This window comes from Cohnella herbarum, from assembly GCF_012849095.1.
Taxonomy (GTDB): domain Bacteria; phylum Bacillota; class Bacilli; order Paenibacillales; family Paenibacillaceae; genus Cohnella; species Cohnella herbarum.
Genome location: NZ_CP051680.1, coordinates 4,903,528 through 5,018,870, shown reverse-complemented (window position 1 = coordinate 5,018,870; position 115,343 = coordinate 4,903,528). Strand labels below are relative to the sequence as shown.

Here is a 115,343-nt window from a genome sequence, read left to right as displayed (position 1 = left end):
CGTCGCTTTTTCGTGCCACCGATACGACGAGGTTCTGGCCATGCGCCAACCCTCGGATGAATCCGCTGAATGGGCGGTTTTTCAATTCTATAAGATTCTTGCCTCGATCAATTTGGGCTTGATGGAAGAAGCTTCGGTAAAAATATATAACGCTATGGAAGCGAATCTAAGCGAACAAGATATGCTTCTATTCATCTATCTCTACGGAAAGTTAGCGCTCAACGCCGATATCGACGAGATGAAGCGGGAAGCAATAACATTACTGAAAAATACGCTGGAGTCCAATCCTATCATCGAGACCAAACACGTATTGACAGCCGAATCCGATTGGTTGGCATTGATAGCGGAGCTTCAATGGAAGTTGGGTGAACGAAAGGCGGCTCTCGTTACATGGAGGCATGGATTAGAGAGCTCCGCGTATACGAATGAAACATGCGCTTACCGGCTTGCTGAAGCCATATATGAGGAGTATAAGCCGGAAGGGCTGGACAAAGTTTCCCGTGCCCTTTTGGAAGTGTTTAATATTCAGGATTCTGAAGCGCAATCCCTTCTATATCCAATCTTCTGTTACTTAAACATGCAGGAATGGGCCGTATTGTTCTTGCGACCGCGCGAGCCAAGCGAGGTTGGAGGGAGAGAATCGCCGTTAGTAAGTATCCTTATGCCGATCTACAACGATACGGCATACCTTTTCGAGAGTATTCGCAGCATCCTGTCCCAAACCTATCTGGGTTTGGAATTGATCGTAGTAGACGATGGGTCCGATGAAGATGTGGCTGCAATCGTACGGCGATTTAATTATGATAGCAGACTTAAATACTATAGAACCGCAATCAACCGCGGCCTTCCGAACGCTCTGAATTACGGAATTTCGAAGGCAAGCGGATCTCTTATGGGCTGGACGTCTGCCGACAACATGGCCCATCCGCGTTGGTTGGAACGGATGGTCGAAACGATATCCGCTCATCCTGAAGCGAGTGCTATCTACTCCGATTATTATCACATGGACAAGAACGGGCTCGTCATCGAAACGAAACGAATGCCGGCGTATAAATTAAACGGATTGCAAAACGGAGGGCCTTCTTTTCTATGGAGGTCATCTTCTCTTCGCAAAGCCGGAGGGTTCGATGAATCGTTATTCGGCATAGAGGACCGTGATTTTACCGTACGGCTCGCGTTGGTCGGTCGAATAGTTCAACTGCAGGAACCACTCTATTATTACCGCATTCACGAGGGGAGTTTATCCTCCAAAATAGAAACGGGCTCCTTGGGAGGATGGACCGAGTTGCATGGAAAGCTGAAACGGAAGTGGCTTTATTTAAGCTTTGTATAAGTACGAGCATAAAGGTCTAGGAGTGGGGATATGAATCGGCAACAACTCTATGCGGATCGCTTTGCCCTTCTTGAACAGAGCCATCATGAGGTTCAATTGGATGCTCTAAGAAGATTACATGGCAGGAAGCTTATGGAACTGAATGAACGAAAGAGAGACGCGAGGAATCTGGGGATGAATGTTAAAGAACTGTCGGATGCCGTTAAGGAGAAAGGACAGAAAGCTGTTGAGTTGGAACAGCACATCCAACGTATGTCCCTGCTGTTGGAACATAAGAAGCAGCTTGCTTCCTACGAATCCGAATATGAACAAAGACAGAGTTACTATTTTCAAGAGTCGGGGAGGATAGACCCCGGCTTATTTCCGAATATTTTTCTTGCTAAACATACCGCGTATAAAGGAATTATAGTAGCGCCTGACGGGCTTCGGTTTCAGAGCGAACGGATATCGGGTTTACTGAAGGAACTTGCGGATGACGGGTATCTTTGCTTTTCCTTCAATGTCGGGATTCATGAAGCGACAGAATGCGGCGCGGACGGCTTCTATGAATACAAAGATGAAGCTTTGCTGCTGAGATGGCTAGCGGAACAGGAAACGACGCCGACGATATTGTGTACTTGGGTGCTGCAATCGGCCTGGTTTGATTTATTGAAAAATAAAACGATCTGGTACGACGTGTGCGACCATGAGGACGTTCTGTGGGGAACGGATGCAATGTCGAAGCTTAAACATTATGGATTGCTAAGGGAAGCCAATCTCGTTACCTACTCGAATAAAAAGTGGAAAAAATACATTGCGGCAAGGAAAGACGCAATCGAACTTGAATCGAGATCGGATGAGCATGCGGTATCCAAAGTAAGCGCATGGTTGGAGGTGTAGGCTCTTGTTAAACAGATCAGCTGTCTCCCCTGTACAAACGGCAGTCCAGCGAGAGGCGGAAGCCTTGAATTTCGCTTTGCGCCAAATTGATCATTTAATCGAGGATCAAATAGGCATTATAGAGGGTTATAAGCAGACGATGGCGGATTTAAGGACGGAGGAGCGCGGGCAAGAGGCGACGATCGAGTGGCTTCGAGAGGATATCGCGAATCAAGAATCCGAGTTAGCGGAAGCCGATCTTCTTTTTTCTCCCGACTACGATGCGCAACGGCAATACTACAAACAGTTCGTCGAATCCCCGTTAACCGATGAAGCGAGACGGATTGTAGAGCTCATGCAAAGCGAGGAATATCGGGGAATCATCGTGTATCCGAATGCGGTGCATTGGGAGCCGATTCAACGTCCGCAACAGCTGTTAATGGAGTTTGCGCGGAAAAACTATTTATGTTTTTTCTGCGATTCCGGCGATGAATTCGTCTTGAAGAAAATCGAAAAAGGGTTATTCGTCGTTTCGAAGCAGGAGCACCTTCTTCAAGCCTTGCAAACTTCTCATGTTCTTGTGTTGAACTCCTATTTAATGCAGAACGCGTGGATAGACAATCTTCCCCATAAATCCGTATGGTATGACGTTCTGGACCGGGTCGACTTTTTCAATCGTTACGATAGACATATGCTGGCTAAGCATTATCAGGTTCTGCACGAAGCAGACATCGTGACTTATTCCGCCAGGCAATTAACGGAATACGTCGGGGACAGGAACGATGCGATCTATTTGCCGAACGCGGCAAGACCGGATGACTTTTACTATAGTTCGAACAAACTTCCTAAGGCACCAGACGATCTCGAACCGATTTTAAGAAAGAACAAAAAAGTGATCGGTTACTATGGAGCGATTGAAGAATGGTTCGATATTAAGCTAGTTAACGACCTCGCAGCCGACTCGCGAGTGGAAATCGTGCTGATCGGACATTGCGGGATTTCAACGGAGCATTTCCCTGACAACGTACATTTTTTGGGTCCAAAGCCTTATGCGAGATTAAAGGAATATACCGCCTATTTTGATGCGCTAATGATTCCTTTTATCGTGAATACGTTAACGAACGCGGTCTCTCCGGTGAAATTTTTCGAATATTGCGCGATCGGTAAACCGATCCTTACGACTCCGATTGCCGAGGTTGTCCCCTTTGCCGGTCCTGGGATTACAGTAGTAAATTCAGGAAATACCTTCAAACTAACGGCCTCTTTCTGGAAAGTAACCCCAAACGCGAAAGCGCACATGCAAGCCATTGCCCAAACGCATCAATGGGGCAAACGGGCTGAAGAAGTCGAGAGAGAGATTGAATCAAGACCATGTTGCCTTAAGGTATTAGCAAATCGGTCGAATGAACCTTACGTTAGTGTTTTTACCGCTACCTTCTTTGATCTCGAAGGGACGAACTACTATACGGGAGGAGCCGAAAGGTACCTTGTGGATCTTCACGAAGCGTGCCAAGAGCTTGGACTGAGATTAGATATCTATCAATATGGCAATTATTCTTGGTATCGCAAATATAAAGACATTGACGTGTACAGTTTAGGTCATGAAGAGCTGAACATGAGCGAACTTAGTTTGGACAATATTCATGCGTTCAACCGCAGGTATTTGTATGCCGCGGAAGGGAAAGCCTTGTTGAATTTTTACTCGGCATTTTTTCAAGCTTATCCGAACGCAGCGCACCCTAGCATTGGGATCAGTCACGGGGTAGCTTGGGATAACCCGGCAAACGTACATGCGAATGGGGAACAATTCTGGACACAAAATAAACGATTTATCCAAGGCGCGGAACAAGTTCAGAAGATGGTATCCGTGGATACGAATACCGCTAACTGGTTTCAGACCGTTTCGTTTAAAACCGGCCAGCAAATGGAGACGATTCCGAATTACGTCGATCCGAACGAATTTTTTCCGGTACCTAAAAGCCATGAGGGGAAAATCAGGATTGTCTATCCGCGGAGGCTTTATGAAGCAAGGGGCTTATATATTACGTTAGCGGTAGTGGATACGATATTGGAAAAATTCAGAAATGTTGAATTTCATTTCGTCGGCAAAGGTTTCGAGGAGGACATCGATCAGGTCAAGAAGGCTATGAAACGCTGGCCGAATCGCATCTTCTGCTATCACCGCGAACCGGATGATATGCATTTGGTTTACAAAGAAGCGGACATCGTACTGATTCCTACGCTTTATAGCGAAGGTACAAGTTTATCCTGCTTGGAGGCGTGCGCGACTGGCAATACCGTTATCGCAACAAGAGTCGGAGGCTTAACGGATATCATCATTGATCGGTTCAACGGGCTTCTGATCAGTCCGAACAGCAAGTCGCTGAGGGATGCGATTATAGAATGCTTAGAGAATCCGGAATTAAGACGAAGATTTGGAAAAAACGCATTAGAAGTCTCTAAGTCGTTCAATAAGACGTATTGGAAAGAGCGTTGGAAAGAGGTTATCCGGGAAATGATCAATCATAACCCGATTCATCTGAGGGAAGCGGGTCTCTTCGGGAAAGCAATCGAATTCTGCCTAGGTCCCGGAGCAAGGCAGGAGGTTTGGATGCCGGAAGCCGTAAGCTGTCTTAAGAAAGGAATGGCCGTGTTTATACGCGGAGAGGACGGCCAGAAGCCGGAATCAAGCTTCGGGAGGTTGCAGTGGGTTTCCGAAGAGGCGGAACTGTACTTCCAACCGGATAAGATATGTTTCGACTGAGAGGAAGAAGGTAAATGTATAGTTCCGCCGTAATGATATGCCTTGGTTTTTTTGTATGGCATCTGACATGGAATATGCTCCTAAATAAGTCCCGAGGCATAATGTGGGTCTCGGTCGAACAAGTTCTGGTCTCCTTGATTGCGGGAATCGTTTTTCAATTCGTTGCGGGATGGAGCGTTTGGTTGTCGATAGCGCTCTTGGTTACGGGCACCCTAGCTTATTATATTAATTTGATCCATATCCGATTTTTCGGAGAGATTATCGCTCTCTCTCAGATTAGACAATTTCTATTTTCCAAGAAAATGGCTTCCGTATCGGTTGAAATGCTCTTCCAGTCGGCTGGCCGTTTGGTCAGGTGGGGGGATGCTTACTTTGCCATCTTATTGGCGGAGGTACTCTTAACCTTGTTTGTAGGGGATCATAATGCGGTTACCCCCTTGTGGATATTGTGGGTGTTAAACGGATTGCTGCTTCTACTAATTGCTGCGACTATCAGGCAGTACCGTAGACTGAGAAGAGGCGCAATGTCCAGCCGTCATTTTGGCATGTTTATCTCTTATTACTTCTCATGGCTTCTCGCGAGAAGGAGACGTATGGAGCAGGAACAACTGCACAACGATTTGGCGACCCCGTCTTTAGAAGGTCAAGATGTGCCCTCAGGCGAAGATCTGCCTGACGATGAATGGTTCGGTAAGTTCAGAGGAATGAACGTCATTCTAATTCAATTGGAATCGTTCCAGCAGTTTTTGCTGAATCATAAGATCGAAGGGCAGGAAGTCACACCGTTTATGAACCGGCTGGCTAATGAAAACATAGCGTTTACCGATATCTTTAGCCAATATGCACAGGGGCACACTTGCGATGCCGAGTTGGCCGTTCTACATTCGTTATATCCTTTGAAACATGAGGTTGTGAATTACAAGCACTATGACAAGAAATATTATGGAATGCCGAGCATTCTTCGAAATCACGGCTACCAAGCGATGGCCTACCACGGATACAAGGGGGACTTCTATAATCGCCGAACGATGATGAAGACGCATGGATTCGAGGCGTTTTTCTCGGAAGAGGACTACATCTCTACGGATCAGGCTTGCGGCTGGATGTCAGACTTTTCGTTTTTTGAGCAATCGATCGAGAAGATCAAAACGATGAGACAACCCTTTTTCGCCTTTATGATTAGTTTGACATCCCATTTTCCGTTTAAACTGGAAGAAAGGCATTGGAAACTAAGCCTAAGTAAAGACGTTCCCGAATTTCTTCAATTATATTACCAATGCATGAATTATACTGATCGTTCGCTACAGCGTTTTTACGAGTGTTTAGAACAGGAAGGGCTGTTAGACAATACAATTTTAGCCTTCTACGGAGATCATGAAGGCGTAACCTCTGAGCACCTTTTGAGTTTGTATGAAGAATTGGGAATCAACCAAGCGAATCATCTGATGGTTAGCAATCAGATGAGTATGGCAAAAGTGCCCTTCATCATTGCGAGCGGCGATTCGAACCGAGAATTAACGATAACTTCGGACAAAGTCGGCAGCACATTAGACGTTGGACAAACTCTGCTGTACTTATTAGGTCTCCCCAAAATCAGCTATGGCATGGGTATGAATTTATTTACGGCTCCCGAGGAAAGAATCATTCCTTTAGCCCAATACCATTTAGGTTCTTTTGCGGCGCGGGATACTCTCTGCATTGCTTCCGAATCAGGCGATTATGTAAATAGTATTATTTACGACCGGAAGAAGGAGATAATGCTTCTTCCTATCTCGGGTGTAAATAAAAGTTATTTCGATTATAGCAGGCAGCAGGTCAATCGATCGGAATACTTAATCGTTAACGATCTATTGGTCACCTCAGATCAGCTAAAACAATCAAACCCGAGCGGTAGCGAGAAAGCGTCATTCACTCCTGACGTTGAACGGCTGTTAAGCAAAGCAGATAACGAGTCTATCGTGATTCCCATTTCTTACGTGATGGATCAAATGTATTTAAGTGGCCAAACGAACGATCTGGACAACATGAGACGATTGGAGAATTTCTATAGGCAGGCGAGGAAAAAGAATATACGCTTCTTTTCTACGTTGGATTTAGACTTAAATGACAAGCCGATCTACTATGAAGATCGGTTTTATACGGAAATATTAATGGACAAAGGCTATAAAGTGGAAGCGGTCGATCCGATTCCTTTGCCGTCCTATTTGACCAATCTGCAGGATCATTCGCTGATTATTGCCTCAGTATGTGATGAGGGTTCAAGTCAATTCCTTCCCCAGTTTGCCAAGGAAATGACCGAGTACGGTTTTCATCAACTCAACCATACGAAACTTCGTCATAGCTATATTAATCTTATCTATAAAAACAAAGGTTTCGTGTCTCTATATGAAGAGATATCAGAACTCAAGATCGAGAGAAGCTGGTTAAGCAGGACCTTAATGAACGGGGTTGCCTTACCCAGCGATCTACAAGTCATGAGTAAAGGTTCTTTTGCAGGGAGTAGCTCGGAAATTAGGGTAAACAACAGCGAGTGCAGCAAAAACCAAAGAGGACTGAACTTCGCGGTCGTGGACATGGGGTCAGGAAAAGTCGTCGATATGTTTGCGGCAGATACGTTTGCTACCACCACTATCGATAATGGCATGTTTCGGGCGTATCGAGAAAATGCTTCCCGGGATGTGGCGCTATGAGCACGATAGGGTTACAAGCTAGCGCTGCGGTCTTATTCGGATGCTGGATCATGATTCTTCTTGCGATGAGGAAGTTGAAGCCGGAACAGCCGACTAATCAATCTAAGGAAGTCGAAGCACCCATTGATGAACCTCTAGAATCGTCGGAACAAATAGAGGCTGTGTTTGGGCAACCGTTCGCTAGATGGGAACATTTATGGGCCAAGGGAGAAGAACAGGTTGGCACGATTATCGAAAATCCGTTATGGAATAAAGTTCCGGAAGCTTATAGCCAATTTAGGGCGCTATGCGATCAGAAGAATATATGCATCGTGGACGGCAACCTTTCGAACGTGCTATGCGAGCACCCGGTCATTCACTTTGACGATTGTAATCTCATGTCGTACTTATGGGAACAGAGCTATAGTATTCATTTGGTTGAGGGGAAAAGCTTGCTGAATTTGTTGGAGGAGGCAAGTCCCTTTTCTTTAATTATCATTTCCGTTAAAGACGATGGCTCTCAAACCTTAAGTCATGATTGGCAAGAAAAATTGAGCGACTGCGGAATTCGTTCCTTAACCAGGGAGCATTTGCGATACAGTTATATTAATATCATCTGGAAAAAGTACGAGAAGTTATATGTAAACTTATATGAAGAGTGCTCGGCGGATTCGTTGTCCAAAATGTACTCGCAAGGGGACTTCGTGAACGATTTTAAGTTCCCGGTAAGCGTGGAAGTTTCAAGCGGCGGACTGTACTCAGGTAATTGTTCAAGTATCAAGATAAACGGGCGAGAATACTCGCGAAATCTACGAGGCATGAATATCGCGGTATACGATGTCATCGACTCGAAGGTAGAAGGGGTACACAGAGTGGATACGTTTATTACGATGTTTGAAGATACAACGGTTTACCGGGCCCTTCCGTTCGAGGGGGAGAAATATGTTTTCTAGAATGCACGATCTGAGTTTACTGGAGAAAGAAAGCATCTATATTCCCTTAACGAGCATGTTGGCAGAGAATAAGGATGGTCGGGAGCAAAAGGTCTATACGGCTTATTGTGCGACCATATATCGTCAATATGGGATATGGATGCAATCTTTTTCGGATCTTGTTTTGGAGAAGAACGACAAGCCGATTTATTTTCATGCTAGCAACTATATTCCCTACCTTGTCAATCAAGGATATCAAGTCGAAGTCGTAGAGGGATGTTCTATTGTTGATTACCTAGGTGCGGTTACCGTGGGCTCCTATGTCATCCTCTCTGTAAAGGATGAGGGCAGTCAGCAGATTAACGAAGAAATCGTTGAACGATTACGAGAGTTCGGAATAACGCAGATGGACAAAACAAAACTTCGTCATAGCTTTATCTGGATCGCCCGCAAAAAAGACGGAGCGTCTTACGAGGTTCTTCATGAAGCATGTTCGACAGAACAATTATGCTGGGAAGGGTTCTTGGGGGAAGCTTTGGCCAATGTAGCAAGCGGAGGGGCGTTATCGACTAATCTTAGCCGTATTGAAGTAAACGGCATAGAACAGAGCATGAATCAACGGGGCTTTAACATCGTGATCTGTAGCCCTGATCTGCGCTGTGAATCTCGCTCTTTCGATACGTTCGTAACGTTGTATGCCGAGGGAAGCCTATTTCGCGCGAATCCTCCGAAATCTAGGACTAGTTTAGGGAAGACGATAAGTCATTCCGGGGGACGAATAGACGGAGTGGACTATACGAATTGCAAAGAAGCGTTAGAGCATAGTTATGCGCATAGGGGTCATCGGGTGTTCGAAGTAGACATGGAAATCACATCCGACGCGGAATTGGTGCTCCGGCATGATTGGGAATCTTATCTGTACCACCATCTGCAACAGCAGCAGCCGGAGGGGATTCAAGACGGCCAGCCGCTCACCCTGGAGCAATTCTCAAACCTCAAAATCATGAAACAATACACTCCAATGACCATCGTAGATCTGTTCCGGTTCCTCGCAAGCTACCCGGACGCGCAGGTGGTAACGGATACCATATACATCGACCCAAGGCGTATCGAGCATCAATTTAGGAGGATAGTTGAAGCAGCGGCTCCTTTTGGTTATAACGTTCTATTACGAATCATCCCGCAGTTGTATACGGAAGACATGTATTCTGTCATTGAAAAAATCTTCCCATTCACTCGTTATATATACACGTTGTACCAAACCAAAGCCACGGATGATGAGGTTGTCAAATTTGTCAGAGACAAGAAAGTGAAATTCGTAGCCTGTCTTCCGGAACGGTATAGCAGGGAGCTTGGCAAACAACTAAAAAGTCTAGGCGCGTCGGTATTTATCCATACCATAAACGAACTTGACACCGTGCGAGAATATATACACGAAGAAGTGGGCGGATTTTACACGGATGCGCTATCTTCTGTCGAGGTTGAGCAACAGTTTCTCGCTTACCAGGTAGAGTTGGATACAAGACGGGAAATGTTAAGCGTCTTTCTTGCGTTCCGTTTCGGGATTTCGGAGGATGAAGCCCTCAGTGCTTTTAACTCTGTCAATTTAAGAGAATTAGCGTCAATAAGCGAGCGACTATTTCAATCTCAAACCTTGGAGGAGGCTTATTCCTTATTAAGATAAGGAATAAGCCTCCTTTGTGGGTTTATTTACCCTTCAAATAATCCAGTATGATTCTCTTAAGTACGGCAAGCTGCTGGTCGGATGTAAAATCGGAAACGAACGTCAGAATGTTATTGTGCAAGCTCAGCTTTCTGGAAAATAATCCGAACACGTTAATGACCGTGCTCAAAGTTTCGGGGATCGGAAGATCGGATCGAATCGATCCGTCCGATATGCCGTCTTCGATGATCGTCTGGAATTCGAGCGATATCGTTCTATACAACGAGTTGAAAATTTCGATATCCGCCAACGGCTCCGGAGAGTGCGCGGCATAGCTTTCGAAATCTTCCATGAACTTAATGCTTGCTTGATCCGGTTGCTGAAGCTGGGCGATGAAGAAGTCGAGCAGCTGCTCGATTTTCTCCAAGCAAGTGCCCGGGGCCGAGGCAATGGATCGAAAAGCTTTATGGATCGGTTCGATTCTTTTGGCCGCGACGGCGACGATCATTTTATCCTTCTTGGGAAAATAACGGAACAAAGTCGCGATGCCGACGTTCGCTTCCTTGGCGACGTCTAGCATCGTTGTTTTTTCAATACCTTTGAGGATGAACACGGTTTCGGCCGCGGTAAGAATATGTAATAAACGCTGTTGCTTGCTCTCGTTTCGTTCTTGTTGATACCTTGTTTTCGGATCCATAAGCGTTCGGACCTTTCCTGCGTTCCATTGGTTACGAGTATTATAGCCTTCGCGATCTCCCGTCCACAAGATGGGTTTGAAATCGGTAGTTAAGATGATATAATGGTTATCATAGTGATAGTAATACTATCATTATGGCAACATCGCGTAGGTCGGGTCCATTTGTCTATTCTAGTGAACTGTACGGATTTGGATATCATTCCAAGGAGGCAAAAAATATGGGGCTGTTAAATAATAAAGTTGCGATCGTTACGGGTGCCGGAAGCGGTATGGGACGCGAGGAAGCGTTACTGTTCGCTAAGGAAGGCGCAAAGGTTATCGCTACGGATATCAACGAAGCTGCCGTTCAAGCGGTCGTGAAAGAAATAGAAGCAAACGGCGGAGAAGCGATCTCGTACCTGCATAACGTAGCTGTCGAAGAAGAGTGGATCAAGGTTGTCGAAGGCACGATCCAGAAGTATGGCAAAGTGGACGTACTGGTCAACAATGCGGGTATTTCCCACGCGGCCGGTTTGCTGGAAACGACCGTGGAGCAATGGAACAGAGTGCTTAACATCAACCTGACTAGCGTGTTCTTAGGGATGAAATACGTTATTCCGCATATGCGCGATAACAAAGGCGGTTCGATCGTGAACATTTCGTCGATCGCCGGCTTAACCGGAGGCAGCGGCGCAGGTGCGTATACCGCGTCCAAAGGCGCCGTCCGCATGTTGACCAAGGCGGCCGCGGTCGATTTCGGCAAAGACAATATCCGCGTCAACTCGGTTCATCCGGGATTCATTGAAACGCCGATGAGCGCGGAATTCGTCAATAACGACCAGATGCTGCAATGGTTCCTCTCCCAGACCGCATTGCCAAGAGTCGGGCGGGCATCCGAAGTGGCGCAAGCGGTGTTGTTCTTGGCTTCCGATTCCGCATCCTACTTGACGGGGATTGAACTGCCTATCGATGGCGGAGTTACCGCAAAATAATTCGGTACCTCGTACGGGAACTTCAGAGCTTAAACGCAATCGAACAATCCTCATCCGCTCATGACCGAGCCGGTGGGGATTGTTCTTTTTCATAAGTTGCAAAGTCGGGATTGTTAGTTGTGTTTTTTTCGAGGAAAAGGGGGAAATTAAGAAAAATCAAGATGAATCAAGTTAGGGGGGCATTTAATGAAACGAATAATCATGGTACTTAGCGTAATCTTACTGTTGGCGGGATGCGGGTCTTACAATCGGCAAGCCACTCCGATAAAAATGCACTCCCAGCAATCCCAATCGTTGCCGCAAATGAACATCAGCTCGGTGGATACGAACCTTCCGGTCAACAAGCATAACGTTCAGGGCAACGAGTCCATCACGGATATCGCCAATCGGTACCATGTAGATCTTGACGAGTTGTTGCGTCTCAATCCGGGCTTGCGGGATCAACTCGGCGGCAATCCGAACTCGGACGTTAGCCAGAATCCGAACGGAAGCGCGAATCCTAACGGAAGCGCAAGTCCGGTTGCAAGCGCGAATCCAAACGGCAATCAAACTCAGGTGCCAAAAGATAACCTGGATAAGCCGCTGCCTAAGGATGAAACGGTAACGCTTCCCGCCAATGAGAGCATGGACGGTTATGAGAAACAAGTGTTGGCGCTGACCAATCAGGAAAGACAGAAGGCAGGGCTATCGGCTTGCGCGGGGGACGATTCTAATCTTAATCGTTCGGCGAGAGCCAAATCCCAGGACATGGCCGCTAATAACTATTTTTCGCATGAATCTCCAACGTATGGCGACCCTTTCGCGATGATGAGAAATTTCGGCGTGCAGTACCAATCGGCAGGGGAGAATATCGCCATGGGCCAGCCGACTCCGGAAGAGGTCGTGAAAGCGTGGATGAATTCGGAGGGACACCGGAAGAACATTCTGAACGGTTCCTTCACTCACTTGGGAGTCGGATACATCGTTCAGAACGGCAAAGCTTACTGGACCCAACAGTTTATTGGCAAATAACAAACACGAAGAAGGGTTGTCCGCCGGGCAGCCCTTTCTCTTGAACATTCGGAATGTACATAAATTTGTTATTCAAGCCGCGTTAACTTGCTAAGGATGGACGAACATGTCCATAAAATGCCGGGCGGTCTTCGAGAGATGACGATCCCGTAGCCAGACGATCCCGACTTCGCTATGGAATTCCGCGTTCGCGATGGCGACTTGCTTAATATGGGGGGACGCGAAGGAATTCATGACGGACTTAGGCAATATGGCGACACCGATGCCCGAGGCGACAAGAGAGACGGTGATCGCCGCGCTTGAGCATTCGCTGATGATACGGGGCTCCAAGCCATGCTGCTTGAATTCATGGAATACGCGGTTGTGCATCCCCGTCGTTCGTTCGGTCTTAAGCGTCAGGAAAGGAAAAACGGCCAACTGTTGCAGGGTCATCGTGTGCTGATCGTCGCTATCGCACCATTCGCTCGGGAGCAAAGCAACGAAAGGATCCGAAGGGAGAGGCAAGATGGAGTAATGCTGCGATTGGAAATCCGATTGGAAAGGCAGGCGGGTGACGATGAGCTCAAGATCGCGATTTTCCAGCAACTCGCCTAACAGGAAGTGATCTCCCTCTTGGATCTTGAAAGTGACTTGAGGATACAACTCCGTGAATTGCCGTATGACCGGGGGCAATAAGGAGACGCAAGAGACGACGGCGCCGATCGAGAGGACGCCTTGCACGCCTTCTCCAAGCTCTTGAACGTAAGTGATCGTCTCGTCGAATTGGCTCAGCAACGCGATAGCCCTCTGGCGTAGAAGCTCTCCCGCCTGAGTTAGCTGCAATTGCTTGCCGTTGCGATCGAATAACACGACGCCTAGCTCTTGCTCCATCTGCTTAAGCTGCCGGCTTAACGGGGGTTGCTCCATGTTCAGCAGCTTCGCCGCGCGCGTAATTTGTCCTTCGTTCGCGATGGCCAGGAAGTAACGCAACTGCCTCATATCCATCGTTTCGTCACTCCTTTTCGATGCATACCCTAAAGGTATGGATAACCGACAAAACAGATATTATCAATATACTTAATGCTCTGCTATCATTCAACTATAAGCTAAAATAGGTAAGGAGAAGATGTACTAATGGGCCTCAAGATCTCGGTGGAGCGCACGACAGCTCCCAAGCAAAAACCGGAAATATCGCAACTCGGATTCGGAAAGCATTTCACGGATCATATGTTTATTATGGAATACGATGCGGGTAAGGGGTGGCACGATCCTCGAATCGTTCCGTATCAGCCGATCTCGTTAGATCCGGCGGCCAAGGTGTTCCATTATGGACAAACCGTATTCGAAGGAATGAAAGCGTATAAAACGCCGGAAGGACCGGTTCTGATGTTCCGTCCCTTCAAGAACCTGCAACGGCTTAATCGCTCCAATGCCCGTCTGAGCATGCCTTCTCTCGACGAAGATTTGGTGATGGAGGCGTTGAAGCAACTGATCAAAGCGGACGAGGATTGGATTCCTTCCGAGCAAGGAACATCGCTGTATATTCGTCCTTTCGTCATCTCGACGCAAGCGACCCTGGGCGTAGCGCCGTCCGAGAAATATTATTTTATGATCATTTTGTCGCCGGTCGGTTCTTATTACGAAGAAGGAATCAATCCGGTCAGCATATACGTGGAGTCGGAATACGTCCGCGCCGTTACCGGCGGCGTTGGCAATGCCAAGACCGGCGGGAATTACGCGGCAGGGCTTAAGGCGCAGCAAGAGGCTACCGAGAAAGGGTATTCGCAAGTGCTGTGGCTGGACGGCGTTCATCGGAAATACATCGAGGAAGTCGGCAGTATGAACGTATTCTTTAAAGTCGGGGGCAAGGTGATTACGCCGGCTCTCAACGGGAGTATATTGGATGGCGTAACCCGGGATTCGGTCATTCAAGTACTCAAGCACTGGAACATTGAAGTCGAGGAGAAAACGATCTCCATTGACGAGTTGGTCGAAGCTTATCGGAACGGCACGTTGGAGGAAGCTTTCGGAACCGGCACGGCTGCCGTCATTTCGCCGATCGGAGAGCTGAATTGGCAGGGCGATAAGCTGACGTTAAACGGAGGTCGAACCGGGCCCCTCTCTTCGAGAGTGTACGACTTTATGACCGGCATGCAGAGGGGAACGATCGAAGATCCGTTCGGCTGGATCGTGAAGCTGTAGTCCCGTTTATTCGCGGGTAATGGCGGTAAAATGACATTTATCGATAAACTTCTTGATATCGGTGAGTCTATAGTCTTATAATTAAGTCGGAGCGACTACGTATAAAGCCACGGTTCTCACATAAATAATCGATTTTGTTAGACATCAAAGAGACGCATACACGAAAAGGCAAACCTTTTGAAAGAAAGGGACGCAAAGCTATGGGCCTAAGGAACCGAAGTTCTAGGGTCGCCAAGCTACCGAATGGGGCGTTAGGCATCTTCCATTCGGAGGGTGTCTTTTTTTATGGGTCCCAGAAGCTTGCACTTCGAGAGGTGTAGATTTTGAAGAAGCAAATTACTGAATCAGAATTGCGCACACTGATTCATCAACTGAACATCGATCGCGACGAAGATTTGCCGGAGGGGGAACCCGCCGACCCGCCTCATAAGCAGGACGGTTCGATTCGAATTCGCAATCAGCAGATTTCGGTTCAGAACCCGACGGGGGGCGGCGAATACGCCGTCATCTATCCGATGAGTCCGGTCAAGCTCTACGTCAACGAGGAGGAAGTGCACGGGGAATCTCCGGTGAAGGCCACCGATCGGATTACCTGGAAGGTCGAGGAACGATCTTTGTTTGAGATTACGATAAGCGAAGATAAGTTATTTGCTTATTTGCAAGTGCATGCAAGAGAGCGGTATGCGACCACGCTCGTGGACGAGGCTCCCGCTCGGCGGGTTATCGTGCGGGCGCAGGATGACAACAATCTCGTCCTGAAAACGCTACAACTGGCGGACGTCGTGTCCAAGCTCGAAGCGATGTCGGTTAAAGCCAGAATCGAATTCGCCGCTATTCAGCAGGAGTTGCTGGAACCGACGTATCAACCGATCGTCGTAGCCGCCGGCAAGAAGCCGGTGGAGGGCCAGGATGCGAAACTCGAAATCTACTTCCCCCAACAGGTGACGAGCGAGTTCTTCGAAGTCGAGGGCTCGATCGATTATCGCAATCATCTGCGGATTCCGACCGTTCAGAACGGCGAAGTCATGGCGCGGAAAATTCCGATGAAGGAAGGTTCGGCCGGTTACGACGTGCTTGGTAATCTGACGCTGCCTACTCCGCCGAAGGACATCTTTATTATGGGGAAGGCGAACGTAGAAGTATCGCCCGACGGAGTCGTCATCGCCCAAGCTCAAGGAAGGCCGAGAGTTACCGGAGGCAAAATCAAAACCTTCGACGTATCGACCGCCTACGTCATTTCCGGCAACGTAGACATCGCGACCGGGAATATCGTTTTCTCCGGCGACGTTGTCGTCTCCGGCGACGTGACGGACAATATGATTATCGAATCGCTCGGCAATGTTTATGTGTACGGCAACGTTTATAATTCAACGATTACCGCTACCGGGAGCATCAACGTCAGGGGTAACGTCATTGCCAGCAAGCTTTACTCGGGTTATTTCGGAGTGCTGTTCAACCGTCTCTATCAAACGTCGAAGCTGCTATGCGACTATATCGAGAAGCTGCTGACTGCTTCCAAGATGCTAGAGCAAGCGTTGGAAGCCAAGAGGGAGAGCGTGCGTTACGGCCAGATCGTTCAACTTCTCCTGGAAACGAAAATGAAAGAGGTCGTTCCGTTAATTAGAGAACTCAACGTGGTTATCTCCAACATTCAGCACATCAAGCAGGCGGAGTACGGGAAGTTAAAGGAATTGTCGGCTATTTTCTCGGAACCTATCAAGCTGATCGAATCGGCCACTTACGAATACGTGCAAAGCTTTCTCGCCTTGCTGCAGGATACTCATAACGAAGTGGCGAGAATGCAGGAAGAGAACGTGGAAATCAGCATTAGCCAAAGCCAGAACAGCGAGTTGAAGTCGAACGGGGATATCGTGATTCATCGAGACGGCGTGTTACTGTGCGAGTTGTTCTCCGCCAGGAACATCGTGTTCCATTCGAATCACTCCATCTGCCGAGGCTCTCGGCTCGAAGCCGGAGACAGCATTCTGGCGAAGATCATCGGCGGTCAGACCGGGGCGATCTCTATCCTGAAGGCCAAGCGTAAAGTTCAGGTTCAGAAAATGTACTCGGGCAGAGTGTGTATCGGAAAGTACTGCAAGGATATTTTCGAGCCCATCGATCAGGTTACTTTCGATATTCAAACGCTGAAGAAGGATGGATAGCGGACTTAGAAAACAAAATCTCGTATAACGAAAAGCGTTTGGTGGGGTGAACATGCCGCTTGAGGAACAGAGAGTGTACGTAGGAATGCGAGTTAACAAAAACATTTATAACAACCAGGGCACTCTGATCGTCCCGATCATGCGGGTTTTGACGGATAAGGAGATTGAATTGCTGATTCGGCAAGGGGTTACGTTGTCCGAACAGGATGTCGAGCCTGCACCGCTTGTTCATCTCATTGAATCCACGATTCGGGAAGTGCGGGAACTGTTTGCTTTCGCCAATCGGGCGGACCGGATTCCCTACGAGGATATACAGGACAAGATCATTCCCATCATCCTGTTCATGAGCAATCATCCGAATCTGAATCAGATTCTATTCTATCTGGAGGTTCACGACGAGTATGTATACCGCCATAGCATCGCGGTGGCCTTGCTGTCTAAGCTGATCGGCAAGGCACGAGGCTTTAACGACGAACAAGCGCTGGAGCTGATGACGGCGGGTTTCCTCCACGACATCGGAAAATCCCGAATTCCCGGGGCGATTCTGAACAAGCCGGGGAGACTGACGGAGGAAGAGTTCGCTATCGTGAAGGAGCATACGCTGCACGGGTTCGAGATTTTGAAAAATTCGACGGGGTTGCCCGAGCGCCACGCTTACGTGGCGCTTCAGCATCATGAGCGCGAAGACGGGAGCGGTTATCCGTTCGGTCTCAAGGCGGATCAGATTGACCCGTACAGCAAGATCGTCGCCGTAGCCGACGTGTTCCATGCCATGGTGTCGAAGCGGGTATACAAAGATCCGTTGCCGCTCTATCGGGTGTTGATGGAATTGTCGGACAACGTTTACGGGACGCTTGAGCCGGCCAGCACCTTAAGCTTCCTCAAGAGAATCATGGACATGTTGATCGGCAACGCGGTGGAGTTGTCGGACGGGAGAGAAGGGAAAATCGTCATGGTAAGCGCCCAAGACCCCGTCCGCCCGATCGTGGAGGTTGCAGGCGAATACATCGATCTCAGCAAGCGTCAGGATTTGAATTTGGATAAGATCGTTTTCTGAATACCTCGGAGATCCCGGGGATTGAAGGTAAACAAACAGGTCGCGTCAGGGAGTAAGTTCTCCCTTTGGACGCGACCTGTTTTCGTTTTCCTGCCAATTAACCTTTTACCGCGCCGGCAACGACGCCTTTCACGATGAACTTCTGCAGGAAGATGAACACGATGATGGATGGCAGCACGGCCATGACCATCGCGGTCATCGCATATTGCCAATCGGACGTATATTGGCCGACGAACGTATAAGCGGCAAGCGTCAGCGTCTTCGTGGACGGCGAGCCGTTGACCATGAGGAGCGGGAGCAGGAAGTCGTTCCAGATCCACATGACGTCGATAATGATGATCGTCGTCGTAACGGGCTTCAGCAACGGGAAGATGACGCTAAAGAACAAGCGGAAGCCCGATGCTCCGTCGATCGTTGCGCTCTCGTCGATCTCCTTCGGAATGCCCTTCACGAAGCCATGATAGATAAATACGGCCAGCGGAGCGCCGAAGCCCCAGTACAGTAAGCCAAGACCCCAAGTGCTGTTATTGAGATGAATGTCTTGGGCCAGTCGAAGCACGGTTAACATGATCGATTGGAAAGGAATCAACATCGGCATGATGCAGACGACGTACAACACGGCGCTAAAGCGGCTTTTCGTTCTGGACAGCTTGTAAGCTGCGATTGAAGAAACCAGGATGATCCCGACCAGTCCGACGACCGTAATGACCGTATTGTTAAGGAATAGCCGCGGATAGTTAATGAACGACCAGACGTAAGAGTAATTTTCGAACGCCAGCTGTTTCGGAAGAGCGACCACGTCGCTCATCACTTCGCCGAAGCTCTTGAGCGAGTTGTTAATCGCCAAGAACAAAGGATATAGGAACACTAAAGAGAGAAGCACCATGAAGATTTCCAGTGCGATGCGCCCCGCTCTATTGCGCCCGGTTCTTTTGCGTCCTGCGCTAATCGTTTTCATTAGGCGTCAATCTCCCTTCTCTTGAAGAGCGACAGTTGGATCAAGGTAACGATCAGAACGGCAACGAACAGGATAAGCGCTTTGGCCGTACCGTATCCGAACATATTGTTCTGGAAAGTGTCCCTGTAAATATCGTAAGCGATACTGTAAGTCGTTCCGCCGGGGCCGCCGCCCGTTAGGGAAAGGATCACGTCGAATACCTTGATGGAGTTCGTCAACGCCATGAATACGGAAATCGTAATCGACGGCGCGAGCAACGGCAACGTGATGCTGATGAACCTGCGGAATGGACCGGCACCGTCGACGGTAGCCGCTTCCTTGAGATCTTCCGGCACGGATTGCAAGCCGGCAATATAGATCACTAAGTAGAAACCGATGGACTGCCAGACGGAGACGGCTACGATGGAGACGAAAGCGAGTCCGGGCTCCCCTAGCCAGCTGAGCTTAAAGATTCCCCATCCCGTACTGGCTCCGAGCGACTCGAAACCTTGCATGAAAATAAATTTCCAGATGAAGCCGACGATCACGAGACTAAGAATGTAAGGAATGAAGAAAGCGGTTCTTAACCAAGTCGTGCTCTTGAGCTTCATGTCCAAAATAACGGCAAGCCCGATCGCGAGCACGTTGACGAGCACGATATAAACAATGGCGTATTTCACCGTAAACCAAGCCGCACTGGTAAAATTGGCATCTCCCATGAAAATTTGCTTGAAGTTGTCCAGTCCGATGAATTGCGGATTTTTGGATATGCCGTTCCATTTCAATAATGAATACCGGATCGTCATGGCGAACGGAATATAGAAGGCTATCGCGATACAGATCAGTACCGGGAGCGTAAATATTCCGAACTCAAGCTTCTCGCTCCATTTCCTTCCTAACGACTTAAACATATTGGCACCTCACTTTGTCCGAATTCGACGATTCAAGAATTGCTTACTTGCCCTCATGAGGACAAGACGGTATGGTTTCTACTATACTGCGTATTATAAAACAGCCCTTTTGGCGCAAAAATGGATTTAAGAAACCATTTGAGGGTAAAAAGGTGAACGGAATGGGGTGACGGGGGCCTATGTTCAATTTCATCAAAAGACTATTCAGATCGGCTTCATCGCTGTACGAGCACGTTGGACGCAGGCTAGTGAATAAGCTCATTCTGCTATTCACTTCGATCATCATTCTTGTCGTGGCATCGCTTACGATCATCTCGTATCAGATTCTGCAGAAGGAGTCCGTCGACAATAGCATCTCCAGCACGACGAATAATTTGCTTTTGGTCAACCGGAACCTCGAAAGTTATTTGGATGGAATCGAGCAATTATCGTTGCCGCAGATCCGTTACGACGAGCTGAACAACGCTCTGATTCATGAAGACAGGGACTACGCTTCCCGGATGTACTTGGAGGATTACTTGCGAGGGCTTTATTATTCCCGCAACGATTTGGAATCGATCTCCCTCTATCTGGTCGATCGGCAGAAGTATTATTCCATTACGAAGGAGAATTATAACATCACGGTACGCACGGGCACGAATCCCGTAATCGCGGACATGCCTTGGTACAAACAAGCGCTGATCAGCCCCTCCAACAGCGTATTTCAGTCGTTCGTCGGCTCCGCGTCCGCGACCGGTTACGCCATCGATACTAGCCAAAGCTTCATGGCGTATCACCGGGTATTGCGAACGATCTCGACCCGGGCGCCGCAAGCGGTTCTGTCGTTTTATTTCAATAAATCGACGATGAACGATATCTTGAAGGATGTGCCGTTTGCCGAAGGCCAACATCTCTTGTTCTTGGATCCGGAAGGCGAGGTTTTCTACGCGGATGATCTGGATTATTACGCGGAAATGAAAAAAGCCGGATTCATCGATCGGTTACCAATGAGCCCGCCGAGCCGAATCACTTGGGAGAAAGGGAGCGGGAAAGATCTTGTCGTCTACGATGTAGGCGAATCGAGAGGATGGCAACTGATCAAACCGATTCCGTACAAGCAAATTTACGAGGCCGCGACGACAACCCGGAATTTAAGCTTCTTAATCGGGTTCCTGTTTCTATTGTTATCCGTCATACTCGTGACCCTTACTTCCAATGCCATCACGAGACCTCTCAAGAAACTTTCCCATCAGATGAGCCGGTTCAGCTCCGGGGATTTCGATGCGGAAGCGAAGGTGAAGGGGCGAGACGAAATCGCTTATTTATCCCGTCATTTCAATCAAATGGTGAAGCGGACGAACGACTTGATCAACGAGCGGTACAAGATGAAGCTCGTCGAGAAGAATGCGATACTCAAGGCGTTGGAGGCCGAGATTAATCCCCATTTTCTATATAACGCTCTCCAAGCGATTTCGACCAAAGCTTTAAAGAGTGAACGTTACGATATCGCGGACATGGTCGATGCGCTGGCGATGACGCTCAGGTATAGCATTAGCGGCAAGGATATCGTATACGCGAAAGAAGAGTTGAAGCATATTAAACGCTATCTTGCGTTGCAGAAGGCGAGATTCGGCGATAGATTGCAGGTCGAGTACGATTGGGACGAAACGCTCATGGAAATCCAGTTGCCTAAGTTATCGATTCAGACGCTTGTCGAGAATTCGATCAAACATGCGCTGGAGAAGGTATCGAACCCGATCACGATTACGATTGCGGCTAGCGTAGAGCCTGATTACTCCATCATCACGGTACAGGACGACGGTCCGGGTTTCGCGAAGGGGAAACTCGAGCAGGTGATGGATTCGTTTCACAGCGATTGGGAAGACCGCAATCCGGATAACGAAAGCATCGGACTGGTCAATCTGAACACGCGCCTGAAGCTGCTTTACGGCGAGTCAGCCGGATTGCATATACGGACGGCGGCGTCGGGAACTCAAATGGATATGCGGATACCGCGGGGGAGTGGCCAAAATGGTTAACGTACTGATCATCGACGACGAAGAACCGTTGCGCGAAGCCATTCGCATATTAGGCGATTGGGAAGGTTTGGGCATCGGGCAAGTGCTCGAAGCAACGGATGGGCAGAAGGGCCTTGCGATGCTTGCGGAGCATGACATTGATCTGGCTATCGTGGACATGAAGATGCCGGTGCTTAACGGAATGGAATTGCTTCGGATTATCGAACGGGATTATCCGGACCTGCTGACGATCGTCATTAGCGGATACAACGATTTCGAATATACAAGGCAGGCGATTCGCTCCAAAGTCGTAGATTATTTACTTAAGCCGGTCAATCGGTCGGAATTGAATCAAGCGTTAGCTAAAGCGGTTAACGTGCTTGAAGCAAAGCGGAAGATGACGAGCGAGTCCATCAGCAAGAACATCACGCTGAATATGTCCTTGCCTAAGCTTAAGGAGAAGATCTACCTCTCTATCATTGAACGGAGCCATAACAGTCCTTTAAGCGATGCGATGCTCCCCTTGATCGGGGCGGACAAAACGGCTAATCGGTTTATCGCCGTCGTCATTCGCGTCATGAATTTGGAAGAGGTCGGCAACAGCCGGTTTCAGCGGGACGTGGATTTATTGCATTTCGCTATTGCGAACGTCATTAACGAATTCGCCGAAGATCAGTACCGATGCTTTAGTTTCGCCAATCCAAAACGGGAACGGGAGATCATCACCATTCTTACGATGAATGGAGGATACCGGGAGGATATGGTATATCGCGCGATTCATCAGATGAAGAAGGTTGCGTCCACATTGGACGAGATCTTCGGTACGCTCGTATGCGTAGGAATCGGCGAGATCTGCGACGACGTAAAGAAGCTCTCGGCTTCTTACGATTCCGCGAGATCTTTCATCGACGGAATCGATCTGTTCAAGATGAATAAGACGACCGTCGTTCATGGCGCTCCCGAGGCCTCCCTTCCTCCGGACAATCACTCGCTTGTCGGGAGGGTTCCTCTCATCCGGGGGGCGCTGGAGAACGGAAGCCTATCCCATGCGAAAGGGATACTTCTTGATTATGCCGGGAAGTGGAGAGACGAAGAGATGTTCGGCATCGGGGAAGCGGATCGGGCTTTGCAGGAATTCCTCGTTCTGATGAACGACTTAGCCATGGATTTCAAGGTTCCCCCAGAACGGTTGCCCATCAACGGACGGAATACGTTGCGCGATCTCGGCATCGGAACGGATTTCGCCACGTTCGACCAATACGAGGCTATGCTTATGCGTTTGCTTGAATATTACGGGAATGAAATCCGAGGCGCCTTGACTTCTAACAAACAGTTTGACGTAGCGGATATCAAGACGTACATCGACAACCATTACTTCGAGGATATTAAAATTTCGCTTTTCGCGGAAAAATATTATCTGAGCCGGGAATACTTGATGAAGCTCTTCAAGCAGCAATTCGGAGTCGGCATTCACGAGTACGTGCAGAAGGTCAGAATGGACAAGGCCAAGCAACTGCTGGACGATCCGTCCTTGAAAATCCAAGATATTTCCGCAATGCTCGGCTACAAGGATAAGAATTATTTTAGCAAGGCATTCCGTAATTATTATTCGGTATCGCCGACGGAGTATCGGGATGGACAAACGAATAGTTAAAAAGCGAACTTGGCGATCCGACCGCTTTTTTACCCTTAACTCTTCACTTATCTGCATTCTTATCCTCGGGCTTTTTCTTTAGAATAAGCATCGTAGTCGAATATTCAAACACGAAACGGGGGCAATACGATGTTAAAAAGATTTGGAGCTCTGTCCGTCAGTTTAGCGCTGATGGCGGGAATACTTTCTGCTTGCGGAGGTAACAACAACGCGGCGAACGAAGGCGGCGCAACCGCAACGGGGACTGCCGGCGGCGATTCGTCCAAGCCGGTCACGATCAACATGTTCACAGCCTCTCCCGAATACACGGAAGCCTTTAATGCCTATATCGCGGAATATAAGAAAGTTAAACCTAACGTAACGATCAACCTGGAAATCATGCAAGCCGATTACAACACGGTGTTGAAATCGAGAATCGCGGCCGGCACGACGCCGGACGTGTTCCAGACGACGGCGGGCGGAGATATCGACACCTTCGCGGAATACAGCGCGGATCTGACGAACGAGCCTCTAGCGGCGGCTATGACCGATGCGGTCCGTTCGAATATGAGCTCTACCGACGGCAAGGTGCTTGGTCTTCCTGTCAAGGGTAACTTGTTCGTACTCATGTACAACAAGAAATTGCTAACCGATGCGGGTATCGCGAATCCGCCTAAGACGACTGCCGAGCTAGCCGACGCGATCGCGAAGCTGGAAGCCAAAGGCATCACGCCATTCGCGAACGCTTATAAAGAGTGGTGGGTATGGAAACATATCGCGCAACACTTTGTAGACGCGGCTGCTCAAGATGCGAACATCGCGCCGAAAGAGCTTGTCGATCAGTTCATTGCGGGCAAAACAACGTTCAAAGACCATCCGGTTCTTTACACTAACTTCTTCGATTTTATCGACCTAACGGTTAAGCACGGAACGGATAAACCGCTTGAGCGCGATAGCAATGCCGAAGTAAGCGATTTTGCTTCCGGTAAAGCGGCATTCATGACGGGTAAAGGCGCATGGGACGAAGAAGCGATCAAGAAGATCAACCCTGATTTCGAACTGGGCATCATGGGTTACCCGGTCAGCGACAAAGCCGAGCAATCCCAGATCATCACGGGCGCCGACCAAGCTCTTCGGATCAACAAAGATTCCAAAGTAGCGAAAGAAACGGTCGAATTTTTCAACTGGTTGTACACTTCGGACTACGGCAAAGCGTGGTTCTCTAACGTAGCGAAGGTAATTCCTCCGATCAAGGATGCTCCGATGCCGGATCTGGATATGCCTAAGCAAATGGAAGAAATCCTCAAAACGGAGAAATCCGGAGATCTGTCGGTTAACTACTCGCTCGATACTTTCCATCAGAAATTCGGCGAATTGATGCAAGCCTATATTGGCGGCAGCAAAACGAAGGATCAAGCGGTCGACGAAATCCAGAAAGCGTGGATCCAATTCGGTTCAGCGCAATAAGCGGCACGATCCGGCCTCCAATACCACTTAGCCGTGGGGTTGGAGGCTTTTATTATTAAACCGTGATGAAGAAGATGGGAGTGGGCGATATGAGCAAAGCTTTGGGGATTACGGAAAACGGGCTGCATTTGGATTTCGAGATTACGGAAGCGGGAGACGTCAGATTGTTGCATTTCGGAGCGAATCCGAAGGAACCGGGAATCGTCGAAGAGGCGCAGAAAGTCGGCTTTCGATTAATGGAGCTCCAACTAACCGGGGAAGATCGTGCGGAGTATCATGGCCGGACGCATCGGGCGACCTATCCGGGATTGCGCATGACTTATGCAGGGCATTCCGATACGCGTAACGAGATCGGCAGGAAGCTCGAAATGAGACTTTCGGATCCGGTAACGGGTTTGCTGGCGGTACAGCATTTTCAGTTTTACGATGGCGCCCAGGCTTTACGCAGTTGGACGGTCCTTAAGAACGAAGGCGCGGACACGGTCGGAATAGAGTATGTTTCTTCGTTTGCGCTTACCGGCTTGGACAAGGAAGGAGCCGCGGATCGCGACGAGAAAATGAAAATCTCCCTTGCGCATAACGGTTGGCAAAGCGAACTGCAATGGAGAACGTACACGCTTCCCGAGCTGGGACTGTCGCATGTTATCGACCGCGGGTCGAAGCGGGTGTCGTGCAGCAATACGGGCTCATGGTCCGCGTCGGAGCATATTCCGATGGCGGTGCTGGAGAACAAGGAAGCGGGAACGAGCTTATTCTGGCAGATCGAGCATAACGGCTCTTGGCATTGGGAAATCATCGATCAAGTCGATCTCTTGACTTTGTTGATCAGCGGTCCTACCGAGCATGATAATCATTGGTGGAAAAGGCTTCAGCCGGGCGAGGAGTTCGTCTCCGTGCCGGTGGCGGTCGGCGCCGTAAACGGCGGTTTCGAGCAAGCGATCGCGGAATTAACGACTTATAGACGCCGAATTCGCCGGGAGAACGACGATAACCGCGAGCTTCGGGTTATTTTCAACGACTACATGAACTGTTTGTGGGGATCGCCAACGACGGCTAAGCTGCTGCCGTTGATCGATGCCGCGGCAGAGGTAGGCTGCGAATATTTCTGTATCGACGCAGGATGGTACGCTCCGGGTGAATGGTGGGACGGAGTCGGGGAATGGCTCCCATCGTCGGAACGATTCCCGGAAGGCATTAAGTACGTGCTCGACTATATTCGCGGCAAAGGCATGATTCCGGGGTTGTGGCTGGAGCTTGAAGTCATGGGCATTAACAGTCCGAAGTTGGCGGATGCGGATGACGATTGGTTCTTCATGCGGCACGGCGTTCGGGTGAAAGATCGCAGTCGCTATCAGCTCGATTACCGCAATCCGGCCGTTATCGCCCACTCGACGGAAGTCATTCGCAGGTTGGTCGAGGATTACGGAGTCGGCTATATTAAGATGGATTACAACATCAATGCCGGCATCGGAACCGAAGCTGCGGCCGATAGCGTCGGAGACGGATTGCTTCAGCATAACCGGGCTTATCTGGCTTGGCTGGACGGCATCTTCGAGCGGTATCCCGAGCTGGTCATCGAGAATTGCTCGAGCGGCGGCATGAGAATGGACTACGCCATGTTAAGTCGACACAGCATACAGTCTACGAGCGATCAAGAAAACTACGCCAACTACGCGGCCATCGCGGCCAGCTCCCCGGCTGCATTGACGCCGGAGCAATCGGCGATATGGTCTTACCCGTTGCGCGAGGGAGATGACGAGGAAGTCATCTTCAACATGGTGAACGCGTTGCTGCTTCGCGTGCATCAGAGCGGCCACTTGGCGGAATTAAGTCCGCGTCGGAGAGATTTGGTCAAGGAAGCGCTCGATTACTACAAGACGATCCGGCAGGATATCCGCGAGGCTCTTCCTTTCTGGCCGCTGGGACTGCCAACGCAGCAGGACGATTGGGTTAGCTTCGGTCTCCGCCATCAGGATCGCGTTTACTTGGCGGTATGGAGAGTCGGCGGAGACGCGGCGGAGATTCAGTTGCCGCTCGGGCAGGTTGTCGGGTTGAGGGCGACGGCGGGTATCCGTTGTGCTTACCCGCAAGGCGTGGACACCGACTGGAGTTGGAACGACGAGCGCGGGGAACTGACGGTTCGTCTGCCGTCGGCTAAGACCGCGAGATTGTTCGAGCTTCGGGTGAAGTAACTAAGTGTAAAACATACAACTAGTTTAGGAAGCTTTACTCTCTCTAAGCAACTAAGTGTAAAACATACAACTAGTTCAAGCGAATATTTCGATTGGACGCAAATTCAATCTATCTAAGTGTATGTTTTACATTTAGAAGGTGGGAATGAGGAATTCAAGTCAATCTAATTGTACATTTTACACTTAGATTTTCAGTATCAGTGTGGAATGTAACACGGGTTAAACCAGTGACCGCGCGCTAATTTAAGAACAGTCGCTTCGGCGTGAACCGTATTCAGTTTCTAAGATGTGAGGAAGTTGGTGCTTTCGCATCCCCAGTTACACCTGAAGCCACCAAACGCCGGCGCACTCGGGCAACGTTACGAGCTGTTGCCGGATAACTTCATCCGCCAATTCGTCTCCGAAGAAGAAGCGGGCTAACCGCTCGGCCTGAGACAGATCGTCGAACGAATAATCCATGCGTATCCAACGGTGAGAGAAGCCGTACGTATTCACCAATCGGGCATAGTAAGGCTGCAGGAAGTCCGGAGCGGAAGGGGTCTCGTGGCCCGTGCCTAACGTTTCGAGAATAACAACCGTTCCGCCCGGCCTTAGTACGCGTTTGATTTCTCCGATGATTCCCTCTAGATTGTGCTCCCACTCCGGCACGTTCGAGTTCGTTAAGTAACAGATGCTCCAGCCGGAGACGATAAGATCGGCGCTCCGATCGGGAAGCGGAAGCTTGCGATTGTCGGCCGCTTGCGTCGTCCAGTTGGTTAGTCCTCTCTCTTGCAGGCGTTCGGCTGTAATCTTCAACATAGCCTCCGCGGCGTCTAGAGCGACGATGGACTTGGCTCCCGGGGCGAGAACGGTCGTTAATCTGCCCGTGCCCGCACCCATGTCTACGATATCGAGTCCGCCGTCCAACGGTCGGATTTCCTCGATGATTCCGCGCAACTCAGGCTGCCTTGCGATTAATTCATGGTATTGCGATGCTTCCTGATCATAGATCTTCTCGTGGTTAGGCATCTGTTCAATCCTCCTTAAATGCGTAAAGAATATGAAGTAGTTCATTCATCCGATGTACTTCCGTTCGGTACCCGTTAGCCGCGAACCAATCCACGAGCACGTGGACTTCGGGATAGTCGGATTCGGTCCGACGTTGGCTAGCTTCCGTTTCCGCCGCTTCCATAAGATCGGCGATGCAGATTCTTCCGCGGGGTTTAATCACTCTGCGCATTTCTTCCAATGCGAGCAACTGCTGCTCGGGTCCGAGATGATGAAAAGCAAAGCTGGATACGACGAAATCGAATTGTTCCTCTAAATAGGGAAGGGCTAGGAAGTTACCGATTCTGGTTTCCAACGAAGGGTGTTTCTTCTGGCAAAGACGGAGCATCTCTTTGGACTGATCGACGCCCGACATGACAGCTCCCCGCTCGATGAATTTCGCCGCCAAATTGCCGGTTCCCGTACCGATATCCAATCCTTCTTCCCCGGCTGCCGGATGTATCTTCCGTAAGATGAATTCCAGCGTTTGCTCATAATCCGCGTAGTACCCGGAATTCACGGAAACCCGTTCGTCGTGGGTCGGCGCCAACCGGTTGTAATCCCACTTATCTATCCAGTTGCCGCGTTGCTCTCTCCGTTGCTTGGAAGCTTCCGCCAATCGAAAAATATGGCCGAGAGGCAGGGAGCGATCGGTCTTAAGCAGTCCGATCATTCGCTCGGTCGTCTCGATCGCTTGCTTGATCCGCAGCCACTCCGAAACCATGGCCGACCGTTGCAGCTCGAGATAGTATTGAAGCTCCTCCGTGTCGTTCTCGTCCCATTTTTCCAAAGCCGTCTTAATATCCGTCAACGACATCCCGGCTTCCCGCAGGGACACTATCGTCTGCAATCTCCATACGTCTTGCTCCGTGAAGGTCCTGTAACGGTTGTCCGGTTGCTTGGAGGGAGACAGCAGACCTTTCTTCTCGTACAGACGGACCGCTCTCGGAGTGAGGTTCAGCTTAACCGCCACTTCCTTGATCTTCATATCGATCACCCCTATATTCTCATTGTAAACGTTGACCTTGCGTCAATGTAAAGGGGGCTAGGGTACGATTTGATTTTATCTCCATAGCAGCAAGACAAGTCATGCATATCTGTCATTTAATTAATGACCAAAGTGGTGACGGCGCTCACTTGGAGCGAGTTTAACGGAAAAATATACTGGAAGGGTCGGAAAATAATAGATCGAAATGGGAGGAACGGAGTCGAAATGAGGGATCTTGTCAAAGTCGCGCTCGTAACAGGGGCAAATAAAGGAATAGGTTTCGAGATTTGCCGGCAACTGGGAGAGAGAGGCATAACCGTTCTGGTCGGGGCAAGGGACGAGGGAAGGGGCAAGGAAGCGGCGGGAAAACTCGTTGCGCAAGGCGTGGATGCTCATTTCGTCAAGATAGACGTCACCGATCAGCGCTCCATTGATCAAGCTTACTCTATGATTACGTACGCCTTCGGAAAATTGGACATCCTGGTCAATAACGCGGGGATTTTTCTGCCTGAAGATCCTCCGAGCGGCTTGGATATCGAGACGATGAAACAGGTTTACGAGACGAACGTATTCGGCGTATTCCGGGTCACGAAGGCGATGCTCCCGTTGCTTCGCAATTCCACGGGCGGACGGATCGTGAACATGTCCAGCTCGCTGGGCTCGTTAAGCTTGAACAGCGATCCGAATTTCGAGCTCGCCTCATTCCTGATGCTCGGTTACAATTCCTCGAAAACCGCGGTCAACGCGCTTACCGTATTTTTCGCGAATGAACTAAGGGATACGGGGATTAAAGTGAGCTCCGCGGATCCCGGTTATTGCGCGACGAGCTTGACCAATTTCGCCGGATCGAGAACGCCCATCGAAGGCGCGTATACGGCGGTTAAGCTAGCTACCCTGCCGGATGACGTGCGTTCGGGGGGTTCTACAACGATAACGGAAAACTGGATTGGTAGAGGAATAGAGGAACCGAACCGTTCACCGATCACGTTCGCCGGATGATAATCGTGAATAAGCAATACGATCCTTGCGTTCCATCCTAGAGGAATGTAATCTGATTACTAAGAGATTCAGAATGGATAATTCGTTATCCATATCCGAATCTCCTCCGACATAACCGTTCACCCGCCATCCCGAAGGACGGCGATAGCCGTTTATGCTTGGATCAGGCATCTATGCGGAAATGCGAGGTTTATAGGGTGATCGGATTATATGAAACTATCTCTCTCGTAATCGTGATTACGGTTCTTACCGCCGCGCTCTCCATCGTCTGGATGAGCTGGAGGAACGGGATTACCCCGATGCCTTCGTCTCTGCGGGTCAGGCGAGCCGTAGCCGAGGAAGTGAACGGAATCGGCGACGGCGGTCTGCTCGTGGAAGCGGGATCGGGGTGGGGGACGCTGGGCGTCTATCTTGCCAAACATTGCGAAGGATGGCGCGTACGGGGCGTGGAGAACTCGCCGTTGCCGCTCGCGTTCTCCCGAATCGCGGCGTGGCTGACGTTCGGAGTTCGACCGGTTGCGGGCACCGCAGGTGACGCTGTTCCTCTCGTAACCTTCCTCAGGGATGATATTTATCGCATCTCCTATCGGGAAGCCCAAGCGGTCGTCTTCTACCTGTACCCTGGAGCGATGAGACGGCTTGGCCCGCTGCTGGCGGAGCAATTGGCGCCCGGAGCGAGCATCGTTAGCGTCTGCTTCGCCCTTCCGGGTTGGAAGCCGGAGAAGACGATTATTTGCAAGGATATCTACCGGACCCGCATTTACGTGTATAAGAAGCCGCTAGAGGAAACGCGACTCTCATCGTAACGAACATAAAAGGCCGAACTTCCATCCTTTCGCGGGATAGACGTTCGGCCTTTGGAAACCTTTTATGCTTATACTATTTAATAACGGATTGAGAGTATTGCCCCGATGCGATCAATTCGTCGACCGTAACCAACTCGTAACCCTTAGCTTTCAAGTCTTTGATAATAGACGGCAGAAGCTTCACGGTATGCTCGATGGCGTGCTTGCGGCCACCGAAGGAATGCATAAGCACGATCCCGCCTTTGCCGGCATTGGTCATTACGTTCCGGTGCATCTCATCGACGGGGGTACCCGCCCAATCCCGCGTATCTACGGTCCAGTACACATGTTTCATGTCGTAGCCGTGAATCGAATTCAACACCGTTTTCGATATGGCTCCGTACGGAGCCCGAAGAAGATGAGGAGTATTGCCGGTAGCTTCGATAATGGCTTGCTGGGTTCTGTCGATCTCTTTATTGCGTGCTTTCTCGGACAACTTAGTTAAGTCGCTATGCGACCAAGAGTGGTTGCCGATGGAATGGCCTTCCTCGACGATTCGTTTCGCGACCTCCGGGTATTTGCCTACCTGAGTGCCCACAACGAAGAAAGTGGCTTTCACGTCGTTTTCCGCTAGAATATCCAAAATTTGCGTCGTGTACTTGCTGTCCGGGCCGTCATCGAAAGTCAAAGCGATAAGTTTTCGGTGCTCGTTATTCTCCTTGTCCGTCGGGGAGGGCGTAGGCGGCAGTACATGATCCGTCGGTGGCTGAGCTTCCGCGTTCGTTGGAGGAGCAGTTTCCGTCGAGCTCGTCTCGCCTGGCGCTGCTTCCGGAGAAGCCGCCTCGGCTTGCAGCAGCGAGCAGCCGCTTAAACAAGCCGCAAGCATGATGAATACCAGCATACCTAGCAAAGTATGCCTTCTTTTTGTTAGTTTTCCCCGCATTGCCCGTTCCTCCACTATTGCTCTTTCCATTCAGAAACGAGAGGCGTTCGGGGATGATCCGCGCAGGAGAGATCCCCATCCCCGCCTGCGCTGACCGATATCGCTATCTGTTCTTTTTGGTTATCTTATTAGACGTAACAGAACAGAAAAAGTTAGAGGAAAATATCGGATTTTTAAATGTTTTGTCAAAAAATCGATAGGTTGTCCCTTTTCAGAAAAAAGAGCGGAAAAACCTTCTTTTTTTGGCCGGAGTTGGGGTTTCTTTAACGATCGGCAGACGAAATTCACCGTGTTGAACGGGCGGCTTAGTCCCTTTGCCGTTCAGCGTTTCAATGGTAGCAGCGAGCTGGGCAACCATTTGACGCAACTCGTCGAGCTCCGCCCGATGCTGAAGAACTTGCGCGGAGACGACTTCGTCGGCCTTCTGCCCTACGGAGCGTTCGATTTCGCGGATGCGGGAGAGAAGCTCGCTATTGTCCTTCGGCATAGGATCCGTCTCCGCTTTCTCAGGGGAAGAGAGAGGGAGACTAACGGGCAACGCGATTTGATCCAAGGTTCCGCCTTGCTCGATCTGTTCTTTGATATATAGAAGCATGTTAATTTGGTGGCCGGTGAAGATATAGTGACCTAACCGATCCTTGTGGAAGCTGGCAGGGTATTGGGAGGCCCATCTTTTGACTGTCGTTTGGCTGACGTCCAGCAGTATAGCCGCGTCCTTCGTTTTCATCGTATTCAGGTTAACCACTCCATTTCGCAGGCATTGTTTTACCTAAATTCGAGACTCGTTGCCTGCTCCCTGCACCTGCGACAAAGGTAGTGCGCGTTCGTCAAACAAAGTGGTATTTCGCGACGATCGCTATTTCGAAACGGCTATATCGTAGTCTCGGAACGAAATCGGGAGGGGCTAATCCCGTAGAAGGCGGAAAATTGTTTGGAAAAATAATGGATCGAGTCGTAACCGAGCTGATCCGCGATAGAGGTGATCGACTGCCTGCTCTCTTGCAGCAGAACGATCGCCTTTTTCATTTTCATCTTGAGCAAATACTCCTTCGGCGTCATTCCGGTTTCCTTCTTGAACAGCTTATAGAAATGCGATTTCTCCAAATTGCATTTTTCGCACCATTGCTCGTAACTCGTCTGTCGTTCGGGATGCCGTTCCATTTCCTCCGTGATTCTCAAAATACGATAATCGCTGGGGTTCGGGCTTGTGAAGCTGTTATACCAACGTAATAAGAAAGCCTGCATTAAGCTGCCGGTAATTTGTTGGGCATAATGCGCGGATTCGAACGATTTGGAGACTTGCATGAACAGTTCTACGAGATAGGGGTAGGGAGTGAGCGAGCATTTGGTAGGTAACGAATCCAACTCCGGGCATCCCTCGATTCGGGTCATGAGCGACGGCTCGGGGGGCGCGGGGTGAAAAGCGAAACGCGGGTTCAACGCGGTCGGTTTCTCCCAGAAGTCGCAATAAGCGTTGTAAGATTCCATCGCAAATCCAGGTTGATGATGGAAGGAGTGGACTTGTCCCGGCCGAATGAACAGGAGCGCGCCTTTCTCTACGGCGTAGGTCGTACCCTCGACGAGGACATGCCCTCTGCCCTCGGTGAAAAGATGAAAAGCATAAGCGTATCCGACGCGCGTGCCTTCGGCAGCCTCTCCGATATAGGACCACGGAAGCGCTAAGCGGACAAACGGAGCGATTTCTGCCAGTGTCTTCAATTTATCGGACTCCCCATCTCATCTTGCGATAATTTAGCGGAAATTCGTACAAATGATTGGAATGTCGTTCAAATCCAATAGCTAACCCTAATGATACAATGAATCCAGTTAGAAGATAAACTTTATGGAGGTTATCGATATGGATAATAGGCAACGTTCCGGAGGAAATCTTAACAAAGACCAACTGGAGCATTATCATACGAACGGCTACGTCGTGCTGACGGATTTATTGTCGGATGAAGATATGCAGGCGCCGAAGCAAGCGATGATGGAGAAAGTATCTTGGATCGCCGACGAGCTTTACGGGGATGGAATGATTACCGATAAATTGGAGAACCTACCGTTCGAATATCGCTTATCGGAGTTATTCAAGGGAATGACGGACAAAGAGTTTCTGAAATACGGCAGAAGCTGGCGCGACCGGATTCCCGGCTATTATCGACTGATGAGCAATCCGAAGATTCTCGACGCGGTCGAGTCGCTCATAGGCGGAGAGATTTTCAGCAATCCTGTCTATAACGTTCGTCCCAAAGTACCCGGAGTCGCGGCGGGAGCCGTTCCGTGGCATCAGGACAAGTCGTACTGGCCGGACGCCAATTCGAATCCGGTCATCACCGTGTGGATTTCGTTCGTGGACGCTACGCTTGAGAACGGCTGTTTGCATCTGAAGCCGGGTACGCATCGGAAAAAGCTGTTGAAGTGGCACGAGGAGTCGACGACGGGAACGGGCTATACGGCCTTAAAGGATGAGCAGATCGGCAAAGCGCCCACGGTAGCTCTTCCCGTCAAGGCGGGAACCGCCATCTTGTTTAATGACCGCTTGCTTCATATGTCCACGCCGAATCAATCGGACGGCATCCGTTGGAGCGTAGACCTGAGATACCAGCCGACCGACCAAGATCCGATGGCGAATCATGGCGCGGGATTCTTGGCCCGCAGCTATGAATATCCGGACAGGGTTGCGACATTGGAAGATTGGTTGCACAATAGGAATGAGCATTCCCCGGAGTAAAGCCGGACTAACAAGCTGACGTTCGGCGGCGGGGTTATGAAATACGCAAAAAAAGAAGGTGAGCCGTCACCTTCTTTTTGCGTATCCGACATCTTAGAAGAGGAAGGCGGAGAATTGCCCTTGTCCATCGGAAAGAAGCTTACGGATTATTACTACTCCTTGTCCATTAATAAGAAAATAACGCTGTCGTTCATGCTGGCGTTATCCGTTCTGATCATTCTGCTCGCGGTGATCGCGTTCCGAATCTCTTCGGGCATCTTGATCGGCAAAGCGATCGAAAATACGGCGCAAAATCTGAAGCTGGTATCGGAGAAGCTGGAAATCATTTTCGATAACGCCGAAAACTACTCCAAAATCGCGATCACGAACAATACGATCCAAGACGTGATCGGCGCGCCCCAGTCGACGAACGAGCTTGAAAATTACAATAAATATTACGCGACGCAGGAATCGTTGCGGAATATCGTGGACTCCAAAACCTTCGTCGATTCCTTGATCTTATATGATCTACATGACAACATTTACGATTCGGGAAATTTGGGTAACATTCGCAATGTCAGCGACATCTATTTCAAGAAGTTCGCGAACAGCATGTACGGAGTAGAATGGCAGAATACCCACGAGAGCAATTATTTGAAAGGAAACGACAGCCGTAACGTCATTTCCTTGTTTCAGAAGTTTAATTCCTCCAAAACGGGGGTCCCCCTCGGTCTCCTCCAGTTATCCATCGACGAAAGATATATCGCCAACCAGTTTTCCAATATCGACATCGGGACGAGCGGGAATATTTTCATCGTGAACAAGAACGGAATCGTGGCCTCCGATACCCGCAAGGACAAGCTCTATACCTCGATCAGCAATTACGATTATTTCCCGTGGGCGCTCGACAACGAAGGCGGGAAAGTGTTCCGTATGGACGGACAAGATTATTTGGTCGTCTCCCGAAGTTACCCGAGATTCGATTGGGTCATCATCGGAACCGTTCCGATCTACGAAATAACGAAAGACAACCAAGTTCTGACCGAGAAATTCATCGGAATCGGCGCTTTGTTCGTGCTGGCCGCGGTGATCCTTACCATCCTGATCTCCAAATCGATTACGAGACCGCTGAACGTCATCAAGGAAACGGTGCGCGACGTGCAGGAAGGCAATCTCGACGTTAAGCTGAACATCAAGTCGAGGGACGAGATCGGCGCCTTGGCTAAGGAATTCAACAAAATGGTCGGCAACACGAAGCTGTTGATGAATAATATCATCGAGGAGCAGCGGCAGAAGAGAGAATACGAGCTTGCCGTCATGCAATCGCAGATCAACCCGCACTTCTTATACAACACGCTGGAGAGCATATGCGGCCTTGCCGACTTGAAACGGAACGCGGACGTCGTTAAAATCGTTAATCAACTGGCCCAGTTCTATCGCGGGGTACTTAGCAAGGGCAGCGCGATCATTACGGTGGAGGACGAGATCGTCATCACGCAAACGTATTTGGAAATTCTGAAAATCCGTTACGGAGATCAAATGACGTACGCGATGGACATCGATCCGGTCGTATTTCATTACAATACGATCAAGCTATTGCTTCAACCGATCGTGGAAAATTCCATCTATCACGGCCTGAAGAATAAACGGGGCAAAGGCCATATCGACATTGCGGGCAGGATCGTGGAAGATCGTTTGATCCTCTCCGTCAGCGATAACGGGGTCGGTATTCCGAAGGAAAAGCTAGAAACCATCTTTAACCCGCAAGATACGAATCAGGATAAAAACAAAAATACGGGCGGGTTCGGGTTAAAGGTAACGGACGAGCGGATCAAGCTGTATTTCGGCCAGGAATACGGACTCGAAATCCGCAGCGTATACGGGGAAGGCATGACGGTTACGATTGCGTTGCCGACGATCGACAAGGGAGGAAACGCGGAATGATTAAGGTGCTTATCGTCGACGACGAATATTTGGTCAGGGAACGATTGAAAATATGCGTGGATTGGGGCGAGCTCGGGTATGAAATCGCAGGGGAAGCGGCCAACGGGGAAGACGCGCTGATGATCCTCGAGCATATCCCGGCGCAACTGGCGATCGTCGACATCAACATGCCGATCATCGACGGCTTGGCATTCGCGCAAGCGGCGCAGATCAGCCATCCGGACTTGAAGATCGTTATTCTCACGGGCTATAGCAGCTTTGAATACGCGAAAACCGCTATTCAAGCAGGCGTATCCGATTATTTGCTTAAGCCGATCAATATGGAAGAGCTGTTGCAAGTGCTGCTTCGTCTAAGAAACCGCATCGAATCGGATACGATGCAGAAGCATCAGAACGCTCACATGAAGATGAGCATGGTGGAGAGCGACAGCATTCTGAAGCGGAACTTTCTTCAGGCTTGCATGGAGGGCGAAGTCGCCGAGCGCGATCGGGACAAATTTCGCGCGTACTGCCCGAATCTGACCGGAGATTCGCTGTTCGTCGTCGTCTTCAGCATCGACAGAATAGGCGCGGAGCGCAATCCCTTATGGAAAAGGTTCGCGGCGGCGAATATAAGCAACGAGATATTCGCGGAGAACCGCTTCATGCATTTCGAATCGACTTACGACGAGGAAGACCGAGTCGTTCTGATCGTCGGAATGCCGGAGGGCTATTCCGCGGATGAAAGACTTGATATCTTGTCGAAAGCAAGCGCGGAAGCCGTTCAGGCGATAAGAAAGTTCCTGAAGTTTACGGTGACGGCGGGCATCGGGCCGGGCGTCGAGGATATCGCGGGCATTGCCGTATCGTACAAAGAAGCGGTAAGGGCGATTAGGCACAAAACGATCTATGGGCGCGACAGAGTCATTCTGTGGAATGAACTCCCGAATAAGAAAATATCCGACGACCTGTCCCATATTCGGGATAATATGATCATCCAATTAAGATTGGGCGACGCCGCGGCGATTCAAGAGCAATTGCATAAAGGGTTCGAAACGTTGACGGCCAATCGGCAACCCGTGGAAATGCTATACTCGATGATCTACGAGTTGATGGCGACATTAAATATATTCGCCGCCGAGAACAAGGTTTACGCCGACGCCGACAATAACGATCCGTTTAATCCGATGCGGCTTGCGGACGAATTGGAAACGATAGATGAAATCGAGAAATGGGTGCGGGGCGAATATGCGAACGTTCTCGCCCGGGCCAGCAGCGTAAAGCAATCGACGCCCGCCAAGATAGTCGGCAAAGCCAAGCAATACATCGACGACAATTACGCCGACTCGGAGATGGATTTGGCGGATATCGCCGGAAGCGTCTTCGTCAATCCCAGCTATCTTAGCCGGATATTCAAGAACGAGCTGGGGTATTCCGTCGTCGAATATTTAACCCGGCGCAGAATGGTGAAAGCTAAGGAATTAATCGAGCAAGGCTTCAAAAACCTTTACTTTATCGCGGAATCGGTGGGGTACAAGGATACTCACTATTTCAGCAAATGCTTCAAGAAGCATTTCAGCGTTTCCCCGTCTAAATTTATCGCGCCCGATTAACGGATGTTAAAAATATTCCCCTTGCGGTAAAGATATTACATTTCCGGCGAGCGTCACCCTCCCTATAATTACGTTATGTCAGGCCGACACACACACGTCTTCATCGACTGTATACGCATACAACAAAGGGGAGGCAATTCAACATGAACAAGAAAATGATTTCATTCGCGCTCGTATCCGTTCTAGCCATGTCGACGGTACTGGCCGCATGCGGCAACTCGAACGACAATTCCAACTCGTCGGAGCCTGCGGCAAGCGGAGGCGCCAAAGACGAGAAAGTAACCATACGTATTATGACCCGTTCGGCGGGGACGAGCCCTACCGTTACCGCCTATCAAAATTTGCTTAAGAAGTTCATGGCGGATAACCCGAACATTACCGTCGTCGACGAATCGTTGAACGACGAAGCGGCTTTCAATAATAAGTTCAAAACGGGCTTGGCTACCGGGAACTTACCGGAAATCTGGATGAACTACGGCGGCGAGACGTTTAAGGAATACGCGAAGAACGTCGCGTTGGACCTGCAACCGTACTTGGACGCGGATAAAAAATGGGCAGGGGATTTCTTGCCGTTGCTCGACACGTGGAAATACAAAGACATCCCGGGAACGTTCGGCGTTCCGACCGAATTTTACAGCGTAGCCATTTACTATAACAAAGAACTGTTCGAGAAAGCGGGCGCGGAAGTGCCTAAATCGGTAGAAGATTTCCCGGCGCTCGTCGAGAAGTTCAAAGCCGTGGGCGCAGTGCCGATGGCCATGGGAGAGAAAGAAAACTTCCGCGGAGGCCATTTGATCACGAATCTGTCTCTTAAGAAATACGGATTCCAAAAAACGCAGGATCTGAACAGCGGCGCGGCTAAGTGGAACGATGCCGATACGGTTTCCTTGCTGCAAACGATGAAGGAATGGCAAGATGCCGGCGTATTCGGCAAAAACATCGTAACGATGGACGGCAATACGGCAACGACGATGTTCCTGGAAGGCAAAAGCGCGATGATCTTCGAAGGCGTATGGGCTCTATCCCAAATGGCCGCTTCCCCGATCAAAGACAAAATCGGCGTTATCGCTTTCCCCGGTTACAAAGACAAACCGGAATTAAAAGACAACTGGTTCGGCGGAGCGGGCGGATATTCGGTATCCAAAGCGGCTACGGGCGCCAAGCAAGAAGCGACGATCAAATTGCTTAAATATTTGACTTCGGTAGAAGCGTTCCAAGCGTATATGAAAGAAACCGGCGGCGGAGTCTATCCGGTGAAGATGGACGTAGATCCGGCTTCGATAGATCCGATCACGGTTCAATATATGGCTGCTCTCGACACGGCTAAAGACTTCAAAGGCGAAATTACGGAATACAGCCCGATCACGCAGCTGTTGGACAAAACACGCAATGAAATCCAAGGGATGTTCGCAGGCAACAGCCCGCAAAAAACCGGGGACGCGATCCAGAATTTCGTGGACTCCAATACGAAATAATCGAATGTTATAAACCCATCATACCGCCTGTCTCTCGGGCGGTATGATCTATTAAGGGTCGGATTCGGGTTCTCATGGAGGGATTCAAGTGGTGAAGAGAAGACCTTATATGATTGCGGCAGCCTTCTTGCTGCCCGCATTCGTGTTATACACGCTCGTGTACGTCGTTCCGATGTTCCAAACCGCCTACATGTCTTTCTTCAGCTGGAACGGGATCAAGAGCGTTCCGCTGGAATTCGTGGGTTGGGCCAATTACGATGAGATGTTCCAGAAGCCGGAGTTTTATCGCTCCTTGAAAAATATCGGCGTGTTCATCGTGTCTTCGTTCGTTCTGATTTTACCGATCGCGTTTACTTTTGCGCTTATCATTACGAGTAAGTTAAAGGGCACGCGGTTTTTCAAAGTCGCTTTCTTCATGCCGTCCATTCTTCCGCTTACCGCGGTAGGGTTAATGTGGCAGTTTCTGCTCAAGGGCGACGGAGGGCTCGTGAACACCGTCATGTCGGTGCTCGGCATGAGCGCGTGGACGAGGGATTGGCTCGGGGAGCCGGCCATTGCCATCTACGTAGTCGTTATCGTTAACGCATGGATCTATTGCGGTTTGAACATGATTATTTTCGCTAGCGGACTGGTCGCCATTCCCGAGGATCTGTACGAGGCGGCGGCGTTGGACGGAGCGACCGGCTTCAAGAAATTGCGGTACATTACGGTGCCGTTGATGCAGGAAACGATCAAAATCTTCTCGATCTTGGCGGTTACGCAATCGCTAAGGGTGTTCGGGCAAATCTTCGTCATGACGAACGGCGGTCCGAACGGCGCAACGGACGTTCCGACGACTTTGCTGTATTACGAATCTTTCAAATACAACAATTTCGGCGTAGGGAACAGTATTGGAACGTTCATTATCGTTGCGGCATTGATATCGACCGTCATCTTGAATCAGTTGATGAGTACCCGTAACGCAAGATAATCCAGATCGGCAGGTGAGAAATATGACAGGCCTTAGAAAGCTTAGCGTCTATAGCTTTTCGGCGATTTGTTCCGTGATCTTGATCTATCCGCTCGTGTTCTCCCTGCTGTCTTCCTTCAAGGACAATTCGGGGATCTACAGCAGTAAAATATTCGAATTGCCCAAAGTATGGCTTTGGAGCAACTTCAAGATGGCGTTTACGGATGCCCACATCCATTACGCCGTTCTTAACTCGTTCCTATATGCGATTGCCGGCACGGCCGTTACGCTTTTCTTGGGGACGATGGCATCGTATGTATTATCGAGATTCAATATGAAAATAACTGGCTTCGTATATATTTATTTTATCCTCGGCCTGATGATCCCGGTGTTCTCCTTGGTTATCCCGATCTCGAGAATGATCGGAAGCATCGACGGCTTTAACAACTATTTCGTCATGATGGTGCTGTACGGCGTATTCGAGCTGCCGATGACGATCTTCCTGATTACCGGATACATGAAGGGCATTCATAAGGAAATCGACGAATCCGCGGTCATGGACGGATGCGGTCCGTTCCGGTTCCTGTTTCAAATCTTGGCCCCGCTGGCGATGCCCGCGATTTCCACGGCCGGCATTTTGGCTTTCTTCAGCATCTATAACGACCTTCTGTGGAACGTCATATTAATTACGGAACGCGATATGTACAATATCTCGATGGCGTTGATGTCGTTCGTCGGGGAACGGGGATCGGCTCAGATGGGACCTACGTTCGCCAGCATCACGCTTACGATCATTCCGACCGTTATCGTTTATTTAATGTTCCAAGAGAAAGTCGAGGGCGGCCTAAGCTCGGGCGCCGTGAAAGCATAAAGGTTGTAGAACCGAGGGGAGAGAACGCGCATGCGATTCAGACAAATCCATCTGGACTTTCACACGTCCGAGATGATTCCGGATATCGGCAAGCAATTTTCCAAAGAGCAATTTCAAGAAATGCTCCGGTTGGGGCATGTCGATTCGATTACGATATTCGCGAAATGCCATCATGGTTGGGCGTACTTTCCTTCGGAAACGAACGAGATGCATCCCCATTTGAGCTTCGATTTGCTTGGAGCCCAGCTTGAAGCGGCCCACGAGATCGGAGTTAAAGCGCCGATTTACGTGTCCGCGGGATTCGACGAGAAGCTGGCGCGTCGCCATCCGGAGTGGCTGATGCGGGACGAGAACGACCAAACGAACTGGGTGAAGGGTTTCATGACGGCCGGATGGCATCAGTTCTGTCTGAATTCCCCTTACCTGGATTTGCTTGTCAGCCAAGTGGAAGAAGTCGTTCGCAAGTATGACGGAGACGGGGTCTTCTTAGACATCGTAGGCGTTCGTACCTGTTATTGCCATAATTGCGTCGCCGATCTGAGGGCGGAAGGCAAAGATCCACGCAATAAAAGCGACATCGTCGCATTGGGCGAGAAGGTTTACGCCAACTATACGCGCCGGATCAAGGAAGCCGTCCATGCGATTAAGCCGGGAATGGGAATTTTCCATAACGCGGGCCACATTTCCCAAGGACGAAGGGATCTGGCCGCGATGAATTCCCATCTGGAGTTGGAGTCTTTGCCGACTGGCGGATGGGGGTACGACCACTTCCCGCTGTCCGCCCGTTATGCTCAATTGCTCGGCATGGATTTTCTGGGGATGACAGGGAAATTCCATACGTTCTGGGGAGAGTTCGGCGGATACAAACATCCGAACGCTTTGCGTTACGAGACGGCTCTTAGCCTCGCGAACGGCGCGCGTTGCTCTATCGGGGATCAACTGCACCCGGGCGGCTTGATGGATCGGGGTACTTACGAGCTGATCGGCGCGGCCTATTCGGAAGTCGAGCGGAAGGAAGCTTGGATCGCGAATACGGCGAATATCGCCGACGTCGCCTTGCTGACGTCGGAGGCGGCCGGAGTGGGCATCAGCAACGACAGTTCCATGTTTACGGGACGCGCCGACGCGGGTGCCGTTCGGATGCTGCTGGAAGGTAAATTTTTGTTCGACGTGGTGGATTTGGACGTTGATTTCAAGGCATATAAAGTATTGATCCTCCCGGATCAAATCGTCGTCGACGGCAAGCTGAAGATCAAGCTGGACGATTTCTTCAAGCATGGGGGAAAAGTACTCGCGACGGGAAAATCCGGATTGGACCCGGCAGGCAAAGAATTCGTCATCGACCTTGGCGTCGAATGGATCATGGAAAACCCGTACCAGCCGGATTACTTCCGTCCGGGATTTCCGCTCGCAAGCTTGGGCGACGCGGCGTTCATCATGTACGCCAAAGGCCAGAAAGTGGAGCTGAGCGGCGGGACGGAGCTCGGACGCCGCGAGGATCCTTACTTCAACCGCGACGTGTTTACTTTCTGCTCGCATCAGCATACGCCGAATAGCACGAAGGACGGCGGACCGGGCATGGTCGAGAGCGACAAGGGAATCTACATGGCGTGGAACGTGTTCGAGGACTACGCCGTGAAAGGGAGCTTGGCGCACAAGGAGTCGGTGCTCTATGCGCTGAATCGGCTTCTGCCGAACAAGACGCTTACGACGAATTTGCCCGCGCAGGGAATCGTCACGTTGCAAGATCAGCAGTCGGAAGGCCGAATCGTCAACCATCTGCTCTATGCTTCGCCGGTTAAGCGGGGCGAGGACGTCGAGATTATCGAGGACATCCTGCCCGTGTACGACGTATCGGTATCGTTGCTGCTTAAAGGGCGGAAAGCGAAGCATGTCTACTTGGCTCCGCAGATGAGTCCGATCGCGTTCGAGCAATCCGGAGATCGGATCGAGTACGTCGTTCCTAGGCTGGAATGCCATCAGATGGTCGTCATCGATGTCGCGACGGCAGAGTAAGGAAGAGGTATGGGGCGATTCCGGTCAAGATGAACGGGCTGGATGAACGTTATATTACGAATCGGCAGTGCCTTAGGGCAGTGCCGATTTTTGATTATTCGAGGCGCGCCGCGCAGTTACTTTTACACAACGTCAACAGCCCGATAACAGGGTAATGAAATTTTAGAGTACAATAGAGATGTTACTACTTACGTAGCACTAAACTGAAACTGACCGCGAAGAACGGAAACGAGTGATTGGTGCAAAGGGAGGGATTGTTTCAGAAGTGTGGAAATAAACCCGCGAATGCTGGCAAACTGCTGTCCGCCGATAGCTGTCCGAAAGCAACCCGAGATCTTTTGTTTCACCTTGGACATGCGAATGTCTCGTTCAGCCAGATTGTTATCAAATGGGATTTGGTCATCGTAAAGAAAGCGGAGTACCGACGCCTTGTGGCGCGTAAGTCGGTCTCCAAGGTTCGCTGCAATACTTTTGCATTTCCGCCCTCGTGGCCCCGTTTTCTCGGGAACCTTATCTGTTGACCATTCGTTTGCTCCAAGCACCAGAATGTCGTCGTACTGACGGTCAATCTCAGCGAGGAGTGCATCTGACATTCGCGTGCCGGAGGCTCTAGCCGCTTTGGCCATTTTCCAACTTCGGCGAAGCAATTCTTTCATTTGGGCTGCCCATTGATGTCGATTGTGATCTACGATGCCCTGGCAGTCACGCAGGAGATGCGCATTACAGAGCGCATGGGAGAACGTTACGTCTGATTTGAAATACGAGGAAAAGCAGTCATGCACGACGATCCCCTTATAGGCAGGCAGCACATCCATTTCGGTGAACGCCGGCCCGCATCGTTTTTCGTTCATATGCAGTAACGTCCATTCGGCGCTCGAGTGCGTATGAAGATGTTGTTGTTTCCCGTTCAAACGCATGGGCGTTTCATCGCAGCAAATGAAGGGTTCTTTGCGCAGTTGCGCTTTGATTACCGGTTCATGCTCCGCTACACGGGATGCCATCGTATTCAGTTGCTCAAGCAAAGTGCGTTCGCTCGGGCGATACCTGGTCAAATCGAAAAAGAACTGAGCAATGCGCTTCAAGGGGAGCAACTGATAGACGCTCAGATACGTCGTCCAAGCAGCAAAGCTTTCCCCGTATTGAACAGGTGCTTTAACTGCGCTGGGAAACTCGGCTCTTTGCAGGGTGCGACAACAAGGACAGCGCTTCTCTTCGGCGCGATGCTCGGTGGTGATGAGCGGAGCTAGGGGTAGGTCAAGCACCTGCCTTTTGATCCAATCCTGCGCAGGTAGTTCAGCCATGGAATGATTGCAGTTTTTGCAGGTGGTAAGGGGATGGACGACAACTTCGTCCGGCTCCAGATGAAAACGAAGGGTATGCCCTTCATGCCCTTTAGGAGCGCCTTTCTTGCCTCCGGGCTCGCGTAAGTTGTTCTTTTTGCGCAGTCCATCACTCGAGGGTGGTTTGCTGCTGTTGTTGCTATTTTGACCGATCTGGCGTTCTAGCTCCTGTACGCGATTTTCGAGCTTCTTGATTTGCCGGGTTTGCGTTTCCACGATCTCGGTTAACTTTTCGTTTTGGGCTAGGAGCGCGGAAATAAAGCCAGCAATCTCGGTATCTCCTTTGCTAACGTGTAGTACCTGTTTCGATGTTAGCTTCACTGTACGCGCTCCTTCCACAAAATCTGATAAGAGAATACTTCTACATCGCCCACTGAAAATCCTTTAAAACAGAAAAAAATCTCCCCAGTTTCAGGGAGACGTAAGTAGTAACAATAGAGATATACTATAAAGATAAGTTACTCATAAAGATATCTAAAAAAAGGAGTCTCTTCCCTATGGCAACCGATCAAATCTCGCAGTTCGAGAAGAAAGTCATTATACGAAATATCGAGCGATCGGACTTCGACCAGATCATCGCGCTGCAAAACATTTGTTTTCCGAATATGGGCCCGTGGAAGAAAGACCAGTTGGAGAGCCACGTTCGCACGTTCCCCGATGGTCAAATCTGCGTCGAGCTGGATGGAGAGATTATTGGCTCTTGTTCCAGTCTGATCGTAAACTTCGACGATTACTTGGAGCAGCATACGTATTCGGAAATTACGGACAAGGGATATATTCGCAATCATAATCCGCGAGGCGGCAATTTGTACGGAATGGAAGTTATGGTGCATCCGGAATTCCGCCGCATGAAAATCGGCAGACGGCTCTACGAAGCCCGGAAACGGCTCGCGGAGCAACTGAATCTGAAGAGTATCATCGTCGGGGGACGAATACCGGGCTATCACCATTACAGCGACAAGATGACGCCAAGGGAATACGCGGAGGAGGTGCTGCAGCAAAATATCTACGATCCTGTGCTCACTTTTCAGATGATGAACGGCTTTACGCTGAAACGAATCCTCAACAACTATTTGTCCGACGATGCGGATTCCGAGAATTACGCGGCCCTGCTAGAGTGGAATAACATCGAATACAAACCGAGCATCAACAAGACGCATTACAAAATGTCTTTTCCCGTGCGCATCTGCGTGATCCAATATATGATGAAGAAGATCGACTCTTTCGACGAGTTCGCCACGCAGTGCGAGCATTACGTCGACGTCGCCTCGGATTACAAATCGGATTTCGCCGTTTTCCCGGAAAATTTCACGATGCAGCTGCTCTCTTTCCTGGACGAGCGATCGCCGAGTTTGGCCGTGAGGAAGCTCAGTACGTTTACGAGCCAATACATGGAGCTGTTCTCCGAACTCGCGGTAAAATACAACGTCAATATCGTCGGCGGTTCGCATTTTATCGAGAACAATAACCGCATCTACAACGTGGCGCATCTGTTCCGCCGGGACGGCACGATCGAGCAGCAGTATAAGCTCCATATTTCCCCTAACGAGCGCAAGTGGTGGGGCATTAACGGCGGTTCGGAGCTAGGCGTGTTCGATACCGATTGCGGCAAAATCTCGATACAGCTCAGCGGCGATATCGAGTATCCGGAGTTGTCCCGGATCGTGGCCGAAGAAGGGGCGAAGATCATTTTCGTGCCTTACTGCACGGAGGACCGCCAGACTTTCCTGAGAGTCAAATATTGCGCTCAAGCCCGGGCGATCGAGAACCAAGTGTATATCGTTACCTCGGGGACGGTCGGTAATTTGACCCATGTCGATAACGTAGACGTGCAGTACGCCCAATCCGGCATTTACACGCCGGCCGATTTCTCATTTCCGCGCGACGGAATCGCCGGGGAATGCAGCGAAAACACGGAAACGGTCATCATGGCGGAGGTAGACATGGAGACGCTGGAGCGTTATCGCAAATCAAAGGATGCCTTATCGTTCCAGGATCGCCGGACGGATATTTACTCTTTGCAAATTCGTACATAACTGGCCGAGGTGCTTATGAAGAAACTAACGATTGCCACAACGCAATACGGACTAACGGATATTCGCTCCGCGGAGCAGTTCTGGGCGGGGATCGCGGAGAAGGTTCGCGATGCCGCGGGCCAAGGAGCCGCAATGATTTTATTTCCCGAATATTTGACCGCGCATCTGCTCAGTCTTGAGCCGTCGATGCTGCATGAAGAAGCTTGTTATCATTTGAATCGGCACACCGAAGAGTATGTTCGGTTTTTCCGGCAATTGAGCCGGGAGGAGGGAATCGCCATCTTGGCCGGGACCCATATTTGCCAAGCGGAAGACGGGGAAGAGGGAGAGTACGTCAACAAGTCGTTCCTCTTCTTCCCGGACGGTCGGGTCGAGACGCAGAGCAAGCTGCATCTGACTCCCGAGGAGCAGATCCGCTGGCCCCTCGTCGCTGGCGGCGACTTGAACGTATTCGAGACCGACTGGGGCAAGATGGCGATCTTGACTTGCTACGACATCGAGTTTCCGGAGTTGGCAAGAGTCGCGGCGCTGAGAGGCGTGGAGATGATTCTGTGTCCGTCTTATACCGATAACGCGTACGGCTATCATCGGGTACGTTATTGTTGCCAAGCCAGAGCGGTGGAGAATCAGCTGTTCGTCGTATTAAGCGGGCTTGTGGGGGCATTGGCCGAAGATCGTCCGCAAGTGGATTCGGGGTATTGCCAAGCCGGCTTGTTCACGCCATGCGACTTGCCGTTCTCCGCGGACGGGATCATCCAAGCCGGTGAGCTCAACCTAGATATGACGGTACTGGCGGAGGCTGATTTCCGTATGCTGCGCGAGAATCGCGCCCAAGGCGCGGTCGCCCCGTTTTACGATCGTAGGCCGGATCTTTACGAGCATGAGCACAGTAAGACGATGGTCGAGTGAAAGCGCGCGGAGCTAAGAGTCCCCCGACCGCTTAATCGCGATGGGCGGAAACCAGATCGTGCGAAGATTGACCCAGCCTTGCGAGTTGAAGGTAACTCCACGGACGGAGGGCAAATAGGCGGTCGGCAGCGGCTTCTCCGACAGGATGTATAGCTGATGCTCGCGAACGAGCAGCCTCTCGATCTTATCGAGATGGCCGGCCCGAGCGGCGGGATCGGATTCCCGGGCGACGCGCTGCAACGTTTGCTCGATGTCGATCCGCATATGGGAATCTACGTGTTCGGCGATCGTCAGGTAGAGGTCGAATAAGCGGAGCTGCCTGTCCTGATCCCGGAACAACGAGAATAAGATCAGATCCGAAGCCAACCGCACGTCCCCCTTGAATTCTTCCGGGGATACGGAGACGACCGTACACGAATATCCGTGTTCTTCCAGTCTCCGGGCAAGGGCGTCCGCATCCGGCTTGTAGGGCGGGATCGTCGCGATTTGAATCGGAATCGCCCCCGTATGGCCGGAAGCCGGAATGTCGGTCTTTATCGTCTCCCTATCCCCTTGCAGACAACCGAATAAATGCGCGCGAACGGTCGGATCGGATAACGGTCCGGCCTTCTGCGTGTTGCACGTGAAAAATTTACGGACGGTCGTATCCGAATGGATGTGGCTCCGGGTTCCGTCGGCGGCGGATGGGTTATGGATGACGTGGAAGGGAGAGAGTTGATCGGCGTTCGCGTTTGCTCCGGTCTCTTCCGTTGCCCACGGCACATGAACGATCTCGACCCGATCGAGATGCGCTCGCCCTTGGAAATAAGGGGCGAAAACCTCCAAAACGCATATGCCCTCATTCATCTCGGAAATCTTGAAAGGTCCCGTTCCCAGCGGGGCCGTTCCGAATCGCAAGCTCCCCATTTGATTCAAGTCTTTAGGAACGATCGCCGCACGGCTCGTACATAGGAAAGGGAGGAACAGCTCGTTGGGCTCCTCCAGCTCGAAGGTTACCGTCGTCGGATTGAGGGCGCGTACCGCTTTGATCTGCTTGTATATCAAGCTGTACAGCGTCCTGCGCGAAGAACGGATCAGTCTCTCGAACGTGTAGACGACATCTTCGGCGGTTAACACCTTGCCGTGGTGGAACAGAACCTCTTTACGGAGAAAAAAAGTCCACTGCGTGCGGGTATCATCCGTCTCCCAGGCGTGGGCGATACTCGGCAGAATCTCGTCGCTCTCGTCCGTTCGGCGCACCAGACCGTCGAATACGTGGCTGGCTACGAACGATTCCGCCAATAAATTCATGTACAGCGGGTCGATCGTGTGCAACGGCTGCCGAATGGGAAGGCGTAAAGTGTCGATCTGCCGGTCGCTGCTCGTTTCGGCGTGGTGACCGAAATAAGAGAGCAGCCATCCTTGCAGATGTTCCTGCAGCGTGGACGATTGCTTGTGAATGCGAATCTGGTCGATGGCTCGCGTAATGTCTTTGCGGTTAATCGCTTGCAGCATGGATTGCACGGCGATTTCCTCGGGCTGCGCGATGAAACTCAGCTTAGACCGGCGCCCGCGTCCGCGGGAGGCTTCCCAGGATATCCATCCGTCCCCGCTCATCGAACGGATGATATTGGTCGCGTTGCGCGGGGTGCAATCGAGCAATTTGCCGATTTCCTCCAATGTCGTTTCGACGCTATCGACGCTCCCGAACCGGGAGTGAAGCTGCAGGAAATGTTGATGCAGTTTCATGCGGGGACCTCCTTCCGCGGGATTGAATCCCTTTGACTTATATAAAATAGGAAATTAATCACCCGTACATTTCTATTTATTTTCCTATTTTAACATCTAAAATAGGCGGTAGATAGACGTGAGGAAACGGAGTGATCTACTTGAATACGATTCGCAAGCCCTTGGGGCGATCTACGGCGGCATTGATCGGCGCGTTCGTTCTCGCTATCGCCCATCAATATTTGTTTTACGATAACGTCCCCGGCGTTTCTTATCCCTTGTTCGTCATCCTGTTGTATACGTATCTTTTCCATGATTGGAGAGATCGGCTGCGTGAGATCTCGGGATTCGGATGGTTCCTTTTCGTGGTCGTCCTGTTGCTCTCGGTAACGTATGGGCTGTTCTCGAATCCGATTTTATATGCCTTGAATTTGGTCGTCGTCCCGATTCTGATTTTCATTCATACGGCTTACTTGCGGGGGGTAAATCAGTCCGCTTGGTGGAAGTTCGGAATCGTCAACGACGCTCTAGACCATCTGCTCTCGCAAAGCTTGCGTCATCTTCCGACGGTGTTCCGCATATTCAAGATCTCGGTGGCGAGGAAAATGGGAGCGGAGCAGAAGAGTACGTTAGGCAAAGTGTTCATCGGACTGCTCATCGCCGTTCCTCTGCTCATCATCGTCATTTCCTTGCTGGCTTCCGCGGACGGCGTTTTTAACCGATTCGTGAACGGAGCTCCGGAGTGGATGAACAGCCTTTCGATAGGGGAGGGCTTGTCGCGAGGGATATGGATTATCGTGTGCGGGGTGTTATTCTTCTGCTATCTCTGGGGGTTCGTTAAGCCGAAACGCGCGAAGACCGGAATGGCCGGAATTTCCGGAAAGCTCGAGGAAAGCGCGAATCGCGGTACTGCCAAGATCGATCCGATCATCCTGACCACGTTGCTTCTCTCGGTGAACGCGGTGTACGTGTTGTTCGTGGCGGTTCAGTTCTCCTATTTGTTCGGCGCATGGGACGGGGGATTACCGGACGGGAAAACGTACGCGGAATACGCGAGGAGCGGATTCGTCGAGCTCGTGATCGTAACCGTCATTAATTTTGCCCTACTTATGATTACGCTTGTTAGAGGAGACATGACGCGAAGACGAATCGCGGCTCTGCTCTACATTCTAATCGGATGCTCCGGGGTCATGCTCTATTCCGCGTACATGCGACTCGTTCTATATGAAGAGGCTTACGGATACACCTATATTCGATTTTTGGTGCACGCCTTCATGATCTATTTGGCCGTTATGCTGGTTATTGCGGCAGTCAGAGTCAGAATGCGCATCCTCCCGCTGGCGAAATGTTACATCGTCATCAGTCTGGCGGCGTATGTATTCATCAACTACGTCGGAATGGATCGGTTGATCGCGGAGAACAACATCGAACGGTACCAAGAAACCGGGAAGATCGATTTGCAATACTTAAGCGGCTTGTCCGCGGATGCCATTCCGACGTTAGTTAACTTCAGCGAGCAAGAATACCCGGGCCCGGGCATGAAAACTTTATTGGTTAACAAATGGGAGACGATCAAGGTCGAGGATCGCCGGTGGCCGTCGTTCAACGTTTCGATTTTCCGTGCCGAGAAGGCGTTAAACGAAATTGCGGGCATGCCGCATTAAGGGGAGAGAGTAATGGGATACATTATGGATTTGAGGCAGAGGGTCGGCTCGCAACCGCTGCTCATGCCTGGAGCTTGCGTGCTCGTGTTTAACGAAGCTGGACATCTGTTGCTGCAAAAGCGTTCCGATAGCCAGGATTGGGGAACGATCGGGGGCGCGTTAGAGTTGGGGGAATCGTTGGAAGAGGCCGCCGGCAGGGAACTCTACGAGGAAGCGGGATTAAGGGCGGAGGAATTCCGGTTTATCGACCTGCTCTCCGGGAAAGACATGTATTACAAGTATCCTCACGGGGATGAGATCTACATCTACAATGTGATGGCCGTATACGAGGCGATGAACGTCGAAGGCACGCCCAGAGTGAATGACGATGAAGGACTGGAGCTTCGTTACTTTTCGTTGTATGAACCTATACCGGGACTCAATCCCTTTACCGAGCATGTGTTAAAGAAAACGGGATACCTCTCGAAATGGTACCCTTTCGACAGGCTATAACGACGGGCTGGGAGGGGGCCTCGTCGCTCCCGTGTCGCCACAGTTGCTGATTTCGCACAACCTGAGCAAACTACACATACCTAAGCAAACTACACACATTAAAGCCAATATGCACGTACCTCCATCTGGCACGATATAGGCAGATTGCTCAGGAGTGGGGGCGAGGGGATGCTCGTGGGAACGAGGCTTGTAATTGAGCCAATGCTTGAACTGGAGCAACCTGAGCAAACTACACACATCTAAGCCAATTTGCACGTACCTCCGTCTGGCACGATATATGCAGATTGCTCAGGTAATGGTGCGAGGGGATGCTCGAGGGAACGAGGGAATGCATGTACCGGTGTAACCAATCCGTTCTTTTCAACGGTCGGAGATTTTGTTACCATTAAGGTAAAAATGAAAAGGAACCGTGCATCGATGTCCTCTTCTTCATTGGAAACGACAGCTTACCGGGAAATTCGGGAACGTATTATGCAAGCGCAGTATATGCCCGGAACAATGCTTTCGGAGAACGAATTAGCGGGCACGTTGGGCATGAGCCGTACGCCGGTCCGCGCGGCCATATCCCTGCTGGAACGAGAAGGCCTCGTCGAATCGTTCAAAGGCCGAGGCGTTATGGTCAAGGATATTTCTTTTCATGATTTCAGCGAAATGTACGAAGTGCTGATCTCGATGCAACTGTTCGTATTCGACGCCGCGCTTAAGCGCAAGATCGGATTCGATCTCGAGACGATGAAGCAACTGCTCGATAAGCAGAAGGAAGCGCTGGAACGGGACGATTATTATGGCTACTATGTCCATTCCTTATTATTTACGGAGTCGATTCTGCGGACGACGCGCAATGAAAACATGCTGCGGATCGTGGAACTGTATAGAGGCAAGTATGTATTTCGCATGGTCTCCTATAGGAAAAAATATCCGCAATACAAACCGAGCTATTCCGCGCTCACGAACGAAAGGGTGTACAAGGCTCTAGCGTTAGGGGATGTGGCGGGAGCAAAAGCGGCGATTATCGAGCAATACTCGACAACGCATGAGCAGCTCATGTTGGACGGAATTATTAGATAACGCAAGGGTACGTTGGAAACGAGACGTCATGTGGATGTCCGCCATCGTCAGCAATATAAGTTTGTTGCGAATAAAAACGAGCAGCTTCTGGTTGTACCAGGCGTTGCTCGTTTTTATTGCAATACCGTTATTGCGCGCCCAAACCTCCGTCGATCACGAATTCCGATCCGGTCGAGTAGCTGGATTCGTCGGAAGCGAGGAACAGCACGAGATCGGAGACTTCTTCCGGTCGGCCGGCTCTCTTGAGCGGGAAGCTATTCTCCAGTTCGGGGTTAATCAGGGCTTCCGTCATCGGCGTGACGATGAAGCCCGGGTGGACGGAATTGACGCGGATGCCGTACTCTCCGAGCTCGAGCGCCGCCGCTTTCGTCATGCCGCGGACCGCGAATTTCGAAGCGGTATAAGCGATCTTTTTATTGGCTCCGATAATTCCGGCAAGCGACGAAATGTTCACGATCGATCCTCCGCCCGCTTTGCGCATGGATGGAACCGCGTATTTCATGCCGAGAAACACGGACACTTGGTTAACGTCGATTACTTTGCGGTACGTTTCTTCCGGAACGTCCTGCAGATCCGCCGCCGGCAAGTCGATTCCCGCGTTATTCACGAGCACGTTAACCGGTCCGAACGACTGTTCCGCCTTGCGAATGACCGCTTCCCATTCGGACGCGTTGGTGACGTCGTGCTTGAGGAACAGAACTTTGTCGCCGAGCTCTTTCTGTAGGTTCAATCCGTCTTCCTCCAGAATATCGGTGAATACGACCATCGCTCCTTCGGCCGACAACCTGCGCACGTGAGCCGCGCCCATGCCTCGGGCGCCGCCTGTAATAACAACGACTTTTTCATGTAATCTAGCCATGCGAACAACTCCTCATAGAATAATATGGTAACGCTTACACTAGGGACTGGCGAACCTAGGCCATATCGGTGCGTGCCTGGAATGTCACCGGAATAACCTGTCTATCCCATCGCGATAGGACTATAATAGAACTCATAGGAACGCCTTACAATAAACACGGGGTTTGAATTTGTCGGAGATCCGACATCGTTAGTCGATCTGATGGATTATCCTTGGATAATCTAACACCGGAGGTGGAAGTTGTTGACCCTTTCTCTGCGTCAGGAACGGAAAAAAACGCAATCTCTCCATGCCCTAAAAGAAGCGTTCGTCCAACTTATTCTGGAAAGCAAGGAAGCCGCGGCCATTACCGTATCGGAGATCGCGGACCGTGCCGATTTCAATCGCAGTACTTTCTATTTTCACTACAAGGATAAGAACGAAATTATGGAAGATTTATTTTACGATGCGCTGAACGGGTTTCGGGAAGCTTTGGTCGCTCCGTTCCGTCACGAGAAACAAATTCGTCTGAACGACGATATCCTTCCGTCGACGCGACTGTTGTTCGACCATATCGAAAAGAACAGAAACCTTTTCATGGCATTGCATGATATTGGAACGACTCCGACTCTTTACGAACGACTTGAAAAGCTCTATCGCACGTTGTTCTCTGACGACTTTTTCGTTCTCGACAACCGTTCGTATCCTGATATCGACTACTCGATCTTGCTAAGCGCGCAAATCCACTCTCTGCTGGGCATTATTAAATATTGGATCGATTCCCGGCTTAAATATTCTTCCGAGTACATGTGCGATCAAATGATGATGATCAACCTAAACAGACCGGCCGATATGGCCATTAGGAAAAGGGGCGACGGACCACTCCGGCCTTTATCCTTGTCGCAGTCGCATTATTCCGTGTAAACAAGATCTGGAGTTTTATCGCATAGATAGTTAATGGTAATCGAAGAACCGTCAACGGATGCTTGACGGTTTTTGTTTTTTAAATGTTTACAGATCATCTAAGCAGCGATGACACTCAGCTTACATACAACCTGCATACTACCTACAGAGAGACGTTAAACCATACTTTATCCAGAGGAGAGATAGAAGGATGTCGATTCAATTGAACAGAAAAGCAAACGAAATATGGTTCGACGAATCCCGGTTTGCGACCGACAAACGGCCGTGGTTCGGACAGCTGCCGAAGACGGAGCAAGACGACTTTTCGTTCGCGGTAGTCGGAGATCGTTGCGGGATGGCGATCGAGGGCGTGTTCGAGAAAGCGCTTGGCCTGTTGGCGGATTTGAAGCCGAGCTTCATCATCTCCGTGGGGGACTTAATCGAAGGATACTGGCGCGATCCGAAACCTGTGCATGAAGAATGGGACGAAATCGACGCAAAAATAGAAGCGACAGGGGTACCGTTCTTCCAAGTCGTAGGCAATCACGACTACAGCAACGAGATGATGCAAGGGGTATGGAGAGCGCGTAAAGGATTCGAGTATTATGCTTTCCGGATGAATGACGTGCTTTTCCTGGTCGTGAACACCGAAGAGCCTCCTAGTGAATTTTCGGACGAGCTGATCGATCTCATCAAGAAGGCGACGGCGAAGGTGAAGAAAGAACCGGATAAGGCGATGGAGCATCTTCAAGAGTTCTACGTCGAGCTTGTAGGTAACTTGTCTCCGGAGCAACTGCAAGGTATGTCTAAAGTCGAAATGGGAATCGGAGAAGAACAGTTGGCGTTCTTCAAGCAGGTGCTCGAAAACAATTCGGATGTTAAGCGTACGTTCGCCTGCATGCACAAGCCGGGCTGGAAATCGGACAATCCGGAGTTCGCCCGCCTGGAGCAAATGCTGCATGGACGACCTCACACGATATTCGCGGGCCACTTTCACGCGCTGGAATATTCGGAGCAAGAGGAAGGCCGCCATCAGCAAATCCAGTTAGGCCGTACGGGCGGAAGCCCGCATGGAACGAACCCGTGCGACGAGAATTTGATTTTATGGGTGACGATGAAGAGCGGCGTTCCCGCTTACCGGGTCATTCATTTGGACGGCGTAACGGAAATCGGCAATTACTCTCCGCAACAGCACGCTCACGCCAAAGGATGATAAAAATGGAACCGATCATGTTCGTTCACCTTACCGACACCCACATTAACGTTCCGGGCAAGAACCCTTTGTTTGCAATCGATGCGGGAGCCAAGCTGCGCGCCATGTTCGCGGAGATCGGCAACCTAAGCCAGAAACCCGCTTTCGTGATCATCAGCGGCGATTTGACGCAAGACGGAGACGTGGAGGATTACAAATATTTGCGTCAGATCATTGCCGAAGAACAAGCGGCGCTAGACGTTCCGGTTCACGTCGCGCTAGGCAATCATGATTCTAGGCCTTTTTTCAGAGAAGGATATCTGGGCGATGAGCCGTCGGAGGAGTCTTATTACTATACGTTCATGGAGCAAGGGCTCCGGGTGGCCGTGTTGAATACGCAAATCCCGGGCGAGCACGCCGGTCGATTGGACGAAGAGCAGCTCGCATGGCTGGCCCAGGAGTTGACGGTTCCAGCTCCGGCGGGAACGATCGTGGTGCTGCATCATCCCGTCGTTCCGACGCCGTCGGCGCTCATGGATTCCCACCTTCTGGCCAATCCGAATGACTTAGCCGAAGCGATTGCCGACACGGATGTCATCGGTTTGTTATCGGGGCACATCCATTTTAACAGCATCGGTCTGTTTCACGGCATTCCTAGCGCGGCAGGTACGGGAGTGGCGTTCGGGCTGGATCCGACGTCGACGGACAGCATGAAATTCATCGACAACAGCGGTTATAATCTCGTGCTTGCGAAGGGCGGGCAAATGCTCGTACATCCGATGGCAATGCCGGGCGAGAATCGGATGCTCTACGAGTGGAAGATCGATAAGGACAAGCAGCCCGCGCACGCTGAATAACGAAAACAACACATTCGGATATCCGAAAAGAGGAGATGGAATATGGCACGGGTAAAAACATGGGCAACTCTAGCGTTATCGGCAATGGTGCTGACGACCGCGGCATGCGGGCAATCGGGCAATAAGAATGCGAACGCGGGAGCTAGCTCGAACCCTTCAAGCGAAGAAACGGCATCCGTGACGCCAGGTGAGGCATCCGCCGCGACGAATGAGAAAATCACGATCAAATTTTACAGCTATAACTTGGCCACGGCAGGTCAGAAGGAAGGTACGCAGCTGCTCATCGACGAATTTCAAGCAGCCCACCCGAACATCACGATCGAAGGCATCCCCGTAGCGTCCACGGATATCAACTCCAAGGTACAGGCGGACATTGCCGCCGGTTCTCCGCCCGACGTCGCGCAGCTCGTGTTCGACGGTCTAGATTATGCCGTCCATAATTACGGCGCCAAACCGCTCGAAGATATCGTGTCCGCGGAAGAAATGAAAACCAACTTCGAAGGCTTCTCGCCGAACGGCCTGAAGCTGGGCCAATTGAATGGCAAGACGTACGGACTTCCGTTTACTTTCAGCACGCCGGTATTATTCTACAACGCCAAGCTGTTCAAGGACGCGGGCCTCGATCCCGAGAAACCGCCGACCACTTGGGCGGAAGTCAAAGAATACGCGCTTAAGATCGCGGAGAAAACGAAAGCTTCCGGCGTTCACGTCGGCGGAGCGGTCGGCGCGGACTGGATCGTTCAGGCTCTGATCGGAAGCAACGGCGGCAAGGTGCTGTCCGACGATCGCAAGACGATTCAATTCGGAGAGCCCGCTGCCGTTGAAGCGATCCAAATGTGGCAGGATCTTATCGCAAGCGGCGCTAACGACAAGCTGAACGACGGCGAAGTGGTCGAAGCGATGACTCAAGGCAAAGTGGGCATGCTTCTTTTCACCAGCGCTTTGCAGAATATGCTGGTAACCGCCTCGCAAGCCGGAGGTTGGGAATTGAAGGCGGCTTCGATGCCGACCTATGACGGAAAGCCGACAACCCCCGTGAACTCGGGCAGCGCGTTGTTCATCTTGACCGATGACAAAGCCAAACAGCAAGCGGCTTGGGAATTTCTCAAGTTCGCGACTAGCGAACGCGGCTATACGATCATCACTTCCAAAATCGGATATTTGCCGCTTCGTCCGAGCATCGTGGAAGACCCGAAATATTTGAAGGAATGGGTCGAGCAGAATCCGTTGATCAAGCCGAACTTGAAACAGCTTGAATCCTTGCAACCGTGGGTGTCTTATCCGGGCCCGAACTGGAAGCAGATCGAGACGATTCTGCTGGAAGCCGTGCAGAAATCGATCCTGAGCGACGGGGATATCGCTCCGATCATGCAAGACGCTCAGAAACGGGCGCAAGCGCTCGTACAGTAATCTCAGAAGGAGGATGGAATCTTGAGCTACGAAGCGACAACGTCGCCTTTGCCGAAAGCCGCGGCTTCGCCGCGGCCCAAGGCCCAAGCGCGCAAGCGGCCTTCGTTCCGGATGGACGCCGTCAAGCCGTACTTGTATTTACTGCCCGCTCTGTTGACGATCGGCTACTGGATTTACCTACCTCTGATTAAGACGTTTAAGCTGAGTTTCTATCAGTGGAATCTGTTGCCGACCTCTCCGAAAACCTACGTAGGCTGGGACAACTTCCGGAACCTTCTGACGCTTCCGGAGGTAGGCAAAGCGCTGACGAATACGTTGATCTACACGATCGGGGTCATACCGTTTTCGCTCATCATCCCTCTGGCTATCGCTATCTTTACCGATAACGTGGGCAAACGTTACAAGAACGTCTACCGAGCGCTGATCTTCTTGCCGATGATCATGGCCCCAGTCGCCGTATCCTCGGTGTGGCGCTGGATCTTGCATCCGACGAACGGAATTCTTAACGTGACGCTGAACTCGCTGTTCGGGATCGAAGAGCCTATCCGTTATTTCACGGACGAGCGGCTGGCGATCTGGTCGATCACGTTCATTACGGGCTGGAAGCTGATCGGCTTCAGCACGTTGATCTTCTCCGCGGCGATGACCGGGATCAACAAGGAGTATATCGAAGCGGCGAGGATCGACCGGGCAAACAAGTGGCAAATTATCCGGCACGTTCTGTTGCCGCTGCTGTCGCCTAGCATTCTGTTCATGGCGATGCTCAGCGTGTTATTCGCGTCCGAATGGAGCTTCTCTTATATTAACGTGCTGACGCAAGGCGGACCGATGAATTCCACGACGAACATTTATTATCTGCTATGGACTTACGGCTTTCAGACGTTCTCCGTCGGTTGGAGCTCCGCGGCAGCGGTCGTTCTTTTCATCGGATTCGGCTTAATCGCTTGGGGATTCATGCGGCTATCCAAGAAACTGTCGTTTTTCGATGATTAGGGAAGGAGCTTGTCTATGTATAAAACGATGAATGCCTCTACGATCGGCAAACACGCGATACTCGTCGTCCTAAGCTTATTAGCCGCATTTCCGCTATATTGGATGATAGTGACTTCCTTCAAGCCGGAGACGGAAGTGTTTACTTCCAGCCTGCTGCCTAGCCATTGGACGTTCGATAACTACGTCAAAGCATGGAACTCCATTCCGATGGCCCGAATGATGACGAACTCGCTTGCCGTGGCCGTTATCCAGACTATCATGCAAGTTCTGACGAGCATATTGGCCGCCTATGCCTTTACCCGGTGGGATTTTCGCGGTAGCGGCCTTATTTATACGCTCATTGCGTTGACGTGGCTCGTTCCGTTCCAAGTGATCATGATTCCGAATTACATTGTGATCAGCGAGCTGGGCTGGCGGAATTCCTTGGCGGGGCTGATCGTGCCGAATATCGCTTCCGCGTTCGCGGTGCTTCAATTGTACAATACGTTCAAGTCGTTCCCGAAAGCGTTGATCGAAGCGGCGCGCCTGGACGGAGCGTCCGACTGGGGAGTGCTATGGCGCACGATATTGCCTAACCTGAAGGCGCCGATCGCTTCCATTGCGGTGCTGCTGTTCATTACGGGCTGGAATGACTACTTCTGGCCGCTGCTAGTCTCGAATAAGCTGGAAAATTCCACGCTTCAGATCGGCTTGCAAATGTTCATGTCTTCGGACTCCAACCTATGGGGTCCGCTCATGGCGGCGACGACTATCGCGAGCTTTCCCGTACTCGTTATTTATTTACTCTTGCAACGGCACATCATTGAATCTTTCGTAAAAGGCGGGCTGAAATAATATGAGCATACTTACTGCGGAACAAAGGCAACAACGGATCGTAAAGTTGGACGGCGCGTTTAATATGCGGGACTTGGGCGGATACTCCGCGGAAAACGGAAGGACGACTCGTTGGGGGCGATTCTTTAGGGCCGACGGCCTTCACAAGCTGACGCATGACGACAAACAACGTTTCGCGGAGCGCGAAGTCCGTACGGTCGTGGATTTGCGTCATGCTCAAGAGCTTGAGCGTTCCCCGAACGTATTCGCGGGCTCCGGAGAGGTTGCCTATCACAACGTCGATCTGATCAATCCGGCGGCGGTTTCCCGTCCGTTGATCAGAAGCTTAGGGGATATGTACGTAGGCATGCTGGACGATTCCCAAGCATCCCTTCGTCAGGTGTTCGAGCTGTTGGCGCTGGAGACGGAGGATGCCGCGGTATATCACTGCGCGGCGGGGAAAGACCGGACGGGCGTCGTGTCGGGAATTCTCCTCGACTTGGCCGGAGTGTCCGCGGAGACGATCGTTAACGATTACAAGCTGACGGCGGAATGCATCGCCCCGATTATGGACGAATTGCGCCAAGGGAAACCGGAGGCGGTACCGGAAGAAATATACGAGCGGTTTCTTGGATGCGATGGGGAAAACATGGTCATGATGCTGGACCACCTTCATACGCGCTACGGCGGCGCGGGGCAATATTTGCTCGCCATCGGTCTGGCGAAGGAGCAAGTCGAAGGTTTGAAGCGCAAGCTTCTGGAAGATTAGAATCGTTCCGTCCTGCTGTTCTCTAGGGAGGCCTTCTCGTCCAAGTGCCTCGATCCGTGTATAATGGGGGCATAGAGACGGGAAGGATGAGGAAATGCTTACGATTAGCGAATACAGCGTGGAACTGGTCAAGGATCCTTTCAAGATATTGACGGGCAAACGTTACGAGTTTTTGATCGATCTCGATCTTGATGAGGACGACGACCTCTACTCCGAGAAAGGGATATACGTGAAGGCCGTTTACAAGGTGGACGGGGAACAAGGAAGCATCGTGAATTACGATCTCATCGAGAAGTCGACGGATCGCCTTCTGGACTTCGATCTGGAGACCGAAGAGGAAGAAGCGTTGGCGGCCTTCTGCAAAGAGCATTACTCGGAAGGCGAATAATAGCAAACACGACAAAACCCTCCGAAATCGCTGTATATCGCGATTTCGGAGGGTTTTTACGATTTTACAGTTCAGGAATGACGTATACGGCCAAGAAGTACAGAATTCCTAAAGTAATGATCACGTATGCGGCGTATTTAATGAAAGTGGAAGCGACTAAGCTGGAGTCGGTTCTCTTCTCGACGTGGACTTCTTCGATCTCCATATTGCGTTGATGAACGGTCATTTTCCCCACCCCTTTTCCTTGGACTCGCGGGAATCCAAGCTTCGTTACTGATTGTTACCCCGGGGAACGGGTAACGAATCATATTGTCCGAGGAGAGTCGGGTACTTAAGGCTTGGCGTATTTGACGTATTTGGCGTATCCGGCCAGTTCGACGAATCCTCTGCCTTTGATTCGAGCATGGTTTCCATGGTCGATACCGGTTACGGTGCAGGCTCCTTCCCATATGGCCCGAATCGGGCCGACGATGGGCATTTCCTGATTGTCGATGACGGGGCAAACATGCAATTCGATTCGGTAATGGGGGATAGTCACATGCCATTCTATCGGGTATGTCATGCCCGACTTGTCGCTATTCCAATATCTGAGCGGTTGCATTTTGATGTTATTTACGGTGATCATCGCCCGATCTTTAAGGATTAACAGTGCGGTGGGAGGCGCAGGAGGCGAATCGGTTTTGGCTACGTGCATTTGACTGATGAGCAGCTCTCGTCCGTCGTCCAGTTGAAGCCCGAACCAATTCCAACCTTCGCCCTTGAGCAGTTCGTAATTTCTGCCCCACTGATGGTCGAACCACCCTTCCCCCGATAATTGCTCGGAACCTTCCTCATGATGAATACGTCCCTTAACGGTATTTCGGGTGGAGGAGTAATAATAGAGACCGTTTAACGTGCCGATCTCGTCCACGACGGTCAGAGGCTTGCAGGGCGAGAAATCAAGCTCGATGCGAGCTTCGCGATCGTGTATTCGGAGCGTGAACTCTTGGCTCTTATCGTCTTTGAAAATAAGCTCGGCCGCACGCCCGTAGCGAAGGGATGTCGGGCGGGAGCGGACGGATACGTCTTGGGTCCAAGCATGCGGGGGAGGCAGCTTTCCTTGAAGCAGCGTCCCGTATTGCTCCCAGGTATGCGCGTCGCCCGGCTTGAACAAAAAATACGACGGAAGGTACAGCCCGGTCATCTGAACCGTTAACGATCGATCTAACATCGAACGGGCGATGAACCTCGGGTCGTCCAGTCGAATGAGGGAGTAGATCAAATAATGCCCTTTAAGCCGAGGAAGCTCCCCGACGCGAAAGAAGGAAATCATCAACGCATATCGTTTTCCGCCGCTTCCGTTAACGAACGCATAACAGTACCACCACTCCAGATTGGACTCCGGGTGGGCAGCGGCGTCTTTCGGAATCGTTATCGTTGCTCTTGGACGGTCCATAGGCTACCCCTGCCTTCGTAGGCGAATCAATAAATATAAAGTATGTAGTTGGCAGGAAATAGGCGACTTGGGGAGACGGAAAATATCCGCCGCTTATTTTAACTGTTCGCGTAGACTTCATCTGGTTGAAACGGTAATATCGAGACATGCGCATAAAAAATGGAAATGAGGAGGGAGAACGTTGTCTTTCGTTATTCGCTTGAAATGGTTTTTCAAGGAAAGATGGGCCAGCTACGCGGTCGCGATTGGTTTAATGACCATTGTCAGCATGTTATCCATGATCCCGCCGAGATTGATAGGGAATACGATAGATGCGATCAAGCTAGGGACGCTAACGTCGGCTGAGCTTAACGAATCCGTTCTTCTACTGCTGGGTCTTTCGCTTCTGCTGTACGTTATGGTCTACATATGGATAACGACCTTGTTCGGCAATTCCATAATAATAGAGAAGAAGCTAAGGTCCAGATTGCTGAAGCATCTGTCGAAAATGACCCCGTCGTTCTTCCAGCGCAATAGCACGGGACAGCTGATGGCTCTTGCGACGAACGATATTCTGGCGATCGGCCAAACGGCCGGTTACGGCGTCATGACGCTCGTCAATACGCTCGTGGGCGCATCGGTCGTCATCGTCATGATGCTAAGCTTCATTAGCGCGAAGCTGATGATTGCCGCGCTTATTCCGTTGCCTCTTCTCGTACTCGTCATTAGCAAGCTGGGCTCCAAGGTGAGAGGACGATTTATGGCGGCGCAGGAATCTTTCGGGCGCATGAACGATCATGTGCTGGAATCGATCTCGGGCATCCGGGTCATTCGCTCCTACGTGCAGGAAAATCACGATCTGGGCGCCTTCGACAAAATGACGACGGACGTTATGAACAAGAACAAACGGGTATCGATCCTTAATGCGCTATTCCAGCCGCTTATCTCGATAATCGTCGGAACGAGCTATACGATCGGGATCGCTTACGGCTCTTATTTGGTCTTTCATGATGAGATAACGCTAGGGCAGTTGGTTTCGTTCAATATTTATTTAGGAATGCTGATCTGGCCGATGATCTCTTTCGGCGAATTCATTAACGTCTTGCAGCGGGGGAGCGCATCCGCGGGTCGGTTGGGAACCGTATTGGAGGAAAAGGCGGACATGCAAGATGCCCCTGATCCGGTTCGGATGGACGTTCCTACCGCGATCGAGATGAAGTCGCTCACCTTCACATATCCGACCGCCAATCACCCGAGTCTGGATAAGGTATCGTTCCGGCTTCAACGAGGAGAGACGTTAGGAGTCGTCGGCAAAACCGGAAGCGGGAAGAGCACGCTGCTCAAGCAATTGCTGCGGCAGTATCCGATCGATAAGGAGAAGCTTTTCGTATCCCACGTCCCCGTCGAGAATATCGCGCTGGACCAGATGAAACAATGGATCGCTTACGTTCCTCAGGAGCATCTTCTGTTATCCAAGACAATCAGAGAGAATATCGCGTTGGGTAAGCCGGATGCAACATCGGAAGAGATCGCGCGAGCGATCGAGATGGCATCCTTCACGCAAGATATCGCCCAGATGCCCGAGGGATTGGAGACGATCGTCGGCGAGAACGGGGTGATGCTATCCGGCGGACAGAAGCAACGGCTCGCCATCGCCCGCGCCTTGCTGATCGATTCGGAAATTTTGTTGTTGGACGATTCGTTGTCCGCGGTCGATGCCCGGACGGAGAGTCGGATTATCGGACACATCCGCAGGGAGCGCGCCGGCAAGACGACTTTGATCACGACGCACCGCCTGTCCGCCGTCAGCCACGCCAATTGGATTCTCGTGCTCGACGAAGGACGTATCCGGGAAGAAGGCACACACGAGCAATTAATGCTGCTTGGCGGCTGGTATAAGGAGCAGTGGGAGCGCCAGCAGATGGAAGCAAGCTTGGAGGAATAGAACGATAGGCTTCGCGAGCCCACCTATAGAAGGAGGCCTTTATGAGTCCCCAGAGATCAACGGCGAGAAGGTTGCTTTCCTATGCCCTCGTCTACAAATACCGAATTTTAGGAGCCCTGATCATTCTTTGCTCCGCGGTCGGAGCAGAATTAGGCGGCCCCTTTATTATCAAGACGATTATTGATAAGCACTTAGCGGTACGCACGGACGAGATGGCCCCCGTACTCGTGCTGCTTGCCCTTTACATCGGACTTCTCATTGTTGCCGGCTTTAGCAATTTTACGCAATCCTATCTATTGCAGTCGACCGCGCTCAGAATCATTAAGAACATGCGAATGGATCTCATGAGGCACGTCCAAAGAATTCCGCTTCGGTACTTCGACAACACGCCGATCGGACAGGTCGTATCGCGCATCGCCAACGATACCGAAGCGATTCGCGATTTATTCATGAGCTTCATGGCCACGTTCGTCGTCAGCTTCGTTCAACTGACCGGCATATTCGTGGCGTTGTTCCTGCTAGACGCCCGTCTAGCCTTGTATACGTTAGCGCTGCCGCCGCTATTCGCGCTGATCATGTACATCCACCTGAAATACTCGAAGAAGTACATAGCCGTCATGCGCGCAAGGCTGAGCGATATGAATGCCATGATCAATGAATCGATCGCCGTTATGCCGATCATTCAGGCTTTCCGCCGGGAGAAAGTGACGCTGGAGGAATTCGAGAAGCTGAACGAGGACCGTTACGTGAACCAAGTTAAGCAGTTTCGCGTGTTTTCCCTGTCGTCGCGGAATATCGTGGGCACGATCGGGAGTCTCGTGACCGCATCCGTCATATGGTATTTCGGGCGCGGGTCGCTTCAGAACGAGTTGCTTGAATTCGGCGTATTCTATGCCTTCATCGATTACTTGGGCCGCGTTTTCAATCCGATCATCGGAATCTTCGACCAGCTTACGAATGCCCAGCGAGCGTTCGTGTCCGCGGAGAAGGTGTTCGCGATCATGGATATGGAGGGGAAGGAGGTCGAGGAGGCTAAGGAAGATCGGCGTCCGGAGGGCGCGGTGAAATTCGATGACGTCACGTTCGCATATAATGGCGACGACAACGTATTGAAGGGCATATCCTTCGAGGCGCGCAAGGGCGAAACGGTGGCGCTTGTCGGACATACGGGCTCCGGCAAAAGCTCTATCATCAATCTGCTGCTAGGCTTCTATGAACCGGGCGCGGGCAAGATCACCGTTGACGGTACCGACATCACGACGTTATCCAAGCAAGAGCTGCGTCAACATATGGGCATCGTGCTGCAGGATCCTTACTTATTCGCCGGGGATATTAAGTTTAACGTCAGCCTCTACAACGATCGGATTTCGTTAGACCAGGTGAAGAAGGCGTTAGCCGACGTGGGCGCGTCCGCCTTCATCGAGCAGCTTCCGCACGGCTATGACGAGCAGGTGGTGGAGCGGGGAAGCACGCTGTCTTCCGGCCAACGCCAGCTCATCTCCTTCGCGCGGGCATTGGCATTCGATCCGTCGATCCTCATTCTCGACGAAGCGACGGCCAGCATTGATAGCGAGACGGAAGGATTGATTCAACGAGCGCTTAAAGTCGTGAGCGAAGGCCGGACGACGCTGATCATCGCCCACAGGTTATCTACGATTCGAGACGCGGACCAGATCCTCGTGCTTCATCGCGGCGAGATCGTCGAACGGGGAACGCATAATCAGTTGATGGCCCTTGAAGGACGCTATTATAAAATGTATCAGCTGCAAAAAGGCGAGAAAGCTTCCGTATCCGCTTAGGATCAGTCGAGCGGCTACCTCGTATTCGATATCGATATACTAAGCCGGTTTAACGCTCCCTAGAAGGAGGTTAGCCGGCTTTTTCATATTGCAGTTTACAAAATGATACACATGTAATATTATTATTACAGGTGTTATAAATGAATGAATAACACGAATTGGAGTCATTGCCATGGATACAACGGAGAACGGGTTGTTGCAGGTGTTCGAAGCGTTGGCCAATCCCCACCGGTTGCGCATCGTAGCTTCCTTGAGGGAGAAGCGCAAATACGTCAGCGAGCTTGCCAGGGAAATTAATATGAGCAGACCTCTCCTGTATATGCACTTGCAGAGATTGGAGACGGCGGGACTAGTGGCCGGGAATCTGGAGTTGTCGGAAGACGGTAAAGCGATGAAGTATTACGAATTAACCGAATTCGACTATCGCATCACGCCGGAGTCCATAACGGATGCGGCGCGCAAGTTGAACGATCGAGCATCCTCATCCCTAGCGGATGGTCAAATATCAAAGGAGGAAGAACAATAATGGATAATCTGTATGGCTACTTAGGTATGGGGTTCGGGTTTATGTTTCTACTGTCCGGGGCTACGATTGCGATCGTGAGCATTCAACAGAAATTCAAAACGAAGCATATGGAGTTAATGAATGCCGGAGATATTGCAAGAGAAGAGCATTACCGCCAGCTTGCCGAGTCGTCCTTGTACGTTCAACAGCAGATGAAAGACGGGCAAAACCAAGTGCTTCAGGAGCTGAAGGAAATTCGCGCGAGGTTATCGGCGGTAGAGAAGCTTCTTCGCGAAGTCGAGTAACAAGAAAAAAGGCCCCGGTTCCGCGATAACGGCGGACACCGGGGCTTTAATGGTTGGCTTGTTTGTACTGCTTAACGTTCAGTCATTTTGGTTAAGTCGGAGGCCAGCTTGTCTAATTGCAGGAAACTCTCCGCGATGTCGCCGAGTCGCGTATCCTGCGTAATCATGCTAGCGGACATCTCTTGAATCGACGCCATGTTCTGAGCCGTCGTTCCTGCGATCGTGACGATTTGATCGGTAATCTTATTGTATTGCCGAAGCAGATCGTCAGCGGAACGGTTGACCTCGCCGGATTGCCGCTCGACGTTATTCGAACCGTCGGACAGCGAACGCATGATTTCCGCGACCTTCCGGACGGCGGCGCTGCTTTCCTCTACATTTTGTTGACCTTGTAAAACCTGGTCTACGGCTTCGGTCGTCTTCGAGCTAATGCGATCGAGAATCGACTCGATCTGCTCGGTAGATTGTTTGGAAGATTCGGCGAGCTTACGGATTTCTTGGGAAACGACCGCGAATCCCTTACCGTGCTCCCCGGCGCGCGCTGCTTCTATGGCTGCGTTAAGGGCGAGCAGATTCGTCTGGTACGAAATGGCTTTGATTGCCGAGACGATATCCCCGATCTTCTTATTGTGCTCGTTCAATTCGTTCATCAGCATAGCGGACGTACCGATCGTTTCGTTCACGTGGCTCATATGCAATTCGAGCGCTGCCGCATCTTGACTGCCGACGTTCGCGAGAGAGACGGAAAGATCCGCAAGTTCTTTCATTCCGGTTGAACGGTCGGCCAGAGAGGCGACCTCTTGTCCGATGAAACGAATGGCTTCGCTAATGTCCGTTATGCTTGAAGTTTGCGTCTCAAGGCCGGATGTGACCTCGGAGAAAGCTGCGGTCACGTCTTTGGATATCGTACTGGTCGAGGTCATGTTCGCTTTCAGATTCGAGCTGAATTCATTCAGGGTGGAGAGGGAAGCCGAGACGTTGTCGACGATTCCCTGAGCCCGATTGCGTTCGATGACGGCTTGTTCCCGCTGAGAGGAAGCTTCGGATTGCAATCTTTCGCTGAATTTGGCCGAAGCGTAAAGAGGAACGGCGATGAGCACTAAATACATGAGCATCGTGAACGGATCCGAATCTCCGAACAATTCATCTTTATAGGAGCTTAGGAAGAAGCAAATCGTAACCGCAGCGCCCGACAATCCCGAGAAAGCGATCGACTTGGAATTACTGTACAAGGTCATGATCGCGAGATTGATATAGACGAGGGAGTAAGTCGTAATGACAGGTCCCGTGATAATCAACAATACGGTGAGAACCGTAATGATCCCGGATATAAAATACATGACGTATTCGGAAAGCCAACGCTTGTAAGTAAGCAACGTGGCCAGTCCGCAAGCTAGGGTGCCCACGATCGCAAGCACGATTATGGAACTGGTAGGAGCATCGGTCAGCACGTCGACGACTATTCCGAGAACGAGCATTCCCCATATTACTTTCACGAGAAGCGTATTTCTGCGATGCAACGTTTCATTGAAAACCAAGGTAATCCGCCTTCCGCTAATGAATATAGATAGGAAAACAATACCATACCCCTCCGCTGTTCGACAATTGATTGTAAGAAAGGAACCTGAATATTGAAGGAATCGCTTTGGTCCAGAAATTTTATTTTGCTGATCTTATCGAACTTATTTTTATTTCTTGCCTTAGAGATGTTGCTGCCTACGCTTCCGATATTCGCCAAGGATAAGGGAGGCACAGATACGGAAGTAGGGCTCATCATCGGGCTGTTTACGTTCTCGGCGGTATTCCTGCGTCTATTCGTCGGAGTTGCTTCGGATAAGTTCGGCAAGAAAGGGCTGCTGATCGCCGGAGTGGCGATTTGTCTGATCGGGACGGCGAGTTATCTTGCGGCCGCCACGATCGCGGTCATGCTCGCGCTGCGTATCGTGCACGGGGTCGGATTCGGAATTTCCACGACGCTGTACGGTACCGTTGCTTCCGACATCATCCCCGCTTCGCGGCGGGGCGAGGGTCTCGGGATTTTCGGAACGGGAAACGCGGTCGCGATATCGATCGGACCTTTCCTTGGCATTTGGCTAATGGAATCGTTCGGATTTCCAACGATGTTCATCGTAGGAGCGGTTATTTTAGCGTTAGCGGGAATATTGACCGCATTCGTAAAGAGCGATTCGAGTGTGCCCGGGGACAGTGCTGCTCGGAGGATAACGGCGGAGCCTATGCCATGGTGGCACCGGTTCATAGAGCCGAAGGCGCTTATGCCCTCCTTGCTCGGTTTGTTAATGGGGCTGTCCTTCGGAGGAATACTCAGCTTCATTACCTTGTTCGGCAAGGAAACAGGCGTGCAGAACATCGGCTACTTCTTCCTGGTGGTCGCTTTGAGCGAGTTCTTGATTCGGTTCGTTAGCGGCAGGATCTTCGATACGAAAGGTCGCTTCTGGGTGTTGTTTCCATCGGCGGTTTTATGCATCATCGGATGTATTCTGCTGTATTTTACCGATACTACGGCCATGCTGATGGTATCGGGCGTATTCTATGGCGCAGGTCTAGGGGCGATGTTCCCGGCATTGCAGGCTTGGGTCATCGACAGGGTGGAGCCGCATCGCAGGGGCGTAGCGACCGCGACCTTCTACAACGCGTTCGATCTAGGCATCGGCTTCGGGGCGATCGTACTCGGCTTCGTGGTCGCCTGGACGAATTACGCAACGATGTATTTGACCTCCAGCGTTTTCTTCATCGCGTTCTTGGTCATTTATTCTATCTACGAGCAACGCTTGAAGCAGGGACGATGGAACGAAACCGAAAGTCCGCGGAAGCAAGCCGTATAGATGTTATTTAAAAAATCGATTCGACATCGAACATGCTATGGCATGCTTGTTTTCCCGGATAGTGGTACACTATGTAATAGGCAACATATCTCATTGGGTCTAGGAGGGAATACAGAGCATGAACGCATTCGAGTTGTATAATCCGACTAAGCTGATCTTCGGAGCGGATAAGGTTAAGCAGCTTGGCGAATTAGTTAAACCGTACGGCACGCGGATCTTGCTCGTATACGGCGGAGGAAGCATTAAGAAATCGGGTCTTTACGACGACGTCCTGTTCCGGCTGAACGAAATCGGAGCAACCGTTCACGAGCTCCCGGGAATCGAGCCGAATCCGCGCCTAACTACGGTTAACAAGGGGATCGACATTTGCCGTACGGAGAATATCGAGTTCGTTCTAGCGGTCGGAGGCGGCAGCGTGCTCGATGCGGCGAAAGCCATCGCCGCAGGCGCCAAGCATGGAGGAGACGTCTGGGACTTCACGATTCATCGCGCGACCATTCAAGACGCGTTGCCGATCGGTACCGTGCTGACACTGGCGGCGACCGGGTCCGAAATGAACGGGAATGCCGTCATCTCCAACTGGGAGACGAAGCAGAAGCGGGGGATGGGCAGCAAGCTCATCTATCCGAAATTTTCTATCCTTGATCCGAAGCTTACCTATACCGTGCCGGTTGATCAAACGGTCAACGGCATCGTTGATATCATGTCGCACGTGTTCGAGCAATATTTCAGCTTAACGACGGATATTCCCTTGCAAGAGCGGTTTGCCGAATCTATCCTGCTTACGGTTATCGAGAACGGAGAGAAGGCGATCGCGGACGGCACGGATTACGACGCGCGCGCTAATCTGCTGCTCGCGGGGACTTACGCCTTGAACGGCACTTTGCCTACGGGAGTTACAACCGACTGGGCAACGCACGGGATCGAGCATGAAGTGAGCGCGATCTATGATATCGCTCACGGTGCGGGATTGGCGATTCTATTCCCGAATTGGATGAAACATGTCTATAAGGAACGAGTAGGCAAGTTCGTCCAATATGCCTTGCGCGTGTGGCATGTCGATCCGCAAGGAAAGAACGACGAAGAAATCGCGCTGGAAGGCATCGAAGCGACTCGCGCGTACTTCACGCGGATCGGCGCGCCTGCCACTCTAAGGGAACTGGGCATTAACGACGAGCACCTGGATCGGATGGCCGAGGAGGCCACGCAATTCGGTCCGATCGGTTCCTTTAAGCAACTGACGAAGGACGATGTCGTCAGCATCCTGACCGCGAGTTTGTAATAAGCGCGCGATCCAGACGATATACGCGCTAACGGAAAGAGGTCCGCCCATCGGTTCAGGGTAGACCTCTTTCCGTTTCCTTGGCCGAACCGTTACTTAGTTGGGCAAGCCTAGCTGAAGCTTCCGGACTTTGGCTACTCCCTCGATGCCGGTAGGATCCGTTTCCGTCTTATGGGCGGCAAACCTCTCCGCGGCATCCGACGTGCGCAGCCTAAGCGGTTTGACCTCCCTGTTTACTAAATCCAACACGAGCTCGGCGACGGATTCGGAAGTTTGCGGAATTGAATTTCGTTTGGAGAACTGTTCGATATAAGCATCGATAAGCGGTCTGTATTCGTCTTCCAGAAGGCCTCCCGTACTGCCGAGGTGATTAAAGACCGTTTGGGTGAACGCGGTAGCGATGGCGCCGGGCTCAAGCAACGTAATATCGATGTTGAATAACGGTTTATAATAAGTGGCCATACTTTCAAGCAGTCCTTCTACGGCGAATTTGCTGGCGCAATATATTTCGTTGAAGGGCTGGCCGACCAACCCGCCAACGCTCGAAGTCGCGATGATATGTCCTGCTTCGGATTGGCGCAGAAGAGGAAGCGCTGCTTGGATCGTGTTAATGACGCCGTAGACGTTAGTATCGAAGACGCGTTGTATTTCTTCCATGGGGGCTTGACCCAATGCCCGCAAATAACCGAATCCGGCATTGCAGAAGAGAACGTCCAACCGGTCTTGCGATTGTCCGATCTGCCCGAAAGCCCGTTGCAAAGAATCGGGGCTGGTCACTTCCATTTCCACGAAGTTCAAATTCGCCTCGCCCCCGTACAATCCGCGATCCCGTTCCAAGTTCCGCGTGCCCGCGTATACGGTCCAACCGTTTCTCGCGAACAGAAGGGCCGTCGACAGCCCGATTCCGGTAGATGCCCCTGTAATTGCGATCGATTTCCCCATTGTCGCTTCCGCCTCCTAATTGTTTAGTAATTAAACAGTATTACTTCTAAACAAAAAAATCAACCCCGAAAAGAAAAATCCCGCCTCGTAGGCGGGGATTTATAAAGGAAGTTTATCCAGAAGCAGCCTTAACGCTTTCCGCTCTTCGGGAGAATAAGAAGTAACGAGCTGCTCGATCTCCGTATTGTAGGCGCGTAGCATTTGATCGATGATTTCGTTTCCTTTGGGAGTGATCTCGATCTGCAGGCTTCTACGGCTAGTCGGGTGAGGCTTGCGCACGACGAGCTGATGCTCCTCAAGCTTGTCGAGCAGTTGCGAGACGGCTCCCCTCGTCATTCCGAATTCATTCGCGATATCCACGGCGATCGCCTCGGCATGGCTGCGTAAATATTCCATTACGTACATCATAATAGGAGTAATCCCATATTGGGGGAGCGTCTTCATGAAGTAGGAGGAAAGAGTATTTTTGACTAGCCGGAGTTTAAGGACAACCGCGTCCGTATCGTTCATGTCGTTGCCGCCTTTTCTGCTGGGTATCTGTTTATTATAGCAAATTCAATCGATCGTCCATAAGTCATGGCGGAATAAGATGGATAGGCTCGGGAAACAATACCCTGAAAATGGTAAAAGTCATGGGGTGCGAGTATGGGTTTCTTCAGTCGGATCTTTTCCAACAATCGGCGTACGAGCAAAGGGGCGAGAAAGTCTTCCCGTACCGTGCAGGCGAGCGAGAACGTTTCCGCTACGGTTAAAGATAACCTTTCGTACGTCAATCGGGCACTCTTCCAAACTGCCGATCTGGTAAGCCGGCCGATTAGCTATCTTTCGGAACAAGGCCGACTCCTCTATCTGAATTCCGTTACTGACCCGAATAAAATACATGAATTTATTCTAGAGCCGATGCAGCGGGCGCGCGAGGTGAATCTCGACCGCGACCTGACTTCAGTCAGCGTGGAGAAACTGACGAATCTTGAGAACGCGATCGACTACATGATGCAGGGATACGCGATTCTCTTTCTTGAAGGGTATCCCGTTTGCCGTGCCATTAAAGTCAATGTGATCAACAATAGATCCGTGGACGAGCCCCAGAACGAGAAAGCCGTCCAAGGGGCGCATGACGGCTTTATCGAGAGCATGCTCGTTAACCTTCAACTCGTTCGGAAGCAAATCAATAGCCGCAATTTGGTTGTCCGCAAATATACGATAGGCAAGATGACGAAGACGGACATATCGATCGTGTATATGAACGATCTAGCCAGCGCGGATGTCGTGGAGGAGATCGAACGTCGAATCAAGACCATTAACGCGGACAACGTGATGAACGGTTACCTCATGCTCGAATACATAGAGAACGAGTCCTATTCGCCTTTTCCTCAAATCTTGCAGACGGAACGGCCGGATAGGGTGGCCGGAAATCTGCTGGAAGGCCGCGTTGCCCTCTTGATGGATGGGACTCCGGCCGTGTTAATCGTACCTTCGACCTTCTTCGTGTTCTATCAGTCGCCCGATGATTACAATAGCCGCTCCTTGGCGGGTACGTTCATTAGGCTGTTGCGACTGTTCAGCTTTTTCATAGCGATAACTCTCCCCGCTTACTATATTGCGGTCGTATCGTTCCATTACGAAGTTATTCCGATGGAATTGTTCTATCAGATTAAAGGCAGCGTGGAGAAAATTCCGTATCCGCCTATTCTGGAAGCATTATTCATGGAACTGACGATCGAGCTGCTGAGGGAAGCGGGGATGCGGTTGCCGGCCCCGATCGGCCAGTCCATCGGAATCGTAGGCGGATTGGTCATCGGCGACGCGGTCGTTCGGGTCGGGCTCGTATCCTACCCGATGATCATCGTCGTGGCATTAACGGCCATTGCTTCTTTCGTCGTGCCTTCGCACGAAATGAGCAATTCGGTTCGATTATTACGTTTTCCGGTCATGATCTCGGCCGCGTTGCTCGGGTTTATGGGGATCGTCTTCAGTATAACGCTGATTTTCGTCCATCTCTGCAAACTGGAATCTTTCGGCACGCCTTATTTTGCACCCGTCGCTCCCTTGAGGTTTAAGGATTGGAAGGATGCCGTCTTCCGGTTCCCTTTCTGGAAATTAAACGAACGGCCTATCGATGCGCATTCGCAGAAGCTGGTGGAAGAACTGCCCGAAGGAGGAGACAAGGATGGTCGCGGCTAAGGACCAGATTACGCAGGGGCAGTTCATGGTTCTCGTGATTCAATCGCAGATCGGGGTAAGTATCCTGTTCCTGCCCTCCATAGTGGAGTCCATCGCGGGCAACGATGCTTGGATCTCGGTCCTTACTGCCGGAATCGGGGCGTTCGGACTTATTACGATCATGTGGGGGTTAAGTCGAAGATTTCCGACGATGAACGTATTCGAGTTTCTTCCGCTGCTGCTGGGGAAAGTAGCGGGTAAGATCGTGCACTTGGTGTATTTGTCGATGTTTATTGCCGAATGCAGCTTGATTCTGGTCTTATTCGCGGATGTAATAAGGGATTGGGTATTCTCCAACACGCCCAGCTGGGTCGTCCTGGTATTAATGCTCGGAACTTCTCTCTATATGGTTCAGGAAAATTTACGCGCGATCGCCCGATTTTTCGTCCTTACGTTCGGATTGATTTTCATTCTGATTCTCATATCCACGTATGCCTACCAGGACGCCGATCTGATGTATATTTTGCCGATTAATAATGCCGGAATACCTAACATTGCCCGCGGAACGGCGGAATCGATGAACTCGTTCTACGGTTTCGAAATCATCCTGTTGTGTTACCCCTTCGTACAGGGAGGAAGCAAGGGGATTCTGAAGGCATCTCTATACGCGAATGTTTTCTCTACTATCGTATATGGGTTTATGGTATTTACCTGCTTGATCGTCTTTAGCCCCGAGGAACTTAGGATTATTCCTCAGCCCGTTCTCTATATGGTCAAATCGCTAACCTTCACGGTAATCGAGCGCGCCGATCTCTATTTCTTGACGATCTGGACCATCGTGGTCATCTCGACGGTCATGGCGTACCTCTATATGTCGGCCAAAGCGATTTCTAGCCTGTTCGGCAAGACGCGGCACGCGGGAACCGTGCCGTTCGCCGCCTTGCTTATTTTAATCATAGCGCTTATCCCGCATGATCAAGCCATGATTAACAAGATGCGTTTGATCGTGAATATTCTGACTACCGCCACGCTCGTCGTTCTACCGATCGTTCTGTTGTGCATCTCTTATTTATTTAAAATCAAAGGAAAGGAAAAGGCGAGAGGATGAAAAAAATCCTGGTTCGGGCAACGATCGGGATCGTTGTCCTCATGTTATCCGGATGTTGGGACCAACAGCTCTTGAAGAACGAACGGAACGTAAGCATAGGAGGCATGGATCAAGGCCCGAACGGAATGCTTAAGGCAACGGTATCGATACGGGATATCACGGTCACGGAAGCGGGGAGCAAGGATTCCAGCGAAGTACATACCGTAGTGGCAAGAAGCACTCAGCATGCTAGGGAGCTCATTGACGAAGAGGTATCCGGGGGTTATTCTCCCGCGAAAATGCGCGTCCTGCTATTCGGGGAAGAATTGGTTAGAAACCATGACATTATGCCTTACCTCGACGTGTATTACCGCGATTCGAAAAGTCCTTTGAATGCGAGAATTGCCGTAACCAAAGGAACGGCGCAAGAGATGGTCCAGCTTAAGAAGATCGCGACGAAGACGATCGGCCTATATATCGATGATCTTCTCAATAGCCAGGAGGAAGGTACGGCCATTCCGAAAGTGAATATCCAGACACTGCATCCGTTAGATCGAGGATATGACTTTTCGTTGCCTTATCTCTTAATTAGAGAAGGGATGCCGACCGTTGACGGCATCGCTCTATTTAGCGGAATAAAGATGACCGAGACGTTAGATCTGGACGAGTCCAGAATCTACTTGCTGCTGACCGGTTTGAAGAACAAAAACTTAAGATTAACGTTGAAGTCGGTTGACCGGGAGAAAACGAATAGTTATAACTACGTCACGATAGATGTCAAAAAGTTAAAGCGTAAACTTAAAGTATCGGTATCGGGCGAAGGCGATATCAGCGTAAATCTCAATCTTAAATTAAGGGTCGCGGTCGTCGAAGATCCGAGCAATCATCTGTACAAGATGAGAGTGATGCACGAATTGGAGAAGTTCCTATCCGGACAATTGACGGAAGAAGCGAGAACGGTCGTGCGAACGATGCAGAGGTCCGAGCACGACGGACTAGGCATCGCGCGCAGGCTCATGTCTTACCATCCCAAAATATGGAAGAAATTAGATTGGGAGGAAGCGTATCCTCGGATCATGTTCAATACGAATGTTTCCGTGCAAATCGTAAATACGGGGATCACGCAATGACCGGGAGAATTAAGTGGATGGACTATAGAACGACTGGCCGGGCGGAAGTTTTCTCGTCGTCCGGCCATCATTTCTGGGATAAGTTGGCCGTTTGCGAATATATAGGAAGGAAAGGGACATTGCCAAAGCGAATAGTAAAGCTTGCAGGCTTGGAAGTCGAATCTAGTCGAATCTTCAATATCGAATATCGGCACCCGGCTTGACGTAAATTTAATTTATGAATGCGTTTACATTATGCAATGGCGGAGGGTGTTGCTTTCCATGAAACAGCGGTATTTGAATTCCCCGATGATGTATGCCTTCGGAATGTTGGCCATGATGATTCCCAGCCAAGCGTTCAGCACGTTCTACAGTTACTATTACGTAGACAAACTCGGGCTCGGAATCGGCCTTGCAACGCTAGCCCGAACGATCTTCCTGATCTGGGACGCCGTAAACCAACCTTTGTTCGGGTATTGGTCGGACCGAACGAAGACCAAGTATGGCCGCAGGCGCCCGTGGCTTTTCGGCGCGATCCCGTTGTTCATGCTCTCGTTCATCATGGTATTCTCGCCCCCGGGCAACTTGTCCGAGATGGGTCTCTTCACATGGTTTCTCATCGGGCTCGTTTTCTACGAGGCGGTCGCTACCGTGATCTGGGTCAATTACGGAGCGTTGTTCCCTGAGCTGTTCAAGGGAGATCGACTGCGCGCCAAAGCTTCGGCGGTTCAACAAGGCTACCAGATCGTCGCCATCCTTATCGGAACGGCGGTTACGCCAATCTTGTTCGATGCCTTGGGCTTCGGCAACATGTCCATCATCTATGCGTTAGTCTTTGCCGCTCTTATGATCTTATTTCTACGCAACGTCAAAGAAGACGAGGAAGCCAGGAAGTTACCGCAGCTTCCCTTCAAAGAAGCTTTCCGGGAAACGCTGAGCAACAAGACGTTCTGGTTGGTCAATATCGCGAATTCGTTCGGCCAAACCGTTAACGGCTTGCTCAGCTCGATGATTCCCTTTTACGCGAAGTACGTGCTTAAGATCCCAGAGGACCAGAATACGATTCTGCTAGCGTCCATCTTCGTCTCCGTCATCCCGCTTGTCGGCGTCTGGTTCTGGTTAATTCGCAAGGTGGATCCGGTCAAAGCTTGGAGATGGTCATTCGTCGCATATGCGCTGTCCGTTATTCCTCTATGGTTCGGAACAAGCCTAGTAAGCGGGATTCTCGCGGGCATATTAGTCGGATTCGGGTTGGCCGGATTCCTCGTAACGCCTCCGGTCGTGAACAGCATCATTATCGATCAAGATTTCGCTAAGACCGGAAGCAAGCGCGAGGGCGTATATACGGCGGTCAGCGGGTTCATCGTTCGTTCCAGCGGACTGATCTCGGCTCTAGCTTTCTTGGTCGTAGGCGTTATATTCGGATATGAGAGCGGCGATAATCCGGGGCCCGATCCCGAATCGACTTTCCGTTACTTGATCAGCGTAGTTCCGCTTATTCTACTGGCCATATCCATCGCGATCTCGTTCTTCGTGAAAATAGAGAGGAAACCCGCGGATGAGTCCTAAACATCTTATTATTAATTGCGACGATTTCGGGCAAAGCCCGCCGATGAACGAAGCGATCATGCATCTGCTGGAGGAGCGCAAGGTTTCTTCGGCGACGATCATGGCCCCGGCCCCGGGCTTCGAAGAGGCTGCCGATTGGTGCAAGCGAAGGGGCCAAACGAATATCGGATTGCATCTGACGCTGACGAGCGAATTCGATGCCATCCGGTGGCGCAGCTTAACCGGCGATCCCTCGCTTCACGACGAAAGCGGGCATATGCACAAGACGGTCGAGGAGTTCGAGCTCCGGGCGGATACCCGAGCGGTAATGAAAGAGCTCGTTGCCCAGTATGAAGCAGCAAAGCGTTTCCGGATTCCTCTCTCTCATGCCGACAATCATATGGGTAGTTTGTACGGGATGGCTACCGGAAGAAGCCATATTCCTCATGTCCTGAAGCAATGCGCGAAGTGGAAGCTGCCGTTCCGGTTATTCCGTAAAGTGCATCCGACCGACCCGCTGCTCGCCTCCATTCCGGGAGTAGAGCGGACCGTTGCCAAGGCTTCGGCCCTCGCTGGCGTGCTTGGGGTAGCGATCCCCGATTACCTGTTGTCGCATCCTTTTCACATCGTGGAAGGCGAATCTTATGAGCGATTTAAGCAGTCCATGATCGCGAAAATGTACGACTTGCCCGAGGGAATAAGCGAAACTTACATTCACCCGGCGGTAGAGGATGCGCGCATGCTTGAGCAAGTACCTCATTGGGAGAAGCGCGTGTGGGAATTCAAGCTGATGCTGGACGACGATTTCGCTTACGCGATTAAAGACGCAGGCGTTATTCTGACCAATTACGACTATATTCGCGTAAATGGCAGAGCTTCGAGAGTCGGATCCGCTTTCACGCTTGCTCGGGAACTGTTGAGGAAGTCGAAGATTGGTGTATAATGGATATATTTGAAGAATGATGTCGCTTTATCTTATATATGACGTTAAACATTATTTTCCGGCAGACGGATAGAGCGGGGATGACACTAACTTGAGCTTAGAGAAGCTATTGGGCAGAAAAGCAAAGCACGACGTCTTAAATTCAATTGGATTGTTACTTGTTCCTGCTCGAGTCACCATTGACGAAGGCTATATTCGATTGCTGGATCAGCATCATATCCATGCCTCCGAAATTTTGCTCTTAGATGAATCGCCCCAAGACTTTGTAGATCCGGCTGCGCTTGTGAAACAGGCTGCCAGCTATTCCAAGGAGCTCTTCGAGCAAGCTAGAACGACGAAGAAGCTGCCGGTAGACCAAATCAATAACGAGCTACTCCCCTTGGTCGCGCAAGTGTCATCCCACCCCGATGTGTTCCAACTGTTCGAATCGGTGAAAGCCAAGGACGAGTACACCCATCAACACAACATCGGAGTGGGCGTGTTATCTACCCTGATCGGCAAATGGATGAAGCTGAGCGAGCAGGAACTGTCCATCTTAACGATGGCTGCAACCTTGCACGATATCGGAAAAATTCTGATTTCCGACAAGATTCTGCTGAAACCGGGCAAGCTGACGGCGGACGAGTTCGAGGAAATTAAGCGGCATACGGAATATGGCTACGATATTCTGAGAGAAGTAGAAGGAATAAGCCCTCGCGTTGCTCTCGTTGCCTTGCAGCACCATGAGCGGTTGGACGCGAGAGGATACCCGAACCGGTTAGGGGCTCAAGAGATCGATCCTTTAAGTCGAATCGTCGCCGTCGCCGACGTATTCCATGCCATGTCTTCCAAGCGGCCTTACCACGATCCTCTTCCGTTCCATAAGGTCGTTATGGAAATGCGAAACGGCGCGTTCGGCGAATTGGATCCGGAGGTTGTATCCGTGTTCCTGAAGATGATGATTCGGAATCTTCTCGGGAGCAAGGTGAAGCTGACGGACGGGCGGTGGGGTGAAGTCGTGTACATTAACCCGCATGACGATACGAACCCTTTGATCCGAGTCGAAGACGTATTCCTTGACCTGAGCCAAGAAAGACATATCCATATTCAAGAAATCGTGATCTGAGGAAGCGCTCTCAGAATCGACGATAATAGGGAAACTCCCGAGAAACTGCCGGTCATAGGCGGAATCTCGGGTTTTTTTTGCGTGAAACAATCGCATAAATTTTCCATCGCGGGGACAACGTAGAACGGTTGGATAAGCATAATACCCAAATCAGATCCCCATGAGGTGACCGAGGATGCGTACGTTTCACAAAATAAACCGGGTGCTAGTGGTCGTGGCCATCATTCTGTTCCTGGGAAAGCTGGATACCGTTTCGGCGAAACCCGCCGATTCGCTGAAAGCAGCGTTCATTCGCGAAGGGGATCTCTGGATGAAATCCGGAGGCGCAGAGCGGCAATTGACTAGAGGAGAGTATATTCGCGATCCGAAATGGTCTTACGATGGAGAATGGCTTGCGTACACGAAAGGCGAGGATCGTCAGGAGCTAAGGCTGTGGCATATTCCCACCGCCCAAAGCCAGGCGGTGTCGGCTACCGGAGGAGGTAATTATCAATGGTCGCCCGCCCGTAACCGTCTCGCGTTCCTAGAGGGGCAGAAGCTGTCGTGGATATCGGCCGAGAAGCCTAACCGTCCGGCGGAAGTCGCGCAGGCGATCAATAATTTCTCCTGGCTGCCTGACGGAAGCGGGTTCGTCGCGTCAACGACGGCCGAGCTATTGCCCGACGGTTGGACGCCTGTTCGTATTTTGAAAATCCCATTGACGGGGAACGGGATCCCTGCGCCTCAGGGAGACACGGGTGCCGCTGTTAAAACCTTATATGTGCTGCCTAAGCAGTCGGACGATTTTTTTGCCATAGGAACGAGCGTATTCAAGTTCTCGGACACCGGCAAATGGATGGCGTTCCTCGCTACGCCAACGGCCTCGCTGTCGGCTGACGCGAATACGTTATGCATTTTATCCGAGAATGGCGCTTTCTTCAGGAAGGTCGATCAAATGGCGAATAACAGCGAGTGGTTTAGTTGGGCGGACCGGGGAGACAAGCTGGCATACATCGGCGGGGCGGGAAGAGAGGCCACGAATAACAAGGAGCTTAAAGTCGTAGAGGCTCCTAGCGGTAAGCCTGTCGCATACACCCCTGCCGGTTACGTCGATCAGAGCTTCTCATGGGAAGGCGTGCAGCACATCGTAGTTTCAAGGGCGAAGGAATGGAAAGGAGCCGTGACGGGTGGACCGGCAACCAAACCGCTTCCTAATCTTGTTGAGATTAAGCTGCAGGGTCCGCGCTATAAGCCGTTAACTCAAGCCCCTAGAAACTATGGCGATTTCAATCCGCAATATCTTCCGAGCGTTAAGCAGATCGGATGGGTACGATCCGATCGCAGCAAGGCTGACGTCTTAATCGCCGGCAGCGGCGGGAAACATCCCTTGATCTGGATCAAAAATGTGGATGCGGGAGCCAATTTCTACGAGCAGTGGAAATGGAGCGATGTGCTGAGCTTTTATTCGTCGTAGGTGGCCAGGCGGGCGAGATGGGATAATGGTAGAAATTTGCGGGATGATCTTGGATAGAGTTGAGAATTTGGGAATAGTAAGGGCTGAGGAAAATTCAACTGAACCCCCCTAAGGAGGATGTACACGTATATGGAACAAGAAAATGGGCGCATCGGCTCGCATAGCCCGACAACTAGGCTCGTATCGTTAACTGCCAAATGGTTCGGAGCGGCGATACTCGCTATCGCTCTGATGGTAAGCATTCCGCAGGTTAGCTCGGCCGTGGGCAAGGGCGCTCGCGGTCCGGATGTATATGTGATCCAAGGGATGTTGAAGTCGCTGGGAAGTTACTCGGGTCCGATTAACGGTTACTACGATAATGCGACGGCCCGAGGAGTTAAATATTTTCAGAAAAAGCATGGAATGCCGGTTACGGGTAACGTAGATAAAAACACATTCAAGTCGCTCGTGTATGCTTACAACACCAAAAAAGTAGGCGGAGGCGAACAAGGATGGCGCGGAAAAAGCCAAAGTAGAGGCTACGGCGGCGGAGCGGGAATCGGCGGCGGCCAAGGCGGCGGCAGAGGCGGAGCAGGAATCGGCGGCGGCCAAGGCGGCGGAGGCGGAGCTGGTGGAGGAGCAGGAATCGGTGGCGGCCAAGGCGGCGGAGGCGGAGCGGGAATCGGAGGCGGCCAAGGCGGCGGCTACGGCGGTGGCGGAGCAGGCGGAGGCTACGGCGGTGGCGGAGCAGGCGGAGGCCAAGGCGGTGGCGGAGCAGGCGGCTATGGCGGTGGCGGTGGCAGGGGTCAAGGGATTGGCGGAGGCCAAGGTCATGGTCACGGCGGCGGTCAAGGACAAGGGATCGAAGAAGAACAGCACGAAGAGCACGGCAAGATGAAAGAAGAGCATGGTAAAATGAAGGAAGAAGAGCATGGCAAGATGAAGGAAGAAGAACACGGCAAAGTCAAAGAAGAAAAAGGCAAGGGCGGGAATCAAGGCATTGGAGGAAACGAAGGCATTGGAGGAAATCAAGGCATTGGCGGAAACCAAGGCATTGGAGGAAATCAGGGCATTGGCGGAAACCAAGGTATTGGTGGAAACCAGCCGCCTTCGGCTAATCCGGCACCTTCCTCGGGGACCGGCTACGGAAACTAAGTTTTAGATCGAACGCTTCGTCTCTTCGGGGACGGGGCGTTCGTTTCGTTATGCCCGACCGCCCCAACCCTATCCGCCGAAGTAGGCACAAAATGTGCCTTGATGGACGAGCGTTCCGGCGCGGCGGATATAGTGTTAAAATTTGGTACTATAGCTCTGGTTCGACCACTCACGGAGAGTATAGTGTTAGAATTTGGTACTATAGCTCTGGTTCGACCACTCACGGAGAGTATAGTGTTAGAATCTGGCACTAAAGCGCTGGCTCGAACACGCATGGTGGGTACAGTGTTAGAATTTGGCACTGTAACTCTTGTTCGACCACTCGCAGAGAGTATAGACTTAGGATTCGGCAGTTTAGTTTTGGTTCGGGTATGCGTCCAACCAGAGTTTCGATGCTATGAAACATCGACGACCTAAGCTTATTGGATTTCTGCGCGAAATCAGTATACGATTATTCATATTGAAATCACGTATCGTCGGAGAGGAAGATCAACATGCGGATAGCACTCGGGATCATCGTTGGAATCGTCGTTATCGTCTATCTGGTCGTCAAATACTATCCAGCGCTCGGGGGACGCGTGTCCAAAGAGAGCAAGCGGAGGATCGACGGGTCGCCCAATCGCTCTCGCGGTATCTTCGTCAATCAAATTCCAACGAGCATGAATATGAACGCAGGCTCGATGGCTAAGGTATTAATCGAAATGGTCAGAGGCAATCCGAAAGGGAAGCCGCAATCGCCGATACAAGCCGTACCCTTGACGCCTCAACAGCTCCAATCCGATGCGGACGCGCACCGCGCAAAGGTTACTTGGTTCGGCCATTCCGCCATTCTTCTGCAGTTAGACGGCAAAACCCTATTCATAGACCCGATGCTCGGCAAGTCCCCGTCTCCGTTCACGCTCTTCGGAGGACGCCGATACAGCAATAAATTGCCTATCGAAGTCGAGGAATTACCCGCCATTGACGCGGTAATCCTATCCCATGATCATTACGACCATTTGGATTACGGAACGATCCGTAAATTGATGCATAAAGTCAACCGCTTCTTCGTGCCGCTCGGCGTTGCCGCCCATCTGGAAAGGTGGGGCGTGGAGCCGGGGAGAATCACAGAGCACGATTGGTGGGAGGAAATCGAATTCGAGGGCCTTAAGCTAGCTACGGCGCCGGCGCGTCATTTCTCGGGCAGGAGCATCGGGGATCGCAACTCGACCCTGTGGTGCTCTTGGATTATCGAAGGCGCGAAGGACAAAATCTTTTTTAGCGGGGATAGCGGTTACGGTCCTCACTTCAAAGAAATCGGCGACAAGTACGGCCCGTTCGATCTGACGTTGATGGAGTGCGGTCAATACGACGAGCGTTGGTCGGCGATCCACATGCTTCCCGAAGAAACCGTCCAAGCGCATATCGACGTCAAAGGGAAAGTGATGATCCCGATTCACTGGGGCGCTTTTACGCTTGCGCTGCACGATTGGACGGATCCCGTCGAACGAGCGGCCAGAGCGGCGAGAGAGCGCAATGCCGTCCTTGCGACGCCAAGAATCGGAGAGATCGTCCGAGTCGGGTCGCCGGTTGTCCCTTCGCTGGCTTGGTGGAAGTAGAGTCTGGAATAAGAGTAGCCGTAGATCCCCGAATGCATGCTCGCCGAGCATGACTCGGGGATTTTTCGCATGCAGGAAATGACCCGAAAAAAAGAGAAAAGAAATGAATTTTACATCATTTCTAACGAAGGCGTTCCCTAGTAACCTTATATCTATGATGAAAGACGGATGCATCTTGGTCACGCATCGGGATAAGGAGAGGGTAGCTTTGAGGACTTTGTCGCTTCGAACCAGGGAGCACTTGTGGTGGGTTGCTTTTATCGCGCCTGCCTTTCTAATCTATACGGTCATTTTTCTGGGTCCCGTTATCTCAAGCTTCTATTACAGCATGACGAACTGGAACGGCTTCACGAAAACGATGGATTTCATCGGATTTAGCAACTACGCGTATATGTTCGGCGATCCGACCTTCATGAAGGCGATGCGCAATACGTTCGTCTTCGCGGGGCTCATCGTTATTTTCCAGAACGGCTTGGCCATTCCGCTGGCGTTGGCCCTCGATTCCAAGATCAAGACAAAGTCGCTGCTTAAGGTGGTTTTCTTCGCGCCGGCTATTCTTAGCCCGCTGGTTGTCGGCTATACGTGGTTATACATCTACGAGCCGGAAGGCATGTTGAATATGCTTCTTCGAGCCATAGGGCTTGGGGGTTGGGAGCAAACATGGCTCGGAGATCCGAAATTCGCCTTGTACGCCATCGTGGTGATGGTTTTGTGGCAATACGTGGGCTACTCCATGATTATTTTTCTGGCCAATCTTCAGACGATTCCGGGGGACTTGTACGAAGCGGCGGATATCGACGGGGCCGGCGGTTTCCGGAAATTCCGGTACATTACGTTCCCGTTGTTAGCCCCCTCGATGACGATTAACGTCGTTCTGGCCAGCATCGGATCGTTAAAAGCATTCGATATCATCTACGTGACGACGAAAGGCGGGCCCTTCCAAGCTACGGAGACCATCACGACGTTGCTCTTCACGACGGCGTTCAAGAAGGACAACTTCGGTTACGGGACGGCGATGGGCGTTATTATGTTCCTGATTATTTTCCTCATATCCGTTGTTCAGATCCTGCTGCTTAGAAAGAGAGAGGTGGGAGATTCATGAGAACGAAATCCGCAAGCCTCTTCGTTGTCGAGGCGGTCACGATTGCCGCAGCTATCGTATTCTTTATCCCGTTCTATTTTATTTTGTCGATGACGTTCAAGACGCCGGAGGAAATGACCGGATTTCCGTTGTCCCTTCCGTCCTCGTTGCATTTCGGGAATTACGCGGAAACCTGGGAGCTTATGCGATTTACGCAGGTGCTCGGAAACACGCTGCTGATCACGGCTTTAACCGTATTCGTGCTTATCGTGTTTGGTTCTCTCGCTTCATATCCGCTTGCTAGAAAAACGGGCAGCGTATATTATTTGGTTTATATTTACTTCATAGCGGGAATTATGGTGCCCTTTCAGTTGGCGATGGTTCCGCTCTACAAATTCGTAAATACGCTCCACTTGGTCAACACTTACCATGGCGCGGTGCTTATCTATACGGCGATCAATTTGCCCTTCGCGATATTCTTGTTCACCGGTTTCTTAAAGTCGACGCCCAAGGAATTGGAGGAAGCGGCCTGGATCGACGGCTGCTCGAAAATTCGCGCCTATTGGGTGGCGGTGTTTCCGATTATTAAACCGGCTACGGCTACGGTGGCCGTACTCACTTCCCTTAGCACTTGGAATGACTTCATTATTCCGATGTTGTTCCTGCAAGGAGAGGAAAGACGGACGATTACGATTCAACTGTATATGTTCGTGGGGGAGCACGTTACGAATTGGTCGCTGCTGTTTCCCGGCATGGTTTTGTCCGTAGTGCCGCTGCTGATCGCGTATCTTTTTTTGCAAAAGTACATTATTAAAGGCATCGCCGCCGGATCGGTTAAAGGATAACGCCCAACAACTAGATAGGGAGCCGTTGTTATGAAGCTGCGGATAGTCCCGTTTCGCGATTGGAATCTGAATTCGAAGCTGATCTCGGTATATTCGTTGACGATATTCATTCCCGTCATTATCGTGACGTTATTAGGCTTTGATCGCTATAACGATAATTTGAAACTGAAAGTCGGGGAATACGGCCTCAATCTGACGGATCAGGTGAGCAAAAACCTAGACACGTATATCCAGCAGATCGATCGTTTGTCCCTGACCTTCTATCTCGACGTGTGGGAGAACCTTAGCCTGAATCCTGATCGCAGCAATCCGAAGGAAGTGCTCATGGAGAAGGTATCGATAGATCGCGCTCTGCGGAGTATTATGGTCGTCATTCCTTTCTCCGACGTTCTCGGAGCTTACTGGATTAACGGCGGGGAAGTGTTCTATTCGCAGTACGGCAACGGAGAATGGATCGACCATAGCGATTTCGAGCAACAAGACTGGTACCGGGAGGCGTTGAAAAGAGACGGGAAAGGCGTGCTCGTATCTCCTTATCCTTCCAAGAACAATGAACAATACATTCTCACTTACGCTAGAAGCATCGTAAACGTCCAAAATCGGCAGTCCTACGGGGTGCTGCTTTTTGACATTTCCATGGACGGACTGCGCGACTTAGTCGGCAAGATGAAGAGCAAATCCGCTGGGACGATGATTATTCTCGATAACGAGAATAAAGTGGTCTACCATCCGGACGAGTCGTTGATACGCAGCTCTTTTCCGCTTAAAACGACCCAACCTTATGGATATTATACGGACGATATCGACGGCAAGGAGACGATGATTCATTACGTTCGTTCTTCCGTCACGGGATGGACGGTCGTGAACGCGATCGAGGTTCAGCAGCTTTCGGATGAGCTTAGCCTATTGCGGAATCTGCTATTCTCCTATACGGGAGTCATGCTGCTCGTCTCTACCGTTCTGTTCGCTTTGCTATCGTTTACGATCATTAAACCGCTTAAGGAAATGAAAAGACTAATGCGTCGAGTAGAGGTCGGAGATTACGAGGTTCAGTTCCAGGTGCGATCCGGCGATGAGGTCAACCGTCTCGGGCACAGCTTTAACGTGATGGTCTTCCAAATCCGGGAATTGATCAACAAGGTGCTGAAGATGAAAATCTATCGGCAGCAAGCGGAGGTGCAGGTTCTGCGCAGCCAGATCAATCCTCATTTTCTCTATAATACGTTGGAATCGATTCATATGAAGGCGGAGATCAATAGCGATTACGAAGTCGCGGACATGGTAGCTTCCCTAGGCAAGTTATTCCGGTTGTCCCTTAGACAGACGGCGGAACGCATCCCGCTCTTCAAGGAACTGGAGTACGTGAACGTATTTATGGGTCTTCAGAGCGTGAGGTTTCCCAAGATGGAATATATCGTCGATGTCCCTCCCGATCTGATGCGAACGGACATATTGCCGTGGATCGTACAGCCGCTCGTCGAGAACGCGATTATCCACGGGTTAACCCCGAAGAAGGGGGAAGGGTGGATCCAGATATCGGCCAGGACGATGGAAGACGATCTGGTCATCGAAGTCGCTGACAACGGTATCGGTATTAGCGACGGCAGGCTGGACTGGTTGATGAAAGCTCTGCAGGAACAGGAATCCGAGGAGACGGGCGACCACATCGGGGTCAACAACGTCCATAGGAGAATTCAACACTATTACGGTCATGGTTACGGACTGCGAATAGAAAACCGTCCGGAAGGCGGGACAACGGCCGAAATTCGGCTACGGACGATGAAGGAGGCGGAAGAGGATGCCTAAGCTATTGATCGTGGACGACGAGGAAACGATCCGTGTCGGATTGACGAGTATGGTGAACAGGCTTCTCCCGCAATGGGAAGTCGTCGGAAGCTGCGAGGATGCGGAACAGGCATGGGAGCAAGTGAAATCTTGTGCCCCGGATTTGGCGATCATCGATATCGGAATGACGGGGATGAGCGGTCTGGAATTGGCTCTGAGGTTAAACAAGGAGCGGCCGGAGATCAACAAGATCATGCTGACGGGATACGATAAATTCGCCTACATTCAGACGGCTTTGCGTGCCGGAGCGACCGATTACCTGCTTAAGCCCGTCCAACGGGACGAACTGGTGAACGCTTTCGCGAAGGTCGAAGAGCTTCTGATCGAACGCAATCGGCAGTCGAAGCTGCTGTTGGAGAAAACGGTACTGGAATGGACGATGACCAAGAAGGACGAAAGTTTAATATTGCTGGAACGGTTGCTGGACGGAGAAGGACTGCTGGACGAGGATGTTCGATATGGGATTATTCTTAGGTTTCAATATCGTAATGATCCGGAAGCGGATAGCAGGCGGGTAGAATCGCCTGAGGCTTATTGGATGGCGGATTATGAGAAGTCGCATCGGGGCCTGCTCAAAACCGTAGACGTGGTCTTGTCTAACGTTTGCGAGATGACATTCGTGGCAGGGCGGGAGTTGTCCGAGCTTAAAGATTGGTTGGAATGCACAGAACAAGCCCCGGACGGAAAAACTCCTCGCTGGGCGCCCTTCGGATACGGAGAGCCGACGGAGGATTTGCGGCAGCTTCCTTCGGCGTTCCGTCAAGCGCAGGAGATGTTGTACCGAAGCATACAGCCCTTGGACGAGTCTAATCCGGACGAAGAGACCGTGCGTATTAATCGACTTGCCGTTGCAATCGAAATGAACGATCTGAAAGCAGTGAATGATTTGCTGAATTTATGGCGACGGGATCTAGGGCAGTCGAGCGAGCGTCATCCCGTATGGATGTTCGGGCGGCTCATCCGCTTTGTCGCCTTCTTCGTCGGTCTTCAAGCCACAAGAATGCCATCGGCGTTACTTACGGAGATGAACGCGGATATCACCCGGCTTTCGGGTCAATTGCTGTTCAACGGAGATCCCGTTACCTTGTTGTCCACGATCGATCAATTTATCGAGAAAGTTGCCCAGATTAAGCCGGATAGCTTCGACGAGCGGAAAATTATCGGCAAAGTAAAGGAAATGATGCGGAGAGAATACGGGAATCCGGACTTTTCTCTTGAGCAAGCGGCGTTGCGCGTGCATCTAAATCCCACTTATCTGAGCGAGCTGTTCAAGGAGACGACGGGTCGCAAATTCATTGATTACCTGACCGATATTCGGCTCGATGAAGCTAGGCGGTTGTTGCTGGAAACGGATATGAGAATGTATGAGGTGTGTTCATCCGTCGGTTATACGAGCTCGAAATATTTTAGCACCTTATTCAGGAAAAAATTCGACGTGACTCCGACGATGTACAGGGACGGTCCCGTCCTTGAGACGGACTGAGGTAAAGTATCGGTGAGGCGGTTCATGTAAACCTCGGGGCGTTTTTTTGGGATTGCGTTCGTTTTTTTAGGGAAGTCCGAGCGACTTTGCCCTATAGATTGCAGGTTCCGAAAATAAGAGAAGAAACAAGAATTTTAAGTGATTTTCATGAACGCCTCTTTTTCTTAGGATGAAGAAGAAGTAAGTAATCCATTGGAGGCTATACGATGAGAAGAAAAGGGCTAGGTTTGTTGGCATTGACAATGATGTTGGTTCTGGTGCTAAGCGCTTGCGGCGGCAACAATAAAGAAAACGGCGCAAGTCCGTCCGCTAGCGGAACGACTCCAGCTTCGGAATCGGCGCCGCAATCGGCGGAACCGTCGGCTCCCGCAGCGGAAGTCGAATTGAAGGTGTCGGGGTATAAATCCGGTACGGAGCTCGGAGCGATTCCGGAATTGAACGAGAAGTTCATGAAAGAAAACCCGGGAATCAAAGTGAAATACGAAGGCATGCCGGGCGGGCAGTTCAAGGAATTCATCAAGACCCGTTTCGCCGCCGGAGATGCTTCCGACGTTATCCTTATGCACCCGGGCTTGTCGGACGTTCTCTCTTACGGCAAAGCGGGATACCTGATGGATCTTGCGGGCGAACCGTTTATCTCCAACTTCTCGGAAGCGTCTTTGAAAGCGACTTCATTGGAGGGTAAAGTGTATGCGATTCCTAACGATATGAACGTCATGGGCGTGTATTACAACAAAGAAATTTTCGAGAAGCTGGGTTTGGCTACTCCTAAGAACTGGGATGAATTCGTAGCCGCCGCGGAAGCGATCAAGCAATCCGGCGTGTTGCCGATCGCAATCGGTAACAATGACGGTTGGATGACGCTCGCGGCGCTCTACACCGTCGCTCCGGCGCTCGTCTACGGTACGACGCCCGACTTCGATGCCAAGCTGAACGAAGGCACGGCAACGTTCGCGGGAGCATGGGACGATACGGTTAACAAGTGGTTCTCCTTGAACGAGAAAGGCTACCTTACCGAGAAGAGCACGGGCGTCAACCTTGACCAGGCGCAGAAAGCTTTCGCGACGGGCAAAGCTGCAATGTACATCGACGGCAGTTGGTCGTTAGCCGGAATCATGAAGTCGAATCCGGACTTGAAATTAGGCATGTTCGCGATGCCGTCCAACGCTGCGGGGCAAGAGGTCGTGGCATCGGCTGCGGTAGGCACGACTTTCGCGATTAACAAGGACACGAAAGTAGCCGATGCGGCTAAGAAGTATCTGGCATTCTGGAGCCAAGCCGAGAATCAGAAGGTATGGACGAAGAGCCAGCAAGGGTTCATGACGATCAATGGCGAAACCGGCGACATCGACGAAGCCTTCAAGGAAATCGCCGACGTTGTCGCAAGCGGCAACAGTTACCCGTTCTTGGATCAAGGATGGCTCTACGGCGGCGCGGCCACTACGGAAATGATGACTTCCGCTCAAGGCGTATATCTCAAGGCGATTACGCCGGCGGGCATGCTCGAGAATATGGATAAAGCTTGGAAGGAAGCCGCTAAGATGAAGTAGGCATAAATAATTTTGTTTTCCTGAAACGCTACTGACACGCTGTTGTCAGTAGTGTTTTCTTATAGTTTAATTAAATCTAAGGAAAGCAAGGTGAACGGTTGATGGATACACGGGAAAGCTTGAAGCGTTTGGAAGAGACGGTCGATTATTATTTGGAGCAACTGGAGGGCATTGCGGAAGAGCCGCTTAGTCGCAAGCCCAGCGAGGAAGAATGGTCGATCGGACAATTGTACGTCCACTTGATTCAATCGTCGAGGTTTATGAACTTACGCCATATCGGGCTATGCCAAGAAGGCAACGATCCAGCGATTGTCGTAGGGGGCGTCAAGAACGAAGCGGGGTTTGAGGTTTTTCGCAATAGCGGCTTCTCCGACGTGAAAATCCATGTCCCGCCTTCCCCGCAGTATACGCCGAAGCAACCGGACGGCAAAGCGGAGTTGAACGAAGGGATGCGCGCGCTCGTGTTGAGTATGAAGGAGATCGAGCCGAAGCTCCAAGAAATTCCGCCGGAGCACACGGTGCTGCACCCCCGATTGGGAGCGTTAAACGCAGAGGAGTGGTTTAAAATGGTGGAAATCCATTTCGGACACCATCTGAAGCAACTGCGTCGTCTACAGCAGTTCATAGGCGCTGGAGCTTCATGAACAAGACGGATCGTATGCTTGCCATTATATTGGAACTCCAGCGTAAGGGCATGCGGAGGGCGGAGGATCTCGCGAGCACGTTCGAGACGAGCGTGCGGACGATCTATCGCGACGTGCAAGCGTTAAGCGAGGCGGGGGTTCCGATTATCGGAGCGCCGGGTACGGGGTATTCTTTAATGGAGGGATACTTCCTGCCGCCGATAAGTTTCTCGGTGGACGAAGCCGTGGCTTTGCTGATCGGAGCCGACTTCATCGAGCAAAGATTCGATCGGGAATACGGGGAGCGGGCGAGGGCATCCCGCGGCAAAATCGAAGCCGTGCTTCCCGAGAGCGTCCGCAGGGCGGCAAACGAAGTGCGTGAAACGATCAAGCTGCCATCGACCCTGGAGGAAGCCATCGACGAAGCGGAGAGAGCGAGAGTAGCTAAACTTCGCGAGGCGATATTGATGCGGCGTAAAGTCAGCTTCGATTATACGAAAGCAAAATCGGGATTGGTGGCTCACCGTCACAGCATACGTACCGCTCGTCCATACGGGTTATCTTTCGTATATGGCTCATGGGTATTGGTAGGCTTTTGCGAGCTTCGCCAAGAGATTCGACATTTTCGGCTATCCCGCATGACGGGGTTACAGGATCTGGATGAAACGTTCGCGTTTCCTCCAGATTTTCGCATGAGCAAATACGTTCCCGCGGACGACCGTCCGATAGAAGTACGAGTTCTTGCCAGTCCGCGGATCGCGGATCGGGTGAGGGAGGCCAAATATTTTTATATCGTATCTAAGGAGGATGTTCACGATGGTCTGTTAGTCGTTCTGCGCGTAAGGACTCCCGAGGATGTGCTGCAATGGGTGCTGGGTTGGGGATCGGAAGCCGAGGTGCTGGAACCGGAAGCGCTTAGGCAACGAGTCCGCACCGAAGCGGAACGAATGCTTGGACGTTACTAGGAGGAGGAGATCGTTTTGTTATTTAGGGATCCGATACTAGAGGGAATAAGAACCGGAAGCATCGACGTTGCTTTCCGCTTGTGGAACAAACCTCGGGTACACGCGGGTACGCAACTTCGCACGCCGATTGGCGTCGTAGAGATAATGGCTATTGAAGCCGTATCCGAGGGTGACATCGCGGATGAAGAGATCGCGCGCGCCGGGTACGCCTCCCGTCAAGAGATGCGGAAGGAATTAGGCAAATTCGGAGGAACGACGATGTACCGGATCGCGCTTCGGTATGCCGGGTCGGATCCAAGGGAGACGCTCAGGGAACAGGATGAATTAACGGATTCCGAGCTTGCGGAGCTGCGGAACAAGTTGGAGAAGATGGACAAGCTAAGCCGCCGAGGACCTTGGACTTTCGAAATGCTCTGGATCATTGGAAAGTACCCGGGACTGAGGGCGACTGAGCTTGCCGATCACATCGGATGGGAGCCGGACAAGTTCAAAATATACGTTCGTAAACTGAAGGAGCTCGGTCTCACGATCAGCTTAGGAACAGGGTACAAAATATCCCCCCGCGGAGAGATTGCGATGAAACGTTATCGAAACGAAGATATGTGCTAGAATGGGCTTACGATGTCTGTCCATTGGAGGAGAACGCGATGAGTGAATACTCCGTTACGGAAACCGAACATCATGCGATCTTGCAGAGCGAAGACGACAAAAAAATAAGCCACTACGAAAAAGTCAGGGAAGATATCAGGGGAGAAATCAAGCTGCGCATTCGCATGAGGGGAAGGTTCGCAACGTATATGGTCACGTTGTTGGCGCTTCTGTGCGCCGTCGCTTTCGCGGATGACGGATATCGGCATGTGCTTCTCGTCGCGCCTTTTCTATCGGTGTTTTTCACGACCCAGATATTGTACAGTTACCGCAAGCACGAGACGCTGGCCCGATATTTGAGAGACGTGATCGAACCCGCGTTAGCGAAGCTGCACCAGATTGACCCGACTCGCGAATGGCACGCCTACGGGCATAAAACGGCACGATCCGGATTCCATAGAAACTTCTTGTTATGGGCGATGTGGATCGTCTGCGCGGGATTGATGACCTTCCTGTGGTTCCAATCGGCATCCGATTTCCGACTGACGGTTTACCTTTTCGCTGGAGTTTATTTGATCGCGATGATCGCGGTTACCCTAACGTTCATGGGAGATTCGACCGTTCGATGGAAGAGCAGACGCCAGGATACGGCTCAACAGACCGCTACGGGAGCTTATTTATCGTAGAGAGAGGATAGACGCATGCAGCCATTTACGAAACGGGTTGTCGAGATTATCAAGGGAATACCGGAAGGGTACGTCATGACGTACGGGCAAATCGCCGAAACCGCGGGGAGCCCGAGAGGGGCCAGGCAGGTCGTTCGAATCCTGCATTCGCTGAGCGCGAAGCATGACCTGCCTTGGCATAGAGTCGTGAACGTGAAAGGAGAAATCGCGATTCAGGACGGGGAATCCAAGTATATGCAGCAGCACTATTTGGAAAACGAAGGCGTCGAGTTCGGCTTGAACGGACTAATCGATCTTGAAGTTTATCGATTTAACCCGCCGACCGCGTCTGACCTGCCTGTTCAAAAAGCTTAACGATCTCGATGATCACGTTAGTCGCTTTGATCATCGTATCAACGGATACATACTCGTATCGGCCATGGTAATTTTCGCCGCCCGTGAAGATGTTCGGCGTCGGCAAGCCCATGTAAGATAGCTGGGAGCCGTCGGTTCCGCCGCGAATAGGACGTACGATCGGCTCGATGCCGAGGTTCACCATCGCTTGGTGGGCGATATCGACGATATGTTTGACGGGCTCGATTTTCTCGCGCATATTGAAGTATTGGTCTTTGATCTCCAGCAAGATGCGATCTTCCCCGTAAGTCTCCTTTAGCTCCTCGACGATGCCGATAAGTTCGGTTTTTCTTCCTTCGAACCGTTCCCGGTCGAAGTCCCGAATAATGTAGTGAAGCTTCGTTTCCTCTACGTCCCCTTGTATCGAGATCAGATGAAAGAAACCTTCGTAGTCCTCCGTATACTCAGGGGCTTCTTCCGCGGGCAATCTGTTGTTGATTTCCATCGCGATCTTCGCCGAGTTTACCATCTTGCCTTTAGCCGTACCGGGATGAACGATCTTTCCCGTGCACGTAATTCGGGCGACGGCGGCGTTGAAGCTCTCGTACTGAAGCTCGCCTAGAGGACCGCCATCCATCGTGTAGGCATATTTGGCGTCGAATGCGGCGACGTCGAACCGGTGAGGGCCTCTCCCGATTTCCTCGTCCGGGGTGAAAGCGACTCTAATACGGCCGTGCTTGATTTCCGGATGTTTGAGCAAGTAGGCCATCGCGGTCATAATCTCGGTCATGCCGGCTTTGTCGTCCGCCCCTAGAAGCGTCGTTCCGTCCGTCGTGATCAGGGTTTGTCCTTTGTAGCCGGAGAGTTCCGGGAAATCCCTCGGAGATAGAACGATATTTAGAGCTTCGTTCAGGACAATATCCATTCCATCGTAGTTCTCGACAAGCTGAGGATTAACCCCTTTTCCCGTAAAATCGGTCGCCGTATCTATATGGGCGAGGAAGCCGATCGTCGGGATTTCTTGATCGGTATTGGCGGGTAGGGTTGCCATGACGTAGCCGTTGGCATCGATCGTGACTTCCTCCATGCCGATTTCCTTCAGTTCCTCTACTAACATTCTTCCAAGCGTTAATTGGCCTTCGGTAGTCGGACAATTCTGGCTGCTTTCGTTAGACTGAGTATCCACTTGCACGTATCTCGCGAATCTCGTTATGATCTCTGTTTTCATGTGGGTTCAGCTCCTTGATACTAATGATGTTATTGTACCAGAGTTCTGAACGAGGATGAAATGAGGGGGCAATGAGTTAAACGCGGCAAGGATACAACGAGAATAACGAGAAGGCTTTCGCCGTTATCCCTTTCGCTCAGTGGCATATGTGGTACGGCTTATGGGCATGGAAAAAGCGATGCTATTAGATGCGGGAGGCGCGATGTCATAGGATAGTGTGAGGAGGCTTTTGCCGTTATCCCTTTCGCTCAGTGGCGTATGGTACGGCTTATGGGCATGGAAAAAGCGATGCTATTAGATGCGGAAGATGCGATGTCGGAGGATAATGCGAGGAGGCTTTTGCCGTTATCCCTTTCGCTCAGTAGCATAGGCGGCACAGGTATGGGGCATGAAGGAGCGCTGTTATTTGTTGATGCGAGAGAAAGGAAAGCGCCAAGGTGGAGGTTGTTTTGGAAGGAGAGTCTCATGGTCGCTTTTTGCGACAATGAGGAGGGATTTTCCAGTGGGTGGAGCTCTATAGTCACTTTTTGCGACAATGAGGAGGGATTTTCCAGAGGGTGGAGCTCTATAGTCACTTTTTGCGACAATGAGGAGGGATTCCCCCGAGGGTGGAGCTCTATAGTCGCTTTTTGCGACAATGAGGAGGGATTCCTCCGAGGGTGGAGCTCTATAGTCGCTTTTTGCGACAATGAGGAGGGATTCCTCCGAGGGTGGAGCTCTATAGTCGCTTTTTGCGACTACGGGAGCACTCCTGAGCGAATGGGATAGCGTAAAAGGGGCGCGAAAATGCTTCAGGAGCCCGAGAAAGAATCGACCATTTTCCGGAGACGCCGGTCAAGAGCTCGATTCGGTCGGCTCCGAAGCATATCGCGGCTTTAACGCTCGATACGCGCGCGGATGGCATTGATTTCGAGAACTATCCTAAGCGCTTTCCTAGCGGAGGTTTGCATTATCCTGACTCGCCTGCGTCTGCAAGACATAGTCGACTAGCAAACGTACCCCGAACCCCGTTGCTCCGGCCATTTCGTATCCTCTATCGGCTGAAGCTTGGACGGTGTTCGCCATGTCGATATGGGCCCAACGGGCGGAGTTCCCCGCGAACTTCCGCAAGAAAAGAGCCGCTGCCACGGCACCGCCATAAGCGCTGGAGCTAATGTTGTTAACATCGGCATATTCGCTGCGAAGCAATTCTTCATCTTCGTCGACGAGGGGCATCGGCCATACCCGTTCCCCGTTATGCTCGCCGATTGAACGAAGCGCCTCCGTGCATCGCGCGTCTCCCCATACTCCGGCAACGCGTAACCCGAGCGCATGTCCGACGCTCCCTGTTAACGTAGCGATGTCGATCATCTCGCTCGCTCCGAGACGCCGAGCATGCAATAGGGCGTCGGCGAGAATGAGCCTGCCTTCCGCATCGGTGTTGCCGACCTGAACGGTCATGCCGTTCGGATAGCGAATGATCGAGGAGGGGAGCAAAGCTCCTGCTCCCGGTACGTTATCCGCGACGGCGATCAATAAGACGACGTTAACGGAAGCTTCGCTGCGGATCAAGTAATCCATCGCGCCGATGACCGCGCAAGCGCCGCCCATATCGAAACGGGCTTCGCTGAGATCCCGTCCCGTTTTGACGTTCATACCGCCCATATCGAACGTCATGCCTTTACCGATCAACGCGATCATCGGCAACGCGGGATTCGAAGAGTACGTCACCTCGACTAGCGCAGGTTGATGGCGACTGCCTTGCCCAACAGCCAAGAGGCCGTTCATTTCGTGCTGACGTAACTCGTCGCCTCGGTAGATTTTCAAGCCGACGTTCGGCCGTCCGGCGAATAACAACTCGGTTTGCTCGACTAGCCGTTCCGGCGTCATCACGTTAGCGGGCTCGTTGCACCAATCTCTCGCCAGCATAGCGCTTTCCGCGCGGAGCACCGACCTAGACACGCTATGCGCCAACTCTTCAGCATTTCCCGAGCCGCAGACTAGCAGAAGATGTTCCAATGTCGGTTGCCGAGGGTTCATTTTATATTTATCGAACGTATATCCGCCAAGCAGCCATCCTTCCGCCCATGCCTGGACGGTTGCTTCCGGCATCTGCTCTACCGACGGCTTATCCAAAAATACGGCAACCGTTCGGTAGCCTTCCCGGACAATCGCCCGGGAAGCGCTGCCTGCCACGCGCCGGATGACCTCGGCATCGAGGCGATCGGCGGAGCCGAGTCCGACGAGCGCCGCGTGACGCGAGCCGTGAGCCCCGTACAGCAAGGTCACTTTTCCGGCGGTAGCCATGGATGGCTTGATCTCAAACTCGAAATCTAGCTCGGAATCTAGCTCGGTAAGCGAAGCCTCACCTTCAAGAACGAGATAGACCGCTAAGTCCGCCGAGCAGTGACCGCTATCTAGTCTTTCGACGACTTTGATTTCCACGTGAGTTCGTCCCCTTCCTCGTGCGCCGGATATTCTAAATTCGCCATTTCGAAGATGGCTTGGGCGTACATAGCCGTCGCCTTCAGGAGACTATCGATGGAGATGGATTCATCCTGCTGGTGGGCAGTGTCAAACTCTCCGGGGAACAGAGGGCCGAACGCGACGCAGTTCACCAGCTTGCAAGCGTAAGTACCGCCTCCAGTCGAAAGAAGAGTTGCTTCTTGACCGGTATGATCCCGATAAATGGCTTGCAACGCTTTAATCATCGGATGGTCGGCAGCCACTTGATGCGGCGGTTTAATGATCGGGGGAGTTATTACGAATCCGTACTCCCCGATCTTCGATTCGATCATCGATACGATAGTCTCGCCGTTCGTACAGGCCGGGAAGCGTATATTCAAGTGAAAATAAGCTTCTCGGACAAGCGGGTCGTATCGAAGCAAGCCGACATTAACGGTTAACGGCCCGGTCGCTTCGTCTCGGCATGCGATCCCGAGCGCTTCTCCCGAAGTGTCGCCTGCTAGCAATTCAACCGCTCCCTTAATAAACCGTTGGTCGTCTCCTTCGAACGATTGCCCGTATAGAAAGGTCAACAAGCGCATTCCCGCGTTATTGCCCGTCTCCGGAGCCATGCCGTGCGCGGATGTTCCGTGCATGCGGAGGATCGCGACGCGATGAGCCGAAGATGACGCTAAATCGGACATGCTCTCGCTTTCGAGCTCATGAGTGGCGGAAAAGAACCGGTAATCCGAGATGAGCGCCTCTAACCGAGTCGGGGAACCTTGAATAACGGCTTCAGCGAAATCCGGTACCATGTTGGCCGCCGTTCCCGAAGTAAAGCTCATTAGCCGATAGATTCGTTCCTGATCGGACACAGACTTGGACTCCAGCTTGGACTCCAGCTCGGCCTCAGACTCGGCAGACGGGGGCGAATCATCGGCAAACCGTAAAGTCATCCGGGAATTGACCTGCCCCTTCTCCGCATGGACGATCGGGAAGTCGGCATCCGGCGTGAATCCCGCTAGCGGAGGCCTCTCCAGACGATTATAGGTTTCCATGCAGTTCATACCCGTTTCCTCGTCCGTCCCGATAATGATCCGGATACGATGACGAAGCGGTAACCCGAGCTCTTTCACGATGAGCAAACCATACAAAGCTGCGATGGCTGGACCCTTGTCGTCCAGGGCGCCGCGCGCGTAAAGCCTTCCATCGCGTATCGCGGGTTCGTAAGGAGGGGAAGTCCACTCCCCGCTGGCGGGGACGACGTCCACGTGGCTAAGCACCGCGATATAATCGTTGTGACCTTTCTCTCCGTTGCCCTTATTCGCATACTCTCCCTTGCCAGGATTTCCGCTCTCGCTATCGCCCGAGCCGTCGCCGCCGTATTCCGCATAACCGACGATTCCCTCCAGGTTAGCGGTCCGAAGCCCTTCTCGATCGGCCAGCTCCAACATATATGCCAGCGCTTTGGCGGATTCGATTCCTAGCGGCATGCCGGGGGCAGCCGATGCTTCGTCCTTCACGCTCGGGATGGCAAGAAGCGACGACAAGTCGCGCAGGAGCGCTTCTTGCCGTCGCTTTACTTCCGATGTCCAATCGATGCCGTTCATGCTTCTTTCCCCCGTCGCAGAGTAAACACGCTGCGATTCTCGCCGATGATCAGACCGTTATCGTTCCGAATATCGGGAGAACCGATCTTGTACATTCGGGCGATCGTATCTTGGTTTGCATACCCGATCTGCTCGAGAATGGAGGCAACCGCGATCGGCCACTCGTCCTCCGATCCGTCGACCACTTTTAAGGCGAATGCCAAGCGCTCTTTCTTGAGCGCGAAGCAGTAAATGCCTTTGGCGCCGCCCTTCGCGACGATATTGTCGTCCATGAGCAGGTTCGGGCAGATCAAATAGTCGGCCGATATCAACGTCGGATAAGCGTTCATCAACCTCGTTACTTTTTTGACAGCCTCCCGCAAAGCTCCATCCTCGATCAAATCCGGACAAGCGAGCTTCAAGAAAGCAAGCGCCATGTTCCGAAGCGGCATGCCGAACACCGGGAATCCGCAGCCGTCCGTGCCGATGCGGATATCCTCGATGGGGCATTCGGAGAGCTCGGCCGCAATGGCGGCGATTCGCTTCTGAGCCGGATGGTCCGCGGAATAATAGTCCTCCAGCGAATGACCCATTCCGATGCAATAGGATAGCACCCCGAGGTGTTTACCCGAGCAATTGTGGTAGATCCTTCGTTGCGGTTTCTTCTCCGCGACTAAAGTATCTCTGGCATTCGCGTCCAGAGGATAAGTAGGTTTACAGACGAGCGCTTCCTCGTCCAAGCCTAGCTTACTTAGCATCCCTTCAAGCGCTTCGACGTGATAGGGGAGAGCGCGGTGAGAGGCCATCATGATCGCTTGCTCTTCGTCCGTGAACCCGAATTTCTTATCGAAGCCTTCCAGGAAAAAAGGGATCGCCTGAATCGGTTTAGCCGCGGAGCGCATGAACGTTATCCACTCCGGATCTCCGGAGCGATAAGCGATGCTTCCGGTATCGTCTACGCCGCATACGTGTCCGTAGTGGATATTTTCCAAATACCCGCCCCGATATTCCTCGACTAGAGGCTCCGCCCCGCCCGTTAGTTCGTTCATTATCTCAATTCCCTCCTCGATTATGGCAACAATTCCAATTCAATAACGGTATCCCGCTCATCGGGAAGTTTCGCGCCCTTCAAGTTAATGAAAGCGCCGCTGTCGATGTCCGAATATTGCTCCGCCATCCAAGGCAGCTCGACTTTAAGCTCCGACCCGTCGCGCAATAACCTTGCGCGCTTGATCTTGCCCTTCAAGCCGGCGAAATAAATCGGCCCGATTCCGCGATCGAATACGTGCGCGTACAGTTTGTTGCCTCTTTGAGTATAACGTCCCCATTCCGGCTTCGCGAGCTCGGAAATTCCGCATCCGTATATGCTTTCGCCGTTCAATCGCAGCCATTCTCCCACTTCCTCCAATACGTTCAGAGAATCGCGGGTCATTTCGCCTTTCGCGTCCGGTCCGACGTTAAGCAGCAGGTTGCCGTTCTTGCTGACGCACTCGACCAGCGTACGAATGACCTGCGCCGATGATTTGTATTCGCGGTCCGTCGAATGATAACCCCAGTTGTCGTTCAGCGTAATACAGGCTTCCCATGGAATGGAAACGCCGTTCGCGTCCACGATGCCGCCCGGCGGAATGATCTGCTCCGGCGAGTAGAAGTCCCCGGCGTATTCTTCCGGCTCCGCCGCCCGGATGTCGCCGCCCAAACGATTATCGATGATGATATCCGGTTGAATGGAGCGGATCATGCGGATGAGCTCCGTCGCTTTCCATTTCTCGCCGGTCATGTTGTCATAGGAGAAGTCGAACCACATGATGTCGATCTTGCCGTAGTCGGTCAGCAATTCGCGAACCTGCCCGTGCATATAGGTCAAGTAACGATCGAAGTCGATCGGTTTGTCTTTGGACGCCTCGTTGTCGCGATCCGGATGAATCCGGTCGCCGTAACCCGGATAATCGGGGTGATTCCAGTCGATGATCGAATAGTAGAGACCGACGGAAATCCCTTCTTCGCGGAAGGCATCGACGTATTCGCGAATGAGATCGCGTCCGGCCGGCGTGTTCGTCGCTTTGAAATCCGTCAGTCGGCTATCGAATAAGCAGAAACCGTCGTGGTGCTTCGTCGTCAAGACGGCATATTTCTGCCCGGCCGCTTTCGCCGCCCGAGCCCAAGCCCGAGGATCGTACCGGGCCGCGTCGAATTCGTCGAAATAGACTTTGTATTGCTCGAACGTCATTTTCTCGTTTCCCCGTAGCCATTCTCCCCTAGCGGGAATCGAATACAAGCCCCAATGGATGAACATGCCGAACCGATCTTGCAGGAATAACTTCGTCCTCTCTTCTCTTGTGCTCATTACTGATAGCCTCCCATTGATCCTCGTAATAGTCGTTAGAAATCTTCATCCCGGTTTTGTCTGATCATTGTCTCCATGATGAATCGGAAGGACCCGCCCGATACCGGAACGGATCCCCCGAGAACTTTTTTATTTGGTTTGCGCGTTGTAAGCTTCTTGGTAAACCTCGAGCAGATGCTTAAGATTCATATTATCGAGCGTCTTTACGTAAGTATCCCATTCCTTCTCGATATCCGCGTCGCCGATGACGAAACGAGCGAGCATTTCGTCCACGTAATCGTTAACGGTTTTCGAGAGATCGGCCACTTCCGTCGCTTGCTCGTTCGTCATGAACAACGGAGGAACGGTTGCGATGTTCGCCGCTTTGTAGGGCTCGTAGTTGTTTTTCGTTTCGTTATACAGAATAACCTCGAGATCGTCTTCGCCTTTGCTGACCGCGCTTAAGCGGAATTCGTTGGAGCGAAGGGCAGGGCCGGTTTGCGCCCAGTTTACGTTCTGTACTTCTCCGAAGGACTTCAGCTCGGACCATTTCGCCGGTTGGCCGTTGATGCCGATCTCTCCTTCGGTCGCATCGCGCCATTCTTCGCCCGGACGACCGTAGTTGCTGCGCAAAGTGTGCTCGTATTCGTATAGTCCGTCCGCCCAACGAAGCGCGACTTCCGGATTTTTGGCTTTGTTCGTGATGAGGAAGGAGCCTGTCGTCAAGCTAGTCGCGTCAGTCGGCGCATACTGAACGCCTGCAGGGCCTTTCAATACGGGAACGGTCTTATACTCGCTCCAACGGCCGCTTTCTCCGAGCAATTGCGTGAAGACGCCTTGATGTCCGCCGGTGGAAGCGCCGAGAAGGACGGTATCCGGATTTTCCCCGATTTGAATGAGCTGGTTGTCGTCTTGCGTGAACGATTCCGGCGCGATCAGGCCTTCCGAGTACATTTTGTTCAGATACTTCAAGCCTTCTTTCCACTCCGGCTTCGTGAACGAAACGTCCAGCTTGCCGTCTTGGACGTACAGGTGTTTGGTCGTACCGTAAATCGGATTATAAATAAACGAGTTCATTAAGAAAGCATCGATGGAAGACCGCCAAGATTTAGGAGAGATGGACAAAGGAATTTCGTCCGCTTTGCCGTTGCCGTTAGGATCTTGCGTTTTGAAAGCTTTCAACACGTTGTAGAGCTCTTCTGTAGTCGTAGGCATTTTCAAACCTAGTTTCTCCAGCCAAGGCTCGTAAATCCACATTTTCTGGCTCTGGGAACAGTGGTAACACTCGTTGATTTCGGGAAGGGAATAGATGTTGCCGCCCGGCGCCGTGATCGCGTCCTTGATTTCCGGACGATCGGCGAACAGCTTCTTCGTCTGCGTTCCTTGGCTCTCGATCAAGTCGTTCAGCGGAAGGAACACGCCCTGGGAACCATAGATCATCTCTTGCGCGGGGGATACGTTCATTCCGAAAATGACGTCCGGATAATCTTCGCTCGCCAGCACGAGGTTCAGCTTCTCCTGCATGCTTTGCTCGGGAACGACTTCCCATTCGATATGCACGTTCGTTTTCTCTTCGTACCATTTGGTGAATTCGTTCGTAGAGAAATCCTCGACGAGCGGATTGCCGCGTACCATAACTTTAAGCGTTACTTTTTCGTTAGTGATCGGGTAGGTGCCCGGTGCCGTCAGTAAGCTGTTCTCGGCGCTCGCGCTTCCCGCCGGCGCGCTGGATGCGGCATTCTTCTCGTTGTTGGAACTCGAGCAGGCGGATAGAACAGCCGAGAGCATAAGGACTGTCGCGATCAGGGTAAACCATGATTTTTTCATATAGACCCTCCAATAGTAATTGCGAAGTGGGTTAAACCTTAGCCTTTAATGGATCCAATCATGACGCCTTTAACAAAAAACTTCTGAACGAACGGGTAAATCAGAAGCAAAGGCACGGACGATACGACGATGAGGGAGTATTTCAGCAGCTCGCGAAGCCCTTGACGGGCAGCGGCCGATTTCACGTCTCCGAGCATGTCGATCTTCACTTCGTTCTGGACAAGGATGTCTCTAAGAATTAATTGCAAAGGATACAGATGCGGGTCTTTCAAGTAAATCATCGCGTTGAAATATTGGTTCCAATGGCCGACCGCGTAGAACAGCGCGATTACGGCGATGATCGGTCCCGATAACGGGATGACGATCCGGAGCAGGAAGCGGAAATCGTTGCAGCCGTCGAGCTGCGAAGCTTCCAACAACTCGTGCGGGATGGTCGTCTGGAAATAGGTTCGCATAATAATGACGTTCCATACGGAGAGCGCCGTCGGAACGAGCATCGCCCAGACGGTGTCGATCATATGCAAATCCTTGACGACGAAGTAAGTCGGAATCAGTCCTCCGCTGAACATCATCGTGAAGACGAAGATCAGCATGAAACCATGGCGTCCCCGGAAATCGCCCCGAGACATCGGATAGGCTGCGAGTATCGTCATGATGACGTTAAGTAGCGTACCCGCCAGCGTATAGAGGACGGTGTTCTGAAATCCGGTTAAAATGTTTTTGTTCTTGAATACGGCCTTGTAGCCGTCTAGGGACGGATCTACCGGCCACAGCCACACCTTGCCCGAAAGCACGGCATAGCTGGAACTGAACGAAGCGCTGACGACATAGACGAGCGGATACAGAACGGCGATAAGCACGATCGAAAGCACGACGTAATTCACGATCGTGAACGCGCGGTCGCTGCCCGATTCCCGGATCACGGATTTGTTCATGGTTTTCGTTCCCCCTACCATAGGCTTTCCTGCCCCACCTTCTTGGCCGTCTGGTTCACCGCGATGAGCAGAATGAATCCGATAGCGGCTTTGAATAGGCCGATAGCAGTTGCGTAAGAGAAGTTAAGGGCTTGGGAAACGAGACCGACTTTGTAGACATAGGTGTCTATAACTTCGGATGACCTTAGGTTAAGAGCGTTCTGCATGATCAAGATTTTCTCGAAACCCGTCTCCATGATCTGACCCGTATTCAGGATCAACAGAATGACGGCGATAGGCATGATGCCCGGGATATCGATATGTCGCATCCGTTGAATTTTGTTCGCGCCGTCCATGACGGCGGCTTCGTGAAGCGATGGATCGATTCCGGCAAGCGCCGCCAAATAGATAATGCACGCGAAGCCGACATTTTGCCAGACGTGGGACCAGACGTAGATGGATTGAAACATCGACGCTTTTCCCATGAAATTGATCGCGTCTACTCCGAACCATCCGAGTATCGCGTTCACGATACCCGTCCGAGGGTCAAGAAACTGGAACAGCAACCCGACCACGACGACGAGAGAGATGAAATAAGGCGCGTAGGTGATCATCTGGACCGTTTTCTTGAATCTCTCGTTCTTCACGTAATTCAAACCTAGAGCCAGCAAGATCGGAAACGGGAAGCTGGCGACCAGCGTGTAGAAGCTGATGGACAACGTGTTTCTGAGCAAGCGCCAGAACTCATAGGAATTGAAGAAACGCTCGAAGTGCGCGAATCCGACCCACGGGCTTCCGAACATGCCTTTCGTAACAGTGAACTGCTTAAACGCGATAACGCTTCCGAACATCGGTACGTACTTGAACACGATGATATACAGAAGCGGCAACGCGAATAACGCGTACAACTGCCAACCTTTCCGTACATCGATTAACGTTTTCAGCTGCGATCCCCCTCGGCGTATGACTTGGTGTATCCGGCCGGTGATTCGAAGTATAGGGGGTGAAAGCGTTTGCGTAAATCAGACAGATTCAAGGACTATGCACGATTTTAGAAACGGCTTGTAAGCGCTTTTATTCCGTATTCATAGACTATTCAATTGTTTAGAATCAACCTCGCGAATTTTTGCGAAACTCCGTGGCGCTAAGGCCGTTGGCTCTTTTGAAGGCGCGGCTGAACGAGTTTAGGGAATAATAACCGACCCATGCGGAAATTTCGTTTACCGGCATTTCGCTCTCGGTCAGCATTCGTTTGGCATGCGTCATTCGAATGGATTCCAGGTAATCGGAGAAGTTCACGCCGGTCTGTTCTTTGAAAAAATAGGAAATATACGCCTCCGAAGTATTGAATCGATCGGCAAGCGTCGTTAGGCTCAATTCAGTCTGCATGTATTGTTCTTCTAGATGACGAATGAGATCGTCTTTTAATTGTTTGTTATGACTCTTCTTACGGTCGTGTTGCTTGCGGCAGAGGTGCAGGAAAGCGACGGCGAGTTGTTCGAAAGCGGCCTTAGGAGAACGTCCGGATTCGGATGCGAGCAAGGCCGATTCGACTTCTTCGCCGTGTCTATCTCTGTCGTTCTCTCCCGCGGATTGCTCGCAGCACTTTAGCAGCGTGCCGGTTATTTCGTTAACGAGAATTTTGCACACGGCGTTCGGGAGATTTCGTTGGTCGAGATTATTCTCACGAATTTGCCTTAAGAGCGCCTCGGTTTCCGGCAAGCTTCCCGATTTGACCAGATTGATCAGACGCAGCTCTACGTCCGGCGGGTAATAATAAGTCGGGAGCGCGGAACTTTCGTCGTCGTGGAAAATAATCGGCCGATCCTCGGACCAGCTTTCCCGATGCAACAGCAAACGGGCTTCCTCGTAAGAGCGGCTGATTTCCGTCATTTGCAAATAACAGCCTCCGACGGGCATGTACGTTTGAACGTTGAGCGAGTGGGTCAGTCGGCCGTGGAGCTCCTTAAGCATCCGTCGGATGTCTTCCAAGAAGGCGGAGGTCGATTCGGAATCCCCGTTGACGAGCAGTCCGAGCTGGTTCTCGCCCATGTCGTGGGTGGAGACGGTTCGGTCGTAAGCCTTGGCAATGATGTCCCGGATCGCGATTTTGCGGAAATCGAGTTCGGTTAGCATTTCCTCGTTATACGTTCCGTCGTATCCCGCGATTACGAGAATCCCGACCGCGTAATAGTCGCCTTCCCACGTTTGGCGGGAATGCTCCATGGCGACCGCGATATCTTTGTTGGACAAATAATGGCCTCTCAGCAATCGATCGTAGAATCCGCTTCGTATGAGGGGAACTTGTTGCTCCATTTTCTCCGACAGAAAATCGTTATTATGGATCAGGTTCGTTACGGACGACCTCACGTAATCCCAAGCATTGCGGTTAGGCGAGGTTTCCGCGCCCGTACGCTGGGACGGCAACACGCGAAGAAGCATCCATAGCGGACGGCTGTTGCGGTAGGAGAACAGCATGGCCGCGACTAAACCGATGACGAGGCTTAGCAAAATAATGGTTAGGATTAACTGCTTGAAGTAGTCAACCTGCTCGAGGACGTAAGCCTCGGGTTGAGCGGCCAAATACGTCCAACCGTTGTAGCGGGATGTCGTCTTCGTAACGAGCATGTTTTTGCCGTCGATGTTGATGGGAGTGAAACCGTCCTTCAACTCGGCGGCCCATTCGATATCCGTTTTGGTACCGGTCCGGCTGATAATCTCGCCGTTACCGTCGGTAATGAAGGCGAAGCCGCCGTTACTCGAGTCGAGCTTATGAAGCAGGCTCTGAATTTGAGTGTTGTCGATGAGCATGAGAACGATTCCTGACCGTTCCTGCGTTCCGAATGCTTGCATATAAGTCACGACGGAATGATTTTTCCCTTTATAGGTGGCGGATTGCCCGGGTATGAACGTCTTCGCGCCGGACTGGGACGTAAGATCGGTTAACCACTCTTCGTAGGTTTGGTTATCGTAACGGAATTCCAGGTCGTAATATTGCCGCAGAGAATAGGAGCTCCTGGGAGAGATAATCGTTTGACTATTGGGATATACGACGTAATAATCCAATATGAAATGGTTGAATAACGAATAGTCGAAGAGATCCTTCTTCAATTCGATAATCCGAACCGGATTCGTCCCGTAGAAGGGCTTGTCCACGTATTGAAACGACAGAACCTTGGTGCTGCTGGCGACTTGCTCCGTGATCGTCTCCAATTCCTCGAAGCGCCGATCCATGATTTCCTTCGTCTGTTCCATGACCGCGTAGGCCGTTTCCTTCGAATGATTCTCTACCAACGAAGAAGTTTTATCGTAAGCATATAGACCGACGGCTAGAAAACCCGTCAGCAAAATGGCGTAGGGGACGAAAAAATGTATCCAAACCTTCACGCTTCTTTGACCTTCTATTTTCATATCGTACCTCCGGAATATGGGGCTAAGTCGTAAGCGCTTACTAGATGATAACAAATATTGCACGACATCGGTATGGATATGTGAGGATGAAAAAATAGGAAATGGAATTTCTAGCAAGGGACGCGATTTTGGCGCATTGGAGGGTGTATAATGAAAGTATTGCAAAATCAATATCGAAAGGGAGGAGGCGCGTTGTCTTAAAGTGGGCATCTACGAATAGAATATGAGGGTAACAGTCAAAATGTAAGCGCAACCACGACTTGATAGCTCCTGAAGGGTTCACGACTAGGAGGGGATGACGATGGGAACGCGTTTGTTGTCCGAGTATTTGATCAAGAAGCACAACCCGCGCTTAAGATATGTACGAGCCTTCACCAGCGGGAAGAACGAAGCGACGTTGTATGCATGGAACGATAACCTGGAGCTGCCGGATGAAGATGCCGCGATGCTGAAGCGGTTTGCTACCGGCTATTTGCCTCCTTACGTGTGCTATCAGATCAAAGCGTACTCCAAGATTCAGGAGGATGGAGTCCCGCAAGTAGACGAACTTCCGGACCCTATCGTGAGTACCGCAATGAAAAGGGACTTGAATCAGAACGGCATCGTTGCGGCCATTAATTCGATGCTCGCCAGCGGCGGAATGGCGTTCAGTCGCTATGATATCAACACCGGCATTTTGCATTTCAACGTGCATACGACATCCGTCGTGACGGAAATCGAGAGAGAGCTTATTCGCAAATATTTATCCGAGATTATTCCGCTTGGTTATCGCAGCGAAATCGCTTATTGGTGCAGGAGCTAGCAACAGGAGAAGGCGGTATTGGATACGTCAAAGATAAAAGAAGCTGTCCCGATTCGACGGGATAGCTTCTTTGCGCATATTTCGCGATCATTCCTATAGCTTGAGCAGATAGTTACATAACCCGCATGTGCTGTTACCTCACATTTAAGGGACATGTCATAAAAATATCGATTACCTTCATTTTATATGTTAGATTTGTTGACGTAATGGCTGGGATTAGTTTATGATGTATTTGAGAGAACGTTTGCTCAATTAAGCCGTATTTTTTACAGTTTAAGGTTTTTTTCGATTTACTTAGAAAAATATTTTTTGAATCTCATCTTGTAAAGAGCGATTTTTTGATGTAAGATGACCAATGTAAACGCAATCATGCGAGTAAACAACTGTTTTACGTTGAACCAGAGTAAAATTAACGCCTATCGGTCAGCCGATATTTTTTTATCTCATTTGCGAGAACGTTCTCGCAAAATCGGGGGAGGATAATCTTTTGGTCGTTCAATTAAAGGATATTGCCAAACGTTTGAACATTTCGATTTCCACCGTATCCAGAGTCATTAACGACACTGGGAGAGTGAACAAGGATACCCGCGATTTGATTCTCAAGACGATCAAAGAAATGGGGTATCAGCCGAACGAGGTTGCCCGGAGTCTGAAGCGCAAGAGCGCGAATACGCTCGGCGTAATCGTTCCGGATCTCTCGAACAGCTTCTATGCGAGCGTGATCAAGGGCGTAGAGAAGGTTGCCCGGGAGAACGAGCATTCCGTCATCGTGTGCAATAGCGACGAGGATATTCTGAAGGAAGAGGAATACGTGCAGCTTCTTCTTCAGAAGCAAGTAACTGGTCTTGTTATTGCGACCGTAGGCGGGAACCCGGAGTTGTTCGAACAATACAAGCGATCGGGCATTCCGTTCGTCTTCATAGACAACTTACCTAACACGCAAGAGAATTTCGACGTCGTAACGATCGACAACGTTAAGGCGGGATACGACCTTGCGAAGCATTTGGTCGAGCAAGGCCATGAGAAGCTCGCGATCATTACCGGACCGCAGAATCAATCGACGGCGGCGGAGCGCTTGCTCGGATTTCGGAAATGCCTGGAGGACAACGGAATCGATATCCGCGAAAAATGGATCGGGGTCGGCGAGTTTAGGCGTGAAAGCGGTTATGACATCATGAACGAGTGGCTTAAGCAAGAGGAATTGCCGACCGCGATTTTCGCCGCTAACGATTTCCTTCTCTATGGGGCGATAAGGGCGATTCTGGAGAAGGGACTAAGCATTCCGCAAGATATCGCCGCCGTATGCTTCGATGCCAACGACGAGACCGGATTAGTCAGGCCTCAGATCACGTCGATTATTCAACCGGCGCATATGATCGGGGCTATCGCCGGGGAGATCATCATGCGCAAGGAGAAGAACAAGAATCTGAAAGTGTTCGAGAAGGTCGTGCTCGAGCCGAAGCTGATCATTAACGAATCAAGCCAAATTCAAACCGGGAGATGAACATCATGAACGACAACAAGGGAAAGCTGCAATGGGTATTTCCGGATTGCGAGTTGCCGCCAGCGGGCGATTCGTTGATGGAAGGGCATGAATCGATAATCGTGCTGAACATGAACGAGGCGGAGGCGACGCTTGAATTTACGTTGTACTTCGCCGATCGAGAGCCGATCAGCTCGATATCGGCTAGGGTGCAAGGGAACAGGGTTCGATGTTTCCGCTTGGATCATCCCGAGGATTTGGAAGGTTATATCGTTCCTCGCGAAACGCAATACGCCGTCAAATTGGTTAGCGACTTGCCGGTCGTCGTGCAGTACGGAAGATTGGATACTAGGCAGACCAACATGGCTTTCTATACGACGATGGGATTAAGCGACTAGGAGTAAGCGGTCTTCGGCTTGGCAGCTCAGGGTTCAAGAGTATTCGGATTTATCCGAGTGGCTCACAACATAATAGGGAGGCATCATCTATGAAAAAAGGTTGGGTTAAGTTTTCCGTTGCCGCGCTTGCATTATCGGTTGTCTTGGCAGGTTGTTCGAATTCCGATAAGGAGCCTGCGTCGAGCAGCGGGGGAGCTAGCGGAAGTCCCGCGGCGGTAAGCGGCGATCAGATCGTCATCGGCGGAGCGATCATGAACCTCGGATGGCCATGGTATCAAGGCGCGATAGACGGGATGAACAATTACGCCAAGGAATCGGGCAAGAACCTGAAGTTGCAATTCGAAGACGGGAAATTCGATATCAATACGCAAATCACCCAGCTTGAGAATATGGCTCAACTGGGAGCTAAAGGGATCGTCGTGTTCCCGGTCGACGGCAAAGCGATTATTCCTACAATGGTTAAGCTGCATGAGCAAGGCGTGAAGATCGTCGTCGGCGATTACCCGCAATCCCCGGATAATCCGGAAGACGCGGTATGGGAAACGTTCGTCGGGCACGACTTTAAGGAAATGGGCAAAGCCGCGGGAGAGATCGCCGTTAATTATTTGAAAACTCTGAATAAGGACAATCCGACCGTCGTCTATTTGTCCGTTCCGGCATCCGGACAAGCTTCCGTCGATCGTTACGAAGGATTTTCAAGCGTCATTAAAGCGGCATTCCCTAACGCTAACGTTATCGAAGAGGGAGATCCGAAGGGCGATCGTAACTCCTCGCAAACATTGATGGAGAACGTTCTGCAACGGAATAAATCGATCGACGTCGTCAGCGGTCATAACGATGCGCTCGTATTGGGAGCGTACAACGCGGCGGTAAGCACGAACCGCGATAAGGATTTGAAATTCATCGGGTTAGCCGGCGACAAAGAAGTGCTTCAATTCATCCAAGACGGCAACCCTTCCTGGATCGGTGAAGTTCTTCAAGATCCGGTCGTGCTTGGCGAAGTCGCCTTGGAAGCGTTGATGGCTTCCTTGGATGGCAAGGAATTAGGGGAGACGACTCCATTGCCTAAGCCGGAAACGATTACTCCGGAGAACATCAATAATTACGACTGGAAAAACTGGTCTTGGTTAGGTAAGTAATCCAAGGCGGAGGAGCTGCTTCCGCGGCTCCTTCGCTCCTTCCCTAAGCCGGTTAGATAAGACAACTAAGAGGAGGAAATCAGATGCGAGCATTACTTCCCGAACCGAAGAGCTATCGTTACGGAGAGGGTTCGACGGAACGTCTACTCGGTTTTAACTTGGTGACGTCCGACGTGACCGACTTGTCGTTCGACCCTAAAGAAATCGTGGAAATGAAATTGTGGAATTATTCGGACCTGTCGGTGCGGGTAAACGAAGCCGGGTCTCTATTTGTAAACGTTCATCTTCACGATCGTCTTCCTGACGACGACAAGATCGATCGTCCGGACCTATTCGCTCTTCAAGGCTTTAGCCTTCTGATCGACCAAAATTCCGTACACATCGGTTTCGGACATCGCGACGGCTACGTGAATGCATGGTCTACTCTTAAGCAATTGCTGCGGAGTCACGATGAGGGAGGTTACGTTCTCGATACCATCGATGTCATGGATTGGCCGTCCATCGAGAAACGTTCCGTATCCAATACGTTCGCCTGGTACGCGGGTTACGGCAGAATCGGATTCGATATGCAGCTATGGGGCTACGACGAATGGATCGAGTACTTGAACATGTGCTCCGATCTGAAGATCAACCAATTTAACATGTGTATGTACGGTTACTGGCCTTTCCGGTTCGATGAATATCCGGAAACGATGCTTCAAGGTTATAAAATGAACGTTTGGAACGAGGAAAGCCGCAATTGGATCGAGATTGCCTATACGCACCCTAATATTTCAGACGAGTTCCTGTCCCGATTGTTCGAATACGGGCATAAGCTCGGTATCGATTTCTTCGCCTATGTCGGTCTTAACAGCTATAACGGCGGTTACCCGAGCATTTATAAGGACAGAAGAATGGTTTTACCCAAAGACGGAAAATTCGTAAACGATTTCGATACATTGTGCCTTAGCAAGCCGGAAAATATCGCGTACCTGAAAGCGGCCATGAGGCGAGTCGTTCAACTGGGCTTCGACGGCATCGATTTCGAGGAGAGCGAGGAGTCTTATTGGTTCTGTAACTGCGAGGCTTGCGCCGACACTTTCATGAAGGATCGAACGCCGGCCGAAGCGAAGCACAAAGCGAACTTCTGGCTGCTGAACACGTTATATAAGGAAATCAAAGACGAGAACCCGGAATGCGTCGTGGGCGTGCGGGCTTGGCGGGAGCCTCCGTTGGAGAAAAGCTTGGCCTATCTGGAGGATTGCAAGCGGAACATTCCGGAAGACGTCGTATTGTTCTGGGCTCCGGGCCTGTACGTGTCCGACGAGGAGTTCCCGAAATGGGTCGACGTATTCGGCAAGGATCGCATCTGGGCCAGGGATACGGAAGCCAATGCCGTTGCTTCCACGATGGGGCGCCTTATGCGGATTTTCAAATCGAACGTCATTCGCGCCGACGAGGAGACGAATCATCAGTATATCGAGAAAGACATCGACATGCATATCGATTCCGTTAAGCACGGCGTCAAAGGCATTAACGGCTATATGTTCGAGTGGTACGGCTACTTCCTTAACTTATACTCTCATGCCTACTATGGCTGGGGATCGAACAAGGATCACGAAACGTTCTATCGTTACTCGGTGGAAGCGGTATTCGGTTCCGAGCTTGCGGACGACGTGCTTTACGTGCTGCAGAACATGCTGACGATCCACGAAAGCCAGTTCAACCTTTTCCCGACGGAATTCCCTTTCCTGCGCAATAAAGTAAAGGCCGAGGATATCCCCGTCATTCAGGCGGCAATCCAAGACTGGCCGGAGATCGGCGCCCGAATTCGCGCGATCAAGGAAGCGATCCGCGGAGACGAGCGGCTCGGCGTGTATGTCAAACACTTCGACAAAATCGAGAATTCCCACGAGCGCAACCGGATTATCTACGATCTGGCTCTAGCCTCGATTGCATACGACAATGCGGACGCCCCGGAAGCGAAGAGGAGTCTGCTGCTGGAGATGGACGCGCTGAACGAACGGGATTTCGATCTCGTGAAGAGGATGTATTTCGACGTCAATCCGGTATCGGAGACGGGAACGCCGTCTTGCATGTATCCCTACCATGAGCTTAAGAGAGTCATTCACAACGAATTGGATCCCGATCATCGGGACGAGCGGCAGATTTTCTTGGGCGTCGAGGCGCTCGGATGGTTATGGCTATAAGGAGGGGGAATTAGAATGAAAGACGATATTCACGTCATATTCGGATTCGATATGGAGACGGACGTAGGCAGCTTCACGCCGTATTACGACGGCGTCAAGAACGCGACCGGACCGCTCGTTGAATTGTTCGATAAGAAAGGCATTAAAGGAACCTTCTATTATACGGGAGACGCGGCGCGCAGAAATCCGGAGAGCGTCGAGCTCGTTCGGGATAGCGGCAACGAAGTAGGCTGTCATTCCCTGTTTCACGAGACCGTGGGCGACGAGTTGTTCCCGATTCCGGGCGTCGTTCCGCTGCTGCCGGAGGAAGTTCCCTTCCGCATCGAGAAAGCGACCGAGTGGGTACAGCAAGTGCTGGGGTATCAGCCGATCTCGTTCCGCGCTCCCCGCCTTTGGGGATCCACCGCCTTGCTTAATTCGTTGGAAAAGCTGAATTACGTTTCGGACGCTTCTTATCCGATGTATTTCTACCGGGAAAGATTCGTCCCGTACCATCCTCATCATGAAGATTGGACGAAGGAAGGCCGGATGAACATCGTCGAGATTCCGAACTTCGCGGATATGGTCATGCAGAGCAACGATCCGGGACTCGAACGGGATCGCGACCAATGGCCCCTGTTCCGCACGAAAAGCGCGGACGAGCTGATGATACGCATTGAAGGTTTCGTTAAATTTCTGAGGGAACGGAATTTGCCCGTCGTGCTGTGTTTCTATTTCCACCCATGGGAGTTCATTCCGATCCAGGAAAGCTACCATTACGGCGAAGCGACGGTGACGCCGGACCGCTTCTTGACGCTAGGCTGCGGGGAGAAGGCGATGAGCGAGTTCTCGATCTTGATCGATCGACTGAAGGGCGTGGGGTCGAAGTTCCATCGCGCGGACGATTTCGCCGCCTTGTGGAGCCAGGCCGGGAAGGCGGGAAGCCGATGAGCCAAGCGATGGGAGAACCCATCATTGAACTGAGGGACGTTTCCAAATCTTTTCCGGGCGTTCGCGCGCTCGACCATGTTTCGTTCAGTTTGAGGCCCGGGGAGTGCCGGGCGCTGGTGGGCGAGAACGGCGCGGGCAAATCGACGTTAGCCAAAATCATCATCGGACATTACACCCCTTCCGAAGGCGCGTTGTACGTGAACGGTACGAACGTTAGCGATAAGGGCGGTTACCACGTAAGAAGCTCTCAGGCGATGGGAATCGCGGTCGTGCATCAGGAGCTGCAGCTGATTCCCGAGCTTAGCGGGCTTGAGAATCTTTTTATCGGCGGCTACGAGAAGAAGTTCGGTTTCGTCGATCGCAAAGCGATGGTTCGCAAGGCGAAAGAAATTCTGTC

The 115,343-nt window shown here is 51.2% G+C and carries 95 protein-coding genes and 1 riboswitch (2 of these 96 only partly in view); of the genes, 69 read left to right on the top strand and 26 right to left on the bottom strand.

Annotated features, from left to right (window positions below):
- The 6 genes from HH215_RS21485 to HH215_RS21460 all read left to right on the top strand — a co-directional run.
- Positions 1-1,333, top strand: the final stretch of a protein-coding gene (locus HH215_RS21485) for a glycosyltransferase family 2 protein (RefSeq protein ID WP_169281760.1). It extends 1,610 nt beyond the left edge of the window; the window shows 1,333 of its 2,943 coding nt (coding positions 1,611-2,943); its start codon lies off the left edge, out of view; it ends in the stop codon at positions 1,331-1,333.
- 30 nt (positions 1,334-1,363) lie between these two features.
- Positions 1,364-2,212: a hypothetical protein gene (locus HH215_RS21480; RefSeq protein WP_169281759.1), complete on the top strand. Its 849-nt coding sequence runs from the start codon at positions 1,364-1,366 to the stop codon at positions 2,210-2,212.
- A 4-nt stretch (positions 2,213-2,216) separates the two neighbouring features.
- Positions 2,217-4,955, top strand: coding sequence for a glycosyltransferase (locus tag HH215_RS21475; protein ID WP_169281758.1), 2,739 nt, complete (start codon positions 2,217-2,219; stop codon positions 4,953-4,955).
- A gap of 182 nt (positions 4,956-5,137) precedes the next feature.
- Positions 5,138-7,645, top strand: coding sequence for an LTA synthase family protein (locus HH215_RS21470; protein WP_169281757.1), 2,508 nt, complete (start codon positions 5,138-5,140; stop codon positions 7,643-7,645).
- Entirely contained in the window at positions 7,642-8,577 is a 936-nt protein-coding gene (locus HH215_RS21465; protein WP_169281756.1) for a hypothetical protein, read from the top strand. Before HH215_RS21470 ends, HH215_RS21465 begins: the two co-directional genes overlap by 4 nt.
- On the top strand, positions 8,567-10,240 hold the full coding sequence (locus HH215_RS21460; RefSeq protein WP_169281755.1) for an interleukin-like EMT inducer domain-containing protein: 1,674 nt from the start codon (positions 8,567-8,569) through the stop codon (positions 10,238-10,240). The genes HH215_RS21465 and HH215_RS21460 overlap by 11 nt, the downstream gene beginning before the upstream one ends.
- Positions 10,241-10,262: 22 nt before the next feature.
- Here the strand turns inward: HH215_RS21460 and HH215_RS21455 are convergent, their stop codons facing one another.
- Entirely contained in the window at positions 10,263-10,916 is a 654-nt protein-coding gene (locus HH215_RS21455; RefSeq protein ID WP_169281754.1) for a TetR/AcrR family transcriptional regulator, read from the bottom strand.
- A gap of 218 nt (positions 10,917-11,134) precedes the next feature.
- On the opposite strand from HH215_RS21455, the gene HH215_RS21450 reads away from it, so the two are divergent.
- Positions 11,135-11,887: an SDR family NAD(P)-dependent oxidoreductase gene (locus HH215_RS21450; protein ID WP_169281753.1), complete on the top strand. Its 753-nt coding sequence runs from the start codon at positions 11,135-11,137 to the stop codon at positions 11,885-11,887.
- Between the two features lie 186 nt (positions 11,888-12,073).
- Complete coding sequence (locus tag HH215_RS21445; protein WP_169281752.1) at positions 12,074-12,898, top strand: CAP domain-containing protein; 825 nt, start codon at positions 12,074-12,076, stop codon at positions 12,896-12,898.
- A 90-nt stretch (positions 12,899-12,988) separates the two neighbouring features.
- On the opposite strand, the gene HH215_RS21440 is transcribed toward HH215_RS21445, so the two are convergent.
- Positions 12,989-13,882: a LysR family transcriptional regulator gene (locus tag HH215_RS21440; protein WP_169281751.1), complete on the bottom strand. Its 894-nt coding sequence runs from the start codon at positions 13,880-13,882 to the stop codon at positions 12,989-12,991.
- 129 nt (positions 13,883-14,011) lie between these two features.
- Here HH215_RS21440 and HH215_RS21435 point away from each other — a divergent pair, with 129 nt between their 5' ends.
- The 3 genes from HH215_RS21435 (at position 14,012) to HH215_RS21425 (ending at position 18,298) form a co-directional block, all read left to right on the top strand.
- Positions 14,012-15,079: a branched-chain amino acid aminotransferase gene (locus tag HH215_RS21435; RefSeq protein ID WP_169281750.1), complete on the top strand. Its 1,068-nt coding sequence runs from the start codon at positions 14,012-14,014 to the stop codon at positions 15,077-15,079.
- Between the two features lie 157 nt (positions 15,080-15,236).
- Positions 15,237-15,323: riboswitch (cyclic di-GMP riboswitch) on the top strand.
- A 79-nt stretch (positions 15,324-15,402) separates the two neighbouring features.
- Positions 15,403-17,241: a flagellar assembly protein A gene (locus HH215_RS21430; RefSeq protein WP_169281749.1), complete on the top strand. Its 1,839-nt coding sequence runs from the start codon at positions 15,403-15,405 to the stop codon at positions 17,239-17,241.
- A gap of 52 nt (positions 17,242-17,293) precedes the next feature.
- Positions 17,294-18,298, top strand: coding sequence for an HD-GYP domain-containing protein (locus HH215_RS21425; protein ID WP_169281748.1), 1,005 nt, complete (start codon positions 17,294-17,296; stop codon positions 18,296-18,298).
- 97 nt (positions 18,299-18,395) lie between these two features.
- On the opposite strand, the gene HH215_RS21420 is transcribed toward HH215_RS21425, so the two are convergent.
- Together HH215_RS21420 and HH215_RS21415 are read right to left on the bottom strand one after the other, a co-directional pair.
- Complete coding sequence (locus tag HH215_RS21420) at positions 18,396-19,256, bottom strand: carbohydrate ABC transporter permease (RefSeq protein WP_169281747.1); 861 nt, start codon at positions 19,254-19,256, stop codon at positions 18,396-18,398.
- A complete protein-coding gene (locus tag HH215_RS21415) occupies positions 19,256-20,146 on the bottom strand; it encodes a carbohydrate ABC transporter permease (RefSeq protein ID WP_169281746.1) in 891 nt (296 codons plus the stop codon). The genes HH215_RS21420 and HH215_RS21415 overlap by 1 nt, the downstream gene beginning before the upstream one ends.
- A 179-nt stretch (positions 20,147-20,325) precedes the next feature.
- Between HH215_RS21415 and HH215_RS21410 the strand changes: the two genes are divergently transcribed.
- From HH215_RS21410 to HH215_RS21395, 4 genes are all read left to right on the top strand, one after another.
- Positions 20,326-22,164 carry a sensor histidine kinase gene (locus tag HH215_RS21410; RefSeq protein ID WP_169281745.1) on the top strand — a complete coding sequence of 613 codons (1,839 nt, stop codon included), beginning with the start codon at positions 20,326-20,328 and terminating at the stop codon, positions 22,162-22,164.
- The gene (locus HH215_RS21405) at positions 22,157-23,797 is read left to right on the top strand and encodes a response regulator transcription factor (RefSeq protein ID WP_169281744.1); all 1,641 of its coding nucleotides are present in this window, start codon (positions 22,157-22,159) and stop codon (positions 23,795-23,797) included. Before HH215_RS21410 ends, HH215_RS21405 begins: the two co-directional genes overlap by 8 nt.
- 129 nt (positions 23,798-23,926) lie before the next feature.
- Positions 23,927-25,243 (top strand): ABC transporter substrate-binding protein, encoded by a 1,317-nt coding sequence (locus HH215_RS21400; protein ID WP_169281743.1) that lies wholly within the window; start codon positions 23,927-23,929, stop codon positions 25,241-25,243.
- 89 nt (positions 25,244-25,332) lie between these two features.
- Complete coding sequence (locus tag HH215_RS21395) at positions 25,333-27,435, top strand: glycoside hydrolase family 36 protein (RefSeq protein ID WP_169281742.1); 2,103 nt, start codon at positions 25,333-25,335, stop codon at positions 27,433-27,435.
- A 318-nt stretch (positions 27,436-27,753) separates the two neighbouring features.
- On the opposite strand, the gene HH215_RS21390 is transcribed toward HH215_RS21395, so the two are convergent.
- Positions 27,754-28,443: a class I SAM-dependent methyltransferase gene (locus HH215_RS21390; protein WP_169281741.1), complete on the bottom strand. Its 690-nt coding sequence runs from the start codon at positions 28,441-28,443 to the stop codon at positions 27,754-27,756.
- A gap of 4 nt (positions 28,444-28,447) precedes the next feature.
- Positions 28,448-29,449 carry a MerR family transcriptional regulator gene (locus HH215_RS21385; RefSeq protein ID WP_169281740.1) on the bottom strand — a complete coding sequence of 334 codons (1,002 nt, stop codon included), beginning with the start codon at positions 29,447-29,449 and terminating at the stop codon, positions 28,448-28,450.
- A 225-nt stretch (positions 29,450-29,674) separates the two neighbouring features.
- Here HH215_RS21385 and HH215_RS21380 point away from each other — a divergent pair, with 225 nt between their 5' ends.
- Positions 29,675-30,448: an SDR family oxidoreductase gene (locus tag HH215_RS21380; RefSeq protein ID WP_169281739.1), complete on the top strand. Its 774-nt coding sequence runs from the start codon at positions 29,675-29,677 to the stop codon at positions 30,446-30,448.
- A 197-nt stretch (positions 30,449-30,645) separates the two neighbouring features.
- Positions 30,646-31,254, top strand: coding sequence for a class I SAM-dependent methyltransferase (locus HH215_RS21375; RefSeq protein WP_254450173.1), 609 nt, complete (start codon positions 30,646-30,648; stop codon positions 31,252-31,254).
- A 73-nt stretch (positions 31,255-31,327) separates the two neighbouring features.
- On the opposite strand, the gene HH215_RS21370 is transcribed toward HH215_RS21375, so the two are convergent.
- From HH215_RS21370 to HH215_RS21360, 3 genes are all read right to left on the bottom strand, one after another.
- Positions 31,328-32,176: a polysaccharide deacetylase family protein gene (locus HH215_RS21370; protein ID WP_254450172.1), complete on the bottom strand. Its 849-nt coding sequence runs from the start codon at positions 32,174-32,176 to the stop codon at positions 31,328-31,330.
- Between the two features lie 211 nt (positions 32,177-32,387).
- On the bottom strand, positions 32,388-32,903 hold the full coding sequence (locus tag HH215_RS21365; protein ID WP_169281737.1) for a MerR family transcriptional regulator: 516 nt from the start codon (positions 32,901-32,903) through the stop codon (positions 32,388-32,390).
- 143 nt (positions 32,904-33,046) lie between these two features.
- Complete coding sequence (locus HH215_RS21360; RefSeq protein WP_169281736.1) at positions 33,047-33,895, bottom strand: AraC family transcriptional regulator; 849 nt, start codon at positions 33,893-33,895, stop codon at positions 33,047-33,049.
- Positions 33,896-34,034: 139 nt separating this feature from the next.
- Between HH215_RS21360 and HH215_RS21355 the strand changes: the two genes are divergently transcribed.
- From HH215_RS21355 to HH215_RS21325, 7 genes are all read left to right on the top strand, one after another.
- A complete protein-coding gene (locus tag HH215_RS21355; protein WP_169281735.1) occupies positions 34,035-34,907 on the top strand; it encodes a phytanoyl-CoA dioxygenase family protein in 873 nt (290 codons plus the stop codon).
- Positions 34,908-34,943: 36 nt separating this feature from the next.
- Positions 34,944-36,830 (top strand): sensor histidine kinase, encoded by a 1,887-nt coding sequence (locus HH215_RS21350; protein ID WP_254450171.1) that lies wholly within the window; start codon positions 34,944-34,946, stop codon positions 36,828-36,830.
- The gene (locus tag HH215_RS21345) at positions 36,827-38,422 is read left to right on the top strand and encodes a response regulator (RefSeq protein WP_169281734.1); all 1,596 of its coding nucleotides are present in this window, start codon (positions 36,827-36,829) and stop codon (positions 38,420-38,422) included. Before HH215_RS21350 ends, HH215_RS21345 begins: the two co-directional genes overlap by 4 nt.
- 143 nt (positions 38,423-38,565) lie before the next feature.
- Positions 38,566-39,897 carry an ABC transporter substrate-binding protein gene (locus HH215_RS21340; protein WP_169281733.1) on the top strand — a complete coding sequence of 444 codons (1,332 nt, stop codon included), beginning with the start codon at positions 38,566-38,568 and terminating at the stop codon, positions 39,895-39,897.
- Positions 39,898-39,985: 88 nt separating this feature from the next.
- On the top strand, positions 39,986-40,867 hold the full coding sequence (locus HH215_RS21335) for a carbohydrate ABC transporter permease (protein ID WP_169281732.1): 882 nt from the start codon (positions 39,986-39,988) through the stop codon (positions 40,865-40,867).
- A 22-nt stretch (positions 40,868-40,889) separates the two neighbouring features.
- Positions 40,890-41,717: a carbohydrate ABC transporter permease gene (locus tag HH215_RS21330; RefSeq protein ID WP_169281731.1), complete on the top strand. Its 828-nt coding sequence runs from the start codon at positions 40,890-40,892 to the stop codon at positions 41,715-41,717.
- Positions 41,718-41,747: 30 nt separating this feature from the next.
- On the top strand, positions 41,748-43,733 hold the full coding sequence (locus HH215_RS21325; protein ID WP_169281730.1) for an alpha-amylase family protein: 1,986 nt from the start codon (positions 41,748-41,750) through the stop codon (positions 43,731-43,733).
- A gap of 188 nt (positions 43,734-43,921) precedes the next feature.
- Here HH215_RS21325 and tnpC read toward each other — a convergent pair whose 3' ends face one another.
- Positions 43,922-45,394, bottom strand: coding sequence for an IS66 family transposase (gene tnpC, locus HH215_RS21320; RefSeq protein ID WP_169281269.1), 1,473 nt, complete (start codon positions 45,392-45,394; stop codon positions 43,922-43,924).
- Positions 45,395-45,570: 176 nt separating this feature from the next.
- Between tnpC and HH215_RS21315 the strand changes: the two genes are divergently transcribed.
- Both HH215_RS21315 and HH215_RS21310 read left to right on the top strand, forming a co-directional pair.
- A complete protein-coding gene (locus HH215_RS21315; RefSeq protein WP_169281729.1) occupies positions 45,571-47,109 on the top strand; it encodes a bifunctional GNAT family N-acetyltransferase/carbon-nitrogen hydrolase family protein in 1,539 nt (512 codons plus the stop codon).
- A 15-nt stretch (positions 47,110-47,124) separates the two neighbouring features.
- Positions 47,125-48,018 carry a carbon-nitrogen hydrolase family protein gene (locus HH215_RS21310; RefSeq protein ID WP_169281728.1) on the top strand — a complete coding sequence of 298 codons (894 nt, stop codon included), beginning with the start codon at positions 47,125-47,127 and terminating at the stop codon, positions 48,016-48,018.
- A gap of 12 nt (positions 48,019-48,030) precedes the next feature.
- On the opposite strand, the gene HH215_RS21305 is transcribed toward HH215_RS21310, so the two are convergent.
- Positions 48,031-49,746: an ABC transporter substrate-binding protein gene (locus HH215_RS21305; RefSeq protein WP_169281727.1), complete on the bottom strand. Its 1,716-nt coding sequence runs from the start codon at positions 49,744-49,746 to the stop codon at positions 48,031-48,033.
- A gap of 131 nt (positions 49,747-49,877) precedes the next feature.
- Between HH215_RS21305 and HH215_RS21300 the strand changes: the two genes are divergently transcribed.
- The 3 genes from HH215_RS21300 (at position 49,878) to HH215_RS21290 (ending at position 52,949) form a co-directional block, all read left to right on the top strand.
- Positions 49,878-51,389, top strand: coding sequence for a DUF4153 domain-containing protein (locus HH215_RS21300; protein WP_169281726.1), 1,512 nt, complete (start codon positions 49,878-49,880; stop codon positions 51,387-51,389).
- Between the two features lie 12 nt (positions 51,390-51,401).
- On the top strand, positions 51,402-51,881 hold the full coding sequence (locus HH215_RS21295) for an NUDIX hydrolase (protein ID WP_169281725.1): 480 nt from the start codon (positions 51,402-51,404) through the stop codon (positions 51,879-51,881).
- 417 nt (positions 51,882-52,298) lie between these two features.
- Positions 52,299-52,949 carry a GntR family transcriptional regulator gene (locus HH215_RS21290; protein WP_169281724.1) on the top strand — a complete coding sequence of 217 codons (651 nt, stop codon included), beginning with the start codon at positions 52,299-52,301 and terminating at the stop codon, positions 52,947-52,949.
- 127 nt (positions 52,950-53,076) lie between these two features.
- On the opposite strand, the gene HH215_RS21285 is transcribed toward HH215_RS21290, so the two are convergent.
- Positions 53,077-53,808, bottom strand: a complete 732-nt coding sequence (locus tag HH215_RS21285) for a glucose 1-dehydrogenase (protein WP_169281723.1) — start codon at positions 53,806-53,808, stop codon at positions 53,077-53,079.
- A 240-nt stretch (positions 53,809-54,048) separates the two neighbouring features.
- Between HH215_RS21285 and HH215_RS21280 the strand changes: the two genes are divergently transcribed.
- The 8 genes from HH215_RS21280 (at position 54,049) to HH215_RS21245 (ending at position 61,112) form a co-directional block, all read left to right on the top strand.
- A complete protein-coding gene (locus HH215_RS21280) occupies positions 54,049-54,711 on the top strand; it encodes a TetR/AcrR family transcriptional regulator (protein WP_169281722.1) in 663 nt (220 codons plus the stop codon).
- A 190-nt stretch (positions 54,712-54,901) separates the two neighbouring features.
- Complete coding sequence (locus HH215_RS21275) at positions 54,902-55,903, top strand: metallophosphoesterase family protein (protein WP_169281721.1); 1,002 nt, start codon at positions 54,902-54,904, stop codon at positions 55,901-55,903.
- 5 nt (positions 55,904-55,908) lie between these two features.
- Positions 55,909-56,739, top strand: coding sequence for a metallophosphoesterase family protein (locus HH215_RS21270; protein ID WP_169281720.1), 831 nt, complete (start codon positions 55,909-55,911; stop codon positions 56,737-56,739).
- Between the two features lie 42 nt (positions 56,740-56,781).
- Positions 56,782-58,149 (top strand): ABC transporter substrate-binding protein, encoded by a 1,368-nt coding sequence (locus tag HH215_RS21265; protein ID WP_169281719.1) that lies wholly within the window; start codon positions 56,782-56,784, stop codon positions 58,147-58,149.
- Positions 58,150-58,170: 21 nt separating this feature from the next.
- Positions 58,171-59,142, top strand: a complete 972-nt coding sequence (locus HH215_RS21260; RefSeq protein WP_217362234.1) for a carbohydrate ABC transporter permease — start codon at positions 58,171-58,173, stop codon at positions 59,140-59,142.
- 15 nt (positions 59,143-59,157) lie between these two features.
- Complete coding sequence (locus tag HH215_RS21255; RefSeq protein ID WP_169281718.1) at positions 59,158-59,976, top strand: carbohydrate ABC transporter permease; 819 nt, start codon at positions 59,158-59,160, stop codon at positions 59,974-59,976.
- A gap of 1 nt (position 59,977) precedes the next feature.
- Positions 59,978-60,724: a tyrosine-protein phosphatase gene (locus HH215_RS21250; RefSeq protein WP_169281717.1), complete on the top strand. Its 747-nt coding sequence runs from the start codon at positions 59,978-59,980 to the stop codon at positions 60,722-60,724.
- A gap of 94 nt (positions 60,725-60,818) precedes the next feature.
- Entirely contained in the window at positions 60,819-61,112 is a 294-nt protein-coding gene (locus tag HH215_RS21245) for a DUF6509 family protein (RefSeq protein WP_169281716.1), read from the top strand.
- 64 nt (positions 61,113-61,176) lie between these two features.
- Here HH215_RS21245 and HH215_RS21240 read toward each other — a convergent pair whose 3' ends face one another.
- Positions 61,177-61,338 carry a hypothetical protein gene (locus HH215_RS21240; RefSeq protein WP_169281715.1) on the bottom strand — a complete coding sequence of 54 codons (162 nt, stop codon included), beginning with the start codon at positions 61,336-61,338 and terminating at the stop codon, positions 61,177-61,179.
- A 105-nt stretch (positions 61,339-61,443) separates the two neighbouring features.
- Positions 61,444-62,547: a lipocalin-like domain-containing protein gene (locus tag HH215_RS21235; RefSeq protein WP_169281714.1), complete on the bottom strand. Its 1,104-nt coding sequence runs from the start codon at positions 62,545-62,547 to the stop codon at positions 61,444-61,446.
- A gap of 181 nt (positions 62,548-62,728) precedes the next feature.
- Here HH215_RS21235 and HH215_RS21230 point away from each other — a divergent pair, with 181 nt between their 5' ends.
- The 4 genes from HH215_RS21230 to HH215_RS21215 all read left to right on the top strand — a co-directional run bounded on the left by HH215_RS21230 (position 62,729) and on the right by HH215_RS21215 (position 67,080).
- Complete coding sequence (locus tag HH215_RS21230) at positions 62,729-64,471, top strand: ABC transporter ATP-binding protein (protein WP_254450170.1); 1,743 nt, start codon at positions 62,729-62,731, stop codon at positions 64,469-64,471.
- Between the two features lie 41 nt (positions 64,472-64,512).
- Entirely contained in the window at positions 64,513-66,270 is a 1,758-nt protein-coding gene (locus HH215_RS21225; RefSeq protein ID WP_169281713.1) for an ABC transporter ATP-binding protein, read from the top strand.
- A 172-nt stretch (positions 66,271-66,442) separates the two neighbouring features.
- Entirely contained in the window at positions 66,443-66,796 is a 354-nt protein-coding gene (locus HH215_RS21220) for an ArsR/SmtB family transcription factor (protein WP_169281712.1), read from the top strand.
- The gene (locus tag HH215_RS21215) at positions 66,796-67,080 is read left to right on the top strand and encodes a hypothetical protein (protein ID WP_169281711.1); all 285 of its coding nucleotides are present in this window, start codon (positions 66,796-66,798) and stop codon (positions 67,078-67,080) included. Before HH215_RS21220 ends, HH215_RS21215 begins: the two co-directional genes overlap by 1 nt.
- Positions 67,081-67,151: 71 nt before the next feature.
- Here HH215_RS21215 and HH215_RS21210 read toward each other — a convergent pair whose 3' ends face one another.
- On the bottom strand, positions 67,152-68,618 hold the full coding sequence (locus HH215_RS21210) for a methyl-accepting chemotaxis protein (RefSeq protein WP_169281710.1): 1,467 nt from the start codon (positions 68,616-68,618) through the stop codon (positions 67,152-67,154).
- 93 nt (positions 68,619-68,711) lie between these two features.
- Between HH215_RS21210 and HH215_RS21205 the strand changes: the two genes are divergently transcribed.
- Together HH215_RS21205 and HH215_RS21200 are read left to right on the top strand one after the other, a co-directional pair.
- Positions 68,712-69,923 carry an MFS transporter gene (locus tag HH215_RS21205; protein WP_254450169.1) on the top strand — a complete coding sequence of 404 codons (1,212 nt, stop codon included), beginning with the start codon at positions 68,712-68,714 and terminating at the stop codon, positions 69,921-69,923.
- Positions 69,924-70,041: 118 nt separating this feature from the next.
- Positions 70,042-71,205 carry an iron-containing alcohol dehydrogenase gene (locus tag HH215_RS21200; RefSeq protein WP_169281709.1) on the top strand — a complete coding sequence of 388 codons (1,164 nt, stop codon included), beginning with the start codon at positions 70,042-70,044 and terminating at the stop codon, positions 71,203-71,205.
- Positions 71,206-71,301: 96 nt separating this feature from the next.
- Here HH215_RS21200 and HH215_RS21195 read toward each other — a convergent pair whose 3' ends face one another.
- Both HH215_RS21195 and HH215_RS21190 read right to left on the bottom strand, forming a co-directional pair.
- Positions 71,302-72,147 (bottom strand): SDR family oxidoreductase, encoded by an 846-nt coding sequence (locus tag HH215_RS21195; RefSeq protein ID WP_169281708.1) that lies wholly within the window; start codon positions 72,145-72,147, stop codon positions 71,302-71,304.
- Between the two features lie 99 nt (positions 72,148-72,246).
- Positions 72,247-72,657: a MarR family winged helix-turn-helix transcriptional regulator gene (locus tag HH215_RS21190; RefSeq protein WP_169281707.1), complete on the bottom strand. Its 411-nt coding sequence runs from the start codon at positions 72,655-72,657 to the stop codon at positions 72,247-72,249.
- 135 nt (positions 72,658-72,792) lie between these two features.
- On the opposite strand from HH215_RS21190, the gene HH215_RS21185 reads away from it, so the two are divergent.
- From HH215_RS21185 to HH215_RS21095, 19 genes are all read left to right on the top strand, one after another.
- Complete coding sequence (locus HH215_RS21185) at positions 72,793-74,331, top strand: spore germination protein (protein WP_169281706.1); 1,539 nt, start codon at positions 72,793-72,795, stop codon at positions 74,329-74,331.
- Positions 74,318-75,418 (top strand): GerAB/ArcD/ProY family transporter, encoded by a 1,101-nt coding sequence (locus HH215_RS21180; RefSeq protein WP_169281705.1) that lies wholly within the window; start codon positions 74,318-74,320, stop codon positions 75,416-75,418. Before HH215_RS21185 ends, HH215_RS21180 begins: the two co-directional genes overlap by 14 nt.
- A complete protein-coding gene (locus tag HH215_RS21175) occupies positions 75,415-76,527 on the top strand; it encodes a Ger(x)C family spore germination protein (RefSeq protein WP_169281704.1) in 1,113 nt (370 codons plus the stop codon). The genes HH215_RS21180 and HH215_RS21175 overlap by 4 nt, the downstream gene beginning before the upstream one ends.
- Before the next feature lie 261 nt (positions 76,528-76,788).
- On the top strand, positions 76,789-78,075 hold the full coding sequence (locus tag HH215_RS21170; RefSeq protein WP_169281703.1) for an MFS transporter: 1,287 nt from the start codon (positions 76,789-76,791) through the stop codon (positions 78,073-78,075).
- Positions 78,065-78,997, top strand: coding sequence for a polysaccharide deacetylase family protein (locus HH215_RS21165; protein ID WP_169281702.1), 933 nt, complete (start codon positions 78,065-78,067; stop codon positions 78,995-78,997). The genes HH215_RS21170 and HH215_RS21165 overlap by 11 nt, the downstream gene beginning before the upstream one ends.
- Before the next feature lie 91 nt (positions 78,998-79,088).
- Complete coding sequence (locus HH215_RS21160) at positions 79,089-80,102, top strand: HD-GYP domain-containing protein (protein WP_169281701.1); 1,014 nt, start codon at positions 79,089-79,091, stop codon at positions 80,100-80,102.
- A gap of 175 nt (positions 80,103-80,277) precedes the next feature.
- The gene (locus tag HH215_RS21155) at positions 80,278-81,555 is read left to right on the top strand and encodes a TolB family protein (protein ID WP_169281700.1); all 1,278 of its coding nucleotides are present in this window, start codon (positions 80,278-80,280) and stop codon (positions 81,553-81,555) included.
- Between the two features lie 129 nt (positions 81,556-81,684).
- Positions 81,685-82,689, top strand: a complete 1,005-nt coding sequence (locus tag HH215_RS36735; RefSeq protein WP_217362233.1) for a peptidoglycan-binding domain-containing protein — start codon at positions 81,685-81,687, stop codon at positions 82,687-82,689.
- Positions 82,690-83,183: 494 nt separating this feature from the next.
- Complete coding sequence (locus HH215_RS21145; RefSeq protein WP_169281699.1) at positions 83,184-84,287, top strand: MBL fold metallo-hydrolase; 1,104 nt, start codon at positions 83,184-83,186, stop codon at positions 84,285-84,287.
- A gap of 208 nt (positions 84,288-84,495) precedes the next feature.
- Positions 84,496-85,389 carry a carbohydrate ABC transporter permease gene (locus HH215_RS21140; RefSeq protein WP_169281698.1) on the top strand — a complete coding sequence of 298 codons (894 nt, stop codon included), beginning with the start codon at positions 84,496-84,498 and terminating at the stop codon, positions 85,387-85,389.
- Entirely contained in the window at positions 85,386-86,213 is an 828-nt protein-coding gene (locus HH215_RS21135; RefSeq protein WP_169281697.1) for a carbohydrate ABC transporter permease, read from the top strand. The genes HH215_RS21140 and HH215_RS21135 overlap by 4 nt, the downstream gene beginning before the upstream one ends.
- A 30-nt stretch (positions 86,214-86,243) precedes the next feature.
- Positions 86,244-88,019, top strand: a complete 1,776-nt coding sequence (locus tag HH215_RS21130) for a sensor histidine kinase (protein WP_169281696.1) — start codon at positions 86,244-86,246, stop codon at positions 88,017-88,019.
- On the top strand, positions 88,012-89,541 hold the full coding sequence (locus HH215_RS21125; RefSeq protein ID WP_169281695.1) for a response regulator transcription factor: 1,530 nt from the start codon (positions 88,012-88,014) through the stop codon (positions 89,539-89,541). The genes HH215_RS21130 and HH215_RS21125 overlap by 8 nt, the downstream gene beginning before the upstream one ends.
- 206 nt (positions 89,542-89,747) lie before the next feature.
- Positions 89,748-91,091 (top strand): ABC transporter substrate-binding protein, encoded by a 1,344-nt coding sequence (locus HH215_RS21120; RefSeq protein ID WP_169281694.1) that lies wholly within the window; start codon positions 89,748-89,750, stop codon positions 91,089-91,091.
- 101 nt (positions 91,092-91,192) lie between these two features.
- Complete coding sequence (locus HH215_RS21115) at positions 91,193-91,735, top strand: DinB family protein (RefSeq protein ID WP_169281693.1); 543 nt, start codon at positions 91,193-91,195, stop codon at positions 91,733-91,735.
- A complete protein-coding gene (locus tag HH215_RS21110; RefSeq protein WP_169281692.1) occupies positions 91,732-92,679 on the top strand; it encodes a helix-turn-helix transcriptional regulator in 948 nt (315 codons plus the stop codon). Before HH215_RS21115 ends, HH215_RS21110 begins: the two co-directional genes overlap by 4 nt.
- A 15-nt stretch (positions 92,680-92,694) precedes the next feature.
- A complete protein-coding gene (locus tag HH215_RS21105; RefSeq protein ID WP_169281691.1) occupies positions 92,695-93,288 on the top strand; it encodes an ASCH domain-containing protein in 594 nt (197 codons plus the stop codon).
- Positions 93,289-93,326: 38 nt separating this feature from the next.
- A complete protein-coding gene (locus HH215_RS21100) occupies positions 93,327-93,953 on the top strand; it encodes a hypothetical protein (protein ID WP_169281690.1) in 627 nt (208 codons plus the stop codon).
- Positions 93,954-93,968: 15 nt separating this feature from the next.
- Positions 93,969-94,307: an MGMT family protein gene (locus HH215_RS21095; RefSeq protein WP_169281689.1), complete on the top strand. Its 339-nt coding sequence runs from the start codon at positions 93,969-93,971 to the stop codon at positions 94,305-94,307.
- On the opposite strand, the gene pepT is transcribed toward HH215_RS21095, so the two are convergent.
- The 9 genes from pepT to HH215_RS21050 form a co-directional block, all read right to left on the bottom strand.
- Positions 94,264-95,514: a peptidase T gene (pepT, locus tag HH215_RS21090; protein ID WP_169281688.1), complete on the bottom strand. Its 1,251-nt coding sequence runs from the start codon at positions 95,512-95,514 to the stop codon at positions 94,264-94,266. The genes HH215_RS21095 and pepT overlap by 44 nt on opposite strands.
- A 933-nt stretch (positions 95,515-96,447) precedes the next feature.
- On the bottom strand, positions 96,448-97,938 hold the full coding sequence (locus tag HH215_RS21085; RefSeq protein WP_169281687.1) for a leucyl aminopeptidase family protein: 1,491 nt from the start codon (positions 97,936-97,938) through the stop codon (positions 96,448-96,450).
- Positions 97,911-99,548 (bottom strand): Sapep family Mn(2+)-dependent dipeptidase, encoded by a 1,638-nt coding sequence (locus HH215_RS21080; protein WP_169281686.1) that lies wholly within the window; start codon positions 99,546-99,548, stop codon positions 97,911-97,913. The genes HH215_RS21085 and HH215_RS21080 overlap by 28 nt, the downstream gene beginning before the upstream one ends.
- Positions 99,545-100,576, bottom strand: a complete 1,032-nt coding sequence (locus tag HH215_RS21075) for an asparaginase (RefSeq protein ID WP_169281685.1) — start codon at positions 100,574-100,576, stop codon at positions 99,545-99,547. The genes HH215_RS21080 and HH215_RS21075 overlap by 4 nt, the downstream gene beginning before the upstream one ends.
- 20 nt (positions 100,577-100,596) lie before the next feature.
- Positions 100,597-101,874 (bottom strand): alpha-L-fucosidase, encoded by a 1,278-nt coding sequence (locus tag HH215_RS21070; RefSeq protein ID WP_169281684.1) that lies wholly within the window; start codon positions 101,872-101,874, stop codon positions 100,597-100,599.
- Between the two features lie 129 nt (positions 101,875-102,003).
- Positions 102,004-103,680 carry an ABC transporter substrate-binding protein gene (locus HH215_RS21065; RefSeq protein ID WP_174887635.1) on the bottom strand — a complete coding sequence of 559 codons (1,677 nt, stop codon included), beginning with the start codon at positions 103,678-103,680 and terminating at the stop codon, positions 102,004-102,006.
- A 38-nt stretch (positions 103,681-103,718) separates the two neighbouring features.
- Positions 103,719-104,615: a carbohydrate ABC transporter permease gene (locus HH215_RS21060; protein ID WP_169281683.1), complete on the bottom strand. Its 897-nt coding sequence runs from the start codon at positions 104,613-104,615 to the stop codon at positions 103,719-103,721.
- A 14-nt stretch (positions 104,616-104,629) separates the two neighbouring features.
- Positions 104,630-105,502: an ABC transporter permease gene (locus HH215_RS21055; protein WP_169281682.1), complete on the bottom strand. Its 873-nt coding sequence runs from the start codon at positions 105,500-105,502 to the stop codon at positions 104,630-104,632.
- Positions 105,503-105,704: 202 nt separating this feature from the next.
- Complete coding sequence (locus HH215_RS21050; RefSeq protein WP_169281681.1) at positions 105,705-108,005, bottom strand: helix-turn-helix domain-containing protein; 2,301 nt, start codon at positions 108,003-108,005, stop codon at positions 105,705-105,707.
- A gap of 301 nt (positions 108,006-108,306) precedes the next feature.
- Here HH215_RS21050 and HH215_RS21045 point away from each other — a divergent pair, with 301 nt between their 5' ends.
- The 7 genes from HH215_RS21045 to HH215_RS21015 form a co-directional block, all read left to right on the top strand.
- The gene (locus HH215_RS21045) at positions 108,307-108,807 is read left to right on the top strand and encodes a hypothetical protein (protein WP_254450168.1); all 501 of its coding nucleotides are present in this window, start codon (positions 108,307-108,309) and stop codon (positions 108,805-108,807) included.
- A gap of 487 nt (positions 108,808-109,294) precedes the next feature.
- The gene (locus tag HH215_RS21040) at positions 109,295-110,311 is read left to right on the top strand and encodes a LacI family DNA-binding transcriptional regulator (protein WP_169281679.1); all 1,017 of its coding nucleotides are present in this window, start codon (positions 109,295-109,297) and stop codon (positions 110,309-110,311) included.
- Positions 110,312-110,316: 5 nt separating this feature from the next.
- A complete protein-coding gene (locus HH215_RS21035) occupies positions 110,317-110,688 on the top strand; it encodes a sensory rhodopsin transducer (RefSeq protein ID WP_169281678.1) in 372 nt (123 codons plus the stop codon).
- A gap of 89 nt (positions 110,689-110,777) precedes the next feature.
- The gene (locus HH215_RS21030) at positions 110,778-111,827 is read left to right on the top strand and encodes a sugar ABC transporter substrate-binding protein (RefSeq protein ID WP_169281677.1); all 1,050 of its coding nucleotides are present in this window, start codon (positions 110,778-110,780) and stop codon (positions 111,825-111,827) included.
- 83 nt (positions 111,828-111,910) lie between these two features.
- Entirely contained in the window at positions 111,911-114,016 is a 2,106-nt protein-coding gene (locus HH215_RS21025; RefSeq protein WP_169281676.1) for a hypothetical protein, read from the top strand.
- Between the two features lie 15 nt (positions 114,017-114,031).
- Positions 114,032-114,946, top strand: coding sequence for a polysaccharide deacetylase family protein (locus HH215_RS21020; RefSeq protein ID WP_169281675.1), 915 nt, complete (start codon positions 114,032-114,034; stop codon positions 114,944-114,946).
- Positions 114,943-115,343 carry the start of a sugar ABC transporter ATP-binding protein gene (locus tag HH215_RS21015; RefSeq protein WP_169281674.1) on the top strand. Its footprint extends 1,099 nt past the window's final position, so the window shows 401 of its 1,500 coding nt (coding positions 1-401); it begins with the start codon at positions 114,943-114,945; its stop codon lies beyond the right edge, outside the window. Before HH215_RS21020 ends, HH215_RS21015 begins: the two co-directional genes overlap by 4 nt.

Excerpts from the sequence above, each read along its gene's own strand:
- HH215_RS21480 (WP_169281759.1), top strand. The coding sequence starts at position 1,364 with ATGAATCGGCAACAACTCTATGCGGATCGCTTTGCCCTTCTTGAACAG.
- HH215_RS21465 (WP_169281756.1), top strand. The coding sequence starts at position 7,642 with ATGAGCACGATAGGGTTACAAGCTAGCGCTGCGGTCTTATTCGGATGC.
- HH215_RS21460 (WP_169281755.1), top strand. The coding sequence starts at position 8,567 with ATGTTTTCTAGAATGCACGATCTGAGTTTACTGGAGAAAGAAAGCATC.
- HH215_RS21455 (WP_169281754.1), bottom strand. The coding sequence starts at position 10,916 with ATGGATCCGAAAACAAGGTATCAACAAGAACGAAACGAGAGCAAGCAA.
- HH215_RS21450 (WP_169281753.1), top strand. The coding sequence starts at position 11,135 with ATGGGGCTGTTAAATAATAAAGTTGCGATCGTTACGGGTGCCGGAAGC.
- HH215_RS21445 (WP_169281752.1), top strand. The coding sequence starts at position 12,074 with ATGAAACGAATAATCATGGTACTTAGCGTAATCTTACTGTTGGCGGGA.
- HH215_RS21440 (WP_169281751.1), bottom strand. The coding sequence starts at position 13,882 with ATGGATATGAGGCAGTTGCGTTACTTCCTGGCCATCGCGAACGAAGGA.
- HH215_RS21435 (WP_169281750.1), top strand. The coding sequence starts at position 14,012 with ATGGGCCTCAAGATCTCGGTGGAGCGCACGACAGCTCCCAAGCAAAAA.
- HH215_RS21425 (WP_169281748.1), top strand. The coding sequence starts at position 17,294 with ATGCCGCTTGAGGAACAGAGAGTGTACGTAGGAATGCGAGTTAACAAA.
- HH215_RS21420 (WP_169281747.1), bottom strand. The coding sequence starts at position 19,256 with ATGAAAACGATTAGCGCAGGACGCAAAAGAACCGGGCGCAATAGAGCG.
- HH215_RS21415 (WP_169281746.1), bottom strand. The coding sequence starts at position 20,146 with ATGTTTAAGTCGTTAGGAAGGAAATGGAGCGAGAAGCTTGAGTTCGGA.
- HH215_RS21410 (WP_169281745.1), top strand. The coding sequence starts at position 20,326 with ATGTTCAATTTCATCAAAAGACTATTCAGATCGGCTTCATCGCTGTAC.
- HH215_RS21405 (WP_169281744.1), top strand. The coding sequence starts at position 22,157 with ATGGTTAACGTACTGATCATCGACGACGAAGAACCGTTGCGCGAAGCC.
- HH215_RS21400 (WP_169281743.1), top strand. The coding sequence starts at position 23,927 with ATGTTAAAAAGATTTGGAGCTCTGTCCGTCAGTTTAGCGCTGATGGCG.
- HH215_RS21395 (WP_169281742.1), top strand. The coding sequence starts at position 25,333 with ATGAGCAAAGCTTTGGGGATTACGGAAAACGGGCTGCATTTGGATTTC.
- HH215_RS21390 (WP_169281741.1), bottom strand. The coding sequence starts at position 28,443 with ATGCCTAACCACGAGAAGATCTATGATCAGGAAGCATCGCAATACCAT.
- HH215_RS21385 (WP_169281740.1), bottom strand. The coding sequence starts at position 29,449 with ATGAAGATCAAGGAAGTGGCGGTTAAGCTGAACCTCACTCCGAGAGCG.
- HH215_RS21380 (WP_169281739.1), top strand. The coding sequence starts at position 29,675 with ATGAGGGATCTTGTCAAAGTCGCGCTCGTAACAGGGGCAAATAAAGGA.
- HH215_RS21370 (WP_254450172.1), bottom strand. The coding sequence starts at position 32,176 with ATGCGGGGAAAACTAACAAAAAGAAGGCATACTTTGCTAGGTATGCTG.
- HH215_RS21365 (WP_169281737.1), bottom strand. The coding sequence starts at position 32,903 with ATGAAAACGAAGGACGCGGCTATACTGCTGGACGTCAGCCAAACGACA.
- HH215_RS21355 (WP_169281735.1), top strand. The coding sequence starts at position 34,035 with ATGGATAATAGGCAACGTTCCGGAGGAAATCTTAACAAAGACCAACTG.
- HH215_RS21350 (WP_254450171.1), top strand. The coding sequence starts at position 34,944 with ATGAAATACGCAAAAAAAGAAGGTGAGCCGTCACCTTCTTTTTGCGTA.
- HH215_RS21345 (WP_169281734.1), top strand. The coding sequence starts at position 36,827 with ATGATTAAGGTGCTTATCGTCGACGACGAATATTTGGTCAGGGAACGA.
- HH215_RS21340 (WP_169281733.1), top strand. The coding sequence starts at position 38,566 with ATGAACAAGAAAATGATTTCATTCGCGCTCGTATCCGTTCTAGCCATG.
- HH215_RS21330 (WP_169281731.1), top strand. The coding sequence starts at position 40,890 with ATGACAGGCCTTAGAAAGCTTAGCGTCTATAGCTTTTCGGCGATTTGT.
- HH215_RS21325 (WP_169281730.1), top strand. The coding sequence starts at position 41,748 with ATGCGATTCAGACAAATCCATCTGGACTTTCACACGTCCGAGATGATT.
- HH215_RS21315 (WP_169281729.1), top strand. The coding sequence starts at position 45,571 with ATGGCAACCGATCAAATCTCGCAGTTCGAGAAGAAAGTCATTATACGA.
- HH215_RS21310 (WP_169281728.1), top strand. The coding sequence starts at position 47,125 with ATGAAGAAACTAACGATTGCCACAACGCAATACGGACTAACGGATATT.
- HH215_RS21305 (WP_169281727.1), bottom strand. The coding sequence starts at position 49,746 with ATGAAACTGCATCAACATTTCCTGCAGCTTCACTCCCGGTTCGGGAGC.
- HH215_RS21295 (WP_169281725.1), top strand. The coding sequence starts at position 51,402 with ATGGGATACATTATGGATTTGAGGCAGAGGGTCGGCTCGCAACCGCTG.
- HH215_RS21290 (WP_169281724.1), top strand. The coding sequence starts at position 52,299 with ATGTCCTCTTCTTCATTGGAAACGACAGCTTACCGGGAAATTCGGGAA.
- HH215_RS21285 (WP_169281723.1), bottom strand. The coding sequence starts at position 53,808 with ATGGCTAGATTACATGAAAAAGTCGTTGTTATTACAGGCGGCGCCCGA.
- HH215_RS21275 (WP_169281721.1), top strand. The coding sequence starts at position 54,902 with ATGTCGATTCAATTGAACAGAAAAGCAAACGAAATATGGTTCGACGAA.
- HH215_RS21270 (WP_169281720.1), top strand. The coding sequence starts at position 55,909 with ATGGAACCGATCATGTTCGTTCACCTTACCGACACCCACATTAACGTT.
- HH215_RS21265 (WP_169281719.1), top strand. The coding sequence starts at position 56,782 with ATGGCACGGGTAAAAACATGGGCAACTCTAGCGTTATCGGCAATGGTG.
- HH215_RS21255 (WP_169281718.1), top strand. The coding sequence starts at position 59,158 with ATGTATAAAACGATGAATGCCTCTACGATCGGCAAACACGCGATACTC.
- HH215_RS21250 (WP_169281717.1), top strand. The coding sequence starts at position 59,978 with ATGAGCATACTTACTGCGGAACAAAGGCAACAACGGATCGTAAAGTTG.
- HH215_RS21245 (WP_169281716.1), top strand. The coding sequence starts at position 60,819 with ATGCTTACGATTAGCGAATACAGCGTGGAACTGGTCAAGGATCCTTTC.
- HH215_RS21240 (WP_169281715.1), bottom strand. The coding sequence starts at position 61,338 with ATGACCGTTCATCAACGCAATATGGAGATCGAAGAAGTCCACGTCGAG.
- HH215_RS21235 (WP_169281714.1), bottom strand. The coding sequence starts at position 62,547 with ATGGACCGTCCAAGAGCAACGATAACGATTCCGAAAGACGCCGCTGCC.
- HH215_RS21225 (WP_169281713.1), top strand. The coding sequence starts at position 64,513 with ATGAGTCCCCAGAGATCAACGGCGAGAAGGTTGCTTTCCTATGCCCTC.
- HH215_RS21220 (WP_169281712.1), top strand. The coding sequence starts at position 66,443 with ATGGATACAACGGAGAACGGGTTGTTGCAGGTGTTCGAAGCGTTGGCC.
- HH215_RS21215 (WP_169281711.1), top strand. The coding sequence starts at position 66,796 with ATGGATAATCTGTATGGCTACTTAGGTATGGGGTTCGGGTTTATGTTT.
- HH215_RS21200 (WP_169281709.1), top strand. The coding sequence starts at position 70,042 with ATGAACGCATTCGAGTTGTATAATCCGACTAAGCTGATCTTCGGAGCG.
- HH215_RS21195 (WP_169281708.1), bottom strand. The coding sequence starts at position 72,147 with ATGGGGAAATCGATCGCAATTACAGGGGCATCTACCGGAATCGGGCTG.
- HH215_RS21190 (WP_169281707.1), bottom strand. The coding sequence starts at position 72,657 with ATGAACGATACGGACGCGGTTGTCCTTAAACTCCGGCTAGTCAAAAAT.
- HH215_RS21185 (WP_169281706.1), top strand. The coding sequence starts at position 72,793 with ATGGGTTTCTTCAGTCGGATCTTTTCCAACAATCGGCGTACGAGCAAA.
- HH215_RS21180 (WP_169281705.1), top strand. The coding sequence starts at position 74,318 with ATGGTCGCGGCTAAGGACCAGATTACGCAGGGGCAGTTCATGGTTCTC.
- HH215_RS21175 (WP_169281704.1), top strand. The coding sequence starts at position 75,415 with ATGAAAAAAATCCTGGTTCGGGCAACGATCGGGATCGTTGTCCTCATG.
- HH215_RS21170 (WP_169281703.1), top strand. The coding sequence starts at position 76,789 with ATGAAACAGCGGTATTTGAATTCCCCGATGATGTATGCCTTCGGAATG.
- HH215_RS21165 (WP_169281702.1), top strand. The coding sequence starts at position 78,065 with ATGAGTCCTAAACATCTTATTATTAATTGCGACGATTTCGGGCAAAGC.
- HH215_RS21155 (WP_169281700.1), top strand. The coding sequence starts at position 80,278 with ATGCGTACGTTTCACAAAATAAACCGGGTGCTAGTGGTCGTGGCCATC.
- HH215_RS36735 (WP_217362233.1), top strand. The coding sequence starts at position 81,685 with ATGGAACAAGAAAATGGGCGCATCGGCTCGCATAGCCCGACAACTAGG.
- HH215_RS21145 (WP_169281699.1), top strand. The coding sequence starts at position 83,184 with ATGCGGATAGCACTCGGGATCATCGTTGGAATCGTCGTTATCGTCTAT.
- HH215_RS21135 (WP_169281697.1), top strand. The coding sequence starts at position 85,386 with ATGAGAACGAAATCCGCAAGCCTCTTCGTTGTCGAGGCGGTCACGATT.
- HH215_RS21130 (WP_169281696.1), top strand. The coding sequence starts at position 86,244 with ATGAAGCTGCGGATAGTCCCGTTTCGCGATTGGAATCTGAATTCGAAG.
- HH215_RS21125 (WP_169281695.1), top strand. The coding sequence starts at position 88,012 with ATGCCTAAGCTATTGATCGTGGACGACGAGGAAACGATCCGTGTCGGA.
- HH215_RS21120 (WP_169281694.1), top strand. The coding sequence starts at position 89,748 with ATGAGAAGAAAAGGGCTAGGTTTGTTGGCATTGACAATGATGTTGGTT.
- HH215_RS21115 (WP_169281693.1), top strand. The coding sequence starts at position 91,193 with ATGGATACACGGGAAAGCTTGAAGCGTTTGGAAGAGACGGTCGATTAT.
- HH215_RS21110 (WP_169281692.1), top strand. The coding sequence starts at position 91,732 with ATGAACAAGACGGATCGTATGCTTGCCATTATATTGGAACTCCAGCGT.
- HH215_RS21100 (WP_169281690.1), top strand. The coding sequence starts at position 93,327 with ATGAGTGAATACTCCGTTACGGAAACCGAACATCATGCGATCTTGCAG.
- HH215_RS21095 (WP_169281689.1), top strand. The coding sequence starts at position 93,969 with ATGCAGCCATTTACGAAACGGGTTGTCGAGATTATCAAGGGAATACCG.
- pepT (WP_169281688.1), bottom strand. The coding sequence starts at position 95,514 with ATGAAAACAGAGATCATAACGAGATTCGCGAGATACGTGCAAGTGGAT.
- HH215_RS21080 (WP_169281686.1), bottom strand. The coding sequence starts at position 99,548 with ATGAACGGCATCGATTGGACATCGGAAGTAAAGCGACGGCAAGAAGCG.
- HH215_RS21075 (WP_169281685.1), bottom strand. The coding sequence starts at position 100,576 with ATGAACGAACTAACGGGCGGGGCGGAGCCTCTAGTCGAGGAATATCGG.
- HH215_RS21070 (WP_169281684.1), bottom strand. The coding sequence starts at position 101,874 with ATGAGCACAAGAGAAGAGAGGACGAAGTTATTCCTGCAAGATCGGTTC.
- HH215_RS21065 (WP_174887635.1), bottom strand. The coding sequence starts at position 103,680 with ATGAAAAAATCATGGTTTACCCTGATCGCGACAGTCCTTATGCTCTCG.
- HH215_RS21060 (WP_169281683.1), bottom strand. The coding sequence starts at position 104,615 with ATGAACAAATCCGTGATCCGGGAATCGGGCAGCGACCGCGCGTTCACG.
- HH215_RS21050 (WP_169281681.1), bottom strand. The coding sequence starts at position 108,005 with ATGAAAATAGAAGGTCAAAGAAGCGTGAAGGTTTGGATACATTTTTTC.
- HH215_RS21045 (WP_254450168.1), top strand. The coding sequence starts at position 108,307 with ATGGGAACGCGTTTGTTGTCCGAGTATTTGATCAAGAAGCACAACCCG.
- HH215_RS21035 (WP_169281678.1), top strand. The coding sequence starts at position 110,317 with ATGAACGACAACAAGGGAAAGCTGCAATGGGTATTTCCGGATTGCGAG.
- HH215_RS21030 (WP_169281677.1), top strand. The coding sequence starts at position 110,778 with ATGAAAAAAGGTTGGGTTAAGTTTTCCGTTGCCGCGCTTGCATTATCG.
- HH215_RS21025 (WP_169281676.1), top strand. The coding sequence starts at position 111,911 with ATGCGAGCATTACTTCCCGAACCGAAGAGCTATCGTTACGGAGAGGGT.
- HH215_RS21020 (WP_169281675.1), top strand. The coding sequence starts at position 114,032 with ATGAAAGACGATATTCACGTCATATTCGGATTCGATATGGAGACGGAC.